Consider the following 96463-nt stretch of genomic DNA (forward strand, 5'->3'; position numbering starts at 1 on the left):
CTTGATCTCCACTGCTTGCTCCTGAGTCAACATTGTCGGTGGCCAAAAAGCCACCATCATTGCCCAGGTGGGTCAGATTTACTCCGACGGGGTGGGTCAGTATTACATCGACGCTAACAGATTGAGAGCTGCATGGCTTCGGGGCGGCCTGCGTACCGATGCATGAACGGCCGCCCCAGAAAGATCCAAGTGTTTGCACAGGTCTTCCACGGGCCAGCTTTGGATCGGCGTTGGCACTTATACTGCCTGCCATCATGAACCTGTTCCTGTACTTGCTCACCGTACTGATCTGGGGATCGACCTGGATAGCCATCAAGCTGCAGCTGGGCGTGGTGGCGATACCTGTATCGGTGTTCTATCGCTTCGCGCTGGCCTCGGTGCTGATGCTGGCCGGGCTGGCCTTGCTGGGCCGGCTGCAGCGGCTGGATCGCCGTGGCCATTTGTTGTGCCTGGGCCAGGGGCTGTGCCTGTTCTGCCTGAATTTCCTGTGCTTCTACAGCGCTACGCAATGGATACCCAGCGGGCTGGTGTCGGTGGTGTTTTCCGCTGCCACGATATGGAATGCGCTCAATGCCCGCCTGTATTTCGGCACGCGCATCGCGCCGCGGGTCATGCTGGGCGGCGTTCTGGGGCTGGGCGGGTTGGTGCTGTTGTTCTGGCCGCAGCTGGCGGGGCATCATGCCGGCCGCGAGACGCTGCTGGGGCTGGGCCTGGCGCTGCTGGGCACATTTTGTTTCTCGACGGGGAATATGCTGTCCGCCGCACAGCAGCGCGCTGGCATCGGGCCATTGACGGGCAATGCCTACAGCATGTTCTACGGCGCCGCGCTGCTGCTGGCGGGCTGCCTGGCCAGCGGCCAGCACTTCGGCTTCGATGCCGCCCCGGCCTATGTGGGGGCCTTGCTGTACCTGGCGCTGTTCGGCTCGATCGTGGGCTTCACGAGCTACCTGACGCTGGTGGGCCGCATGGGCCCGGAAAGGGCCGCCTATTGCACGGTGCTGTTCCCGGTGGTGGCGCTGAGCATTTCCACCGTGGCCGAAGGCTATCGCTGGGCGCCGCAGTCGTTTGCCGGCCTGGCGCTGGTGATGCTGGGCAATGTGCTGGTGTTTGCGCGCAGGAGGCGCGCTATTTGACGATGGTCAGGCGCGGCCGCTTCGGGTCGTCGTCGGGGCCTTCGTCGGGCTTGCCGTCGGTGGGGGCGGGCGTTTGGGGCTTGGCGCTTTCGCCGGGCTCGTCGGCGTTGCGCGGTTGCGAGGGCTCGACCTCGAAGCCCATGCCGGCGCCGGTTTCACGGGCATAGATGGCGGACACGGCCGAGACGGGGACGAAGATGTGTTCGGTCACCCCGCTGAAGCGGGCCTGGAATTCGATGAATTCATTGCCCAGGGTCAGGCGGTTGGTGGCCAGCGAGCCGATGTTCAGCGTGATCTGGCCATCGTGGATGTGCGCGCGCGGCACGACGGTATTGGCATCCACCGTGACGACGATGTGCGGCGTGTAGCCGTTGTCGGTGCACCATTCATGCAGCGCGCGGATCAGATAGGGCTTGGTCGAGGTCTCGGACATGGGGCGTTTTAGCGGCGCATCACCTTTTCGGAAGGCGTGAGCGCCTCGATGTAGGCCGGGCGCGAAAAGATGCGCTCGGCGTATTTCTGGATGGGAGCGGCGTTCTTGGGCAGCTCGATGCCGTAGTGATCCAGGCGCCACAGCAGCGGCGCCACGGCCACGTCCAGCATGGAGAATTCTTCGCCCAGCATGTACTTGTTCTTGAGCAGCATGGGGGCGAGCTGCGCCAGGCGGTCGCGGATGCTGTGGCGCGCGTCGTCCAGCGCCTTGCTGTCGGTTTCGGCGCGGTTTTCCAGCACCGAAACATGCACGAACAGCTCTTTCTCGAAGTTGTACAGGAACAGCCGGGTGCGGGCGCGCATGACGGGGTCGGCCGGCATGAGCTGCGGATGCGGGAAGCGCTCGTCGATGTACTCGTTGATGATGCTGGATTCATACAGCACCAGGTCGCGCTCGACCAGGATGGGCACCTGGCCGTAGGGGTTCATGACCGCGATATCTTCGGGCTTGTTGTAGAGGTCGATGTCCCGGATCTCGAAATCCATGCCTTTTTCGAACAGCACGAAGCGGCAGCGTTGGGAGAAGGGGCAGGTCGTACCTGAATAGAGCACCATCATATCGTGGGTTCCGTTGCAAAAAGGTAACAAAGGCACGCGAATGTAGGCGGCCTACAAAAGGGAAATAGGCGTATGTATAGCCTTATACGCCTATTTTCTTGACCGGCAGCTTAAGGGATCGGCCCGGGCTGCCGGGGCACTGCAGCAGCTACTTGACGTTCTTCCAGTAGGCCGAGTTCAAGCGCCAGGCCACCAGCAGGAACAGGGCCAGGAACAGCATTACCCAGACGCCCAGGCGCTTGCGGAACTGCTGGGCCGGCTCGGCCATCCAGCCGAGGAAGTTGCTGAGGTCGGCCACGTCATTGTCGAAAGCGGCGGTCTGCGCGGGGTTGGCCGCGGTGTAGATGTCCTTGCTGACTTCCGGGCCGTGGTAGTTCTGCAGAGCCTCGGTCTTGACCGTGGAGTAGCCCTGCGGATCGTACGTGGTGACGGTCTGCTCCCATTGTTCTTCGCCGTTCTTGCCTTCTTTGGGGGCGATGGAAGTGCGGGTCAGCGTGCGCTGGCCCTGCAGCTGCCACAGCACATTGGGCATGGCGACGTTGGGGAACACCAGGTTGTCCCAGCCGGTGTGCTTGCTGGTGTCGCGGTAGAAGGTGCGCAGGTAGGTGTAGATGTAGTCGACGCCGGAGGCACCGAAGTTTTCCGACTTGGCACGCGCCATGACCGACAGGTCGGGGGGCGCCGTGCCGAACCACTTCTTGCCGTCCGCGGGCGTCATGGCCACGTGCATCAGGTCGCCGACCTTGGTGCCGGTGAACAGCAGGTTCTTCTTGATTTCGTCGTCGGTCAGCCCGAGGTCGGCCAGCCGGTTGTAGCGCATGGCGTTGGCGCTGTGGCAGCTGAGACAGTAGTTGACGAACAGCTTGGCGCCATGTTGCAGGGCCGGCAGGTCGTTGATGCGATTGGGCGCGGTATCGAGCGTATATCCGCCTTCAGCCGAACATACGGACGTGAAGGCCAGGGATATGGCGATGGCGCCTAGCAGCTTTTTGATCATGATCGTTCCGTACAGTATATGGGCCTAGTGGGCGTGAAACACGACGCGTTCGGGAACCGGCTTGAACGTGCCGAGGCGGCTCCAGACGGGCATCAGCAGGAAGAAGCCCAGGTAGATCACGGTTCCGATCTGGCTGATGATGTTGTACGTCGGGTTGGGCGGCTTGGTGCCGATGAAGCCCAGTACCAGGAATGTCACGATGAAAAGCGCATACAGGAATTTATGCCAAGTGGGGCGATAGCGTATGGACTTGACCGGCGAGCGGTCGAGCCACGGCAGGAAGAACAGGATGACCACCGAGCCGCCCATGTCGACCACGCCCCAGAACTTGGCGTCGAGCGTCTTCATGAGGATGGCGATGATGATCAGGATGACCGGCACCAGGATGCGCCAGAAGCCGCGCAGGCCGCCCTTGAGGAACAGCGCGATGGCGGCGATGATGGCGCCCGCCGACAGCACCCAGGTGAAGTCGCTGGTGGTGGCGCGCAGCATGGAGTAGAACGGCGTGAAGTACCAGACCGGGGCGATGTGCGGCGGGGTCTTGAGCGAGTCGGCCGGGATGAAGTTGTTGCTTTCCAGGAAGTAGCCGCCCATTTCGGGGCCGAAGAAGATAATGGCCGCGAACACCAGCAGGAAGCCGGCCACGCCCATGATGTCGTGCACGGTGTAGTAGGGGTGGAACGGGATGCCGTCCAGCGGGTGGCCGTTGCGGTCTTTGGGGCCTTGCTTGATTTCGACGCCGTCGGGGTTGTTGGAGCCGACTTCGTGCAGCGCCACGATGTGCGCGACGACCAGGCCCAGCAGCACCAGCGGGATGGCGATGACGTGGAAGGCGAAGAAGCGGTTCAGGGTGGCGTCGGACACGACGTAGTCGCCGCGGATCCAGATCGACAGTTCAGGCCCGATGTAGGGGATAGCCGAGAACAGGTTGACGATGACCTGGGCGCCCCAGTACGACATCTGGCCCCAGGGCAGCAGGTAGCCGAAGAAGGCTTCGCCCATCAGGCACAGGAAGATGGCCACGCCGAAGACCCACACCAGCTCGCGCGGCTTGCGGTACGAGCCGTAGAACAGCCCGCGCAGCATGTGCAGGTAGACCACCACGAAGAACATCGAGGCGCCGGTGGAGTGCATGTAGCGGATCAGCCAGCCCCACGGCACTTCGCGCATGATGTACTCGACCGACAGGAAGGCCAGCTTCGCGTCGGGCTTGTAGTTCATGACCAGGAAGATGCCGGTCACGATCTGGATCACCAGCACCAGGAGTGCCAGTGAGCCGAAGAAGTACCAGAAATTGAAATTCTTGGGTGCGTAGTATTCGGACAGGTGCGCCTTGTAGGTGGACGTCAGGGGGAAGCGCCTGTCTATCCAGCCCAAAAGCCCTGTGGTCTCGACGGTTTTTTCGCCAGCCATGAAACGGCTCCTTGATTATCTTGGATTCAATGCCTAGTGAGGTGCGGCTTCGCGGGGAAGCGCTCAGGCCTTTTTGATTTCATCGACGCCGATGGTCAGCTTGGTGCCATCGGCCGAGAATGCATAAGGCGGAACCTCGAGGTTGTCGGGCGCGGGAACGTTCTTGAATACCCGGCCGGACAGGTCGTAGGTGGAACCGTGGCAGGGACACAGGAAACCGCCTTCCCAGGAGGAAGGCAGGCCTGGCTGCGCGCCCACTTCGAAGTGCGGGGTCGGGACGCAGCCCAGATGGGTACAGATGGCGACGACAACCAGGTATTCAGGCTTGCGAGAGCGGTATTCGTTTTTGGCGAAGGGGGGAGTGAAGCCAGGGCGGTCGGAATGGGGGTCGGCGAGGAGGGGGTCGTTTTTCGGCAGGTCTTTGATTTGCTCGGGGGTGCGGTGCATGACCCAGACCGGCTTGCCGCGCCATGCGACGGTGCGCATTTCGCCCGGAGCAAGGCTGGTGAGGTCGACTTCCACCGGCGCCCCGGCCGCCTTCGCCCTTTCGGAAGGCGCAAAGGACGTGACGAAAGGCACCGCAGTGGCAACGCCCGCGACGCCGCCCACCGCACAGGCGGAGGCGACCCAGAAACGGCGCGAAGGGTCGGGCGGCAGATTGGGATCAACCGCGCCCGCATCATCGAGCTGTGTCTTATCCTGACTCATCTTGTATCCTTATTGATGCCCTCCAAGGGCATTTCCATTCACTGTTTTTTGCAATGTATAAGCCTAGCAACCGCGTATTATAGCGTCAGCCCGATGTGGGCGAAATCGAAAGAGGGTGAAACAATGAGCAAAGCCACGGGTTTTCTTGCTGAATTCCGCCAGTTCGCCGTGAAAGGGAACATGATCGATCTGGCCGTCGGTGTGATCATCGGCGCGGCCTTCGGGAAGATCATCGATTCGCTGGTAAAGGACGTGATCATGCCCATCATCAGCTTCATTTTGGGCGGGAAGGTAGACTTTACCAACTTGTTCTGGGTGCTTACGCAGCCGGCGAACTACAGCGGCCCGCATACGTATGCCGATCTGACCAAGGCGGGGGCGGTGGTGCTGGCCTGGGGCAATTTCCTCACCATCCTGATCAATTTCATCCTGCTGGCCTTCGTGGTGTTCTGCCTGGTCAAGGCGGCGAATTCCGCGCGCGAAAAGCTGGTCAAGGAAGAAGCCGCCGCGCCCGCCGCTCCGCCGGCCGACGTGGTGCTGCTGCAGGAAATCCGCGATCTGCTCAAGAAGCAGCAGGGCTGACGCCGGGCGCGGCTCGCCGCGCCGCTGCGCCGCAATCGGCCCGATCGCTTGATTGCTGCCGGGGTGGCGGTGGGTGGGCGGCCGTGTTGCCGTAGCGGCTGCGCGTACATCAACGCGGCCCGTATGTATTGACACGTGGTAGCGGGTGCCGTGCGCCGGCGCGCGGGCCAGCGGGCGGCGCTCTTGCCCGCTTTGCCTACCCGTCAAATGGGGTTGTCCAGATCCACGAATTCCACTTCGATGCCGAATTCACGCGCCACGGCGTGGCCCAGCGCCTGTATGCCGTAGCGTTCGGTAGCGTGGTGGCCGGCGGCGATGAAGCCGGTGCCGGTTTCGCGCGCCCAATGGTAGGTCTGTTCCGAGGCCTCGCCGGTGATGTAGGCCTGGGCGCCCGCCGCGGTGGCGGCCTCGATCATGCCTTGCGCGGCGCCGGTGCACCAGGCGATGCGCTGCAGCTTCTGTTGTGGATTCCCAACAATCAAGGGCTCGCGGTGTAAGGTATTGCAAACGTGCGTGGCAAGATCCTGCAGGGTGGCCGAGGATCCGGGGCCGCCCAGCCAGACCAGGCCCTCGGGGCCGCAGGTCTGGGGTTGGCCGGTTTCGTCCAGCAGCGGCTCGAAACCCAGTACGCGCGCCAGTTGCGCGTTGTTGCCCAGTGTGGGGTGGGCGTCCAGCGGCAGATGGTAGGCGTACAGATTTAGCCCGTGGCTCAGCGCCAGGGCGAGGCGGGCGCGTTTGGGGCCGCGGATGCAGGGGTCTTCGTTCTTCCAGAACCAGCCGTGATGCACCAGCACGGCGTCGGCCTTTTTTGCCACGGCCGCCTCGATCAGCGCGTAAGAGGCGGTGACTCCGGTGATAATGTGCGTGATTGTGTCGCTGCCTTCGACCTGCAGGCCATTGGGACAGTAGTCCCGGAAGCGCTGGGGCTGCAGGGTGGCGTCAAGCCAGCGGGCCAGTTCCTGCGTGGAAACCTGATTCATTTTCGTCTGTTGCCTTATGCGTCGATTGTGGTTGCTATTTGCCCAGACAGTAACGGTCTGCCTCGGTATTTTATTCATCGTGGCAACCTTGCGCCCCGACTGGCTGCATGTGTCGCGCAAGCCCGCCGCGGAGCCGACGCCCGCTCCGGCCGCGCCGCGCTCCGCCGAGGGGGCTGCCGCCCCGCTGCCGTATGTGTCGTACGCGCCGGCGGTGGCGCTGGCGACGCCTTCGGTGGTGAATGTGTACACCAGCAAGCAGGTGCGCGTGCCGGTGGTGCCGCTGCCCAATGACCCGCAGCTGAATCGGCTGTTCCGCGAGCTGCCGGGTTTCAGCCGGCGCAAGCGCACGACGAATCTGGGTTCGGGCGTGATCGTGCGCGCCGATGGCTATATTCTGACGAATTATCACGTGATCGAGTCGGCCGAGGCCATCGAGGTGGCCTTGAGCGATGGCCGGCAGACTAAGGCGAAGCTGGTGGGCGCGGATCCGGACAGCGACCTGGCGGTGCTGAAGGTGGATCTGCCGAATCTGACGCCGATTACGTTCAATGGCGATCACCACGTCAAGGTGGGTGACGTGGTACTGGCGATAGGCAATCCGTTCGGCGTGGGGCAGACTACGACGATGGGGATAGTGTCGGCGCTGGGGCGCAATCGCCTGGGCATCAATATCTACGAGAATTTCATCCAGACGGACGCGGCGATCAATCCGGGCAATTCGGGCGGCGCGCTGATCGACACGCAAGGGCATCTGGTCGGGATCAATACGGCGATTTATTCCGAGAATGGGGGGTCGCTGGGTATTGGTTTTGCGATTCCGTCGCAGGCGGCGCACAAGATCATGGAGCAGATTATTGCGACCGGGTCGGTGACGCGCGGCTGGCTGGGCATCGAGCCGCAGGACATCACGCCGGATCTGGCCCGGGCGTTCGGCCTGAGCGGCGACGACGGGGTGATTGTGGCGACGGTGCTGCGCAATGGGCCGGCCGGGCGGGCGGGGATCCGGGTGGGGGATATTCTTCTGAAGATCAATGGCCAGACGGTGTATGACACGATAGGCTTCCTGAACCAGATCGCGCCGATGCCGCCGGGGCACAAGATTACGCTGACGATACGGCGCGGGGGGAAGACGTCGGAGGTCGAGGTGAAGGTGGGGATACGGCCGCGGATTACCCGGCCTTGAGTTTTTAACCCGCGCCGTGGGCGGCTGGGGCTCGGCCGGCTCGCTCGCCCGGCCCCGGCTGCGCCGGGGCTGCCCTTGACCTCCGGGTATTTTGGGGGCGGTCGGCAAACTCGCGTCGCGCATAGCCCCCCGGGCTATGCGCAGGCTTGACGCTCAAACAGTGCCTCCCTTGCATCCCCCAAAATGCCCTACGGTGGCGGCGGGCTCGGACGAGCCGGCCGAGCCCCAGCCGCCCACGACGCTGGACGGCGGCGTGTGTGGTGGGGTTGTGGGCGCTATTCGGCGCGGTATTCGTCGACTTCCGTGGACTCTTCGTCTGCGGCTTTTTCGGCTTCGCGCTTGGCGTCCTGCTTCTTGATGAGGCTGGCGGCGAAGACGCCGATTTCGAACAGCAGGCACAGGGGGAAGGCCAGCATGAACTGGCTGAGCGCGTCGGGCGGGGTGACGACCGCGGCGGTGATGAAGGCGCCGACGATGACGTAGCCGCGCACGGAGCGCAGTTTTTCGACGGTGACGATGCCGGTCTTGACCAGCAGGATCACGGCGATGGGCACTTCGAAGGTAACGCCGAAGGCCACGAACATGGTCATGACGAAATTCAGGTAGGCCTCGATGTCTGGGGCCGGCGTGATGGAGTGGGGCGCGAAGTGGGCGATGAAATGGAAGACGGTGCGGAACACCACGAAGTAGCAGAACGCCATGCCCAGCAGGAACAGGAAGGTGCTGGAGATGATCAGCGGCAGCGCCAGGCGCTTTTCGTGCTTGTACAGACCGGGGGCGACGAAGGCCCAGGCCTGGTACAGGACGATGGGCAGGGCCAGCAGGAATGCGGCCAGCAGGGTGACTTTGATGGGCACCATGAAGGGCGTGATCACGCCGGTGGCGATCATGCGCGTGCCTTGCGGCAGGGTGGCCAGCATGGGCGCGGCCAGTATGTCGTAGATTTTCGAGGCGCCGGGGTAGATGAACAGTACGACGAAGATCACCAGCACCGCCGCGACCGCGCGTATCAGGCGCGTGCGCAGTTCAATCAGGTGGGAGATGAAGGAATCTTCTTCGAGGGGGGCGTCTTCCTGTTGCGTGTTGGCGTCCTGCTTCACGTTGGCGTCCCGCTGGGTGTCGATGCTGGAGGTTTGAGGGGGGCGGCGGGCGGTTCGGCCTCGGCCAGTGCGCTTGCCTCGGCGAAGCCGGGCAGGGATTTTTGTGTATCCGGCACGGTGGCTTCGGCGCTGGCCGGCGCTTCGATGGCGGCCGCGGCGGTTTCGGCGCTTGCCGCCGCCTTGCCGGTGGTGGCGGCGGCTTCTTCTATGCTGGTGGCGGCCTGGGCAAGGGCGACCTTGGCCTCGGCGTCTTTCAAGGGTGCCTGCAGCTCGGCTTGCACCGAGTGGGCCGCGTCGGCCAGGGAGTCTTTGGCCTGTTGCAGTTCCTGGGCGGTTTCATCGAGCGAGGCCTGGACGGTGCGCGCGGCGTCTTCCATCTGGCCTTTGAGGTTGCGCAGTTCGTCGAGATCCATTTCGCGCTGGATGTCGCTTTTGACGTCGTTGACGTAGCGTTGCGCGCGCCCGACCAGGTGGCCGATGGTGCGGGCCACGGTGGGCAGGCGCTGCGGGCCGATGACGACGAGCGCCACGATGCCGATCAGCATGAGTTCGCTAAAACTGACGTCGAACATGTCTAGGGCCGGTTACAAAGAAATGGAATGGCGTGGGGCGGCGTCAGGCGTCGGTTTTTTCCTTGGCCTGGACGTCGATCGTCTCGCCGTTGGTGACGCGCTGCGTGACGGCCGGCTTGGCATCGGCTTCTTCGTTGGCGTCTTTCATGCCCTTCTTGAACCCTTTGACGGCGCTGCCGAGGTCTTCGCCGACGTTGCGCAGCTTCTTGGTGCCGAATACCAGCGCGACGATGACCAGGACGATCAACCAGTGCCAAATGCTGAAACTACCCATAATGGTGCTCTCCGGTTAGGCGGCGGGTGCCGCCCTTTTATCCCGGGGGCGATGGCCCCCGATGGTGTGAAAATGCATATGCGCGGCTTCTTTTCCTTCGCATGCCCCCGCAGCGGGAGCCCGCCGCAAGCCGGCTTGATGACCCGGCCCGCGGCCGTGTATGGGGGCAAGACGGGGCGCTAGGGGCACCATTCTACCCAAGATGGGCGTGCCGGCGCCTCGCCGGCCCTGTATTGAAACAATATGGCGTTTCGCAGCAAGTAGCAAGTGCGTCGGGAGGGCGGGGGTGATGCCTGGGCGGAGATGGGCATCGTAGGCGGTGGCGGCCTTGTGGGCCGCGGCCTGGCCCCGGGCAGCCTTGCGCAACGGGAACGGGCCGCTCATGGCGCGCCTCCGCTGCCGCGGGCGGCTTTTTCGGCCAGGCCGGACACGCCCTCGCGGCGCGCCAGTTCGCGCAGCACGTCTTCGGGGCGCAGCTTGTAATGGGTGAGGGCCACCAGGGTGTGGAACCACAGGTCGGCGGCTTCGCTGACGATGCGCTCGGGGACGCCGTCTTTGGCGGCCATGACCAGTTCGGTGGCCTCTTCGCCGATTTTCTTCAGGAAAGCGTCGGGCCCGCGCGCCAGCAGGCCGGCCGAGTACGACGAGCGCGGGTCGCCGCCGCGCTCGGGCAGGCGCGATTCGAGGGTGTCGGCAAGACGCGCCAGGATGTCGGCGTATTCGGCGGTGGGGCTCATTTGTAGATCAGTTCGGGGTCTTTCAGGACGGGGTCGACGGTAGTCCAGGTGGGCGCGTCGGGGGCGCCGTCGAGGCGGCGGAAGAAGCAGCTCGCCCTGCCGGTATGACAGGCGATGCCGCCCTGTTGTTCCACTTTCAGCAAAATGACGTCGCCGTCGCAGTCGAGGCGGATTTCGTTGACGATTTGTACGTTGCCGGATTCTTCGCCCTTGCGCCACAGGCGCCCGCGCGAGCGCGACCAGTACACGGCGCGGCCGCTGGCCGCGGTTTCGGCCAGCGATTCGGCGTTCATCCAGGCGACCATCAGCATGGCGCCGCTGGCGGCGTCCTGGGCGATGGCGGGCAGCAGCCCGTCGGGGCCGAATTTCACGTCGGCGAGCCAGCCGGTGACGGGTTGGGTATCGGGTTTCATGAGGGCAATCGTACCTTAATACCTTGGCGGGCCATGAATTCCTTGGCTTCGCGCACGGTGTGCTGGCCGTAGTGGAAGATGCTGGCGGCCAGCACGGCGCTGGCGCGGCCCAGGGTCACGCCGTCGGCCAGGTCTTGCAGGCCGCCCACGCCGCCCGAGGCGATGACCGGCACCGGTACGGCGTCGGAGACGGCCCGGGTAAGCTCCAGGTCGAAGCCCGAGCGCGTGCCGTCGCGATCCATGCTGGTCAGCAGGATTTCGCCGGCGCCGTATTCGGCCATCTGGCGGGCCCACTGCACGGCGTCCAGGCCGGTGGCCTTGCGTCCGCCGTGGGTGTAGACCTCCCAGCGCGGGCCGGTATCGGCGGCGCCGCGGCGCGCGTCGATGGCCACTACGATGCACTGCGAGCCGTGGTAGGCAGCCGCGTCGCGCACCAGTTCGGGGTTGGCCACGGCGGCGCTGTTGATGGAGATCTTGTCGGCGCCGGCGTTCAGCAGGCGCTGGATGTCGCCGACCTGGCGCACGCCGCCGCCCACGGTCAGCGGGATGAACACCTGCGAGGCCACGGCCTCGATGATGGGCAGGATCAGGTCGCGGCCGTCGCTGGTGGCGGTAATGTCCAGGAAGGTGAGTTCGTCGGCGCCCTGCTCGTCGTAGCGGCGGGCGATCTCGATTGGGTCGCCGGCGTCCATCAGGTCGACGAAGTTCACGCCCTTGACGACCCGCCCGGCGGTGACGTCCAGGCAGGGGATGATGCGCCGCGTGAGGCCGTCGGCGGATGTATCCGGTTTGCTGTTCACTGGCTTATGTTCCTGTGGCCGCGCGGCATCCGCCTCTTGCAGCGAGGTAGCGGTCATTCGGCGCCGAGCTCGTCGGCCAGGTTCTGCGCGGCCTGGAAATCGAGCGTGCCTTCGTACAGGCTGCGTCCCAGGATGGCGCCTTCGACGCCGTCTTCTTCGACTGCGCACAAGGCCTCGATGTCTTTCAGGTCGGTGACGCCGCCCGAGGCGATGATGGGGATCTTGACGTTGCGGGCGAGCCGAACCGTGGCGTCGATGTTGACGCCCGAGAGCATGCCGTCGCGGCCGATATCGGTGTAGATGATGGCTTCGCAGCCGTAGTCTTCGAACTTGCGCGCCAGGTCGAGCACGTCGTGGCGCGTGAGCTTGCTCCAGCCGTCGGTGGCCACCTTGCCGTCGCGTGCGTCGAGGCCGACGATGATATTGCCCGGGAAGGCGCTGCAGGCGTCGCGCAGGAAGCCCGGGTCTTTCACGGCGGCGGTGCCGATGATGACGTAGGAGATGCCGCTGTCGAGATAGCGTTCGATGGTGTCGAGGTCGCGGATGCCGCCGCCTATCTGCACCGATACCTCGTCGCCGACGGCGTCGATGATGGCTTTGATGGCGGATTCGTTGCGCGGCTTGCCGGCCACGGCGCCGTTCAGGTCGACCAGATGCAGGCGCCGCGCGCCCTGGTCGAGCCACTGCTGCGCCATGGCGGCGGGTTCGTCGGAAAATACCGTGGCATTGTCGAGATCGCCCTGGCGCAGGCGTACGCAGCGTCCGTCTTTCAGGTCAATGGCGGGGATGAGAAGCATGATCGGTAATAGCTGAAGGGCTGAGCGGGTGGTTCGGTACGGTGATTGAGTCGGAAGCGGCCCCGGCGGCGGCGCGCCGTCAGGGGGCCCAGCCGACGAAGTTGCGGTACAGCTGCAGGCCGTCGCTGGCGCTCTTTTCCGGATGGAACTGCACTGCGAAAATGTTAGCTGCTGCGACCGCACAGGTAAAGCCTATTCCATAGTGGGTTTCCCCGACAACCAGCGCCGGGTCTGCAGGTTCGGCATAGTAGCTGTGCACGAAATAGAAGTGGGCGCCGTCGGCGATGCCGTTCCACAGGGCGTGGCGCTGGGTCTGCCTGACGCGGTTCCAGCCCATGTGCGGGATCTTCAGGCGCGGCGCGCCGTCGTCGGCGGCCTGGCCGTCGGCGAATTGCGGCCCCGCGAAGCGCCTGACCTGTCCGGGGAATACGTCCAGGCACGGCGTATTGCCTTCTTCGCTGCGCGCGAACAGCATTTGCTCGCCCACGCATACGCCCAGCAGGGGCTTGTCGCGCGCCGCGCGCAGCACCGCTTCGAGCAGCCCCGAGGCCTGCAGCGTGCGCATGCAGTCGGGCATGGCGCCCTGGCCGGGAAAGACCACGCGGCTGGCACGGTCGATTTCCTGCGCCTCGCGGCAGATTCTGATGTCGGCTTCGGGCGCGGCGGCGCGCAGGGCGCGGGCGACCGAATGGAAGTTGCCCATGCCGTAGTCGACGATGGCGATCGTGTTCACACTGTGTCCGGATGTTTCGTTGGGGCGGGGCCGATGGCTTCCGCGATGGAATGCTAAGGCTGGTAGGCTGCGAGCGTGTGACTATAGTTCAAACCGGGGCGGCACGGAATCCGAAGGGCCGGCGAGCCTTGCGGCTGGCCGGCATGCTGCTACAGCACGCCCTTGGTGGATGGCACGCTGCCGCCGCTGCGCGGGTCGATTTCCGTGGCCATGCGCAGGGCGCGGCCGAAGGCCTTGAAGACCGTCTCGCACTGGTGATGCGAATTGCGTCCGCGCAGATTGTCGATGTGCAGGGTTACCAGCGCGTGGTTGACGAAGCCCTGGAAGAATTCGCGCGTCAGGTCGACGTCGAAGCGGCCGACGTGCGAGCGCGTGAAGGGCACGTGGAATTCCAGGCCCGGGCGGCCCGAGAAATCGACCACGACGCGCGACAGCGCTTCGTCCAGCGGCACGTAGGAATGCCCGTAGCGGCGCAGCCCGGCCTTGTTGCCGACGGCCTGTGCAAAGGCCTGGCCCAGCGTGATGCCTACGTCTTCGACCGTATGGTGGTCGTCGATTTCGGTGTCGCCCTGGCACTGGATGTCGAGGTCGAACAGGCCATGGCGCGCGATCTGGTCGAGCATGTGGTCGAGAAAGGGCACGCCGGTGTCGATGGCCTGGCGGCCGGTGCCGTCCAGGTTGACGGCGACCCGGATGCGGGTTTCGTTGGTGTTGCGGCTGATTTCGGCGGTACGCATGGAGTCGGGCGAGTCGTCAGGTTGCGGAGTCGGTACGGTACTGGGCGCTGGCGGCGTGCGCCGGCAGCCCTTCGCCCAGCGCCAGCGTGGCGGCCAGCCGGCCCAGCTTGCCGGCGCCGGCTGGCGAAACCTGTATCAGGCTGGAGCGCTTCTGGAAATCATACACTCCCAGCGGCGAAGAGAAGCGCGCGGTGCGCGAAGTGGGCAGTACGTGGTTGGGGCCTGCGCAGTAGTCGCCCAGGGCCTCGGAACTATAGCGCCCCATGAAGATGGCGCCGGCGTGGCGGATCTGCTCGGCCCATTTCTCGGGCTGCTCGGTGGAAATTTCCAGGTGCTCGGGCGCGATCTGGTTGGCGATGGCGCAGGCTTCTTCGAGGCTGCGCACCTGGATCAGGGCGCCGCGTCCGCCCAGGCTGGCGCCGATGATGGCGGCGCGCGGCATGGTGGGCAGCAGCCGCTCGATGGCGGCCTGCACCTGGTCGAGATAGGCGGCGTCGGGGCACAGCAGTATGGCCTGCGCCAGTTCGTCGTGCTCGGCCTGCGAGAACAGGTCCATGGCGATCCAGTCGGCGGGGGTGGAGCCGTCGCAGATGATCAGGATTTCGCTGGGGCCGGCGATCATGTCTATGCCTACGGTGCCGAAGACGCGGCGCTTGGCGCTGGCGACGTAGGCGTTGCCCGGGCCGACGATCTTGTCCACCGGCGTGATGCTGGCGGTGCCGTAGGCCAGCGCGCCTATGGCCTGCGCCCCGCCCACGGCCCATGCGCGATCCACGCCGGCGATGGCGGCGGCGGCCAGCACCATGGGGTTGCGCGCCCCGCCCGGCGTGGGCGTGACCATGACGACCTCGGCCACGCCGGCCACCTTGGCCGGAATGGCGTTCATCAATACCGACGAGGGGTAGGCGGCCTTGCCGCCCGGTACGTACAGGCCGACGCGATCCAGCGGCGTTACTTTCTGGCCTAGCAGGGTGCCGTCGTCGTCGGTATAGGTCCAGGTGTGGCCCAGCTGGCGCTCGTGGTAGCTGCGCACCCGCGCGGCGGCGGCCTGCAGCGCCTCGCGCTGCGCCGCGGGCAGGGCTTCCAGGGCCTGCTGCCATTGCTCGCGCGGGATTTCCAGGGCGGCCACCGAGTCGGCCTCGACCTTGTCGAAGCGCCGGGTGTAGTCCAGCAGCGCCGCGTCGCCGCGCGTGCGCACGTCGCGCAGGATCTCGGCGCTGGCGCGTTCGATGGATTCGTCTTCCGCGGCGTCGAAGGCCAGCAGCTTGCGCAGGCGGGCCTGGAAATCATCGGCAAGGGTATTGAGGCGGGCGATCACGGTCATGGTGCTTGAGAAAATGGAGTAGGTTCTTCGTGCCGGACTGTTGGGCTGCGGCTGGCCTGTTTGCTGCGTACTGTTTGATCAGCCCATGAACTTAGCTTGGATCCAGACACGCCACTAGGCCGCCGAGGCGCGTGCGAAGGCGTCGATCAGCGGCTGCAGCTCGGCCGCGCGGGTCTTCAGCGAGGCCTGGTTGACGATCAGGCGCGAGGAGATCGGCACGATTTCTTCCACGGCCACCAGGTTGTTGGCCTTGAGCGTGCCGCCGGTGGACACTAGGTCGACGATGGCGTCGGCCAGCCCTACCAGGGGCGCCAGCTCCATCGAGCCGTACAGCTTGATCAGGTCGACATACACGCCCTTGGCGGCGAAGTGCTCGCGCGCTGCCTGCACGTACTTGGTGGCCACGCGCAGGCGCGAGCCCTGGTGCACCGCGGCTTCGTAGTCGAAGCCCTGGCGCACCGCCACGCACAGCCGGCACTTGGCGATGTTCAGGTCTACCGGCTGGTACAGGCCGCCGGGATGCTGCGCGGCGTGCTCGAACAGCACGTCTTTGCCGGCGATGCCGAAGTCCGCGGCGCCGTACTGTACATAGGTGGGCACGTCGGAGGCGCGCACGATGATCAGGCGCAGGCCCGGATCGCTGGTGGGCAGGATCAGCTTGCGCGAAGACTCGGGATTTTCCGCGACCTCGACTCCGGCCGCCGCCAGCAGAGGCATGGTCTCGTCGAAGATGCGGCCCTTGGACAGCGCCAGGGTAAGCGGCCCGGCCGATCGACGGCCCTCCTGTCGCTGCGCGACATCCTCCCCATGGGAGGGAACACGCCCTCCGGGCGGCCGCGCGGGCGTGGAGGATGAACCGCCCTCCTGTCGCTGCGCGACATCCTCCCCGTGGGAGGGAGCACGTTCTCCGGGCGGCCGCGCGGGCGTGTTCATGCCGCCCCCTTGTCGCTGATGCGGCGGATGTCGGCGCCCAGGGCACGCAGTTTTTCTTCCATGCGTTCGTAGCCTCGGTCGAGGTGGTAGATGCGTTCGATGGTGGTGGCGCCGCGGGCCGCCAGGCCGGCGATTACCAGGCTGGCCGAGGCGCGCAGGTCGGTGGCCATGACGTTGGCGCCGGACAGCTCGGGCACGCCGGTGACCACGGCCGTGTGGCCGTCGATGTCGATCTGCGCGCCCATGCGGCCCAGTTCCTGTACGTGCATGTAGCGGTTCTCGAAGATGTTCTCGACGATGACCGCGGTGCCGTCGGCGATGCTGTCCAGCGCCATGAGCTGGGCCTGCATGTCGGTCGGGAAGCCCGGGTATTCGCGGGTGCGGGCGCCCACGGCCCTGGGTCGCTGGTTCATGGTGCAGCGGATCCAGTCGGGCCCGCATTCCAGGCCGAGCCCGGCTTCCTGCAGCTTGTCGAGCAGCGCGCCCATGGTTTCCGGGGCCGCTTGGCGCAGCAGCACGTCGCCGCCGGTGGCGCCGACCGCGCACAGGAAGGTGCCGGCCTCGATGCGGTCGGCCACCACACGGTGGCTGGCGCCGTGCAGTTTTTCCACGCCTTCGATGACGATGCGGTCGGTGCCGTGGCCGCTGATGCGCGCGCCCATCTTGATGAGCAGCTCGGCGAGGTCGACCACCTCGGGTTCGCGTGCAGCGTTTTCCAGCACGGTGGTGCCTTCGGCCAGCGTGGCCGCCATCATCAGGTTCTCGGTGCCGGTGACCGTGACCATGTCGGTGCGGATCGACGCGCCCTTCAGGCGCCGGGCCCGGGCGATGACGAAGCCGTGCTCGATCTGGATATCGGCGCCCAGCGCGGCCAGGCCCTTGATGTGCTGGTCGACGGGGCGCTGGCCGATGGCGCAGCCGCCCGGCAGGCTGACGCGCGCCTGGCCGTAGCGGGCCACCAGGGGCCCCAGCACCAGGATCGAGGCGCGCATGGTCTTGACCAGTTCATAGGGCGCTTCCAGGCAGTCGACCTCGGCGGCGCACAGGCTGACGTCGTGCGCCGCGCCGCGCTCGGCGCGCGCGCCCATGCGGCCCAGCAGGCGCAGCATGGTGTCGATGTCATTGAGCCGCGGCACGTTTTCCAGCGCCAGGATGTCGGCGGTGAGCAGGCCGGCGCACAGGATGGGCAGGGCGGCATTCTTGGCGCCCGAGACGGTGATCTCGCCTTCCAGGCGCCTGCCGCCGGTAATCGACAGCTTATCCATTGATGCCGCCCTGGTATTCGGCGGGGGTCAGGGTGCGCATCGACAGGGCGTGGATCTCGGCCTTCATGCGCTCGCCCAGCGCGGCGTACACGAGCTGGTGGCGCGCGATCAGGCGCTTGCCTTCGAAGTCGGGGCTGACGATCACGGCTTCGAAGTGGGCGCCGTCGCCGCTTACTTCGAGGTGCTCGCAGTTCAGTCCCTGGGCGATGTAGTCGCGTACTTGTTCCGGGGTAGGCATCATGGCTTTCAGTTCCGCAGTTTGTAGCCCTTGGCCAGCAGCCGCAGGGTGGCGGTGCTCAGGGCGATGAATACGCAGCACACCACCACCAGGCTGCGCCAGGGCGAGACGTCCGATACCGCGAAGAAGCCGTAGCGGAAGCCGTCGATGGTGTAGAAGATGGGATTCCAGCGCGACACTGCCTGCCAGAAGGGAGGCAGGCTGTGTATCGAGTAGAACACGCCCGAAAGAAAGGTGGCGGGCATGATGAGGAAATTCTGGAAGGCCGCGAGATGGTCGAATTTTTCCGACCACAGCCCGGCGATGATGCCCAGGTTGGCCAGAATGCCGCAGGACAGCAGGGCGAAGACCAGCACCCAGGCGGCGTGCGCCGCCGGCAGCGGTACGAAGAACAGCGCCACCAGCCAGACACAGGCGCCCACGCTCAGGCCGCGCGTCATCGAGGCCAACAGATAGGCGCCGAAGATCTCGCGATGCGACATGGGCGGCAGCAGTATGAACACCAGATTGCCGGTGATGCGGCTCTGGATCAGCGACGAAGAGGCGTTGGCGAAGGAATTCTGCAGCATGCTCATCATCATCAGGCCCGGGATCAGGAACGATGTGTAGGGCACGGTGCCGTAGACGTGGACGCGGTTCTGCAGCACGTGGGCGAACACCAGCAGGTACAGCAGCGCGGTCAGCACCGGCGCGGCGATGGTCTGGAAGCCCACCTTCCAGAAACGCATCAGTTCCTTGTGCAGCAGGGTCGGGAAGCCCGAGCCCATGTCGGCGCGGGCCTGCAGCACGGGCGCCCGTTGGGCGGATGCCGGCGCCGTGGTGCCCGCGGCAGGGCTTTCCTGCGACTGTGCCGAGGCGTTCATGCCAGCACCTCGAGCGGCGTATCGTCGTGCATGATGCGCACGAAGGCGTCTTCGAGGTCGACGCCGCCGAAGCGGGCCAGCAGCGCCTGGGTGGTGTCCAGGGCGACGATGCGGCCGCGCTTGAGCATGGCCACGCGCCCGCATAGCGCCTCGGCTTCTTCCAGGTAGTGCGTGGTCAGCAGCACGGTGTGCCCCGCCTTGTTCAGGCGCGAGATGAATTCCCAGAGGGTGCGGCGCAGGTCGACGTCCACCCCCGCGGTGGGCTCGTCGAGGATGATGACCGGGGGCCGGTGCACCAGCGCCTGCGCGACCAGCACGCGGCGCTTCATGCCGCCGGACAGCGCGCGCATGTTCGATTCGGCCTTGTCCGACAGCCCCAGGTTGTAGAGGATCTCGTCGATCCAGTCGTCGTTGTGGCGCAGCCCGAAATACCCCGACTGGATGCGCAGGGTCTCGCGCACCGTGAAGAACGGATCGTAGACCAGTTCTTGCGGCACCACGCCCAGCGAGCGCCGGCTTTCCCGATAGTCGGCCACCACGTCGTAGCCGCAGATGCTGGCCGTGCCCGAAGAGGCCTGCGCCAGGCCGGCCAGGATGGATATCAGCGTGGTCTTGCCGGCGCCGTTGGGCCCCAGCAGCCCGAAGAATTCGCCGTGCTCGACACTAAGGCTGACATCCGTCAGCGCACGGAAGCCTTGCGCCGGCGGTTTGCCGGGCGAGAGCAGCCTTTTCCAGGCCGGGCGGCGCGGTGCGCGGTAGGTTTTAGAGATGCGATCTAGGGTGAGGGCGGGCATAGGCGACGAAAAGCCTGGCCTGGGTGCCAGGCCGAACTCGTCATTATAAAGGCTGCCGCCCGGCCGCCCCGCTGCGTGCATCTTTCCCGCGGCCGCCCTGCAGCAGGCCGCGGGCTATGACCTGCGCCTGGATCTCGGCCGCCCCTTCGAAGATATTCAGGATGCGGGCGTCGCACAGCAGGCGCGAGATCGGATATTCGTTCGCGTATCCATTCCCGCCATGAATCTGCAGCGCATTGTCGGCGGCCGACCATGCCACCCTGGCGGCGACCAGCTTGGCCATCCCCGCCTCCACGTCGCAGCGGGCGCCTGTTTCCTTCAGCCGGGCGGCCCGCTTGACCAGCTGGCGCACCATGGCCTGTTCCGCCGCCATCCAGGCGAGCTTGCCGTACACCCGTGGGAATTCGATGAGCGGCTGGCCGAACTGGATGCGCTCGAGGGCATACCGGAATCCGAGCTCGAAGGCATTCTGGGCCACGCCCAAGGCGCGCGCCGCGGTCTGGATGCGCGCCAGCTCGAACGTCGTCATCAGCTGGCGGAACCCTTGGCCCTCGACGCCTCCGAGCACATTCGCGGCGGGAATTTCGAAACCGTCGAAGCCCAATTCATATTCGCGCATGCCGCGGTAGCCGAGCACGTGGATTTCTCCGCCGGACATGCCGTGCGCCGGAAAAGGGTCGCCGTCCGTGCCGCGCGGTTTTTCGGCGAGGAACATCGTCAGGCCGCGATGGCCGCTGTTCGGTTCGCCGGTACGGGCCAGCAGCACCATCAGGTCGGCGCGTGCGGCGTGCGTGATCCAGGTCTTGGCGCCGTACACGTGGTAGACATCGCCCTCGCGCCGCGCCCGGGTTGTAAGGTTGGCCAGATCGGATCCCGTGTTCGGCTCGGTGAAGACCGCGGTCGGCAGGGTTTCGCCGGATGCGATGCGCGGCAGCCAGTATTCCCGCTGTTCCTGCGTGCCGCCCAGGCGGATCAGTTCGCTGGCGATTTCCGAGCGCGTGCCCAGCGAGCCCACGCCTATATAGCCCGCGGAAAGCTCTTCCGTGACCACGCACATGGCCTCGGCGCCCAGCCCCGAGCCGCCGAATTCCGGCGGCGTCGTCATGCCGAACACACCCAGGCGCGCCAGCTCGGCGACGAGATCCATGGGAATGAGCGCGTTGGCCTGGTGCCAGGCCGGTGCGTGCGGCGCGATCTTTTCCCGGGCATAGGCTTTGAATTCGCGCCGGATCATCGCCGCCGTCTCGTCGCCGGCGTCGCCGCTGTCCACGACCGCGTCCGGCCCCGACTGGCGCAGCAGCGCAATCAGGCTGGCACGGGTTCGGCTGCCGTTCGACGTGAAGGATCGAACCTGCGGCGCCGCCAGAAAGCGCCGCGCTTCGTCGTCCAGCCCGTAGCGGTCGGGGCGTATGATCTCGTCCTGCGACATGGCGATGCCGTGCCCGAGCTGCGCCAGGTACTCGCCAAAGCCGATTTCCACTAGCAGTCTCGGCAGCTCGCCGAACTTGCCCCGGGCCTCGAGTTCTTCGGCCCAGCCGAGCGTGGCCCTGAGGATTTCCAGGTAGGACGCCATCCACGCGTAGCCGTGCGCCTCGGCCTGGTGACGATTGAGCGCGGCGAGATCGAAATCGCCCGCAGGCCCGCAAAGCTCTGCTACGCGGCCGCCCACCGCGGCCACGATGGCCTCGGCGCCGGAAAGCGCCGCTCGGGCCCGAGCGAGAATGGAAATATCGGGCACGGGGTTGCTACTCGTAGTCATTGCCGTAATCCTTTCATGAAGTGTGGCCGGTGTGCGGCCCGGCGACGATGCCTTTGTCGTGCAGCAGGCCGATCGCAGCGCCGGACAGGCCCAGCAGCTCTGTCAGGACGACGTCGGTGTGCTCGCCCAGCAGCGGCGCCGGCAGTACCTGGCCTCGATCGACGCCGGTGAACCGGGGGGCCGGCCCGGCGGCGAGATGCCGGCCGACGCCGGCGGTGTCGATGGTTTCGAAGATAGGGTTGGCGGCCGAGACCCGCTTGTCCGCTGCCACCAGCTCGCGCGCGGTCTTGTAGATGCCCCAGCATACGCCCGCCGCGTCGAATGCGGCGGCCACTTCCGCAAGCCCGCGATCCGCGATCCAGGGGCGTATCGCGTCGGCGATTGCGTCGCGCGCCTCGTACCGATCGGCCTCGCGTCTCAGGTCGAGCCCGCGCGATGCTTCGATGCCGGCCACCGCCGCGGCGACGCCGCAGGCCGCCACCAGGGACGCCCACTGGCGTGCGGAAATGGCGATCACCATGACGCGCCGGCCGTCGCGGCAGGCGAAATCGCGGCCGAATCCGCCGTAGACGTCGTTGCCGATCGCCGGCCGTTCATGGTCGAGCAGCTGGGCGTCGGCCACGACCCCCAGGTGGGAAAGCGTCGAAAACGCCACGTCGGCCAGCGCGATGCGGATTTCCGCCCCCTGGCCGCTCGCCAGCCGCCGCCCATGGGCGGCCAGCACCGCGAAGGCGGCCTGCGCTGCACAGGCCACGTCCCAGGCCGGCAGAACGTGATTTACGGGCCTGTCCGCAGCGCCGTCGCCTGTCACCAGCGGGTAGCCGGTGGCGCAGTTGACGGTATAGTCCACCGCCGTCGTGCCGTCCGGATTGCCTTCGATGGTGCAGGTGATCACGTCCTCCCGCATCTGCGCCAGCCTGGCGTGCCCGAGCCAAGGCGCTGCGACATTGGTCAGCAGAATACCGCAGCCGGGCGCTGCCACCAGATCCGCAACCAGTTGGCGGCCCTCGGGTTTGCGCAGGTCGACGGCAAGCGAGCGCTTGCCCTTGTTCAGGCCTGTCCAATAGAGGCTGCGGCCGTTGGGCATGACGGGCCAGCGCGCGTAGTCGATGCCACCGCCTATCATGTCGATGCGGATGACGTCGGCGCCATACTGCGCAAGCGTCAAGCCGCCGAGCGGCGCGGCCACGAAGGCCGAGCTTTCGATCACCCGCATGCCCTCGAGGAAACCGTAGGACATGGCCTCAGCTCACGCGCTCGAAGATTGCGGCTAGCCCCTGGCCGCCGCCGATGCACATGGTCTCGAGGCCGTAGCGGCTTTCCCGGCGCTGCATTTCCCGCAGCAGCGTTGCCAGGATTCGCACGCCGGTCGCCCCGACGGGGTGGCCGAGCGAAATGCCGGAGCCGTTGACATTGACACGGTCGAAATCCTGCTTGCCGAAGCCCCATTCCCGCGTGCAGGCCAGCACCTGCGCGGCGAAGGCCTCGTTGAGTTCGATCAGATCCATGTCCTTCAGCGTGAGCCCGGCACGGGCCATGACTTTCGCCGTGGCCGGAACCGGGCCGATGCCCATGACATTCGGTGCGACTCCGGCCGCCGCCCAGCCGACGAGGCGGGCCAGCGGCTTGAGCCCCAGCTTCTCGGCGGTCGTGCGCGAGGTCACGATGCAGGCGGCGGCGCCGTCGTTCTGGCCGCTGGCGTTGCCCGCGGTGACCGTCGCCTCGGGATCCTGAGCGGCCCTGATCGGCCGTAGGGCCGCCAGCGTCGCCATGTCGGTGTCGGCGCGCGGGTGCTCGTCGCGGCTGATGGATACGGGGGGCTTGCCGCGTTTCCCGGGTACCTCCACGGGCACGATTTCTTGCGCGAATCGGCCATCTTCGATGGCCGCCACGGCGCGCCTGTGGGACATGACCGCCAGTTCGTCCTGCGCTGCGCGGCTGATGCCGTACTGGCGGCGCAGGTTCTCCGCCGTCTCGAGCATGCCGCCGGGCACCGGGTAGCGCTCGCCGCCGGCCGTGACGCGGCCGCGGCCCAGCCGGTCGTGCAGCGTGGTCGGGCGGCCCTTGGCCCCCCAGCGCACATCTTCCGAGTAGTATTCGGCGCGGCTCATGCTCTCGGCGCCGCCGGCGATCACGACGTCGCAAACCCCTGTCTGGACGCGCATCGCCGCGTCGAGAACCGCCTGCAGGCCCGAGCCGCAGCGGCGGTCGATCTGCAGGCCGGGCACCGTGACGGGCAGGCCCGCGTCCAGAGCCGCGATGCGGCCGATCGCCGGGGCTTCGCCGTTGGGGTAGCACTGGCCGAAGATGACGTCGTCGACCCGTTCGGGATCGAGGCCTGATCTTTCGATCAGCGCCTCGATGACGCGGCGGCCGAGCTGCGCGGCCGGCACGTCGACGAACATGCCGCCGTAGCGCCCGACGGCCGTGCGTACGGGCTCGCAGATGACGGGGTCGCGATCATTCATGGTTCAAGCTCCTTGGTCTGGTATTCGATTGCCGGGATCAGGTGCGGTGCCCGCGCCCATTGCCGCAGCGTGGCGGCCTTGATCTTCGTGCCGTTGACGCCGGAGGTCACCGGCATTTCGGCAATGATATGGATGGCGCTGGGCACCTTGTAGCGGGCCAGCGCCGCGGCGCACCATGCTTCGAGCGTCGCGCAATCGAGCTCGCAGCCGGCGCGCGGCACGACGAACGCAATGGCCTGCGTATCGCCATTGTCGCAGCGGACGCCGACCACTTTGTTGATTTCGACGGCCGGGTGTTCGCCGATGCGCGTTTCGATCTCTGCCGGTTCGACCAGGAAGCCCTTGAGGCGCAGCACGTCGCCGATGCGGCAGAGGTATTCGAAACTGCCGTCTGCGCGCACCGACCCGAGGTCGCCGGACTTGAACCAGCCGTCCTCGGTCAGGGCGGCGGCCATGCGCTGCGGTTCGCCGAGATAGGCGTCGACGACGTTCGGCCCCTGGAACTGCAGCTCGCCGACTTCGCCGCCAGGCAGCGGCCGCCCGGTTTCGGGGTCGCCGCTGCGGGCCTTGATCTGCGCCGACACGGGCATGCCGCCGCCGCGCCAGCGCTGCGGCGCATCGACGTCGTCGCGCCAGATCGCCGTCAAGGCGAACAGCTCGGACGAGCCATAGACGCCTGCGGCCCTCAGGCCCATGGTTTCCTCGGCCCATTTCGAGATCTGCTCCGAACGCCCGTTGAAGTCGGCCATGAACAGCCGCTTCCAGCGGGCCAGGTCACGCGGCTGCTTCTGGATGGATTCCATGAGGCGGCCGACGATATCGTCGGCGCCGACGACGTGGCTGGCCCCGAAACGCTCCATGTCGGCGACGATCGCGTCCGCGTCGAAGGACGGTTCCAGCAGGCATTGCCCGCCCGCCGCGATCGTGGCGATTGCGGGAACGTAGGAAAACACGCCGGTCAGCGGCAGGGCGTGAACGGTGACGCTTTGCGTTGTCCATGCGCCGGCGGTTGCGCAGGCGAGTGCGTGCGAGGCAACCCCCGAAACCTTGTGCGCCGCGAGTTTCGAGCGGCCGGTGGAGCCGGAGGTCGTGAAGGCGACGGCAAGGCTGTCGGGATCGTCCTGCAGGTCTGCGCCATCCGCGGCGGCGACCTGGGTCAGGGCCGGCACCCAAGCCCCTGCTCCTACATCGTAGGCAGAGACTTCGACCGCGCCCGCCGATGGCTTGTGCGGCCCTGTGATGACCGCCACGCGGGGCGGTGCTGCGGCGGCAGCCTTCATTGCCTCTTTGAGGCGCCCGCCCAGATCCAGCCCTACGAAATCGTGCGCCACGGCCAGAACCGCCGGCCGGCCAAGATCGAGGACATTGGCCAGCTCTTCCACGTTATAGCGCGTGTTGATGCCGACCACATGCGCCCGCAAGGCAACGGCGGCGAACTGCCAGACCAGCGAGTCCGACCAATTGGGCAGCCAGACACCCAGGCAGTCGCCTTCGGCTATGCCCGCCGCTTCCAGTTCGCTCTTTAGCGTGACGACCCTGCGCCAGAACGCGCGGCGCGTCACCACCCGTGCCTGCCGCGGATGGGCGTCGATCAGCATCGGTGCCTCGGGATCGTTGTCCAGTCCCTGCTTCAGTAACGCTATCATCGACGCAGTCATGCCTGCACCTCATTGGGAGTTGCGCGTAGATCCTGCAGCCAGCCGTCCAGGATGGCATCGAAGTTCTCCATCTCTTCCATTGGATAATGGCCGATGCCCTCGAGTAGTGTATAGCGGGCACGCGGCATCGCCTGTGCCGTGCGCCTGACGGCCTGCGCATCGATCCAGAGGTCGTCGTCCCCGGCCACCAGATGAACCGGGCAGCGGGCCGATTCCAGGCGCGACCAGGCGTCGAAGGACGCCCAGCCGATCAGATCGGAATTGGATACGATGGGGTCTTCCCGCCGATGCATGTCCGCGATCAGCTGGCGCCTGGCCTGCGCAACGTTGCGCCCGACGACCGCCAGAGTCCCGAAATAGGTTCGGTCGGAGCGGCTGGGCGCGGCGCAATCTTCGAGTTCGCGCAGCAGGCCGCGGCGCATTGCCTGGCCGGCCGCTTTCGACATGCCCGCGTCCGCGGCCATCGCCACCGCGCCAGCGAGCCGCGCGCCCATGCTGCAGGCGAGTTCTATGGCGATTTTTCCGCCGATCGAACAGCCGACCACGTAAGGCTGTTCCAGTTCGAGTTCGTCCATCAGCCGCTCGCACCAGCGTGCATAGTCGCGCAGGTCGCTGATCGCCCCGGTGGTTGGCGGCTCGGAGCGCCCGTGTCCGGGAAGATCGGGCACGATGACCCGATAGCCCCGGCGTGCCAGGGCGGCTCCGGCATGGCGCCATTGCACGCCGCTCTGTCCGGCGGTGTGGATGCAGAAGACGGTTCTGCCTTGTCCGATGTCTTCATGGAACGCCAGCGCCCCGTCGATCTCCCGGTAGGCCGCGCGCATCATGATCGCACCTCTTCCCGGTAGAACCCGCGCACCACGTCCACCAGCACCGTCAGGGCCTTGGTCAGCCGCAGGTACTCGTAGGCGGAGCCCGAAACCGAGAGCTGGCCCTGCATCGCACGCTTCATCAGGTCGTTTTCCTCTCCGGTGAAGAGCTCGACCCAGACGATTTCGTCGGCTTTCACGATAAAGGCCGGCCCGTTTGGCGACCGCTGGCCGGCCTCCAGAACCTGGCCCTTGAAGACGCGGAATTGAATCTCGTCGTCGCCGCAGGCGATCGCGAAAGCGCCGTCCCAGGTGGCGGTTGCGCTACGGAAGGTCTCGTCCGTGGATAGGCGTTCGCCCAGGCCGGCTGCCCATGCCCGTGTGAAGAATTCAAGCGCGGGACGCGGCTCGGTGCCGCGGGCGCGCACCAGTAGGGCGGAACGGCCCTCTTGCAGCAGCGCTCCAGCCTGGTTGCGGATCCGTACATGCCTTCCCACCACGCCGCGGTCGCCAGCCGAGCTGCGGCGGCAACGGGTGATCGTCATCTCGAAGGACAGCTCGTCGCCGACCACGACGGGCTTCAGGTAGCGCCAGTCGGAGTTCAACATGGCGATCAGCTGTTCTTGCGCCATTCCCATATCGAAGAACCAGCCGAGAAAGGCGGCAATGCCGAATGGGCCGTGCAGCAGTGGCTTTTGGAAGCCCGCCTTGCCGGCGAAACTTGCGTCCGTATGCAGGGGATGGCGATCGCCGCTGAGTTCCGCAAACGCGTTCAGATCTTCTTGTGTCACGCGCCGGCGGCCGCCGGCGTAGCGTGCGCCCGGCCGGAAGTCCTCGAGGAAGGACGGCATTGCGCGGGCAGGATTTGCAACCGGGCTCATGACGCAAGTGCCTTGGCTGCGGATGACTCCTCGTTCAGCCTCGACCAGTCGGCGAAATCCACCAACTGGATCCAGTCGTTGAAAGCCATCGTGCGGTCTTCGAACGAGTTGCAATCGCCGGTCGTCTTGAATTGGGCGGCGGTCTCCGTGAGGGTCTGCATGACGGCGGCCAGAAAGGATGTGCCGACCGTCAGCAGGCTGTAGCCTCGCTCGTGAAGCTTTTGCGCCGTATTCGCGGCCTCCTTGCGCCCGCCGGCGCCCGTGCGGCCCTGGGCCCGGTCTCCCGCTATCGACTGCGACATATGGCCGGCGATTTCGTGGCGGGCCCGAACCAGGTCGTGTTCACTATATACGCGGGGCCAGACGATGTCGGCGCCAGCCTCCTTCCACATATGGAAACGGCGCATGCTTTCCTCGAATGCCTCTTCCTTGCTGCGAAACGCAATCGATGAGGTCGCGCCCGAGCGCACCATGATGAGGAAGTCCTGGTTCTGGCGGCGATCGCAGATCGCCTTGATCTTGTCGGCGATGCTTTCCGCGGACATCAGCACTGGAATATAGGGTGGCAGCCAGGGGCACTTTTCGTCGCCGTAGTCGTCGATGTGGATGGCGGCCGCGCCGGCGCGTTCGAATTCGTGGGCCCAGCGTACGGCGCTTGCGATGTCGCCTTCGCTGCCGAACCCGCTTTCGAAGTCCACCATCAGCGGTATCTCGATACGATCGGCAATGCGCCAGACGGCGTCGCGCGTTTCCGCCGCCGAAAGCAGCCCGATGTCGGGCAGCCCATATGACGCGGCAAGCTGTGAGGATCCCAGTTTTACGGCGTCGATGCCGGCTCGCTCTTCGATAATCGCGGATAGCGGATCCCATACGCCGCCGCACAATACCATCTTGCCCTGATCAAGCTTCAGGCGCAGATCGGCCTTGGCCATGCTTCTTCTCCATGTTCTAGGAAAATTGTGGTGTCTCAGTCGGCAACGACCGCGGTGTGACGCGGGGCAAAGCAGAGACTGACTTCGGTGCCGACGGGGAACTCTGCGTCGGCGAGGGCGCTGGTCTGAACCAGCAAGTCGCCGCAGCGAATCTCGTAGCGATTCATCGAGCCCAGGAACGAGGCGAGCGCCACGGTGCCATGCAGCAGGTTCTCGCCGTCTTGCGCCGCCGCGCGCTTGGCACTTATGCGGATGTTTTCCGGACGAATCGAGACTTCCACTTTGGCACCGGCCTGCTGCTTGGCAGGAAACACGCTCTGAATCAGCGTGCCGTTCGCAAGCCTGACCGTGCCGATTCCGTTTGCCGCAACGGCATCCAGTACGCTGCCCGCCAGCAAATTCGTGGTGCCGATGAAAGTCGCCACGAAACGGTTCACGGGGCGCAAATAAATATCCTTCGGTGTGCCGAGCTGGACGATCTCGCCGCGATTCATGACGGCGATTTCGTCGGACATCTCGAGCGCCTCCACTTGGTCGTGGGTGACATAGACCGTGGTGACGCCAAGCTGGCGCTGCAGGCGCTTCAGTTCGGCGCGAGTCGTTTCCCGCAGAGCCGCGTCGAGGTTCGAAAGCGGCTCGTCCAGGAGCAGCAGCTGGGGTTCCGCGACAATCGCACGCGCCAGTGCGACTCTCTGCTGCTGCCCCCCGGACAGCCTGGTCGCGGGCCGGTCGTAGACTTCTTCGAGCGCCACCGCGGCAAGCGCCTTGCGGGTCTTGCTCTCGATTTCCGCGCCGGATAGCTTTATGTCTGGACGCACGCGCAGCGGGAACGAGACATTTTGCGCGACGCTCATGTGCGGCCAGATGGCATAAGACTGGAAGACCATTCCGATGCCGCGCTCGTTGAGCGGTACCGAAATGTTGCGACTGCTGTCGTAAAACGGGCGTCCGCCCACGCCGATGTAGCCGGAGTCCGGCTCCTGCAGCCCGGCGATCGACCGCAGTGTCGTCGTCTTGCCGCATCCGGATGGGCCGAGCAGCGTGAAGAATTTTCCGGGCGCGAGCGTGAATGCCACGTCTTTGATGCCGACGCTTTTGTCGGCGCCAGTGGCAAACAGCTTATTCAGCGCACGTACTTCCAAGGTCATTGCTGTCTCCGTTGTTTCCAGGCCTGCTCTAGGGGCTGCGTGAGTTGCGTCATTTCTGGAACAATTCCTTGTAGATCTTGATCCAGCCGCCGAGATGGGCGCTCAGCTCATCCATAGTCACCATGTGGGCCTTGAATCCTCCGGTATCGGGCCGCAGCGCCGGATCGGCAGGCGGGACTTTCGGGTGATTGGGAATCTGGCCAGTGGACGCGATGACCTTTTGCCCCTCTTCCGACATCATGTAGTCGAGAAAGAGCTTGGCGGCATTTGGGTGCGGGCCGCCCTTGGTGATGGACATATAGGTCAAAGTGCCGATGACGGGCTGGAAGTGCACCCATTCGACCGGAGCGCCTTTCGATTTCGATTGCTGGACATGATGGTTGAAGACCATCAGGGCCAGCGGCCGCTCGCCCGAGATCGTCTGGTCGAGGACGACGCGCTGAGAGGCTGGGACGTTGACGATTTTCTGGGTTGCGAGTTTGCGCAGGTACTCCATGCCCTTTTGTTCGCCCATGCTGGCCAGCGCGACTCCGATGAACCCGGGAGCCCCCGTCACGTTCAGGCTGGTGGTCCAGCCCATCTTGCCCTTCCATTTTGGATCGAGCAGGGCTTCGAATGTCTTCGGCGCCTCGTCGGGCTTCACTTCCAGCTTGTTGTACGCCAGCGTCATGAAGCTGGCGGTAGGAGAGACCCACAGCTTGTGCGGGTCGGCATAACCGGCCGGGTAGGCGGCCGCGGTGTCTGGCACAAACGGCTCGGCGTACCCGGACTTATAGAGCGACAGGCAGTTCGCGCAGTCGAATACGTCCGACGCCATGCGGCCCGCTGCGCTTTCATTGTCGATGCGCAGGGTCAGATCCGCGCCGTTCGAGCGCGTGTATTCCACCCGGATGCCATATTTCTTTTCGAAGGCCCGTGTCACGGGAACGACGAAGCTGTTGACGATGTAGGTCGTATACCAGACCAGGGAACCTTCTTTCTTTGCGGCATCGATCAGGGCCTGGTCGGCGGCGGACGCATAAGACCCCATGCTCAGGGCCAAACTGACTCCCAGGGCCGTCTTCTGCAGAAAACTGTTCATAGTTGCTCCTCGATGTTCAGGTTTTAAGAAATTCGGTTTCATCCGAAGGCCCTCATCCTGCTGCGCTGCGACAGCCAGAATGCAAGCATTGCCAGAATCGTCATGACCAGCGTCCAGGCAAGGCCGAGCGCGGCGAGCTCGCCTGTCTGCCCGTTTGCCCATAGGTCGAGCATCGCCACGGCGAGCACCTTGGAGCGGGGGCCCGACAGAAGCACCGCAAGGGCCAGCTCTTTGGCGCATATAAGGAAAATGAATATCCATGCGGCGGTCGCCGACGGGGTCAGGAGCGGTGCGATGATCCTGCGGAATGTGCCCATGATCGTCGCGCCGGAAACTTGAGCGGCTTCTTCGAGTTCGCGATGGATCTGCAGCACGCCCGAATAGTTGTATCGCATCCCATAGGGCAGGTAGCGCAAGATGTATGCGAAAAGAATGATCCACAGGGTGCCATAGACCGGCACGGGAATATTCAGGAAAATCTGCAGAATCGCGACACCCATGACGATCCCCGGAAAAATCAGCGGAGCAGTCGCCAGTTGGTCTATACCCCAAGCATATGGGCCGCGCCGCGCCGAGATCCATGCTGCAAACGAGGTCAAGGCAACGACGATGGTTGCCGCGCCGGCGGCCACGATCACGGTATTTAGCCCATACTCGAAGTATTGCGGCGCCTGCCACAGGGCGGCGTAGTTGTGGCCATTGAGATATGGAATGATGCGCATCGAGACGCCGCTGGCATAAGGGACGAGAGACATCCAGACCAATGCCAGAATGGGCAGCAACAGAACGATAAGGAAGTAGACAAGAACCAGTGTTCCCGCGATCCAGCGGGCGCTGCCGAGGTCGAACGGCCTGGGCCGGAAGGCTTTGCCGGTAACGCTCTGGTATTTGTCGGCGTTTTTCGAAAGCCGGCCGTAGAGACTGAACAGAATGCCGACGAAGACGAGCAGAATGACCGAAAAGGCGGCTGATTGCCCCAACTGCGGCGGCACGACCTTCATGCTTTCGTACACCTCGGTCGTCAGTACCTGAATGCCGCTCGGGGTGCCGACGAGCAGGGGGACTTCGAAGGCTTCGATCGCGCGTATGAAGACAAACATCGCCAATGCAATAATGGCCGGCACCGCGAGCTTGATCGAAATATGCCAGACGGTCTTCAGGACGCTCGCGCCGCTCATGCGCGCGGCTTCTTCCATGTCGGCGTTGGCCGAACGGAAGTTTGCCGAAAGCATGAGGAAGACCAGCGGCGACCAGAGAAACCCCTCGATGAGAATCATGCCGGCCATGCTGTTGACATGAATCAGGTCGCCGTTGAATCCAAGTGCGCGCCAGGTGGTATTGATCGGGCCGATGTGTCCCAGCAGGAATAGCCACGCAATGATGTACAGCACGTAAGGCGTCCCCATGGATACCACCGCGGTGACATGCGCCAGAATCTTGAACGGTACATTGGTGCGTTCTACCAGCCAGGCCAGAATGCCTCCGACCACGAGGGCAAGAATCGAGCTGCCGATGGCAAATATGATGCTGGAAGTGAATGCTGCTGCCAGCCGTGGGTTGCCGAACAGACCGAGATAATTCGAGAGCGTCAAGCCGTTGTGGCCGCCGGCACCTTGAGCCTGGGCGAGGCTCGTGCGGATCAGGATGAATACGGTCGGCACGACGAGAACCAGAAGCAGGGTCAGCAGGGCCAGCGCAAGCCACTTCCTGGCGTCGGTCTTCCGTCCAACGGAACTCGTACCCTGAATAGCAGCCATCTACCTTGTCTCCCGCGTATTTCCTGTCTTTTGGACATTGCCGGGGCAGAGTATCATGCGCTAATCAATCAGAATAGTAGAAAATATTCGCCCCAATCATCAGTTTTTTAGAACGCTCAAATGGGATCAAAACAACTTACGGTTTTCGCGCGGGTGTACGAGGAGAAGAACCTTTCCCGCGCAGCGTGGCAGAGCAATCTGTCCCAGTCGGCCGTCAGCTTCCATCTGAAACAGCTGGAAGAGGAATACGGCACGCAGCTCTTCATCAGAGAGGCGCGCGGCATGCGTCCGACCGCCGCTGCAGAGCGCCTCTACAGCCATGTTGCGCCGATCTTACGGGCAATGCGGGCGCTTCAGGAAGACATGAAGAAGGCGCCCGACCGGCTGACAGGGGAAATCGCTATCGGTATGGCATCTTCGGTGATGAAGGCTATCGGACGTAGCCTTATCAGCAACGTCCTGCGGGAATATCCGGACGTCAGGCTGTCGATCATGGAAGCCATCCCGGGATCAACCCTGCTCGAAGTCTTGAAGACCAATACAGATCTTGCAATGGTATTCAACCCCTTCGACTATCCGGAGTTGAAGAAAAAGCCGATTCTAAAAGAGCAGATGGTATGCGTTGGGCGGCCGGACATCATCGGCGCGACCGATGAGCCCATCGAGATCGAGGAATTCCTGTCTTTGCCGCTTATCATGTTCCGGCGGCTGGGCAAGCTGATCGACGATACGCTGATGCTCAAGCAGATCGATGCGCGAGCCCGCATCCGCATCAATTCCATGCAGGCGATCGGTGATGCCATTCTGGACGGACACGGCTGCATGCTGGGAAGCCGGATGTATTTCCGCGAGCAAATCGAAGCGGGCACATTGCATTTCCGCACGATCGCCGGGCCGCCCATCGAGCGCACCCTTTACATCTGTGAGCTGGCCGACCGCCCTTCGACCCTGATGGCCGAAACCATGTCGGCGCTGCTCATTGAGATGATCTGCGCCAAGATCCATGAGGGGGAATGGCGTGCCACCCCCCTGATTTCCTGCTAGGCCCCGTCGGCTCAGCGATTGCGTTCGTTCAAGGCCTTGATCAGGCCGTCTATGCCGTTTTGCGAGATCTGCTCGGCGAACTGGTTGCGGTAGTTCTGGATGAGCCAGATGCCTTCGACGTTCAGGTCGTAGATCTTCCAGCCTTGCGGTGTTTTTTCCAGCCGGTAGTCGACGCCCACCGCCGGCGCGTTGCCGCGTGAAAGCTGGGAATGAACCACCACGTCGTCGGCCTTGGGGTCGCCGCGGAATGGCGCGAGCGACAGCGAGGTCTGATCCGTTACCTTGTTCAGCGCGCCGCTGTAGGTGCGGATCAGGGTGCCCTTGAAGGCCTGCACCAGCTGCTGTTGCTGCTGCGGCGTGGCCTGGCGCCAATAGCGTCCGGCGGCCAGGCGCGTGGTCTTGGCCAGGTCGACGTAGGGCAGCACGTATTTGTCGACGAGCCGGTTGATTTCGGCCAGGTCGCCCTGGCGCGCCTTGGCCGAATGCTTGATGGCTTCGAGCGCGTTGTTGCCGACGGTTTGCACGAATTCGTTGGGTGCGCTGTTGGGGTCGACCGGCGTGTCGGCCCTGGCGGCCGAGGCGAACAGCCCGAAGCCGAGCAGCAGCCCCGCGGCGAGTACGCGCCGCAACGCGGCGATGGGAAGAGACTGGGTTTCCACAAAAAACATAGGGGCTCCTGGGCTGGCGCGACTTATTTGGCCGGCGGCGTGCCGGGCCGGCTCGCCGCATTGGCGGGCTGGGTGGGCGGCTGGGCGGATGGCGCCTCGTCGTCGGAGTAGTCGGGCAGGGGTTCGTCGGAATAGTCGGGCAGGCTGGCTGTGCCGGTCTTGTTGAGGCGGTTGTTCACCATGGAATTGCGGCGCTGCAGGTAGGCATCGCGGATGAAACTGTAGCGATCCAGCGCCACCCGGTCGACCAGCTTGTCGGCGTCGAGCAGGTTGGCGCGCATGTCGATGAACTTCATGGCGGTAAGCGAGTTGCGCAGCGGCACGTTGTCGTTGATGCCGACGGCGGTGTACATGCCCCAGTAGCCGGCCACGTCGCCCGCCCAGCCGGCCGTGTCGCGCACGGTGCTGGGGCCGAGCAGGGGCAGCACGACATAGGGGCCGGGCTTGAAGCCCCACACGCCCAGGGTGGTGCCGAAGTCGTTCTGGATGCGCTTGGAGCCGTTCATGGAGGCCACGTCGATACAGCCGCCCAGCCCCATGGTGGAATTGAACAGCACACGGCCCACCGTGTTGAAGAAGTCGACGCCGCGGCCCTGGATGAAGCTGTTGAAGGCCGACCAGACGTCGGCCACGTTGTTGAACGCGTTGTGCACGCAGGTCTGCACCGGCTGCGGCGTCAGGGCCGCATAGCCCGAGGCGATGGGCTTGAGCAGGGCATGGTCGACCGCGTCGTTGAACTTGAACATGCTGCGGTTGTAGCTTTCCCACGGGTCGTGCGGGTTGGGATGGGGAACGCTGGCGCAGCCCGCCGCCAGGGCCGTGAGGGCCAGAGCGGGAACCATGCGGCCCAGGCGCGAAACCGGTGTGCGGAACGTGAGTGGCTTCATCGATGAGTTGTGGTTGTGGTGTGTCTTGGGCTTATTTTACGGTTTTGCTGGCTGTGCCGCGGGGGCGGCGCCCTGCTGCGGGCTGCTGGCACTGCCTTGTTTGTCGGCCGAGTTGTACAGGAATTTGCTGATCAGTTCTTCCAGCACCACGGCGCTTTGCGTGTATTTGATCTGGCCGTCCTGGCCGAGCATCTTGTCGTCGCCGCCCGGGGTCAGGCCCACGTATTGTTCGCCGAGCAGGCCGGAGGTCAGGATCGAGGCCGAGGAATCGTCGGGAAACTGGTAGGGTTTGTCGATATTCAGCGTGGCCACTGCCTGGAAGCGCTGGTTGTCGAAGCTGATGTTCGCCACCCGGCCGACCACCACGCCGCTGCTCTTGACCGGCGCGCGCACTTTCAGGCCGCCGATATTGTCGAAGCGCGCCTGCACCTGGTAGGTGGGGGTGAAGGAGAACGAGCTCATGTTGCCGGCGCGCAGCGCCAGGAAGACCAGGGCAATAATGCCCAGCAGCACGAACAGCCCTACCCAGAAATCGGTTTTATCTCGTGTCGTGTTCATGATGAATAGCCCCGCTGGTTCCTGCTCCCGGTCATGGCTTCGGCCTTGGCTTGCTGCCCGTTTCCGGGTGTTTTCGGTTTGAAATCAATCACTTCTGTTTCCTGCTGCGCCTTGGGCGCCGGCTTGCCCGCGGCGCCGTGGCGCGGCCAGGGCCGCACTTCGTTTGCGGGTCGGCGGCTTGTGTACATCGGCACCACTTCCCCTGTCAGTTGCTGAACATCAGGGCCGTGAGCAGGAAGTCCAGCCCCAGCACCACCAGGGCGCCGCTGACCACGGTGCGGGTCGTGGCGCGCGCCACGCCTTCCGGGGTCGGCACCGAGTTCCAGCCCTGGTACAGGGCGATCAGGGTCACCGCCACGCCGAATACCACGCTTTTGAGTACCCCGTTGGCGATGTCGTTGAAGACGTCCACGCCGTTCTGCATCTGCGACCAGAAGGCGCCGGCGTCGATGCCTATCAGTTCCACCCCGACGAACCAGCCGCCCAGGATGCCCACCATGGAAAATACCGCCGCCAGTATCGGCATGGCGATGATGCCGCCCCAGAAGCGCGGCACCAGCACCCGGCGTATCGGGTCGACCGCCATGACTTCCATGGCGGCGAGCTGTTCGCCCGCCTTCATGAGGCCGATCTCGGCGGTGAGCGAGGTGCCGGCGCGGCCTGCGTACAGCAGGGCGGTGACCACCGGCCCCAGCTCGCGCGTCAGCGACAGGGCGACCAGCAGGCCCAGGGCCTCTTCCGAGCCGTAGCGGTTCAGGGTGTAGTAGCCTTGCAGGCCCAGCACGAAGCCGACGAACAGGCCCGAGACGGCAATGATCAGCAGCGAATAATTGCCTATGAAGTGCACCTGCTGCGACACCAGGCGCGGCCGGCGCAGAGCCGTGCCGCTGCGCGCCAGCAGGGTGGCGAGCAGGCGAGCGTAGGCGCCCAGGCCGAGGATGCAGCCGCGCACCCAGCCGCCCAAAGCGGCGATCGCGTTCATGGTGTGCCTCCGTGTGCGCTCATCCAGGCCCGGAATGCGTCGGTTTCGGGGTAGTTGAAGGCGATGGGCCCGTCGGGCGCGCCGTCTATGAACTGGCGCACGTAGGTGTCGTCGGAGGCTGATAGTTCGTCGGGCGTGCCGCTGGCGATCAGCCGTCCCTGGCCCACCATGTAGACGCGGTCGACGATGGAGAAGGACTCGGCAACGTCGTGGGTGATCAGCACCGAGGCGCAATTGAGCCTGTCGGTGAGCGTGCGGATGAGCTGCGCGGCGATGCCCAGTGAGATGGGATCCAGCCCCGCGAAGGGCTCGTCGTACAGCACCAGCTCGGGTTCCAGCACGATGGCGCGCGCCAGGGCGACCCGGCGCGCCATGCCGCCGGAAATTTCCGACACCTTCAGGTGCGCGGCGGCGCGCAGGCCCACGGCGTCGAGCTTGTCCAGCACCTTGCGCAGGATTTCGGCTTCCGGGTCGCGGGTATGCTCGCGCAGGGGAAAGGCGACGTTCTCGAAGACGTTCAGGTCGGTGAACAGCGCCCCCTGCTGGAACAGCACGCCCATGCGCTGGCGCAGCTTGCGCAGGGCTTCGCCGCGGGCGCGCGCTACGTCCTGGCCGAAGGCCTCGATATGGCCCGCCAGGGGCACGATCTGGCCGGTGGCGGCGCGCAGCATGGTGGTCTTGCCCGAGCCCGAGCCGCCCATGACGGCCACGACCTGGCCGCGCTGCACCTCGATGTCGATGTCGCGCAGGACGGTGAAGCTGTTGTAGCCCAGGGTCACGCCGGTAAAGCGCAGAACGGCCTGGGAGGGGGCGTTCTTGCCAGCAGTCAAGGAATGCGCCTGTAGGAAGGGTTGCGTGTCATTGCGAAAGCCGAGGCCCCATGAGCGCCCGTGGATACACAGTAGGCAAGGGCTGCGGCGGGTCGAAAGTATGGCATTGTATCGCGGGTCGCTGCCGCGGCAGCGAATCCAGGTTTCATGGTAACCCGGCCGTGCGCCCAGGGCATTTCAAAATGTAGGCGGCCTGCTGCTTGCCGTACGCGGCTCGATGTATCCCGTACCCCGCATTCCGGTATTTCCGTCCGGGCCCGGATCAAATTCCAGCCGCGAACCCAGCCGTTCTAAACGAAAGCCGGCTGCCTTGCGGCAGCCGGCTGGGCAGCAGGCGTGCAGCGCCGGCTTAGCGCGGCAGTGTGCTCGTGCCCATCAGGTACTCGTCGACCGCGCGGGCGCACTGGCGGCCTTCGCGGATCGCCCACACCACCAGCGACTGGCCGCGCCGCATGTCGCCTGCGGCGAAGACCTTGTCGACGCTGCTGCGGTAGTCCAGCGTGTTGGCGCGCGCGTTGCCGCGGGCGTCGAGCTCGATGCCGAAGGCGTCCAGCACGTTCTTGACCGGCGAGACGAAGCCCATGGCCAGCAGCACCAGGTCGGCGGGCAGTTCGAACTGCGAGCCCTCGACTTCGCGCATGCGGGTTTGGCCGGTGGTCTCGTCCTTGAACCATTCGAGTCGGGCGCCGACGAGTTTTTCGACCTTGCCGCCCTTGCCCTCGAAGGACTTGGTGGTTACCGACCAGTCGCGCTCGCAGCCTTCCTCGTGCGAGGACGAGGTGCGCAGCTTGGCGGGCCAGTACGGCCAGGTAAGGTCTTTGTTTTCCTGATCGGGCAGGCGCGGCATGAGTTCGAACTGGGTGACCGACGCGGCGCCCTGGCGGTTGCTGGTGCCCACGCAGTCGGAGCCAGTGTCGCCGCCGCCGATGACGATGACGTGCTTGCCCTTGGCCAGGGTCTGGCGGGCGATGTGGTCGCCGGCGTCGACCTTGTTCTGCTGGCGCAGGAAGTCCATGGCGAAATGCACGCCCTTGAGCTCGCGGCCGGGCACGGGCAGGTCGCGCGGGTTCTCGGCTCCGCCGGTGAGCACGATGGCGTCGAATTCGGCTTGCAGCGATTCGGGCGTGCGCACCGTCAGCCCGTCTTCGGCGTGGGCGGGGTCGCCCACGTAGGTGGAGGGGCAGAATTCCACGCCCTCGGCTTCCATCTGGGCCAGGCGCCGGTCGATGTGGGACTTTTCCAGCTTGAAGTCGGGGATGCCGTAGCGCAGCAGGCCGCCGATGCGGTTGCTTTTCTCGAACAGCGTCACCGCGTGGCCGACGCGCGCCAGCTGCTGGGCGCAGGCCAGCCCGGCCGGGCCCGAGCCGACGACGGCGACCTTCTTGCCGGTTTTCTTCTTGGGCGGCTGCGGCACCACCCAGCCCTCGGCCCAGCCCTTGTCGATGATGAAGTGCTCGATGGACTTGATGCCCACGGCGTCGTCATTGATGTTGAGCGTACAGGCCGCTTCGCAGGGGGCCGGGCAGATGCGCCCGGTGAATTCAGGGAAGTTGTTGGTGGACAGCAGCACGTCCAGCGCCTGGCGCCAGTTCCCCTTGTAGACCAAGTCGTTCCAGTCGGGGATGATGTTGTTGACGGGGCAGCCGTTGCTGCAGAACGGGATGCCGCAGTCCATGCAGCGCGCGCCCTGGATCTTGGCCTCGTCGTCGCTGAGGGTGTGTATGAATTCGTGCCAGTTCTTCAGGCGCTTCTGGGGCGCCTCGGCAGTTTCCTGGATGCGGCGGAATTCGATAAAGCCGGTAATCTTGCCCATGTCGTGTCCTTAGGCGGCAATTTGTTGCGGGTTGCTGGCGCGCCACATTTCGCCCAGCGCGCGGCGGTAGTCCACGGGCATGACCTTGACGAAGGCGCCGCGCGCCTTTTCCCAGTCGCCCAGGATGTCGCGCGAGCGGAAACTGCCGGTATAGCGGTAGTGGTCTTCGATGAGGCGCCGCAGTATGGTTTCGTCGGTTTCGCGCTCGCCGCCGCGGGTGGCGCTGTGCCAGCCTTCCATCTGGTTGGCCTCGAGCTGCTTGGCGTGAGCCAGCACGGGCTCGAGCTCGACCATGGCCAGGTTGCAGCGCTGGCGGAAGGTGTTTTGCGGATCCCAGACGTAGGCCACGCCGCCGGACATGCCCGCGGCGAAGTTGCGCCCGGTGGAGCCCAGCACCACCACGGTGCCGCCGGTCATGTATTCGCAGCCGTGGTCGCCGGTGCCTTCGACCACCGCCGCGGCCCCGGAATTGCGCACCGCGAAGCGTTCGCCGGCCACGCCGTTGAAGTAGGCCTCGCCGGCCAGGGCGCCGTACAGCACGGTGTTGCCGGCGATGATGTGGTCGGGGCCGAAGCCGCGGAAGTCGTTGGGCGAGCGCACGATGATGCGGCCGCCCGACAGGCCCTTGCCGACGTAGTCGTTGGCCTCGCCCACCAGATCCAGCGTGATGCCGTGCGCCAGGAAGGCGCCGAAGCTTTGGCCGGCGGTGCCATTGCACTGGATGTGGATGGTGTCGTCGGGCAGGCCCTCGTGGCCGTGGCGGCGCGCCACGGCGCCGGAGAGCATGGCGCCTATGGTGCGGTTGCGATTGCGCACCGGGGTGATGAACGAAACCTTTTCGACGCGCTCGATGGCGGCCTTGCTGCGTTCGATCAGCAGGTGATCCAGCGCCTGCGCCAGGCCGTGGTCTTGCGCTTCGGTCTGGTGGCGCGGCAGCGTGGTCTCGACCTGGTGGAAGACCTTAGTGAAGTCCAGCCCCTGGGCCTTCCAGTGCTCGATGCCCTTGCGCATGTCGATCAGGTCGACGCGGCCGATCATGTCGTCGAGCTTGCGGATGCCCAGCTGGGCCATGATTTCGCGCAGCTCTTCGGCGACGAAGAAGAAGTAGTTGACGACGTGCTCGGGGCGGCCCTTGAACTTCTTGCGCAGCACCGGGTCTTGCGTGGCCACGCCCACCGGGCAGGTGTTCAGGTGGCACTTGCGCATCATGATGCAGCCTTCCACCACCAGCGGTGCGGTGGCGAAGCCGAATTCGTCGGCACCCAGCAGGGCGCCGATGGCGACGTCGCGGCCGGTCTTCATCTGGCCGTCGGCCTGCACGCGGATGCGGCTGCGCAGATCGTTGAGCACCAGCGTCTGCTGGGTTTCGGCCAGGCCGAGTTCCCAGGGGGTGCCGGCATGCTTGATGGAGGAGACCGGCGAGGCGCCGGTGCCGCCGTCGTGGCCGGCGATGACCACGTGGTCGGCCTTGGCCTTGGCCACGCCGGTGGCCACGGTGCCCACGCCTACCTCGGAGACCAGCTTGACCGAGATCGAGGCCGCCGAATTGACGTTCTTCAGGTCGTGGATGAGCTGGGCCAGGTCTTCGATGGAATAGATGTCGTGGTGCGGCGGCGGCGAGATCAGGCCGACGCCGGGCACGGAATAGCGCAGCTTGGCGATGTATTCCGACACTTTGTGGCCGGGCAGCTGGCCGCCCTCGCCGGGCTTGGCGCCCTGCGCCATCTTGATCTGGATCTGGTCGGCGCTGGACAGGTACTCGGCCGACACGCCGAAGCGTCCCGAGGCCACTTGCTTGATGCGCGAGCGCAGCGAGTCGCCGGCGGCCAGGTTGACCTCGGCGGAGATGCGTTCGCCGCCCAGCACCGATGCCAGCGTGTCGCCCTGCTTGATGACGCTTTGGCCGGCGCGCATCTCGTCGCGGTAGCGCAGCTCGTCTTCGCCGCCTTCGCCGGTGTTGGACTTGCCGCCGATGCGGTTCATGGCCACGGCCAGCACCGAGTGCGCCTCGGTGGAGATCGAGCCCAGCGACATGGCGCCGGTGGCGAAGCGTTTGACGATTTCTTTTGCCGGCTCGACTTCGCTAAGCGGAATCGCGCGCGCCGGGTCGACCTTGAACTCGAACAGGCCGCGCAGCGTCATGTGGCGGCGCGACTGGTCGTTGATGAGCTGGGCGTATTCCTTGTAGGTGCCGTAGCTGTTGGCCTTGGTGGCGTGCTGCAGCTTGGCGATGGAATCCGGCGTCCACATGTGTTCTTCGCCGCGGATGCGGAAGGCATAGTCGCCGCCCGCGTCGAGTGCGCCGGCAAGCACCGGGTCGTCGCTGAACGCCGCCTTGTGCACGCGCAGCGCCTCTTCGGCGACCTCGAAAATACCTATGCCCTGGATGTTGCTGGGGGTGCCGGTGAAGTATTTGTCGACCAGCGAGGACTGCAGGCCCACGGCTTCGAATATTTGCGCCCCGGTATAAGACATATAGGTCGAGATGCCCATCTTGGACATGACCTTGTTGAGCCCCTTGCCGATGGCCTTGATGTAGTTCTTGGTGGCCTGGGCCGGATTTTCCAGGGTGGCCAGCGATTCCAGGGCCAGGTACGGGTGTATGGCTTCCGCCCCGTAGCCGCCGAGCAGTGCGAAGTGGTGCACCTCGCGCGCCGAACCGGTTTCCACCACCAGGCCGGCCTTGGTGCGCAGGCCGGCGCGGATCAGGTGCTGGTGCACCGCCGAGGTGGCCAGCAGCGCGGGTATGGCCACGCGCTCGCTGTCGACCTTGCGGTCGGAGATCACCAGGATGTTGTAGCCGCTGCGCACGGCGTCGGCGGCGCCGGAGCACAGGCCGGCGATGCGAGCCTCGATGCCCTCGCGGCCCCAGGCCGCCGGGTAGGTGATGTCCAGCTCGAAGCTGCGGAACTTGTGCGAGGTGATCTGCTCGATGTCGCGGATCTGCGCCATGGCGGCGAAGTCCAGCACCGGCTGCGTGACTTCCAGGCGCAGCGGCGGGTTGACGTTGTTGATGTCGAGCAGGTTGGGCTTGGGGCCGATGAACGACACCAGCGACATGACGAGCTGCTCGCGTATCGGGTCGATGGGCGGGTTGGTAACTTGCGCGAACAGCTGCCGGAAGTAGTTGTAGAAGGGCTTGGCGCGGTTCGACAGCACGGCCAGCGGGGCGTCGTTGCCCATCGAGCCGGTAACTTCCTCGCCGTTGCGCGACATGGGCTCGAGAATGAACTTGAAGTCTTCCTGGGTCCAGCCGAAGGCCTGCTGGCGATCCAGCAGCGACGTCGTGGCGGCGGGTTCTTCGCGGCGCGGCGCGGGCAGCGACTCGAGCTTCAGGCGCAGGCGCGCGATCCATTGCTGGTAGGGGCGTGCATTGGCCAGCTGCGACTTGATCTCGGCGTCGTCGATGATGCGGCCCTGCTGCAGGTCGATGAGGAACATCTTGCCCGGCTGCAGGCGCCACTTCTTGACGATGCGGTGCTCGGGCACGGGCAGGGTGCCGGCTTCCGAAGCCATGATGACCATGTCGTCGTCGGTGATCAGGTAGCGCGCCGGGCGCAGGCCGTTGCGGTCGAGCGTGGCGCCGATCTGGCGCCCGTCGGTGAAGGCCACGGCGGCCGGGCCGTCCCAGGGTTCCATCATGGCCGCGTGGTATTCGTAGAAGGCGCGGCGCTGTTCGTCCATGTCGGCGTGCTGTTCCCAGGCTTCGGGAATCATCATCATCATGGCGTGGGCCAGCGAATAGCCCGACATCACCAGCAGTTCGAGGCAGTTGTCGAAGGTGGCCGTGTCGGACTGGCCTTCGTAGACGATGGGGTAGAGCTTGCCCAGGTCTTCGCCCAGCACCGCCGACTGCATCACGCCTTCGCGAGCGCGCAGCCAGTTGAAGTTACCCTTGACCGTGTTGATTTCGCCGTTGTGGGCGATCATGCGGTAGGGGTGGGCCAGCGGCCAGGCCGGGAAGGTGTTGGTGGAGAAGCGCTGGTGCACCATGGCCAGCGCGGAAACCGCGCGCGTGTCGGCCAGGTCGCGGTAGTAGCGGCCCACCTGATCGGACAGCAGCAGGCCCTTGTAGACCACGGTGCGCACCGAAATCGACGGCACGAAGTATTCGCGGCCGTGCGCCAGCTGCATGTGCTGGATGGCGTGGCTGGCGGTCTTGCGGATGACGTACAGCTTGCGCTCGAGTGCGTCGGGCACCATGATGTCGGGCCCGCGCCCGATGAAGAGCTGGCGGATCACCGGCTCACAGGCGCGCACCGTGGGCGACATCGGCATGCTGGTGTCCACGGGCACGTCGCGCCAGCCCAGCACCACTTGCCCCTCGTCGCGCACGGCGCGCTCGAGTTCGTGCTGACAGGCCAGGCGCGAAGCCATTTCTTTGGGCAGGAACACCATGGCCACGCCGTATTCGTCGGGCGGCGGCAGTTCCACGCCTTGCTCGGCCATTTGCTCGCGGTACAGCGCGTCGGGAATCTGGATCAGGATGCCGGCGCCGTCGCCCATGAGTTCGTCGGCTCCCACCGCGCCGCGGTGGTTGAGGTTTTCCAGGATTTTCAGGCCCTGCTGGATGATGGAGTGGCTTTTGCGGCCCTTGATGTGGGCCACGAAGCCCACGCCACAGGCGTCGTGCTCGTTGCGCGGGTCATATAGGCCTTGGGCGCGCGGCAGTTCGATGCGGTAGCTGCCGGCGGCGGCTTCGCGAGGGCTGGAGAAATCGGAAACGTTGGACATGAGAGTGCTCCGCAGGAACCTGCGTACAGAGGAATTGTGCAATGCAAGATTCGTACGATACGCCCGCCGCCCGTGCTTGGCAAGGAATTTATGTTTGGTACGTCCCTAAATAAATATTCAGATATATTTGTTGTTTTTAAATGGGGACATATCAATCCGGAGCCCGATCTGAGGCCGCGATGCATGCCTGTATGTCGGAGCCCGGTAAAACGCCAGCTTGGCTGTGTGCGGCGGGGCCATGGGCGCAAAAAACGGGCGAGCCGCTGGCGGCCCCTGGGCCTGGCTCGGGCCTGTGACTCGACAGGAGGCTGGAAGGCAGTACCGTACGGACTGGAGGGTGTGACTTGCCTTGGGCTAGCCGCTGTGCGGCGCCGCGGGCTTGCGCGGCCGGCCCCTGGGCGCGGGGCGCGGGCGGCGCGAGGCCTGCGATTCGAGTTGCTGCAGGAACACGGCCTCGCCCAGCGCCCACTGGCCGAACAGCGCGCGCTCTATCTGCTGGCGCTGGCTGTCGGGCAGGCCGGCATGCAGGCGTTCCCGGTAGCGCGCCTGGCGGTCGAACGGCGTGTTGCCGTCCTTCCAGTAGTCGGGATGGTCGACCATCCAGTCGGCCGCAGTTGCGGCCGCGCCCGTGTGGCCGGCAGCCGAAGACCATGGCCAGTGTTCGGGCCGGTCGACGTAGGACAGCTGCGCCGGGAGCGATTCCAGCCAGATCAGGGCCGGCAGCACCCAGCGTCCGGGTTCGACCAGGGCGCTGCGGTAGCGTTCGGCGAACACCCTGCCCTGGCGCTGCTGGGCGGCATAGCGCCGGCCCAGGGCCTGCACCAGCTTGGGCAGGGCCTGCGGGCCCGGCGGGGTGGCCAGCAAGGTGAGGCGGTCGTGAACCAGGGACCAGCCGTGCACCTCTACATGGTGCTCGCGCGCGCTGTCGCCCAGCCAGGTGCAGAGCCTGTCCATTGCGGCAGTGGGGCTGGCGCCCTGCGTGGTGGCGTCCAGAGCCCGCGCGAACCGCGCCTGCACGAGCTGCGGTATTTGCGGAGCATAGAGGCGCGGCAGTCTGGCCATGGTGTGGTGGGCGGTGCCTCCCGGGTCTGCGGCGCCCTTCAAGAGCTGCGCATTTTTCGGGCTGGGGGCGGCGAAGCTTGCGGTGTCGGAGGAAAGCTCCAATTCTACTCGCGCCGCAGGCGCCAGGCGGGGCGTACCGTCTCGGCTGTCGGAAGCAAATAGGAATATCCGCTTTTATAGCTCGTGAAATGTCCGCTTGCCTGTGCGGTGGCCAGGCCGTGTAGGGCATGGGCATGTTTTCCCCTTGAGAAGCCATGGCATTGCCGTGGGCACATGCGGGGCCGGCGGTTTTTCCGCCTCTGTCTATATACTATGGGCAGGCCGACCGGCCTGGGCCTGTGACGGCCCTGCCGGGGCGGCGGATCATCGAACCCGCAAGCAGGAGTGCACATGAAGACCAAAGCAGCCATCGCATGGAAGTCGGGGGCTCCCCTGACCATCGAAGACGTGGAACTGCAAGGCCCCAAGGCGGGCGAAGTGCTGGTGGAAGTCAAGGCCACCGGCATCTGCCACACCGACTATTACACGCTCTCGGGCGCTGACCCCGAGGGTATCTTCCCGTCCATCCTGGGCCACGAGGGCGCCGGCGTGGTGCTGGAGACCGGGCCGGGCGTGACTTCCGTCAAGGCCGGCGACCACGTCATTCCGCTGTACACGCCAGAATGCCGTCAGTGCAAATTCTGCCTGTCGCGCAAGACCAATCTGTGCCAGGCCATCCGCGCCACGCAGGGCAAGGGCCTGATGCCCGACGGCACCTCGCGCTTCACGGTGGGCGGCAAGCCTGTGCACCACTACATGGGCACGTCCACGTTTTCCAACCACATCGTGGTGCCGGAAATCGCCCTGGCCCGCATTCGCGACGATGCGCCCTTCGACAAGGTCTGCTACATCGGCTGCGGCGTCACCACCGGCGTGGGCGCCGTGGTGTTCACCGCCAAGGTCGAGGCCGGCGCCAATGTGGTGGTGTTCGGTCTGGGCGGCATCGGGCTGAACGTCATCCAGGGCGCCAAAATGGTGGGCGCCGGCAAGATCATAGGCGTGGATCTGAACCCCGCGCGCGAGGCGCTGGCGCGCCAGTTCGGCATGACCGACTTCATCAATCCCAGCGAAGTCGGGAACGTGGTCGACCACATCATCGCCCTGACCGACGGCGGCGCCGATTATTCCTTCGAATGCATAGGCAATACCAAGGTCATGCGCCAGGCGCTGGAATGCTGCCACAAGGGTTGGGGCCAGTCCATCATCATCGGCGTGGCCGAGGCCGGGGCCGAGATCTCCACCCGGCCGTTCCAGCTGGTCACCGGGCGGCAATGGAAGGGCAGCGCCTTCGGCGGCGCGCGCGGCCGCACCGATGTGCCGAAGATCGTCGACTGGTACATGGAAGGCCGCCTCAACATCGACGACCTCATTACTCATACGCTGCCGCTGGAGCGCATCAACGAGGGCTTCGACCTGATGCACCGCGGCGAATCGATACGTTCGGTGGTGCTGTACTGATGGCAGGCGATCCGCAAGAACCGCAGGCTCCGCAAAGCCAGCAAAGCCAGCAAGGTCAGCAAGGTCAGCAAGGTCAGCAAGGTCAGCAAGGTCAGCAAGGTCAGCAAGGCGGCGCCGATGCGCTCGAACTGCTCGGCGAGCACGGCTGCTTCGCCGGGCGGCAGCGCTTCTATCGCCATGCTTCCGCGGCGATCGGCCTGCCCATGCGTTTTTCCGTGTTCATCCCGGCGCAGGCCGAGAAGGGCCGGGTGCCGGTGCTGTTCTGCCTGGCCGGCCTGACCTGCACCGAAGAAACCTTCATGGTCAAGGCCAACGCCCAGCGCTATGCGGCCGAGCACGGCCTGATGCTGGTGGCACCCGACACCAGCCCGCGCGGCGCCGGCATCCCGGGCGAGGACGACGACTGGGACTTCGGCACCGGCGCCGGCTTCTACCTCGACGCCGTGTGCGAGCCCTGGAGCCGCGCCTATCGCATGGAAAGCTATATCTGCGACGAACTGCTGCGCATCGCCGCCACCGTCCTGCCGGGCGACGCGGGCCGCGTCGGCATCTGCGGACATTCCATGGGCGGCCACGGCGCCCTGGTGCTGGCACAGCGCCATCCCGGCCTGTTCCGCTCGGTCTCGGCCTTCGCGCCCATCGCCGCACCCAGCCTGTGCCCCTGGGGCCGCAAGGCCTTCGGCGCCTACCTCGGCCCCGACCCGCAAGACTGGGCCGGCCACGACGCCTCGCGCCTGATGGAGCGCGCGCATTGCCCCTTTCCCGAGGGCATCCTGATCGACCAAGGCCTGGACGATGGCTTCCTGGCCGAACAACTGCACCCCGAAGCCTTCGAGGCTGCCTGCGCGCGGGCCGCACAGCCCCTGACCCTGCGGCGCCACGCCGGCTACGATCACGGCTACTACTTCATCACCACCTTCATCCGCGACCACATCGCCTTTCATGCAGAGCGGCTGCGGGCTTGACTGTGAGGCCAGGCATATCCTTTCCAGCCAGATGCCTGATGTTCCAATACATAGGCTTTTATTGACATAAGCCGATGAATTGGAACCATATTCAGATATGGATACCGCGATCGACAAGCTGCTGGCGATGGCTCGTAACGCGGGGTTGATCCGCGCCCGAGATCTGGAGCCGCTGGGCATGGCGCGCTAAGCGCATGACCAGCGGCGAAATTAGGCGCTATGCCAAGCTCTGCCGCGTTGCCAACGTGATGCGTCCTTATCTGGAAAGCCTGGAATGACGGCCAGTTCCCGCAATGTCGCTGCATCCGTGCGTGCAAGACTGCTCAACAAGGCCCGTGCCGGCAAGAAGGACTTCAACCTGCTATTGACACGGTATGCCTTGGAGCGGATGTTGTACCGCCTGAGCATCTCTGCGTATTGAGATCAGTTTCTGCTCAAAGGGGTCTTGCTTTTTGACTTCTGGTTCGACGTGCCGCAACACCCGACACACGATGCCGACCTGTTGGGATTCATGCCGGCGGAAGTGTCAGAACTGATCGTGGTGTTCCAAGAGCTCTGCAAAATCGAAGGCGGTGATGGAATTGTGTTCCGGCCTGAAACGGTGCGAGCTATCGATATACGCAAAGAGGCGAACTACCCGGGAATTCGTGTTACGACACGAGCGGAGAAGACCGGGCAGCTCGCGCAGGCGAGTGGGTTATCGAGCCGTAAGGAGCCGCCCGCGATTCCAGGCCGCGGCTGGAAGAATCGGGCCTGTACCGCATAGTGCAGCGCCCAACGAGGCGCCAGACGCGGCGCGGGGCTCGGAAGCCCCGCGCATCACTACATGAAGCCACCTATTACTTCAGCAGCTTCCACTGCCCGTCCTTGACCGTGATCAGCTCGCGGCCGCGGTCGTCGAAGCCGCTGTGGTCTTCGGGCGTCATGTTGTACACCCCCTGAGTGGCCACCAGCTCGTGCACGTTTTCCAGGGCGCTGCGCAGCGCGCTGCGGAACTCTTTGGTGCCGGGCTTGGCTGTCTTCTCGGCCACAGGCACCGCGCGTTCCAGCAGCAACCCCGCATCGTACACATTGGCGCCGAACGTCGCCGGCTTCTGGCCGTACAGCTTCTCATAGGCGGCAATGTATTTCTCGGCCACCTTCTTCGACGGATTGCTGTCCGGAATCTCGGGCAGCACCAGCATCAGGCTGGCCGCCAGCACCGTGCCGTCGACATACTTGCCGCCCAGCTTCAGGAAAGCCGGCAGCGCCGCGCCGTGCGTCTGGTAGAACGTGCCTTTGTAGCCCTGCTTGGCCAGCGTGACCTCGGGCAGCACCGCCGCGCCGCCGGTGCCGGCGATCAGCACCGCATCCGGCTTGGCGGCATAGATCTTCAGCGCCTGGCCGGTGACGCTGCTGTCCGAGCGCTGATAGCGTTCGGTGGCCACCAGCTTGATATTGTGCTGCTTGGCCAGATTGCCGAATACCTTCAGCCAGTTCTCGCCGAAGGCATCGTTCAGGCCTATGAAGCCCACCGTCTTGACGTGCGTCTTGACCATGTGGTCGACCAGCGCCTTGGCAATGATGTCGTCGTTCTGGGTGGTCTTGAACACCCATTTCTTTTGCGGCGTCATCGGCAGCACCACCGCGGCCGTGCCCACTGGCGCCAGCATCGGCGTGCCGGATTCGGCGGCGAACTGGATCACGCCCATGGCATTGGGCGAGCCCGAGGGCCCGATGATGGCGTCGACCTTTTCTTCGGAGATCAGCTTCTTGAAGTCGGTGACTGTCTGCGTCGGGTCGCTGGCGTCGTCCAGCGAAATGTATTGCACGTCGAGGCCGCCGATCTTCTTGGGCAGCAGGGCCACGGTATTTTTTTGCGGGATGCCCACCAGCGCGGTCGGGCCGGTGGCCGACGTGACCACGCCGATCTTGAGCTGGGCCAGAGCCGGAGTGGCGGCCAGGGCCGCAGCGACGGCTGCGGCAGTGGCGAGTGTCTTCAATAGCATGGCGTTGTCTCCAGGTGACAGGTGTGGGTTGGAATAGTAGTGGATGATTCAGGGTGAGGCAGCCCCAGGCCGCAGGCCCGGGGCTGCGCCCGCCTGCCGGCGGCCCGGTGCATATTGCCCGGTGCCCGCCGGCTCGGGCTTGGGCCGCGGCGCAGCCAGGGCATCAAGTATAAGTAGTTCATGCTTGAAATAAAAGATGTTGCGCCCGCCGGCCATTGCGCTGGCGGGCCGCCGCAGCCGCGACCGCAGTCTGTGCCACGGCCACAGCCGGTGCCGCAGCCTACCGCGGCGGCCGGCGTCATATCGTGATCGATCCTATGCTGGCGCCGCCGCAGACATACAGCGTCTGCCCGGTGACGAATTCATTGGCGGGGTCGGCGAAGAACATGACCGCGCGCGCCACGTCGTCGGCGCGGCCCAGGCGCTGCACCGGGATGCCGCGGGCGATGTTGCGCTCGCGTTCGCTGCCGGCGTCCACCACGTCGTAGAACATGTCGGTCTGGATCGGCCCGGGGGCGACGACGTTGACCGTGATGCCTTCGGGGGCCAGCTCCAGCGCCCAGGTGCGCGCCATGCCTATCATGCCGGCCTTGGTGGCGGAATAGGCCGTGCGGGTCTGCAGGCCCAGCGCGCCGCGCGAGGACATCAGCACGATGCGGCCGAAGCGGCGCTGGCGCATGCCGGGCAGGAAGGCCTGGGCCAGCGTGATCGCCGAGCCCAGGTGCAGCTGGGTCAGGCCCTGCAGCTCGTCCAGGGTCACGTCGGGCAGCAGGTGCGGCCAGATCACTCCGGCGTTGTGCACGAAGTGCGTCACCTGGTGTTCGCCGGCAAGCTGCGCCGCGGCCTGCTGCACGGCTTGCGGGTCGAGCAGATCCACCTCCAGCGAGTGCAGCCGCGGACGGCTGTGCTCGGGGGCGCGGCGTGCCACAGAAACGACTTCGTAGCCGGCCTCCAGCATCTGGCGGCAGATCTCGGCGCCGATGCCGGCGCTGCCGCCGGTGACGACGGCTGTATGGGAATTTGGCAAGATGATCCTCCGGTTTCAGACAGGCTTGCAGTCAGGACGAAAGCCGCATTGCGGCGGTGGCGTTGGGAAGCCCGGTGCCGGGCTGCGGCCGCGGGCGGTGCGGCGAGGCGTAAGGGCCGGCCCGCCGCTGTCATTGCAAATCCACATCAAGCTTGCGGCGTCAGCGCCAGCACGCGCAGCGGGCTGCCCGAACCGCGCCGGATCTTCAGCGGCGCCGAGAAGATCACCGCCCCGGTCGGCGGCAGCTGGTCGAGATTGGTCAGGCACTGCAGGCCGTAGCGGTTGTTGCCGTGCATGAAATAGTGGCAGGGGAAGGGCGGATCCAGGTGCTGCGCCTGCCCGGTGTCGGTGCCCACCGATTCGGTGCCGAAGCCGTGCACGTCGCGTTCCTTGATGAGCCAGGGCACGACCTGCGCATCCGGGCCGGGCGAGTGCGCGCCGTCTTCGCGCATGTTCAGATAGTCTTCCGGCTTGGCGCGCTTGGACCAGTCGGTGCGCATCAGCACCCAGGAGCGCGGCTTGATGCGGCCGTGGCGTTCTTCCCACTGCCGTACGAAGTCCACCGTCAGCAGGAAGTCGGCGTTCTCGCGCGATTCGGCCGAGCAGTCTATGACCGCCGCCTCGGCGATGAAGGCCTGTATGGGGATGGTGTCCACGGTGTTGTCGGGCTGATCTTTGCCGCTGACCCAGTGCACCGGCGCGTCGAAGTGGGTGCCGGTGTGCTCCGAGCAGGAAAAGTTGTTCCAGTACCAGGCCGGGCCGCGCTCGTCGTAGCGCGAGATCTCTTCGATGCGGAAGGGCCAGGCCTGGCCGAATTCCGGCGGCAGCACGATGGTGGGGAAATCGGGCGACAGGGTCTCGGTCAGATCGACGATGCGGATGCTGCCCGCGGCGAGTTCCGACATGAATTGTGTCAGGACAGGGGTGCTCATGGTGTCTCCGTCAAAAGGCCGCGCGGTGCGCCGCGCGGCGCTGGTGTGGGGGGTTATTGGCCCAGTTCGCGTTCCAGGCCCTTGGGGTTGTCGTGCAGGCGTTCGACGAATTCGCGCGCCACGTCGCCGACGTAGGCGTCTTCCGTGCCGCTGCGCAGCGCCTGCACCACGGCGTCGGCGATCGCCTTGGGGCTGACCCGCGGCGGCGGCGTGAGCTGCTCCCATTCGTGATCCACCGGGCCGGGAAAGACGTTCACCACCCGCACGCCCGACTGGCGCATTTCGTGGCGCAGGCATTGCGCCACCGAAAGCGCCGCCGCCATCGAGGCCGACCAGAGGCCGCGCGCCGGCAAGTTGATGTGCGCATAGATGGTCAGCACATTGACCCAGGCCACGGCGCTGTTCACGCCGTCGGCCGCGCGCCCGGCCATGGCCGGGCCGAAGTGCTGCGCCAGCCGCAGCAGGCCCATGCAGTTCACGTCCAGCGCGTCGCGCGCCTTGTTCAGGTCGCGGTTGTACAGCACCCCGCCGTCGCGTTCATAGCCGGCGGTGTTGACCAGGATCTCGACCTTGCCGCCGATCGAGCGCGAGATGCGCTCGACCGAATCGCTGTCGGTGACGTTCAGCGGCTGCGCCTGGATGCGCGGATCCTGGCACAGGGCGTCGAAGGCCGCCGAGCGCTTCCAGGTTTCGGGGTCGCCCACGAATACCGTGGTGGCGCCGGCCTCGAGCAGGGCGCGGGCCACCGCCATGCCCACCGGCGTCTTGCCGTCGGTGACCAGGGCGCGGCGGAATTTCGGGTCGCAGGAGGTTTCGCGCAGGGTGGGGTCGTCTTCCATGTCGGGCGTGGCCTGTACGGGTAGGGCGATCATCACGGCCTGGCCGCTGCGATCGAGTTTGAGGGACAGCCTGACCTGGTCGCCGTCGCGGCAATCGCCGTGCACGTGGGCGATGACCGAGGGGCCGGCCGCCATGCGCACCGTGCCGATGCGCCAGGGCAGGCGCTCGCGGAAATACAGATCGTTGCTGTGATGCAGCGTGGTGCTGACCAGCAGCGTGCCGGCCGGGTCGACCGCGCGCCATTCGAGGTGTTCGGACAGGCAGTTGCGGCAGACCTCGCGCGGCGGGTACTGCACGGCGCCGCAGTCGGCGCAGATCTGCAGCTCGAAGCGGCCCGCGGCAGCCGCGGCGGTCAGGCCCAGCGTGCGCCGGCTGCGCGTGGACGGCGGCAGCGTCGGCTGCCGCGTGCGCGCCATGGGGTTCTTTTTCGGAGGCCGGGAAAGTGGCTGGGTCATGCGTCGCTCCGGGCCAGCAGCGCCGCGCCGGTGCACAGGCCGCGGTCGTAGTTGATCATGCCGAAGCCGCTGACCAGGCCGATATGGGCGCCGGCCACCTGGGTGCCGGCGGCGCTGCCGGTAAGCTGGCGCAAGGCCTCGACCATGCCGAGATAGCCGCCGGCGGCGCCGGCTTGGCCGACCGAAAGCTGGCCGCCGTTGGTATTGAAGGGGAAGCTGCCGTCTACGGTGAAGGTGTGTTCGCGCACGAAGCGGGGCGCCTCGCCCTTGGGGCAGAAGCCCAAGTCTTCGATCTGCATCATGTTGATCACCGGGTAGTCGTCGTAGGCCTGCATGAAATCGACGTCGCCCGGCCCGACGCCGGCGTGTTCGTAGAAGGCGTCGCGATCCATGGCCCAGCCGCCGCGCATCTGTATGGGGTCTTCCGTCCAGGCATTGTGCCGTTCGATGGTGGACAGAATGCGCACCGCGGGCAGGCCGAGCCGGCGGGCCCGGTCTGCGCTCATGATCAGGAAGGCCTCGGCGCCGGCGCAGGGCATGACGCAATCGAACAGGTGGATGGGTTCCGTGATCAGGCGCGCGTCCAGGTACTGCCGCAGGCTGAGCGGCTTCTTCATCAGGGCCTGCGGGTAGCGCAGGGCGTTGTCGCGCTGCGCCACGCACAGCTTGCCGAAGTCCTCGCGCGTGGCGCCGGTCTGCCGCATGTAGTGGGTGGTAAGCAGGGCGAAGCTGGCATTGGGGCCGCCGGCGCCGTAGGGGTAGACCGCGTCTTGCGCGAAGCGCGAGAACTGGCTGAGCGTATGGCGGAACGAGTCGACGTGGTTGGCGTCGCCGGCCAGGCAGGCGACGATGTCGGCGTCGCCCGCCTGCACGGCGCGCGCCGCGCGGCGCAGCGCCACCACGCCGCTGGCGCCGCCCATGGGGATGTGGTCGAGCCAGCGCGGGCTCATGTCCAGGTGCTGCACCAGCCCGACGGCGGTGTCGGGCGCCAGGGTGAAGCTGGAGACGCTCAGCCCGTCGATGTCTTGCTTGGCCAGGCCGGCGCCGCGCACCAGGGCGCCTAGGGCGCGGCCCAGCCACCAGTGGGCGCTGCGTATCGAGTAGCGCACATAGGGCAGGCTCACCGGCAGGCAGGCGACTACGCCTTCGTAGCTCTTGCGGGCGGCCGTCACGGTGTGACCTCCTGGCGCTTCTTCATCGCGCAGGTGTCCACGCACAGCGCCGTGCCCGGCAGCGTCGGTGCCAGCTTCTTGAGCTCGCCGCGCTGTATTTTGTTGGTGGCCGTCAGCGGCAGCGCATCGACAAAGGCCACATAGCCCGGCACCTTGTAATAGGCCAGCTGCGTCAGGCTCCAGGCCACGATGTCGCGCGCCAGGCTTTGCGCCTGGCCGGGCGCGGGCGGCTCGGCGCATACCACGCAGGCCAGCACCTCGTCGCCGCGCACCGGGTCGGGCACCGCAGCCACCGCCGCGGCCTTCACCGCGGGGTGCTGCAACAGCACGCTTTCGACTTCCACCGCGGCGATGTTCTCGCCGCTGCGCCGGATCACGTTCTTCTTGCGATCCACGAAATGCAGATAGCCCTGCGCGTTGCGGCGCACGATGTCGCCGGTGTGGAACCAGCCGCCTTCCCAGGCTTCGCGGGTGGCCGCCTCGTCCTTCAGGTAGCCGGCGAAGAAGCCGAAGCGCGGATTGTCGCCGCCGTGGCGCACCAGCAGCTCGCCGTTTTCGTCCACGGCGGCGGGCTGGCCGGCATCGTTGACGATGCGCACCAGCACCTCGGGTTCTTCCTTGCCGAAGCAACTGGTGCCGATGTGGCGCGGTTCATGGTTGGCGATGATGACCGCGCCCGAGCCGGTTTCCGTCATGGCCCAGGCTTCGAGCAGCGGAAAGCCGAAGCGCCGCTCGAATGGTTCGTGCAGCGTGCGGTCTATGCCGGCGCCAAAGCCGAAGCGCACCTGGTGCTCGGTATCGCGTGGCGAGGGTTCGGCCTTCATCAGAATGGCCGGCATGACGCCCAGGTAGTGGACGATGGTGGCGCGCGACTCGCGCACCGTGTCCCACCAGCTGCGCGGATGGAAGCGGTCGATGGGGATCAGGCAGCCGCCGCTGACCACCATGGCCATGGACGAGGTGGCCATGGCGTTCATGTGCACCAGCGGCAGGGGCGTGAGCATGCGCTCGGCGCCGGGGCGCAGGTGCGCCAGGCCGCCCGCCGCGGCATACCAGCGGCCGGCGTGCAGGAAGTATTCGTTGGGCAGGATGCAGCCCTTGGGCCTGCCGGTGGTGCCCGAGGTATACAGCAGCGCGCATTCGCTGGCGCTGTCCACGGGGCGCGCGGCCAGGGGGGCGGGCTGCAGCGCGGCCGGCGGCGCATCGTCGGGGCCTATCACGGCCAGTTGCCGGCCCGCGGCCTGTGCCGCGGCGCGCAGCGCCTGCTGGTGGCTGGGCAGTGCGATGGCCACGCAGATCTCGGAGTGCCCGACCAGGTATTCCAGTTCGGCGGCGCGCAGTTCGGCGTTGATGGGCACGACCGACACGCCCAGCGCGTTCAAGGCAAACCAGTGCAGGAAGAAGGCCGGCCGGTTTTCCAGCAGCAGCCCGGCGCGATGGCCGTGGCCGTAGCCGGCCTGTGCGTAGCGCGCCTTGAGGGCGTCGATGCGTTCCAGGAAGGGCCGGTAGTGGATCTCGCCCGCCTCGATGCCGTAGATGCCCGCGGTTTCGGGCATCACGTACAGGAAGGCGTGGTCGGGCCACTGGGCGGCGCTGTGGGCATAGGCGCGGTAGACGGTGTCAGGAAGCGTCATTGTGGTACAGGCCCCGGGCCTACATGAACAGCTGGATGCTGCGGAACGATGCATCGCAATTGACCAGGTCGATGCGTTTCTGGTGGATGCGCAGCCCCTGCTCGCCGGCGACAAGTTCGTAGCCGGCCCAGCCCGCGTACAGCGTCTGCAGGTCGAGCCGCGTCTCGACATAGTGGAAGGCCGCGCGCAGCGCATACTGGCCTTGTTCGGGCTGGTGCCAGGGCTGCGTGGTCTCGATGCTGGGCCGCTGCAGCAGGTGGTGGCTGCGGCTGCGCGGCTGCTGGGAATAGGTGCGCAGGCCCGCCAGGCGCTCGACCCGCACCTGCAGCAGCAGCTTGTCTTCGTACATCAGCGAAGGCTGCAGGCGCGGGTCGGTCTGGCCATGTTCCAGCGGCATCCAGTAATGGCCGTCTTCGGCATACAGGTCGAGCCAGGCTTCGAATTGCTGCTCGTCCAGCAGCCGCGCCTCGGTGTAGACGAAGTCGATAAGCTCGTCGGGGCTATACGATTTCATGCTTGCTCCTGTGCGCCGGGCGCCATGAAGCGCGCCCACGCTTGATACTGGTTGCGCATCTGCCATTCGCTGGTGCCGTTGGTGGCCTCGTTCTTGCGGCCGGCCTCGCCGGGGTCATAGAGCCGCGCCACATTGACCCAGTCGCGGCCGCGCGAGTGCAGGCCATGCTGCGAGCGCTCGTAGACTTCGAGGTCGTCGTGCCCCACCACCGAGGTGGGGGCGTTGATCAGGCGGTTGTACATCAGGGTGCGTTCCAGCAGCAGGTCGGGCGCGCCTTCCAGGCGGAAGGCCCAGGACTCGACCAGGGTCTTGTCGGCGGCCAGCGGCTTGAAGATGCGCAGCGTCTGGATCGGCCCCTTGACCATGATGTTGGGAAAGTACGTGGTGTTGTGGCGCGTGTCGGCCAGGATCTGGTGGGCGCGCTCTTCGCCATAGGCCTCGGTCATGGCCTCCATGTAGCCCGGCACGCTGGAATAGGCGGCGTGTATGGAGTTGTGCACGCCGGTGTGGCCGTGGCCGTTTTCCCAGACGCGTATGCCCATATTCTCGAAGAACTCGTAGGGCGAGATGAAGGGCGCGAATTGCTCTACGGCCATGGGCTTGGGCGTGCCTTCGGGGGCGCCTTCCCAGACCTTGACGGCGGTGCCGGCCGAGGATTCGTGCGCCACCATGGGGTGGCAGGTGTCGGTCTGGTTGTCGACCAGCATCTTCCAGTTGCAGTCGTGCATGTAGCGCAGCGGCGCGCCGGCTACCGAGAGCCTGCCCTGCGGCGCGCGGTCGACCATATTGTCGAGGGTGGACAAGGATTCGCCGAAAAAGTCTTCGAAGGACATGCCGGCGGGGTTCAGGCGGCAGAAGACGAAGCCGCGATAGTCGCGCACGTTCTCCACGGCGGCCATGCCCTGGCTGGCCTCGCACTGCGCGAAGACCTCGGGGTCGTAGCCTTTCTTCAGGGGGATCGAAAGCAGCTTGCCGTCGGTCTTGAATGTCCAGGCATGGTAGGGGCAGCGGAAGAACTTGCCGGTATTGCCGCAGCCTTCGCCGGCCACCTTCACGCCCTTGTGCGGGCAGCGGTTGTACAGCACTTTCACGCTCTTGTCGGTGTGCCGCACCATTACTACCGGCTGCGTGCCTACCGTGGTCGTGTAGAAGTCGCCCACGTTGGGAACCTGGCTGTCGTGCCCGACATACACCCAGGTGTTGGCAAAGAGCCGCTCCATTTCCAGGTCGAACACCTCGTCGTCGATGAAGAGGTCTTTGTGTACTTCGGTGGGGCGCACCAGCGCCCGCAGGGCGGCGGGATCGTTGCGGTAGTTCATCGTGGCACCTCTACGCTATGGATGCTGTGTACGGCGGTATACAGATTTTTGCGGCGGTTTATAGATCCAGAACCAGGCGGTCGCTGAGGCTGCGTGAAATGCAGATCTGCATCACCTTGCCCGCGGCTCGCTCGTCGTCGGAAAGGTAATAGTCGCGATGGTCGGGCACCCCTTCGAGCACAGTTACCTGGCAGACCCCGCACTCGCCGCGCTTGCAGTCGTACAGCGGGTCGCAGCCGGCCTCTTCGAGCACCTCGAGTATGGTCTTGTCGGGCGGTATCCGGAACACCTGGCCGGACTGGCGCAGCTCGACCTCGAAGGCGCGGTCGCCGGCCTGCGGCGCGGCGCTGGTGAAGAGTTCGAAATGCACGTGCGTATGCGGCCAGTGCCTGCCGTGCGACTGTTCCACCACCAGGTCGATCAGGCCCTTGGGGCCGCAGACATACAGGTGCTGCGCGTTGTGGAAGCGTTCCAGCAGCTCGGCCAGCGGCAGCTGCGTGGCGGCATCGTCGTCGGCGTGCAGGTGCAGGCTGCCGCCGTGCTGCGCCGCCAGTTCGGCGGTGTAGGCCATCTGCGCCAGGCTGCGGCCGTAGTAGTGCAGCTCGAAGGGCCGGCCGGCGGCCTTGAGCGCGGCGGCCATCGAGGCGATGGGGGTAATGCCTATGCCACCGGCGATCAGGATGGCCGGGTCTTCGCCGGGTTCGGGCTGGTGCAGCGGAAAATCGTTCTTCGGCGCCTCGACCTGCAGTGTGTCGCCCGCCTTGAGCTGGTGCATGTGGCGCGAGCCGCCGCTACTGGGGTCTTCCAGGCGCACGCCCAGGCAATAGCGGCGCGGCGCGTCGAAGTCTTCCGCGCCGGCATCCAGGCCGACCAGGGAATAGCAGCGCGGTTCTTGCTGGCCCGGAATGTGCACTTTCAGGTGCGAGCCCGGCGTGTAGCCGGGCAGCGCGGCGCCGTCGGCCGTTTCCAGGATGACGGAGCGGATGATGGGGGTCAGGGCCTGGACGGCGGAGACGGTAAGAGTAAGCGTGGTCACGGCATGCTTTCGGTTCGTGGGGCTCAGGCGGCACGCCGTCTTTGCCCGGTGTTTGTCGTAGGGTCAGTTCGCCGGCCTGAGTTCCTGTTCCAGCATGGCGTCGAGCTTGTTGCCCTTGTCGTCGGCCAGGGCCGCGTCGCGCAGCGCCCGCAGGCGCGACGCGGCGTCGGCGCTGCCCAGCAACTGGCTGGCGGCCAGCGTCAGGCGCTGGTACTTGCTGTCGCCGCGGGCATGGGTGTCGCTGTAGCCCTTGACCAGGCGCCGGCAATTGACGACTTCCACCGCCAGGTCGTAGTCGTGGTGCACGGTGTCGGAGATCAGCTTGAGCCAGTTGTGCAGGCTGCGCATTTCGATCTTGTGGCGCAGCGTGCTGCGGCGGAAGCGCCGCATGCCCGCCAGCGCGTACAGCATCAGGAAGCCCGACAGCGTGCCGCTGCGCAGGAACTTTCCCTTGCGGAAGAACCGGCCCAGGTAGCGGCTGAGCGCCGGCGAGTTTTCGATGCGCCGGCCGAGGAACGCCGGCATGGTGCCGCAGATTTCTTCGAGGCGCGGATGCATGTATTCGGTGGTGTAGACCAGTTGATCCTGGGCGGCACCGACTTCCTGGCGCACCCGTTCGAAGCGCGCGCCGCGGGTCTTCAGGTCGGCGACGCGGATCACGTCGTCGTAGGCCATGGCCACGGCCACGTAGCGCGCCGCCGCGGCGGTCAGCGCCCAGGACTTGGCCGTGCCGCCGAATTGCGCGTCCAGCTCGCGGATGTCGCGCATGTGATCCAGGTATTCGCGCCCATAGCGCAGATCCTGGAATTCTAGGATGCGGCGCAGGCCCGCCAGCATCATGGGCTGGGCCTCGGGCGGGAAGTCGCGCTTGAGCTCTTCGAGCATCTGGCGGGTGCGCGGGTGGGCGGCGGTGTCGGGCAGGACCGGCAGCGGCCGGCTGGTGTCGATGGCGGCGGGCGCGGCCGGGGCCGATGCGGCGGCGTGGTGGCCGGCGCCGAAGGCGCGCAGGCTGGCATTCACGCCCACGCCCGCGCGGCGTATCGTGGCCTCGTAGTCTTCGCGCGCGAAGGGCAGCGAGCCGCTGCCCGCAATGGCGCCGAACAGGCTGGCGCTGATGACGCTGCCGGCCTCGTCGGCCAGCGCCTGCAGGTCGAAGCAGAAGAAGCGCTTGGCGATTTCCCGGCCGGCCTCGATGACCTTGTTGGGGTCGGCGATGCCGTTGCCGTGCGCCGCCTTCTCGCCCACGGCGTAGCTGCGGTGCGAAGAAGAGATCAGCACGGTGCGGTCGGGGGTGACGAAGCCGCGCTGCAGCGCGCGCCCGCCCTCCATGAGTTCGGCGGCCACCACCAGGTCGACGTCGCCCGCGGTGGGCATCATGGCCAGGGTGGGCGGCTTGCCGGCGGCCTGCACGGCCGCCTCGGGCATCAGTTCGACGTAGTACACCGTGGCCCCGGTGCGCTGCGCCACGCCCGGCACCGATGTGGCCTGCGCCCACCATTGGGCGTGTTCGGCCATGTCGACGATCCAGTCGGCCAGTACGCCGCCGCCCTGGCCGCCCATGGCCAGGATGGCGATCTTGATCGGGGTGCCGGCATGCAGAGAGGTGTTCATGGTGGCGCCTTGCGGGAATGCTTACAGGGAATGGTGTTCCAGGTACGCCGCGCGGCGCGCCTGCAGGAAGCCGATGATGCGCCCGCGCAGGCGAGCCAGGAATTGATCCCAGCGGCTCGGGTTGTGCACGATGTCGGCGCGGTAGAACGACGGGCACAGCACGGCCGCGTCCGCGACCTCGCCGCAATTGCCGCAGCCCACGCAGCTGTTGTCGACATATGCCACCGGGTCTTCCTTGAGCGGGTCGCCGCTGTCCTTGATGCTGAGGGACGGGCAGCCGGAAAGCCGGATACAGGCGTGGTCGCCGCTACAGACGTCCGGGTCGACCCCGAAGCGTTCCTTGACCATGCGCTTGCCTTCCTTGACGGCCTTGTTGAAGGCCGGCTTGACGCGGCGCTGCTTGTTGAGCATGCATTCGGACTGGGCGATGATGACCTTGGGCCCGGTTGCCTTGGTGGTCAGCGCTTCTTCGATCAGCGCTTCGCCGCGCTTGACGTCATAGGTGCGATCCAGGGTGCGCACCCACTTGACGCCCACGCCGCGCACCGCGTTTTCGATGGGGTTGTTGGTGGCGCGGTGGTCGTTCCGGGCGCGCGAGGACGGGATGTCCTGGCCGCCGGTGGCGGCCGAATAATAGTTGTCGATGATGATGATGACGCCGTCGTACTTGTTGAAGACGGCGTTGCCTATGCCCGAGGCCAGGCCGTTGTGCCAGAAGCCGCCGTCGCCCATGATGGAAATGGGGCGCTTGGAAGACGGCACGTTGAAGGCGGCGGTACTGGATGCCCCCAGGCCGTAGCCCATGGTGGTGGCGCCCAGGTTGAACGGCGGCAGAATGGAAAACAGGTGGCAGCCGATGTCGCAGGCGACGTGGTGTTCGCCGAGTTTTTCCTGCGCCAGGGTCAGGGCCGAGAAGATCGGCCGCTCGGGACAGCCCGTACAGAAGCCCGCCGGACGCGGCGGCACGACCGCCGCCAGCTTTTGGGCGTGCTCTTGAAACACCAGGGCATGTTCTTTGGGCGGCCGCGCGACCTGGCTGATTTCCATCTGCGGCGCGGCGGCCGCAACCCCCGGCACGTCGAGGCGCGGCAGCAGCCCGGGGTGGTGGCGCTCGAGGAATTTCTGCAGGCCGTCGCGCATGGCCGCGGTGGTGTATTCGCCGGCCACCGGCAGCACGTCCTTGCCCGACAGGGCGGTGTCGATGCCGGCCTGGCGCAGGATGGTGTTGAGATTCTGTTCGATGTAGTTGGGCTGGCCTTCTTCCAGCAGCAGCACGGCCTTCTTGCCCTGGCAGAAGCTGCGCACCTCGTCGTCGATTACCGGGTAGGTGACGTTCATCACGTACAGCGGGATGCGGCTGTTGCCGAAGTGGTCGGCCAGGCCCAGCAGCTGCAGCGCGCGGATGACGCCGTTGTACAGGCCGCCCTGCAGGATCAGGCCGATGTCGCCGGCGTCGCCGTCGAAGAATTCGTTGAGGTGGTTTTCCTGGATGTAGCGTACGGCGGCGGGCCAGCGCTGCTTGACCTTTTCCTGTTCGTGCAGGAACGCGGCCGGCGGCAGCACGATGCGGTTGACGTCGCGCTGCGGGTTTTCCAGCGCCTGCTGCAGGCTGAATTCGGGCCGGCGGTTGTCCTTGGCCGTGAAGCGGCCGTGCACGTGGCAGCCGCGGATGCGCAGCTGCAGGATCACCGGCGTATTGCTGGCCTCGGACAACTGGAAGCCGTCTTCCACCGCTTTGACCATGCTTTCCAGGTTGGGGCGCGGATCCAGCAGCCAGATCTGCGACTTCATGGCGAAGGCGTGGGTGCGCTCCTGCATGATGGAGGAGCCTTCGCCGTAGTCTTCGCCGACGATGACCAGCGCGCCGCCGGTGACGCCGCCCGAGGCCAGGTTGGCCAGGGCGTCCGAGGCCACGTTGGTGCCGACGGTGGACTTCCAGGTAACCGCGCCGCGTATCGGATACATGACCGAGGCCGCCAGGGTGGCGGCGGCGGTGGCTTCCGAGGCGCTGGTCTCGAAGTGCACGCCCAGTTCTTCGAGGATTTCCTGGGCGTCGGCCAGCACGTCCATAAGATGGGAAATGGGCGAGCCCTGGTAGCCGGCCACATAGCCCACGCCCGACTGCAGCAGCGCCTTGGTGACCGCCAGTATGCCTTCGCCGCGGAATTCCTCGCCGGCGCCGATGCGCAGCTGCTGGACTTCCTTCTTGAATGAGCGCTCTGCCATGATGTCTCCGGGCTTTCAGTATGGTGTCGGCGCCGTGCGGCCACCTGTGCCGCGTGTGCGGGGAAGGGCTTCGGGCCATGGCCGGCAGAACCCCTGCCGCAGCCTCCCTTCAAATGCCGCCGTCACTGTTTGCAAATACTTTAGGGTTGAAGATTAATCTTGTCAACGAAAATATGAAAATTCATGAATTTGGAAAATTTAATATAAATAACAGCTGCTTGAATATAAGTGCAAACCATTATATTGACGCCTTCGACGGCTTTGGACTACGATTTTCAGATACTGAAACAGAGCCGCTCCAATGCCCGATCCCGATCCGTCCAGCCGTTTCGTGCACCGCTACCTGGCCTCTGTGCTGGCCCGCGCCAGCCACCGGATTTCCGAGGAATTCCATGTCGAAGTCAGGAAGGCCGGCCTGACCGTCACGGAATGGCGCATCCTCGGCAGTCTCTTCGAAGGCGAAGGTGAAACGGTAGGCGTGCTGGCCGAATTGGCGGTTACCAAGCAGCCCACGCTCAGCAAGGTTCTGCCCGGGCTCGAAGCCGAGGGCTATGTCACCCTGAAGTCCTCGCGCGCCGACCGGCGCCAGACTCTGGTGAAGATCACGCCCAAGGGTTCGCGGCTCATCGGCGGGCTGTGCGAGCAGGCCATGGAGCACCAGCGCAGGGTGCTGGAAAAGCTCGACCCCGACCACGCCGACCGGCTGGTGGAAATGCTGCGCGAGATCATCGTGCGCTGAAGCGCCCGCGCGGCGGGCAAGCTCGACGGCTGTCGGCCAAGCGTGGCCGGGGCCTGCTCGTCCTGGAAGAAAATGCCGCCGCGGCCCGGGCCGTATGGGCAATAAGCGCCGCGCGGCCGCTCAGCGGGCCGCGGTCTCGGTGGTGTCTTCTTTTCTTTCCGTCAGCACCACCATGACATTGCGGCCGGTACGCCGGATGTGCTCTCCGAGTATGCCGGCGGCGAGGGCCTCGTCGCGGGCCATGGCGGCGTCGAAGATCGCCTTGTGCTCGGACGGCACGTTGGCGTCGGGCGCGTGCTGGGTCAGGAACAGCCGGCGGTAGCGGTCGCTGAGGTCGTGCAGCGTGCCGCAGAAGCGCAGCAGCAAGGGCATGCCGCAAGCCGAGAACAAAGTCAGGTGAAAGGTGCGGTGGGCTTTTTCCCATTCGCTGCTGCGCTCGCCCTTGCGTTCCAGCCGTGCCAGGCGGTAGTAGGCGGCGGCCAGCGCGTCTTCCCAGGCTTCGTCGCCGCGGCGGATGGACTCCTGCAGCGCCGTGACCTCCATCTGCGCGCGCAGGGTGGTTACCTCCAGCAGGTTGTCGATGGATACTGGCGCCACCCTGTAGCCGCGCTGGTCGACGGTCTGCACCAGGCCTTCGGTGGCCAGGCGGGCCAGCGCTTCGCGCAGCGGGCTCAGGCTGACGGAGTAATAGCGGCGCAGTTCGTCCAGCCTGAGCTTTTCACCCGGCGCGTAGGTGCCCTGCAGGATGGCCGCCCGGATCTGTATGGCCAGGGAGGCGGTCAGCGAGGTGGCGGTGTCCGGCGTGTGCGGGTCGATGGCGAGTTTCATGAGTGCGAGCCTGTGTGGTGGCTAATTTTAGTGCATTCGAAAATAATCGACATAAAATAAATAATCGATTTTTTTATTGACATCGATTATGTTTTGGCGAAACATAGGGCCCTGGGCATACCCGCCGCGCTGTTTTGCCCGGCTAGCCTCATTTCAAACCCGCCAGCCAGGAGAACCACGCATGGCCGCAACCCGCATCGACCCGCAACTCGTACGCCAGGCCATGGGCGAGCCCCAGGGGGGCGACCAGGCCGTCGACCGGGCGGCGCAGACTTACCGCGACATGCTGGGCTTTCTGCCGCCGCGCGTGCAGGCGCGGCTGCACGTCACCGGTGCGCTCGACCCGGCCATACTCGAGCTGCAGGAAAAGATCCGCACCCATGCCTTGAGCCCGGCCTGCTTCGATGACAAGACCGTGCAGCTGCTGGTGTTCGGCATGCTGATGGCCGGCCTGAGCGATGCCGCCACCATCCACGGCATTGCGGCGCGCCGCGCCGGCGCCAGCTGGGAAGAAATGCAGGCCGTGGTCAGCCTGGCCTACCTGTTTCGCGGCGTCTCGGCCGCCAATCGCGGCGCCGACGTGCTGGCCGAAATCGCCCGGCGCGAGGCCGAGGCGCCCGCGCAGCCCTGACGGCCCGGCGCGGCGCCGCGCTTCGAATTTCAAGCATCACGTTACGGTTCAAGGAACACAAGTCATGCACGCATGTCCCGGCCCAGACAGGCACACCAAGCGACCGGCATTCCAGATGCCGGCCGGTGCCTGCGACTGCCACGCCCATATCTTCGGCCCGCAGGCGCTATATCCGTTTTCCGAGCAGCGCAGCTATACGCCGGAAGACTGCACCGTCGACGACTACCGCAAGCTGCTGGACATCCTGGGTGTCGAGCGCGCCGTGATCGTGCACGGCGGCGCCAACGGCACCGACAACCGCGTCACGCTCGATGCCTTGCGCAGCCTGGGCAGCCGCTCGCGGGCCATTGTCGTCATGCCGCCCGGCCTGCCGCTCGAAGAGCGCCGCGAGATGCACCGCCTGGGGGTGCGCGGCTATCGCATGTCCACGGTGGTCGGCGGCGGCGTGGGCTTCGATCGGCTCGAGGAACTGGCCGCCGAGGCGGCGCAACTGGGCTGGCACCTGGTGCTGCATTTCCGGCGCGCCGCCGAAATGACCGAGCTGGCGCCGCGCCTGCGGGCGCTGCAGGTCGACTATGTGCTCGACCACATGGGGCGCATACGCGGCGAAGAGGGCGTGGACAGCCCGGGGTTCCGCACCCTGGCCGAGTTGCTCGACGGCGGCCGTGCGTGGGCCAAGCTGGCCAGCCTGTACCGTCTCTCGTCGCAGCCGTATCCGCATGCCGACATGCTGCCGATGATCCACGAGGTGGTGCGCCGCTGGCCCGAACGCATCATCTGGGGCAGCAACTGGCCGCATCCCATCTGCGATGTGGCCATGCCCAATGACGGCGACCTGGTCGACCTGATCCCGCTATGGATCCCGGACGCCGGGGTGCAGCACCAGATGCTGGTGGACAACCCGGCCAGGCTTTACGGCTTCTGACGCGCCGCCGCGACGCATGGCGCACCGGCCTGCGTGCCGTAGCTGCGCATGGGGTGGCGCCGCGCGGCACCTGTGGGCCGTGTGCGCGGCAAGAGGCGGGAATCGACAGCGGAAATGGGCCGTACAAGCGACTTCTTATTGCACAAGCAACTTCTTATTCAAGACTGGAGACGACAAATGATCAAGCAGATTTTCCGGGCGCTGACCCTGGCCGCGGCTTGCGCCGCAATACCGCTCGCGGCCGCATCCGCCGCGCAGCCGGCCGCCGCGTATCCGACGGCGCCGGTCAGCATGATCGTTCCCTTCCCGCCCGGCGGAACGACCGATCTGGTGGCGCGCATGCTGGCCGACAAGATGTCCGGCATACTCAAGCAATCGATCATCGTCAAGAACAAGCAGGGCGCGGGCGGCAATATCGGCGCGGCCGAAGTCGCCCATGCCAAGCCCGACGGCTATACCTTGCTGCTGTCCAGCGCGGGGCCGCTCAGCATCAACCAGCAGCTGTACAGCAATCCGGGCTATGACCCGACCAAGGATTTCGCGCCCATCACCCTTGTAGCTTCGGTGCCCATCATGCTGGTGGCGTATCCGAAGGCGCCCTTCAAGACGCTGCCGGAATTCATCGCCTATGCCAAAGCGCATCCCGGCAAGTTGTCCTACGGTTCCCAGGGCGCCGGCACGACCAGCCATCTGACCATGGAACTGCTGAAGCTAGACGCGGGCATCGACCTGCAGCATGTGCCCTATCGGGGCAGCGCCCCGGCCGCCACCGACCTGATAGGCGGGCGCGTGCAGGTGATGTTCGACAACTCGCCCACGACCTTGCCGCGGGTGCAGGCCGGCACCATGCGCGCGCTGGGGGTTGCGTCCAGCCACCGCATCCCCGAAATGAAGAACATTCCGGCCATTGCCGAGACCGTGCCGGGCTTCGAGTCCGAGGCCTGGTTCGGGCTGGTGGCGCCGGCGGGCACCCCCGCCGCCGTGGTCGAGCGGCTCAATGCCGCGGCGCGCCAGGCCATGGCCGAGCCCGAAGTCGTAGAGCGCTTCGCCAAGCTGGGAGTGCATCTGGTGGGCGATACGCCGGCGCAGTTCCGCAGCTTCATAAGCTCGGAGTCCAGCAAGTGGGGCAAGATCATCAAGGCCACCCATCTGAAGCTGGGCTAGGCTTCCCGCCCGCTTTCCCAGCGCCAAGCGTCGGCGCACATGTCTTCTATGCCCAGGGTGGCGCGCCAGCCCAGGGTTGTGGCGGCCAGGTTCGTGTCGGCCCAGCAGGCGGCGATGTCGCCGGGGCGCCGGGCCACGATGTCGTAAGGCACGGGCCGGCCGCTGGCCTTTTCGAAGGCACGCACCATTTCCAGTACGGAATAGCCGCGGCCGGTGCCCAGGTTGACGCTCAGCAGGCACTGCTTCTGCCGTTCGCAATAGCGCAGCGCCGCCACGTGGCCCTGCGCCAGATCCATGACATGTATGTAGTCGCGCACGCCGGTGCCGTCGGGGGTGTCGTAGTCGTCGCCGAATACCTGCAGGCGCGTACGGGCGCCGCGGGCAACCTGGGCGACATAGGGCATCAGGTTGTTGGGCACGCCTTGCGGGGCCTCGCCGATCAGGCCGCTGGGGTGCGCGCCCACCGGATTGAAGTAGCGCAGCCGCGCGAGGCGCCAGCCGGGCTCGGCGCGGTACAGGCTTTCCAGTATGTCCTCGACCACCAGCTTGCTGTGGCCGTACGGGTTGGTGGCCGAGCGCGGATGGTCTTCGGCCAGCGGCAGCCGCTGCGGATCGCCGTATACCGTGGCCGAAGAAGAGAATACGAAGGTCTGGACGGCCGCACGGCGCGCCGCCTGCAGCAGGTTGACGCTGCCGTGCACGTTGTTGTCGTAGTATTCCAGCGGCTTCTGGGTCGATTCCCCCACCGCCTTCAGGCCGGCGAAATGCAGGATCGCGTCTACCGGGTGGGCGGCGAACAGCTCGTCCAGCAGCGCGGTGTCGCGGATGTCTCCGTGAATGAATTGCGGACGCGCGCCGGTGATGCGCTCGACGCGCTCGAGCACCGAGGCGCTGCTGTTGCACAGATTGTCCAGGACGACGACGCGGTAGCCGGCCTGTTGCAGCGCCACAGTGGTGTGGCTGCCGATGAAGCCGGCGCCGCCGGTGACCAATACGGTTGATGGCATGTTCGCTATGCTGGGGATTGATGGCACATGCCGGAATTTTAAGGGCTAAGGCGTTTCTTCAAGGGCCGGTGTGCTTCTTGCGTCTGCTTTCTGCCTGGCGACTGCAGCCTGGCGCGGCGCCTGCTGTCCGCGACCGTTGCCAGCCGGTCACTGCTTCCCGCCTCTGTAGCCTATGTCCCGTTTTCTACCCGCCGCTATACGTTTTCTACCCGCCACTATATTTACCCGCCACTATATGAGCCGCCCGCCCGCTGGCTGCGCGGGCGGGCAAGCCGGCTCAGTGCCGCGTACCTATGGTCAGCAGGTAGTCCCGCGGCACGGCCACCCCCAGCGCCGTGGCGTACTTTTCGTGAAAGGCGGCGAAGTCGCGCGCCAGGCCGGCCCGGCGGCTTTCGTCCAGGCTGGCGGCCAGGGCCTTGGTGGGGCCGTAGCCCTTGGAAAATGCCTCCCAGGCCGCCGCGCCGTTCTTGTCGTAATAAACCGTGACGGCCTCTTCGAATTCCAGGTCGAAGTCGCGGCCCAGCAGTTCCCGGACGTGCGCAGGGTCGCCCCAGGCGAAGGGCGAGGGGGGCGCCGGCGTCGGGGGCGGCGGCATGTAGGCGCGCATGACGCCGAACATTTCAAAGACGCCGCCCTTGGCGGGCCAGGTCGCCAGGCCGATGCGCCCGCCGCGGCGGCATACCCGGGCCATCTCGCCGGCCGCCGCTTCCGGGTGGCTGGCGAACATGACGCCAAAGGTGGAGACCACGGCGTCGAAACTGCCGTCGGCGAATGGGAGCTTCTCCGCGTCGCCGATTTCGTAGTCGATGTCGAGGCGTTCTGCCTGGGCCCGGGCCTTTGCGGCCGCGATCAGGTCGGCAGAGATGTCGGCGCCCGTGACGCGGGCGCCGTAGCGCGCCAGCAGGCGGGACGTCCATCCCGTGCCGGTGGCCAAGTCCAGCACGCGCTCGCCCGGTTGCGGCGCGATCCGCCTTGCGCAGTGATCCAGCGCGCTGGCTATCTGATGGCTGATTTCGTTGTAGGCGTCGCCGGCACTACCCCATACCTGGGCCGGACGCTGGTTGTGGGCTTGTATTTTCCCTGTTTCCACGATGAGCCTCCTCGTTCTGCTGTTTTTTGGGGGTTTCCTCTCCTGTCTGTAGTCGTTTTGGCTGCAATGGAAATGATACGCTTGGCCGTGCCCGGCGACACACATTGGCGGCGCATCTTTATAATCGCCCCATGATGCATGCGCCCGCCGCCGTGAAGAAACGAATCCTGATCGTACGCACCTCCTCGCTCGGCGACCTGGTGCATATGCTGCCGGCCATCTCCGATATCGCTACCAACGTGCCGGGCGTGCAGATCGACTGGATCGTGGAAGAAGGCTTCGCCGAAATCCCCGCCTGGCATCCGGCGGTGCACGAAGTGATCAAGGTGGCCCACCGCCGCTGGCGCAAGCACTGGTGGGCGGCGCAGACGCGCGCCGAGCGGGCCGCGCTGCGCGACAAGCTGAAATCGCGCCAGTACGACATCGTGCTCGACATGCAGGCGCTGATGAAATCGGTCTGGCTGGTGCGCCAGACCAACGGCCTGCGCCATGGGCTGGATCGCCATTCGGCGCGCGAGCCGCTGGCCTCGTTCTTCTACGATGTGAAGCACAGCGTCAACTTCTGGCAGCCGGCGGTGATACGCCAGCGCCAGCTTGCCGCCGCCGCCTTCGGCTATACCTATGCGGGCGAGCCCGATTTCGGCCTGCGCGCCATCACCGACGGCGTGCGGATCCAGCCCTATGCGGTCATCATGCCTTCGGCCAGCCGCGACGACAAGCTCTGGCCGCAGGCCGACTGGCACAAGGTGTTCGCGCGCCTGGGCGAGCACGGCCTGGCGCTGCGGCTGCTGGCGGGCAACGAGGCCGAGACGCGGCGCGCGCAGGCGCTGGCCGCCGGAGTGGCCGGCGCCGAGGTGCTGCCGCGCATGAACCTGAACGGCATCGCCGGAGTGCTGGCCGCGGCCCGCCTGATGGTGGGCCTGGACAGCGGCCTGACCCACCTGTCGGCGGGGCTGGGGCGGCCCACCATCGGCATCTACAAGGCGTCCACCCCCGTGCGCACCCCCCTCGAGGGGCCGTCCTATACGGCCAGCCTGGGCGAGCGCGGCAATGCCCCCTCGGCCGAGACCGTGCTCAGCGCCGTCGAGCAGGCCCTTGCCTACCAGGATCCGGCCCTGGCCGCGGCCGAAGAGCACAGCGGCCTGGAGATCCAGCCCGATGCGCTGTTCAACGCGTCCGGCGGCCCGGGCGAGGGCGCCTGACATGGGCTCCAGGCTTTTCGCCGGCGGCTGCCCGGCTGGCGGCATGCCGGCCGCGCCTATGCGCCGCGCCACGGCCGGAACGACACGGCTCTTGCCCGCATGGTCAGGCCCAGCCCGGAGCCGCGCCACTTGAACCGCTTTTTCTACACGGCATTCCTGCGCCTGCTTGCTCCCGGCCTGATGGGCTGGATGGCGCTGCGTGCCCGCCGCGCGGGCGGGCGCTGGGAAGTCTGGTCGGGCGCGCGTTTCGGCCGCTATGCGGCGCCCGACGCCGGCGAGCGCCCCGTGTGGGTGCACGCCGTGAGCCTGGGCGAGACGCGTGCCGCCCAGCCCCTGGTGCAGGCTCTGCTGGATCAGGGCGATCGGGTGCTGCTGACCCACATGACGGCAACCGGGCGCGAAGAGGGCGGGCGGCTGTTTGCCGACGCCATCGCGCAAGGCCGCCTGCGCCAGGAGTGGCTGCCTTACGATTTCCCCGGCTGCGCCCAGCGTTTCGTGGCGCACTACCGGCCCTTGCTGGGCGTGCTGATGGAACGCGAGATCTGGCCGAATCTGATCGCCGCGGCGCACCGCGCACGCGCGCCCATGATATTGGCCAGCGCGCGCTTCTCCGACCAGGCGCTGCGCCAGAGCCTGCGCGCCGGCCGCGTCATGCGCGAGGCCTACGGGAATCTGCAGGCGGTCTACGCCCAGACACTGCAGGACGCGCAGCGCCTCGAGCAGGCGGGCGCGTCGGCGGTGCGGGTGTCCGGCAATTTCAAGTTCGATATCGCCTTGCCGGCGGATAAAGTGGCGCGCGGCAGGGCCTTCGGCGCGGCCTTGCGGCGCAAGCTGATAGCCATTGCCAGCACGCGCGAGGGTGAAGACGAAATGTTTGTACGGGCGCTGCTCAAGTACGCCCGGCGCGCCGCCGGCCGCGGCCGCGCGCTGCGCGAGCGCGTGCTGTTTTGCCTGATCCCGCGCCATCCGCAGCGTTTCGACGCGGCCGCCGACCTGCTGCGCGAGGCCGGCATCGACTGCGTGCGCAGATCCAGCCTGTCGGGCCTGGATCAGGCCGGGGCGCAGGAATTGATCGAGGGCCGCGTGGCGACGCAGGCGGGCGCGGCAGGCCAGGATCCGGCGCGCCCCGGCGCACCGCTGGTGCTGCTGGGCGACAGCCTGGGGGAAATGCCCGCTTATTACGCGGCCTGTGATGTGGCCATCGTGGCCGGCAGCTTTGCGCCCTTGGGCGGGCAGAACCTGATAGAAGCGTGCTCGCTGGGCGTGCCGGTACTGGTCGGGCCGCACACGCGGAACTTCGAACAGGCCGTGGCCGACGCCGTCGAAGAGGGCGCCGCGCTGCGCGTGCCCGACGCTGACGCCGCGGTGCTCAAGGCGCTGCAGCTGCTCGAACATCCCAAGGATCTGGCCGGCATGGGGCAGGCGGGCGTGCACTGGGTGCAGAAGCACACCGGCGCCGTGGCGCGCGTGCTGGCAGGCTTGAACGAGCTGAGTGACGGTATGCCGCGCGACGCCTGACGCGGGTTCTGGCCGCGCGGCAATCCCGCAGCGGCGGCATTGCCGCGCGCGACCGTGTCCGCGGCGACCCTACAGCCCGTGGTACTTGCGCCCCAGTTCCAGGGTGGCGCGGAAAAAGCCCTGCTTGTTGCCGCAGTCGTAGCGCAGCCCCTCGTACTGCAGGCCGTAGACGCCGCGGCTCTTCAACAGGCTGGCGATGCCGTCGGTGAGCTGGATCTCGCCGCCCACGCCGGCCTGGGTCTGGCGCAGGTGCTCGAAGATTTCGGGCTCGAGCACGTAGCGCCCGACCACCGCCAGGGTGGAGGGGGCGGATTCGGGCTTGGGCTTTTCGACGATGCCGCTCAGGCGCGTGGTCTTGTCGTTGACGCTGGTGCCCGAAATAATGCCGTACTTGTCGGTTTCGCGGCGATCCACGTCCTGAATGGCCAGCACGCTGCCGTCTTGCTGGTGGGCGGCTTCCACCAGCTGTTGCGTGACCGAGGTGTCGGCGTCGATCAGGTCGTCGGCCAGCAGCACGGCGAAGGGCTCGTTGCCGACGATGGGGGCGGCGCACAGCACCGCGTGGCCCAGCCCCAGCGGCGCGGGCTGGCGGGTGTAGATGCAGTTGACGTGCGCCGGAATGATGTTGCGCACGGTGTCCAGCAGCGCGGTCTTGTTCTTGGATTCCAGGTCGGCTTCCAGTTCCGGCACCCGGTCGAAGTGGTCTTCGATGGCCCGCTTGTTGCGCCCGGTGATGAAGATCAGGTCGGTGACGCCGGCGGCGATGGCCTCTTCTACGGCGTACTGGATCAGCGGTTTGTCGACGATGGGCAGCATTTCCTTGGGCATGGCCTTGGTGGCCGGCAGGAAGCGCGTGCCCAGGCCGGCGACGGGAAATACGGCTTTACGGATGGGTTTCATGTACGAGGCGTGTGCGGAAGACGATATTCATTGTACATAGTCGACCTGCGCCCGGCCGTGCTGCCGACGACGGCGGCATGCCGGATTTCGGCCTCGTGGCCGTCTGGCCTGCGATAAGCGATAAATAGAGACGATCTGCGCGCCCTGTTCGCCGGGATTCGATGTCCCGCCTCAGTGCCGGGCGTGCGGCTGCGCCGCCCGCGTGCCGGAGTGTGCGGCGGGCGGGGCCTGGATCTCCCGGGCCTGTTCCGGCGTCAGCGGGGCGCCGAGCGTCACGGCTTGGGGGTTGCGCTGCATCATCAGCATGCGCGGCTCGCGCCCTTGTTCGCTGGGCGGCGTGCCGAAGAAGCCCTGGCCGTATGCCAGGACGACGATATTGAGCAGCACGATCAGGAAAAACAATAGGCGCATTGCGGGCGGTCAGAAATGGCGGGAGGGCGCCGGAGCGCGGGAATTCCGCAGGCGGGTCGCGCCGCCGGGGCGGCGCCGGTTTGCATCTGGAGTTTATCGCATTTGCTGTGTTGCGAAGGCTGCGCCGCGGGTGCCGCGAGGTGGTGCGGTATCAATGGCTAGGCGTATTTCCGGGCCCGGTATCAATGGCTGCCGGCGTATTCCCGGCTTGCCGCCAGCAGGGCCAGCCCGTCCAGCACCGGCGTGGGCAGCCATGCGATGGGAGCGGCGGGCAGGCCCAGGCGCTCGCGCGTGCGCGCCAGCAGGGCGGCGGTTTCATCCTTCACCGAGGGCCAGCCGCCGCCCGCGCTGTATAGCACGGGCGGCTGGCCGTAGTGATCCAGGCCGGCCAGCCACTGGCGCAGGACGGCGCCCGCCTGCGCGGCCGCTATGCCGGTACTGATGGCCTGGTGGGTATGGATCGGGTAGGGCGCCGTATCGCCGTCGGCCTCGGGCAGATTGGCCGTGCCCCGGGCCAGGGAGCTGCGCATCAGCGCCGGCCCGGGAAAGATCAGGCCGCCGCGGAACACCCGGTCGGGCCCGAGCGTGTCTATGGTGGTGGCGGTGCCGAAGCTGGCCAGCATCAGGGGCGGCCGCGCGCTGCCGCCCGGGACGTGGCTGGCCGTCCTTGCCCCCGAGGCTGGCTTCGGCCCTGATCCCGACTCCGGGCCAGGCGCCTGCCCCGCCGCGCCCAGCCGGGCCAGGGCCAGCAGGGATACCCAGCGGTCGGGGCCGAGCTGGACGGGATCGCGGTAGCCGTTGCGCACGCCCAGCGCCTCGGCGCGGCTGGATACCCACTCTATGGCGCAGCCGTGCTCGCTCAGCCGCGTGGCGATGGCCGCCTCGACCGCGGCGCCGGCCACGTTCACCCCCAGCGCCAGGCGCGGCGGGTGCGGCAGGGCGGCGAGCCAGCGCGGCAATGACGCCAGGGCGCCGTGGTGCAGCGCCAGCGCGGCCGGCTCGCGCCGGCCGCCGCCGGGGTCGATCCAGCCGAACTTGACGCGGGTATTGCCGGCATCGACGAGCAGGATGATGCCTTCGGTCATTTCTGCAGCCGCACCGAAATTTCCCCGGCCGAGACGGCGATTTCACCCTCGGGCCCGCGCACCCGCAGCTGGCCGAATTCATTGATGCCGCAGGCGATGCCGGCATGCAGGATGCGGCCGTCGTCCAGCACATTGATGTGCTGGCCGGACAGGGCGTCGAGCCGCGCGTAGCGTTGCGGCAGCGTATCGAAACCCTCGCGCACGGCGTCGTTGTAGCTGTAATACCAGGAGCGCGCCACCGCGGCAACCATTTCCAGCGCGCCGACGCCGGCGGCGTGCGCGTCCTGGGAGGCGATCTCGGACCAGTCGGCCACTTGCCGGTCGAGCGACTTGCTGAGCGCGCGCGCGTCTTCCAGATTGATGCCCATGCCGACGATAGCCACGTGATGATCCGTCGCCAGCCGCGAAGTGCCGGCACGGGTGATTTCGACCAGAATGCCGGCCAGCTTGGAGAAGCGCCAGTGCACGTCGTTGGGCCACTTCATGAGGAGCTGCGCCTGGTGTTCGGGGCCGATCAGGCTGCGCAGGGCCTCGCAGGCCGCCAGGCCCGCCAGCGGCGAAAGCGCGGGCAGCCGGCGCGGCGGCAGGAATATGTCGAACGCGCACGAAAACATCAGGTTGGCGCCGAGCCGGTTCTGCCAGGTGCGGCCGGCCCGCCCGCGGCCGTTTTCCTGGATGTGCGCCCCCAGCAGCCAGGGCCGCGCCAGCTTGCCGTCGTCCTTGCGGGCCCGGCTGAGCAGATCGGCATTGGTAGAGGCGGTGCGCTCTACCCAGTCTATGCGCCTGAAACAGGGCAGAGCCGAGCGCAGGCCCGCGGCCATTTGTTCGGGGTCGGGCAAGGTTGGCGGGTGCGAGATTGACATGGCGATTAGCGGGCCTACCCGGGCGGCAGCGTGCCGCAGTCCCGGCAAGTCTACCCGATGTTGTTATGATTTGATACAGGTATGCTGTCGTAGCGAGGGTAGCATTGCCTGGCTCTGCCGCGCATATTGTACTGTCTGGGTGTGTGCGCCTGATTGGCTCCATGTGCCGGGCGCCACGCTGGCATACTCGCATAAATTGCGTCCGCAACCTACATGGCGGTGTAACCGTAGTGAAACAAAAAAATATCGTATTCCGGGGCCTGGCCGGCGCCATCGATTGCGCCCTGGACTGGCCCGAGGATGAGCCGGCGGGGTGGGCCCTGGTGCTGCATCCGCACCCTTTGCACGGCGGCGCGCGCGACAACAAGATCGTCACCACGATCTCGCGCGCTTGTACGCAGCGCGGGCTGGTCGCGGTCAGGCCGAATTTCCGCGGCGTGGGCGCCTCGGGCGGCGAGTTCGACCACGCCGTGGGCGAAACCGCCGATATGCTGGAGCTCGTCGCGCAATTCACCCAGGCCTGGCCGGCAGAGGCCGCGGGCAAGTGGGTGCTGGCCGGTTTCTCGTTCGGCACCTCGGTGGCCGCGCAGCTTTATTCCGAGCTGGCCGCGCAACAGGATGCCAAGGTGCCGGACGCGCTCATGCTGTTGGGCTCGGCGGTAGAGCGCTTCAGGTTTCGCGAAGTCACCGTGCCCGACGACACCCTGCTGGTGCACGGCGAGGTCGACGAGGTCGTGCCGCTGTCCGAGGCCATGGATTTTGCCCGCCAGCGCGGCCTGCCGGTCGTGGTCATACCCGACGCGACGCATTTCTTCCACGGCCGGCTGGTCGTCCTCAAGCAACTGCTGCTGCGGCACCTGGCCGCCCTTTAGCGCCCGCCTGGTCGCGCCGGCTCTGGCGGGCCGCCTGCCCTGAGACTTCCTGCACAGCTTCTCGGTAGCAAATAGTTGCGAATTGCGGCGGGCCGCGCCCGGCGCGGCACCCCTTGCCACAATCCGGCGCCAGGGGGCATGCACGGGTTTTGTCCCCGGCTGCCTCTGCCTATAATGGCGTTTTCCCTTCCGGCCCATGGCCGGATGCGCTTATTGGGATGCCGATGACTCATTCATTACTTTGCGGCGCCATGCGCCGCTCGTCTTGTCTTGCCGCCGCCGCGATTCTCGCCTTGGCGCCCGCGCTGGCATCGGCGCAGAATACTTCCAAGCCGATTCCCGCCGCGGCTCCCGGAACGGCCGGCGCTGCCAGCCCGGCCGCAGCGCCGGCGGCGCCAGCGGCACCGGCTGCTTCCGCACCCGGCGCGGATGCGCCGGTCATGGTCGGCGACTTGGCCCGCGTGCCCGCGCCGGTGGTGGCAGCCAAGGCCTGGGTGACGGCGGACGCCACCAGCGGCCAGATCGTCGGCGCCTCCAGTCCCGATGAAAAAATCGAGCCGGCTTCGCTGACCAAGCTGATGTCGGCCTATGTCGTCTTCGATGCCCTCGACAGCAAGCGCCTCACGCTGCAGCAGACGGTCAATATTTCCGAGAAAGCCTGGAAGACCGGGGGCTCGCGCATGTTCGTCAAGCCCAATACGCAAGTGTCGGTGGACGACCTGCTGCAGGGTCTCATCGTGCAGTCGGGCAATGACGCCACCGTGGCCCTGGCCGAGGCGGTGGCCGGCAGCGAGTCCGCCTTCGTCGCCCTGATGAACCAGGAAGCCGCCCGCATGGGCCTGAAGGACACGCACTTCGCCAATTCCACGGGCCTGCCCGACCCCACGCACGTAACCACGGTGCGCGACCTGGCCATTCTGGCCATGAACGTGGTGCGCGACCATCCCCAGTACATGCATTACTACGCCGAGAAAGAATTTACCTACAACAAGATCAAGCAGCGCAACCGCAACCGCTTGTTGTGGGTCGACCCCACCGTCGACGGCCTCAAGACCGGCCACACCAAGTCCGCCGGCTACTGCCTGGTGGCCACCGCGTTGCGCAATGGCCGCCGTGTGGTCTCGGTGCTGGTGGGCGCAGACTCCGACTCCGCGCGCAGCGAAAGCAGCCTGAAGCTGCTGAACTGGACATACCAGAATTTCGACACCATCAAGCTGTTCGATGCCCAGCATCCCGCCGTGCAGGCCAAGGTCTGGGAAGGCACTGCCGACACGGTCGGCCTGGGCCAGGCGCAGCCTTTGTGGGTGACCGTGCCGCGCGGCGAGGGGCAGCAGATCAAGCCTGTGGCGCAATACACCCAGCCGCTGATCGCCCCCCTGAAGAAGGGCGCGAAGGTCGGCACGGTGTCGCTGTCGCTGGACGGCAAGGTGCTGCGCCAGGCGCCGCTGACGGTGTTGTCGGACGTGCCGCAGGCGGGTTTCGCGGGCCGCATTTACGATAAAATCCGCCTGATGTTCCAGTGAACAACCCAAAATAAAAACACCCGTCATGATTCCCGATGTCGACAACGATAGCCTTGTTTATCTCAACGGAGAGTACGTACGTCTGGGCGATGCCAAGGTTTCGGTACTCGACCGCGGCTTCATCTTCGGCGACGGTATCTACGAAGTAGTACCGGCTTATGCGCGCAAGCCTTTCCGCATGGACGGGCACCTGGCGCGCCTGGAACGCAGCCTCAAGGCCATAGGCATCAAGCTCGACATGTCGAGCGCCGACTGGGAAAAGCTGGTGCGCGACATGCTCGCGCGCGCCAGCTCCGACGACGCCATGGTCTACATACAGGTTACGCGCGGCGTGGCCAAGCGCGACCATGCCTTTCCCGCCAGCGCCCCCAAGCCCACCGTATTCTGTATGGTCTCGCCGTTCAAGCGGCCGGGCGCCGCGGCGCGCGAACAAGGCTACACCACCGTCAGCATGCCGGACGAGCGCTGGCTGCATTGCGAGATCAAGTCGGTATCTCTGCTGGGCAATGTGCTGGCCAAGCAGCATGCGGTCGAGGCCGGTGTCGACGAGGTCATACAGTTCCGCGACGGCTTCCTGTCCGAAGGCTCGTCCTGCAACATCTGGGTGGTCAGGAACGGCACGGTGCTCGGGCCGGTGCGCGACAACCTCATCCTGGAAGGCATACGCTACAGCCTCATGGAAGAGCTGGCCCGCGCCGAAGGCATACCCTTCGAGTCGCGCCGCATCCCGCGCCAGGAAGTCGAGCAGGCCGACGAACTCATGCTGACCTCGGCCACCAAAGAAGTGCTGCCCATCGTGTCGCTCGACGGCAAGCCCGTGGGCACGGGCAAGCCCGGCCCCGTCTACGCAAGGCTGCGCGCCGCCTACGACAAGGTCATCGCGGCGCTTTGACGCGGGCCCCGCGCGTTCGCGGGGCGCTGCACCAGAGGTGGTATGCTGGTGTCGAGCCGGCGCGGCGCCACGCGGCGTGGCGCCCATGATCTGATTTCCAGGCCGCAGCAATGCAAGACATTCCTCCCGAACAATCCCTGATCGAATACCCCAGCGACTTTCCCATCAAAGTAATGGGCAAGTCGCATCCGGATTTCGCCCAGACGCTGACCGAAGTGGTGCGGCAGTTCGACCCCGACTTCGACCCGGCCACGGTCGAGATGCGCCCCAGCTCGGGCGGCAAGTACATCGGCCTGACCTTCGTGGTGCGGGCTACGTCGCGCCAGCAGCTCGACGACTTGTACCGGGCCCTGCACGCCCACCACATGGTGTCCGTGGTTCTGTAGGCGCGCATGGTCATGACGGCGGCAGATTCATCCCCGGCAGCTTCGTTCGGGCGCGATGCCTGTGCGCCGCCGGCACCGGCGCCGGCGGCTCGGAAACCCGGCGGGGGCGCCATGGAGCCCGCCACGGGCACTCGGAAACATGCTGCGGGTACTCCGGAGCCCGATGCGATCCGCAGCAAGTGGTGGCCCGGACATGCCGATTACCTCGAGGTGTGGCATGCGATGCGGGACTACACCGAGGCCCGCCAGCCCGGCACCGCGGACGAGATCTGGCTGGTCGAACATGCGCCGGTCTATACGCTGGGCATGGCGGGGCTGCGCGAGCATATCCTGGACAGCGGCAATATCCCGGTGGTGGAGTCCAACCGCGGCGGCCAGGTCACCTATCACGGCCCGGGGCAGGTGGTGGCGTACTGCCTGGTCGACCTGCATCGCCTTGGCCTGTACGTCAAGGAATACGTCGCCCTGCTCGAAGACGTGGTAATCGGCCTGCTGGTCGATCTGGGCGTGGCCGGTGCCTGCCGCAAACCCGGTGCGCCGGGCGTGTATGTGCCCATGCCCGAAGGCGATCTGGCGAAGATTGCCGCCCTGGGCGTCAAGATACGCAAGGGCTGCGCCTATCACGGCCTGGCCCTGAACGTCGACATGGATCTGCGCCCCTTCGAGGGCATCAACCCTTGCGGCTACGAAGGCCTGCGCACCGTAGACCTGCGCGTCTGCGGCGTGCGCGCCGCGCCGCGCGAGGTGGGCGACATGCTGGCGGCGCGGCTGGGCACGGCCTTTCAGGCCTGCGTGCGGCCGGCCCGCGCGCTGTCCGCGGGCCCTCGTCAGCCGACAGGCTGATCCGTCCATCGGCCATTTGGCCGAACCGGGCATGCCTGCCGGCGGGGCACGGTCATTACGGCGACGCACATTGCGGGTAGACTGTAAGCAAGGGCGGCGTTCCGCACCGCTCGCAAGCCACAGCAGGAGACCCATCATGACGACTGCCGAATCCCCCTTGCTGGTCGACCGCGCCGATGCGGTGGCTACGCTGACGCTGAACCGGCCGGCCCAATTCAACGCCTTGTCCGAAGAGCTGCTGGAAGAACTGCAGCGCAATCTCGACGCGCTGGCCGCGGACGACGAGCTGCGCTGCGTGGTGCTGGCGGCCGCGGGGCGCGCCTTCTGCGCCGGCCACGACCTGAAGCAGATGCGCGCGCAGCCCGAGCAGGAATATTACGAACAGCTCTTCGCCCGCTGCGGGCGCGTCATGCAGAGCCTGGTGGGGTTTCCGGTGCCGGTCATCGCCAAGGTGCAGGGCATGGCCACCGCGGCCGGCTGCCAACTGGTGGCCAGCTGCGACCTGGCCGTGGCGGCCGACAGCGCCAAGTTCGCGGTGTCCGGCATCAATGTGGGCCTGTTCTGCTCGACCCCGGCAGTGGCGCTGACGCGCAGCATGCCCATCAAAAAAGCTTTTGAAATGCTGGTGACGGGGCGCTTCATCGGCAGCACCGAGGCGGTGGAAAACGGCCTGATCAACCAGGCCGTGCCCGATGGGCAGCTGGACGCTGCCGTGGCCGCGCTGGTGCAGACCATCTGCTCGAAAAGCCCGGTGGCCGTGCGCACCGGCAAGGCCATGTACCAGCGCCAGCGCGGCATGGCGCTGGATCAGGCCTACGAGTACGCGGGCGGCGTCATGGCGTGCAATATGATGGCCGCCGACGCGGCCGAAGGCATAGACGCTTTCATAGAGAAGCGGCCGCCCATGTGGGTCGGCCGCTGAGGCCCCGCGTTCGGGGCGGGCTTATATGGGTTTGTGCTCGAAACGCAAGCGCGTTGCGAGCACAAAGCGCGAAGCCTTGTCAGGCCACGGCCACCCCGGCCGCATGGGCCTGTTCGTCGGCATGGTAGGAAGAACGCACTAGGGCGCCCACGGCGGCGTGGGTGAAGCCCATGGCGTAGGCCTCGCGCTCGAACATGGCGAAGGTGTCGGGGTGCACGTAGCGCAGCACCGGCAGGTGGTGTTCGGACGGCTGCAGGTACTGGCCTATGGTCAGCATGTCGACGTTGTGCGCGCGCAGGTCGCGCATGACCTGCAGGATTTCCTCGTCGGTCTCGCCCAGGCCCAGCATCAGCCCCGACTTGGTCGGGACGTCGGGATGACGCAGCTTGAATTCGGACAGCAGCTTCAGCGAATGCTGGTAGTCGGAGCCGGGACGGGCCTGCTTGTACAGGCGCGGCACGGTTTCCAGGTTGTGGTTCATGACGTCGGGCGGCCCGCCGTCCAGCACTTCCAGCGCCCGGTCGAGGCGGCCGCGGAAATCGGGCACCAGCACCTCGATGCGCGTATTGGGCGACAGCTCGCGCACCTTTTGTATGCAGGCCACGAAATGGCCGGCGCCGCCGTCGCGCAGGTCGTCGCGGTCGACCGAGGTGATCACCACGTACGACAGCCGTAGCGCGGCGATGGTGCGCGCCAGGTTCACGGGCTCTTCGGCGTCCAGGGCATCGGGCCGGCCGTGGCCTACGTCACAGAAAGGGCAGCGGCGCGTGCACTTGTCGCCCATGATCATGAAGGTGGCCGTGCCTTTGCCGAAGCACTCGCTGATGTTCGGGCACGAGGCCTCTTCGCACACGGTGTGCAGCCGGTGCTCGCGCAATATGCGCTTGATGTCGTAGAAGCGCGAACCCGGCGCGGCGGCCCTGACGCGGATCCAGTCGGGCTTCTTGAGGCGCTCGGTCTGCACCACCTTGATGGGGATGCGCGCGGTCTTGGCCTGGGACTTCTGCTTCTGGGTGGGGTCGTAGGCGGCCGGCTGGGCGCCGCTCTGCGTCGTGCTGGGATCGACGGGTGTATTCATGTGGATTCCTGCGGCGGGGCGGATCCCGCCTTTCGAAGAAGGCCTATTTTACCGTGCCCGCGCCGGCCGGCGCGAATGCCCCTGGCGGCAGCAGCGGTGTGCCGGGGACAGAGGCGCGTATCGGCGTCGTCCGGCCATGTACGCATGCCTGTCAGAGCGCCTCGGGAAAACACTGATCTGTTATTGCGTCAACGGTGGCTACACTCATTGCACGCGCTAAGTGTCGCCGACTGGGCCAGCGGGAGTGGAGGGGAGGTGTTTTCCCGTGTCATGGCCGGCTCGGCATATGCGCAATGCGTATGTTTGTCCACATCGGTGCCGGTGTGGCGAATCCGCGATCCTGCCGGCCCTTCCTCCTGCGTCGCCCGCGTTGGTCGCGGCCCGGCTTCTTCGGGCGCGTTCGCCATGCCCTTGCCGACCCAACCACATTATAAGAGGGCAGCACAACCATGAAGTTAATCCGCAAGACGCTACTGTTGTCGGCGCTGGCCGCCAGTTTTCTGGCCGTGGGCGGTATTGCCCAGGCCCGTGACCTGACCATAGGGCTGCGCTCCGAGCCCAGCTCGATGGATCCGCAGTTCCACTCGCTCACGCCCAATACGCAGTTGTCCGAAACCATGTTCGATCCGCTGGTGCGCACCGACGGCAATGCCAAGCCGGTGCCCTGCCTGGCCCAGTCCTGGACGGTGAATGGCAACGAATGGGTCTTCAAGCTGCGCCCCGACGTCAAATTTTCCGACGGCTCGCCGTTCACCGCGGACGACGTGCTGTTCACCTACAAGCGCGTGCCGCTGGTGCCCAACAGCCCGTCGTCTTATTCGCTGTACCTGAGTTCGGTGGCCAAGGTCGAGGCGGTCGACCCGCATACCGTCAAGATCACCACCAAGGGCCCCTCGCCGGTGCTGCTGGCGAATCTATCCATGGTGCCCATCATGTCCAAGAAGAACGCCTCGGGCCCGGCGCCCGAAGGCAAGACCACGGTCGAGCTCAACCGCGGCGACGGCCTGATCGGCACCGGCCCCTACAAGTTCGTGTCCTGGAAGCGCGGCGCCGAGATCGTGCTCGACCGCAACCCCTACTACTGGGGCAAGAAGCCGGCCTGGGACAAGGTCGTCTATCGCCCCATCACCAATTCGGCCGCGCGCGTGGCCGCACTGCTGTCGGGCGACATCGACGTGATCGAAGATCCTCCAACCGACGACCTGCCCAAGCTCAAGAAAGACAAGAAGCTGTACGTCCAGGCTACACCCTCGGTACGCGTGATCTACGTGGCCATGAACCAGTCCAAGGAAGTACCCCCGGGCATGTCCGGCACCGATGGCAAGAACCCGCTTACCGACAAGCGGGTGCGCGAGGCGCTGTCGCTGGCCATAGACCGCAAGGCCATCGTCGCCCGCATCATGGGCGGCGTGGCGCAGCCGGCGGCCAATCTGTTGCCGTACCCGGCCTTCGGCACCTCCAAGCAGTACTCCGTGGTGCCGCCGGCCGATGTGGCCAAGGCCAAGAAGCTGCTGGCCGACGCCGGCTATCCCAAGGGCTTCGCGCTGTCGCTCGGTTCGCCCGCCGGGCGCTATACCAACGACCAGCGCATCGCGCAGGCGGTCGCCGCCATGTGGGCGCGCATCGGCGTCAAGACCAATGTAGAAACCATGGCGCCGCCGGTCTTCTTCAAGAAGCGCAATACCTTTGCGTTCAGCACCTACCTGGCGGGCTGGGCGGCCAGCTCGGGCGAAATGCTCAATCCGCTGACTTCGCTGGTGGTTACCAAGACTCCCAAGCTGGGCCTGGGCACCACCAACTGGAGCCATTATTCCAATCCGGCCATGGACAAAGAAGTGCTGGCCGCCTCGGAAACCCTGGACGATGCCAAGCGCTCGAAGATGCTGCAGGATGCCGGCCATATGGCGATGGCCGACTACGCCATCCTGCCGCTGCAGTTCGAGCTCTCGGTGTGGGCCATGAAGAAGGACATCCGCTATACGGGTCGTGCCGACCAAATGACCCTGGCCCAAGACATGACGCTGGCCAAGTAACAGGGCGGCCGGCTGAGTGTTGTCGATCATAATCCGCCGTCTGCTGCAGACGGTGCTGGTGGTGCTGGTCATGTCGGCACTGGTGTTCGCGGGCCTGTACCTGGTCGGCGACCCAGTGACGATGCTGGCCAGCCCCGAGGCGACCGACGCCGAGCGCGAGCTCATCCGCCAGTCGCTGGGGCTGAACCTGCCCCTGTGGCACCAGTACCTGATCTTCCTCAGCAAGGCGGTGCATCTCGACTTCGGCAACAGTTTTCTTACGGGCGAGCCGGCCATGCACCTGATCCTGCAGCGCATGCCGGCCACGCTCGAGCTGGCCACCGTGGCGATGGCGCTGTCCATGCTGATCGGCATTCCGCTGGGCATCTATGCCGGCCTGAAGCCGCGCAGCCTGGCGGCGCGCTCCATTATGGGCGGTTCGGTGCTGGGCTTTTCGCTGCCCAACTTCTGGGTCGGCCTGATGTTCATCATGCTGTTCGCCGTGATACTGGGCTGGCTGCCCTCGGGCGGGCGCGGGCCGGTCGAGCACTTCGGCCCCATCGACCTTAGCATTTTCAGCCTGGAAGGCTGGCGCAGCCTGATACTGCCGGCGTCCACCATCGCCACCGCCAAGTGCGCGCTCATCATCCGCGTCACGCGCGCCGCCACGCGCGAATGCCTGCCGCAAGACTACATCAAGTTCGCGCGCGCCAAAGGCCTGGCCGAGCGCCGCGTGTTGTGCGTGCATCTGCTGAAGAACATTCTCATCCCCATCATCACCATCGGCGGCCTGGAATACGGCCAGGTCTTCGCCTTCGCGGTGGTGACCGAAACCGTGTTCTCGTGGCCCGGCATGGGCAAGCTGCTGATAGATTCCATCATCACGCTGGATCGGCCGGTGGTGGTCGCCTACCTGATGCTGACCGTGGTGTTCCTGGCGCTATTGAACCTGGTGGTGGACGTCGCCTACACCGTACTGGATCCGCGCGTGCGGCCCGGAGGCCCGTCATGAGCACTGCGGCAACCCCGACCCAGTCCGGCGCCGTGCCGGCGCGGCGCGAGAACATGTTCAAGGAATTCGTGCAGCAATTCCTGACCAGCAAGCTGGCGGTGGCCGGGCTGATACTGCTGGTGATATTCCTGCTGCTGGCGATCTTCGCGCCCTGGATCGCGCCGCAGAATCCCTTCGACCTGGCCTCGCTGGACATCATGGATTCCAAGCTGCCGCCGGGCTCGCTCAATGGCGCCGGCAACATGACCTACTGGCTGGGCACCGACGGCCAGGCCCGCGACGTGTTCTCGGCCATACTCTACGGCATGCGCATCAGCCTGTTCGTGGGTGTGGTGTCGGTGTCTTCGGCATTCGCCATCGGCACCGCGGTCGGCCTGATCGCCGCCTACTTCGGCAGGTTCATCGATGCGCTGCTGATGCGCATCGTCGACATCCAGCTGTCCTTCCCGTCCATTCTGGTGGCGCTGATCCTGCTGGCAGTGCTGGGCAAGGGCGTGGACAAGGTCATCTACGCGCTGGTGGCGGTGCAGTGGGCCTATTTCGCGCGGGCGGCGCGCGGCGCCGCCATCGTCGAGCGCAACCGCGAGTACGTCGAAGCGGCGCGCTGCCAGGGCCTGTCGTGGCCGCGCATCTTGTGGCGCCACTTGTTTCCCAACTGCATCCCGCCCCTTATGGTGATCGCCACCATAGATCTGGCGCACGCCATCGCGCTCGAGGCTACCCTGTCGTTCCTGGGCGTGGGCGTGCCGGTCACGCAGCCCTCGCTGGGCATGCTGATCTCCAATGGCTTCGAATTCCTGATGTCGGGCGACTACTGGATCTCGTTCTTCCCCGGCATCGCGCTGGCCCTGGTGGTGATCGCCATCAATCTGGTGGGCGACCACCTGCGCGACATACTCAACCCGCGCAACACCATATAGCGGGCGTACACAGGCATGCAGACACAGACGGAGGCCTATTTGCAGACAGCGGCGGCGCCATCATCCACGGAATGGCTGCTCGACATACAGGGGCTGCGCACCTGGTTCCATACGCGCCGCGGCGTGCTCAAGGCCGTCGACGGCGTGTCGCTGCAGCTGCGGCCGGGCGAAATCCTGGGGCTGGTGGGCGAGTCGGGCTCGGGCAAGAGCATGACCGGCTTCTCGCTCATGAACCTGGTCGACGAGCCCGGCAGGATCCAGGCCGAGCGCATGATGTTCGACGGCCGCGACCTGCTGACGCTGTCGGCCGACGAGTACCGGCACTTGCGCGGCAGGGACATGGCCATGATCTTCCAGGATCCCATGATGACCCTGAACCCGGCCTTGCGCGTCGACACGCAGATGATCGAGGCCGTGCAGGCGCACGCGGCGGTGCCGCGCGCCGAGGCCCGCGAGCGCAGTGTGCAGGCGCTGGGCAAAGTGGGCATACCGGCGCCGCGCGAGCGCATGCGCGCCTACCCGCACCAGCTGTCGGGCGGCATGCGCCAGCGCGTGGCCATCGCCATTGCGCTGCTGAACCGGCCCAAGCTGATCATCGCCGACGAGCCCACCACGGCGCTGGACGTCACCATACAAGGCCAGATCCTGTACGAGGTGCAGAAGCTGTGCCGCGAGACCGGCACGGCGCTTATCTGGATCACGCACGACCTGGCCATCGTCTCGGGCCTGGCCGACCGCCTGGCCGTGATGTACGCCGGGCGCATCGTCGAAACCGCGCCTACGGCCGAGATCGTAAGCGCCGCCCAGCATCCCTACACGCACGGCTTGCTGGCCTCCATTCCCACGCTCGAGACGCGCGGCCGCGAGCTGTTCCAGATTCCCGGCGCCACGCCCTCGCTGCTGGAAATGCCCGAGGGCTGTCCGTTCCGCACACGCTGCTACCGGGCCAGCCCGCAATGCGTGCAGGCCCCGCCAGTGCGGCAGATCGCGCCGGGGCACGAGGCCAGCTGCTGGCATAGCGGGGTGGCGGCATGACGGCGTCCAGCCCGCAGTCCGGTGTTGCGGCGCCGGCTTCCACAGGCCCTGTCGCGCCGCACGGCGGTGGCGGTGCCCCGGCCGGCACGAAGCCGGCGCCCGTTCCCATACTCGGCCTGTCCGGCGTGGCGCGCGAATACAAGCCTTCGGGCGACGTGGTGGATCGCGTGGCCCGCATGCTGCAGGGGCGCCCCGCACTCAAGCCGGTGCAGGCGGTGGCCGACGTCGACCTGGACATCCAGGCGGGCGAGGTGGTGGGCGTGGTCGGCGAGTCGGGCTGCGGCAAGACCACGCTGGGCCGCATGCTGGCGGGCATTCTGGCGCCGTCGCGCGGCCGCATCCTGTATCGCGGCCACGACGTCTCGCAGCTTTCCGGCGCGGCGCGGCGCAAGTACGAGCTCGACATCCAGATGATCTTCCAGGATCCCTTCTCGTCGCTGAACCCGCGCATGCGGGTGCTGGACATCATCGGCGAGGCGCCCCTGGCGCACGGCCTGGTGGCGCGTCACGACAAAGAATCCTATGTCTGCGAACTGATGCGCAAAGTGGGGCTGGATCCGGCCTACCGCTATCGCTACCCGCACCAGTTCTCGGGCGGCCAGCGCCAGCGCATCGGCGTGGCGCGCGCATTGGCGCTGAAGCCCTCCATCATCGTCTGCGACGAGGCCGTGGCGGCGCTGGACGTCTCCATCCAGGCCCAGGTGCTGAACCTGTTCGTGCAGCTGCGCGAAGAATTCGGCCTGACCTATTTCTTCATCAGCCACAATCTGGGCGTGGTCGGCCACATTTCGGATCGCGTGGCCATCATGTACCTGGGGCGCGTGGTCGAGCTGGCACCGACCGACGCCATCTTCGGCACGGCGCGCCATCCCTATACGCAGGCGCTGCTCAAAGAGCTGCCCAGCCTGGGCACGGGCCAGCGCCAGTTCGAGCCCATCAAGGGCGAACTGCCTTCACCCATGGATCCCCCCGCCGGCTGCCCGTTCCATCCGCGCTGCCCGCGCGCCATGGCGCGCTGCAGCCGCGAGCGGCCCGTGCTGCGCCAGGTGGCGGGCCCCGCGCAGGCGCCGGCCGACGGCCGCGACACGCGCCATTTCAGCGCCTGCCATCTGGACGACGAGGCCCCGCCGGCGAACCTGCTATAAACAAGGAACACAAGGGCGGCGCGCGGCTCCCTGCACCGCGTTCCGCTAGACCGCGCAGTGGCGAAGAAGCTCAGGCCGGAAGGCCGGATTCTTCAAACATCGAGGAGATCTCCCTATGCAATTCCAGTTTGCCGACACAGAAGATTTCGCGCCCTACACCATGTCCCTGCCGGCCGGCGAGCCCATACCCCTGGTCTGTGATTCACCGCACAGCGGCGCGATCTATCCGCAAGATTTCCACAGCTGCCTGCCCATATCCGTCTTGCGCTCGGGCGAGGACGCCTATGTCGACGAGCTCTGGCACGCCATACCCACGGTAGGCGGCAGCCTGCTGGCCGCCAATTTCCCGCGTTCGTACATAGACCCGAACCGCGAGATCGACGACGTCGACCTGGACATGCTGGCCGAGCCCTGGACGACGCGGGTGTACCCCACCGAAAAGACGCGCCTGGGCCATGGCCTGATCTGGAAGGTGGCGCGCGGCCAGCCCATGTACGACCGCAAGCTCGAAGTCGCCGAGGTGGAAAACCGCATCGCCACCTACCACCAGCCCTATCATGCCGAGCTGGGCCGCCGCATGGAACAGATGGTCGAGCGCTTCGGCGGTGTGTGGCACCTGAATCTGCATTCGATGCCGGCCAATTCCTACGAGATCCTGGAGATCGACTCCGATCATCCCCTGGCCGACTTCGTGCTGGGCGATCGCGACGGCATCACCTGCGATCCGGCGCTGGTCAGCACCATCGAAGAGTTCCTGGTCGGGCGCGGCTACAGCGTCGCCCGCAACGACCCCTTCAAGGGGGTGGCGCTCATCGCCCGCCTCGGGCGGCCGGAAGAAAACCGCCACAGCCTGCAGATCGAGGTCAATCGCACTCTGTACATGAACGAGGAAACCTACGAGAAATCCGCGGGCTTCAATGCCCTGCAGGAATCGCTGTCGCTGCTTGCCGCCAGGGTGGCCGAGTTCGTGCGCGGGCAGATCTGAACCTTGTCTCGTCTAGAATCTGAGCAGCGGAGCGATATCGTATAAGCTGCAGCCAGGGCTGTGCGCGCTGGCGCGCATGAGAAGGTTGAGTGCCTCGATGCGCTCGCCCGATCGCGGCGCGCCATTCTTCTGCATAGGTACCTGGAGCCCGACAGACATGTCCCTCACAATGTCGCCTACGACCCCGCCTGCGCGGCCCGACGGAATGGCAAGCATTCCGTGTTGTCTTGCGAAGTGATATGCGTCCAGTGCTTCGGTGATCGTGCCGACTTGATTGGGCTTGAGGATGAATCCGCCGATGGCCCTTAATTCATAGGCCTTCTTGAGCAGTGTCATATTCGTGGCGGTGAGGTCATCGCCGAGAATGAGCGTGCGGTCGATATCTTGCCGTGCGTGTACGAAGCCATCCCAGTCATTCTCGTCGAGCAGATCCTCGATGAAGACGATATTGAATTTCTCCGTCAGCGACTTGGCATAGTCGATGAGTTGGCTTGCTGTTACTCTTTTCCCCTTCAGTTCATAGGTATTCGTTGCTTCATCGTACATTTCGCTCGAGGCGCAATCGAGAGCGAAGGAAATGCGGCCGGTAAAATTGCATGCGTCGATTGCCTCTTGCATCAGCAGCAGGATGATTTCGGGATCGTCCGACGGTGCGACATAGCCATAAGAACTGGCAATGGGGGGCTTGTATCCCAGATATTTCGTAATGACGTCGTTGAGTTTCTGAAATACCGTCACCGCCATTTCGATGGCGAAGTTCACGCTGTCGGTGCCATGCGGCACGATCAGGAACTCGTTGAACGCCTGAGTGAGATGGTCGTAGCGGCCGCCATTCACGACGTTGAAGCAGGGAACCGGTATCGTTTGCAAATTGCCGCCGCTGATATAGCTGTATAGCGGCACCTGGCGGGAATCAGCCGCCGCACGGAACGCTGCGGCGGATACCGCCTGAATAGCGTTGCCTCCGAGCCGGCTCTTGTTGGGCGTACCGTCGAGCGCGATCATTGTTGCGTCGATTGTGCGCTGATCAAAGATATCCAGGCCGACGATCTCGGGGGCGATGATGTCCGCCACATTGGCAACGGCTTTGTGAACGCTGAGCCCGCCGTAGGTTGTCGGATCCTGATCCCGCAATACGTAGGCTTCGCGCATGCCCACCGATGTCCCGGTCGATGCGGCAGCCAGCCCGGTGGCGCCGCTCTCGGTTCGTATTTCAACTTCGACGGTGGGCCTGCACTTGGTATCAATGATCTGTTGAGCCCGGACAGATACAATTTTATCTTCCATTTTGTGACCTTATTTTCGACTTGCTGCGGGCGAGGCTCGCCCAGGCACCGGAGCCTGATGCACCGTGCCCAGTGACCTTCCCTGGGAAAGTTCGATCGAGCCCACCTTTTGCGTGAGCGCAGCGCTGATGGGCGCGGATGCGTTAACCGTTAATCAATCTATTCGTTCGCCGTGCGCGCTGAACACACCGCCAGGCCGGCTGGCCAGAGACAGGGTGAGGACATCTCCCGGTACCGCCTTGAAGTAGCCCTGTGACATCGCCGTCACCCGGATATTCCCGACAAGAACCGAGACCATCGAGCTGGCATCGATAGGTGCTGCTTCCATGAATGTCCCCGCGAGTTGCGGCCTGCCCTCGACAGCGCCGATCGCGACGTCCTGGGCTCTATAGAGAAGTTGAACTTTGTCGCGGCCCCTGGCGAAGGACGCGGGGGCCAGTGGCGTGTCGTCGAAGACTAGGGAGTCCCCGATGCGGTCGGCCGGAAGAATATTCGCGGGAGGGGTTCCGATAAAGGAAGCGACGAAAGTCGTCCGGGGGTTTTCGAGCAGTTCGTACGGGCTGGCGGATTGCTCGACTTTTCCATTGTTGAGTACGATCACGTGACTTGCCATCGTCATGGCTTCCACCTGGTCATGTGTGACGTAGACGGATGTCGCGCCGGTGGCGCGATGGATCCGCATCAACTCACTGCGCATTTCGACCCGCAGTTTGGCGTCGAGGTTCGAGAGGGGCTCATCGAACAACAAGATGCTCGGCTTGGGCGCGATGGTTCTTGCGATAGCGACACGCTGTTGTTGGCCGCCGGAAATTTCGGCGGGGAACCGATCCGCCAGATTGCCGATGCCCAATAGGGAAAGCACCTCGTCGACGCGACTGTCGCGTACTTGCTTCGGCCATTTCGCTACCTTGAGCGGCCAGGATATATTGCCGGCAACCGTCATATGGGGCCAGAGCGCATAGCTTTGGAACACCAGCCCCGCCTTGCGTGCTCCTGGCTCGACAGCGATTCCGCTGGCTCCGCTGGACACTACTCTGCCGTCGAGCGCGATCTCTCCTTCGGTCGGGGATTCCAGGCCCGCGAGCAAGCGCAACAGCGTGGATTTGCCGCAACCCGATGGGCCGACAAGGACAAGAAAGGCGCCTTTGGGAACCGAGATATTGACATCCTTGATCGCGTCGTAATCTCCGAAGCTCTTGCCGAGCTTGCAGATCCGAATGGCATCCTGTTCTTCCTGTGTCGATTTCATGATTAATTCCACTTCCGGACGCGCTGCTGAATGAGGTGCACGACAAACGAGGCAGCGAGACAAATAGCGAGGATGACGAGGGTGATCGCATTGGCATATTGCATGAAGCCCAGCCCGGTGTAGTAGTAGGCGAGCATGCTGAGTACCGGTACAGCAGTTGTAAGAAACACGACCAGCGACAGATCCCGGACCATTTTCACGAACACGAGTATTCCTCCAGCCAGCAGACCGCGAATAGCCAGCGGGATGGTGATGAATATGACCCTGGTAAAAAAGTTCGCTCCGGCCATTACTGCGCTTTCCTCTATATCTTTGGACACCTGGCCGAGTACGGATCGCGCTGATTGCACCGCGAAGGGCAAGTTGTGTGCCGTAGCCGCAAGCACCAGTAGCGCGAATGTGCCGTAAAGCGACGGGAAGGGGCCGACAGGCCTTCCGAAAAGGGCGACATACGCCGCGGCGAAGGCGATGCTGGGAACGAGCAGGGGCACGAAGGCGAGTTGGCTGAGAGCGGTGCCGAGCATCCTGTTCTTGAACCGGATGATGCTGTAAGCCACAACCAGGCCGAGCGCCATCGTCGTGATGGCCACTACCGTGCCCAAGCGTATGGTGTTCCAGAGCGCCTCGATGATTTGCGGATTCCGAAACAAACCAGGCAGTCCGTCGGCCAGCGGGCCGCCCTTCTCGCCGATCCAGAAGTGCAGTGTCCAATCGGAGAAAAGCGCTCCGGGCTGTCGCGCCAGGCTCGAAAAGAGCAAGACCAGAACCGGCACTATTGACGTCATTGTTCCAATAAGGGCCGCAAGGAAAAACAGCGGCCAGCGCCAGACGCCAAGCGCAAGCCTATTGACTCTGGCGCCCTTGCCAGTCACGGTGGTGAAGGCGCGGCGGCCGGAGACGTAGCGGTCGCTGGCAAAGAGCAACGAGGCAGCCACTGCGATCAACAGGAGGGCGATGACATAGCCGCGCGCGGTATGCCCCGTGTCGATCAGCCCGAACAGGCGCACAGAAAGCGTATACATGCGGACAGGCAGGCCAAGGAAGGCGGGCGTGGCAAAATTGGCTACCACACCGGCAAATACAAGCGAGCCGGATGCTATGAGTGCCGGTGTTACGATCGGTAATATGATGCCAAAGAGTGTGCGGGCTCTGGAGGCGCCGGCCATCCGTGCCGACTCGATGAGGTCGGCGCCAACGGTGCCCAGGGCAGCGGCAATAATGGTGTAGGCGAGTGAAAAATAATGAGCCACCAGAACGATGATCGTCGGCAGGAAGCCCCACGCTAGCCAATCGGGAATCGAGATTCCATGCGCTTCAAAAAGCCCGACATTTCCGCCTATCCGGCCGTTGCGAAATACAGTCACCCATGCCAATGCGCCGGCAAAGCTTGGAATCATGAATGGCAGTGTCGATAGCGTTGCCACCAGATTTCGGCCCGGCATGTCGGTGAGGACGACGAGCCAGGCGAGCAGGCCACCGATGAGCAGAGCAAAGACAGCCCCGCCGACACCCAACGCCAGTGTCGTGAGTAGCGGTCGCCACCAGAGATTGGTCGACACCCTGCCGACGAGAACATCCGACCAGGCCTGCAGGCCTTCGGACGACAATGTCGCGATCAATATCTTGATCAGCGGCGCGGCGATCAGGATTCCCAGCAGCACCAAGAGAATGACGGGCAAAACCGCTGCAACCCGTGTCTTGGAAGCGCGGGCTGACGTGATGGGAAGCAGCACTGTGAGATAACCCCGGAAGACGAAGGTGTGTTTTGAAGTCTATGTTTTTACGTCCGCTCGGACGGCGGGGTATTGCTACGCTGGAATTGCATCTATTTCATTTTCTATATAGAGGAAAACACCCGGATCCGGAGATATCCGAACCCCTGTGCAAGCAAGTTCTTGGCTCTTCAAAAGGTACCGGCCACGGCTACGCCTTCGGCCGCGAGTCCTATGCTGCGGGCCAGGGCCTTTATTCCGCATCGGCGGCATGATGGCTGCCATTGCAGTTTCGCGCCGCCAAGGGACTTGTGCTATTCCGCGATCATAATGTCGCGTATCCGCTTCCGGTCGGCCGCCACTTTGGCTGGGTCGAGCAGCCAGACATTGAGCTTGTCGAAAGGAACGGCGTCGGGGTCGGCGACGACGGTCTTGAGGGGCGAATAGTCACCTGGAACGTTCCAGGGCTTGAAGCCGGGGCCGCCCGTGGGAGACTCGTCGCCCATCATGAAGTCCACAAACAGGCGCGCTGCCGCGGGGTGCGGGGTGTGGTTGGTAATGGCCAACTGAGATGGGAATACATACCCGGTAGCCGGTTTGACGTCATTTGCGATCTGCAGCGCCAGGTTGGACTTTGCATTGTTGCGGCGGGCGGAATAATTCATGAGCCCCACCGGTGGATTCGCGAGGCCTTTTGCGCCGACCGAGTTGTAGAACGTTTCGTCGTTGGAAAGCAGGATCATGTCGTTTCTGTATAGATCGCGGATGAATTGCTCTCCTGCCCCTTTCAGGTCGCTGTCGATCTTAATGGGCTTTCCGAATAATTCCTGATAAGCGGCGGCCATTTCATCCGGGTGCAAAGCGATTGTCACAAACATATCGAGAGGCACATCGCTGAGTGTTGGATCAATGGTTACGACTTTCCCTTTCCATTTGGGAGTGGTGAGTTCCCAGAGATTGTGTATTGGAGAGCCGTTCGGGTAGGCCTGCTCGTTATACATCACCACTCGAGCCGTCAAACGATGTGTCAGCAATGGGTGGGTATATTTATCGGCAAGCTTGGCGGCGATGCGGGGCGGGACATATCGGAGAGCGTAGCCCGGATCCAGGAGATCCTTCTGTGCGGAGGCTGCCGATGCGAAATACATAACGTCGGTGACATAGGCATGCGCTTTCTGTTCTGCAGCTACCCGAGAGATCTGCACGTTCGAGTTCATGTCGACGACTTCTACGTGGATGCCGGGGTAGGCGGCTTCGAAGGCAGATGCGACGGCAGGCATGCGGGTGGTGAGCGTAAGAACGGTTACTTTGCCTTCTTTGGTGGCCAAAGGAACTAATTCCTTGGCTGACATGCGATCTAGTTCTTGTACTTGCCCGGGTTGAATATTGGCGGCCTGGCAGTCGATGTCGCCGGCCAGGAAGGCAGCGGCCACGACGCAGACGAACAGGAGATTACGCATTGGTATCTTTATCCTCATTATTTGGAGAGCGCCTACCACACTTGCGACTGTTGCACTGTCGATAAGCTTTAATTCGTGCTTGCGGCAGATTGTCCCGAGCCCTTTTCCGGTGGCTGTTAATATGCTACCGTCAGCCAAACTATCAAGCAAATGCATTTTTTCAGTGTGACTATGCAAAATACTGAGGTTCTATGCGGCCGCTAAGCCAGCACGGACTGCAGGCATTTCGGCTGACTGTGGCGACCGGCAGCATATCTGAGGCGGCAAAAGTACTCGGCCGTTCGCAGCCCGCCGTTTCGCGCCTTCTGCAAAACCTGGAAGCGGAACTGGGGTTCCCGTTATTCAATCGGGTCAAGAACAGGCTGGTGCCGACCAATACGTCGCTGGTCTTCTACGATGAAGTCCAGCGCAGCTTCAAACAGCTCGACAGCTTGCGTTCCCTTGCACAGGATCTGGCCGAAGGGCGGGCCCACGCCTTGTCGGTCGGCACGATAAGCTCGTTGTCGAGCTATATCCTTCCCAAGATCATCGGTGAGTACCACCGGCACAATCAGAACCGCCGGATGACGTTGCTGACACAGCCTTCCGCATCGATCGCGCAGAAGGTGCTGCTTCAGGAACTGGACATAGGATTGGTCGCTTCGAGGGAGTTGCTGCCGGGGCTCGAGGTAGTACGCCAATACCGTTTGCCGGCGATCTGCATCACCATGCCCGCGCATCCGCTTGCGGCCCGGCGGATGGTGACTCCCGAAGACCTTATCGACTATCCCTTGGTTCTTCCGATCATCAGTACCGTTACCGGCTCGCAAATAGACAGCGCTTTCCAGACGCGCAATCTTCGCCCCAACGTCGTCGCCCACTGTCAATTGACTCAAGTGGTGTCTTTATTGGTCGCCCAAGGTATGGGCGTCGGCATCGTCGATGGCTGGATGGCATCTTCCCATAGAGAGGTCGGTGGCGCGATACTGCGATTTTCACCCGAGCTGTTGTTCGATATTGCTCTAGTCGTCAATTCAAATGCACGAATGACCCAGCGAGTCTCGTCATTTGTTGATACCGTCGATAAATTCTACGATGAGCAGGCCAAGATGCTGGAGTGTTTGCTTGTTTGAGCCATCCGTAGCGAGGGGGGGACTCGTCATTGCCGTGCCCGGCGGCTTTATGGCGAGTCTGGCGATATATTGAGTGCCTCGGGGCTGAAAAGATCCCCTGGCGTCCGCACATGTCGCTGCTGTAGTGGCAATTTGAAAGCCGGGCCTGTATAAATCAAGCATTCATAATGGTGGTGTCGAACTTCCATGTGTGTGACCACAGTATTTCTTTCCGAGAGGCCTGAACCATGACCCTACTAGCCGAAATAGAAGAGAAGCACGAAGAACTGACCGCGATACGACGCGACATTCATGCGCACCCGGAACTGGCCTTTACCGAAGAGCGCACTTCCGCGCTGGTGGCCAAGCGCCTGGCCGAGCTGGGACTGGAAGTGCATACCGGCATCGGGCGCACCGGCGTGGTGGGCGTGCTGCGCGCCGGCAGCGGCAAGAGCTCGATAGGCTTGCGCGCCGACATGGACGCGCTGCCCATGCCGGAACTGAACCGCTTCGCGCACCGCTCGCAGAACGAGGGCAAGATGCATGGCTGCGGCCATGACGGGCACACTACAATGCTGCTGGGGGCGGCGCAGTACCTGGCCTCGCACCGCAATTTCGACGGCACGGTGAACTTCATTTTCCAGCCGGCGGAAGAGGGCGGCAATGCCGGCGCCAAGGCGATGATGGACGATGGACTGTTCGAGCGCTTTCCCTGCGACGTGGTGTACGGCATGCACAATATGCCGGGCATGGAAGAAGGCCACCTGGCGTTCCGCTCGGGCCCGACCATGGCTTCCAGCAACCGCTTCGACATCATCATCAAGGGCGTGGGCGGCCATGCGGCGCAGCCGCAGAACTCGGTGGATCCGATCATGATCGCGGCGGAAATGGTGCAGGCGCTGCAGACGCTGATCACGCGCAACAAGAATCCGATCGATACCGCGGTGCTGTCGCTGACGCAGATCCACGCGGGCGACGCCTACAACGTGATTCCGGCGCAGGCGGTGATACGCGGCACGGTGCGCACCTATACGGTGGCGGTGCTGGACATGATGGAAAACAATATGCGGCGCATCGTCACGAAGCTGTGCGAGGCGTATGGGGCGACGGGCGAGCTGGATTTCGTGCGCTGTTATCCGCCGCTGGTGAACTGGCCGGAACAGACGGAGTTCGCGGCCGGCGTGGCCGAGTCGGTGTTCGGCGCGCAGCGGGTCAACCGTTCGATTCCGCCTTTCACGGGCTCGGAAGATTTTTCGTTCTACCTGGAAAAGGTGCCGGGCACGTATTTGTTCATAGGCAATGGCGATGGCGCGCATCGCATGGACATCTACCACGGCATGGGGCCGTGCCAGCTGCACAACTCGAATTACGACTTCAACGACGCGCTACTGCCGGTGGGGGCGACGTATTGGGTGAAGCTGGTAGAGGCGACGCTGCCGAAGGCGTGACTGCGCTGACGTGATTGCGTATTGAGTATGTTGTTCGTTGTTCTTGACCCGCGCCGCGGGCGGCAGGGCCAGGCCGGCTCGCTCGCCCGGTGCCGGCTGTGCCGGCACTGCCCTTGACCTCCGGACGTTTTGGGGGCGGTCAGCAAACTCGCAACGCGGCCAGTCCCCCGGACTGGCCGCACCCTTGTTGCTCGAACTGTTGTGGTCTAATTTTGGTGGACACTTTTGAAGCGAATCATTACGACCGAATAAGGTGATTTCGTGACAAAGAAGCAAGAGCCTGGCCACCCCCGTAAGATCGACGCAGCCTTCAAGC

General features: G+C 65.5%; 91 protein-coding genes. 28 read left to right on the forward strand and 63 right to left on the reverse strand.

Translation table 11 applies throughout. From position 1 onward, the window contains the following. The coding region (locus CEY11_RS25860) for a hypothetical protein (RefSeq protein WP_233155040.1) at positions 1-256 on the reverse strand (256 nt) is incomplete at its 3' end. Between CEY11_RS25860 and CEY11_RS23220 the strand changes: the two genes are divergently transcribed. Continuing rightward, a complete protein-coding gene (locus CEY11_RS23220) occupies positions 255-1133 on the forward strand; it encodes a DMT family transporter (protein WP_088605897.1) in 879 nt (292 codons plus the stop codon). The two genes, CEY11_RS25860 and CEY11_RS23220, sit on opposite strands and share 2 nt — an antisense overlap. On the opposite strand, the gene CEY11_RS23225 is transcribed toward CEY11_RS23220, so the two are convergent. The 5 genes from CEY11_RS23225 to petA form a co-directional block, all read right to left on the reverse strand. Then, positions 1126-1566: a ClpXP protease specificity-enhancing factor gene (locus CEY11_RS23225; protein WP_088605814.1), complete on the reverse strand. Its 441-nt coding sequence runs from the start codon at positions 1564-1566 to the stop codon at positions 1126-1128. The two genes, CEY11_RS23220 and CEY11_RS23225, sit on opposite strands and share 8 nt — an antisense overlap. 8 nt (positions 1567-1574) lie before the next feature. After that, positions 1575-2183, reverse strand: a complete 609-nt coding sequence (locus tag CEY11_RS23230) for a glutathione S-transferase N-terminal domain-containing protein (RefSeq protein WP_088605815.1) — start codon at positions 2181-2183, stop codon at positions 1575-1577. Positions 2184-2331: 148 nt separating this feature from the next. Next, positions 2332-3180 carry a cytochrome c1 gene (locus CEY11_RS23235; protein ID WP_088605816.1) on the reverse strand — a complete coding sequence of 283 codons (849 nt, stop codon included), beginning with the start codon at positions 3178-3180 and terminating at the stop codon, positions 2332-2334. Positions 3181-3204: 24 nt separating this feature from the next. Continuing rightward, positions 3205-4593 (reverse strand): cytochrome b, encoded by a 1389-nt coding sequence (locus CEY11_RS23240; RefSeq protein WP_088605817.1) that lies wholly within the window; start codon positions 4591-4593, stop codon positions 3205-3207. Positions 4594-4656: 63 nt separating this feature from the next. Beyond that, positions 4657-5301 (reverse strand): ubiquinol-cytochrome c reductase iron-sulfur subunit, encoded by a 645-nt coding sequence (petA, locus tag CEY11_RS23245; RefSeq protein ID WP_088605818.1) that lies wholly within the window; start codon positions 5299-5301, stop codon positions 4657-4659. A 123-nt stretch (positions 5302-5424) separates the two neighbouring features. Here petA and mscL point away from each other — a divergent pair, with 123 nt between their 5' ends. Next, entirely contained in the window at positions 5425-5883 is a 459-nt protein-coding gene (gene mscL / locus CEY11_RS23250) for a large conductance mechanosensitive channel protein MscL (RefSeq protein WP_088605819.1), read from the forward strand. A gap of 203 nt (positions 5884-6086) precedes the next feature. Here mscL and CEY11_RS23255 read toward each other — a convergent pair whose 3' ends face one another. Next, a complete protein-coding gene (locus CEY11_RS23255) occupies positions 6087-6863 on the reverse strand; it encodes a Nif3-like dinuclear metal center hexameric protein (protein ID WP_088605820.1) in 777 nt (258 codons plus the stop codon). 16 nt (positions 6864-6879) lie between these two features. Here CEY11_RS23255 and CEY11_RS23260 point away from each other — a divergent pair, with 16 nt between their 5' ends. Next, positions 6880-8046 (forward strand): S1C family serine protease, encoded by a 1167-nt coding sequence (locus CEY11_RS23260; protein WP_088605821.1) that lies wholly within the window; start codon positions 6880-6882, stop codon positions 8044-8046. Between the two features lie 275 nt (positions 8047-8321). Here CEY11_RS23260 and tatC read toward each other — a convergent pair whose 3' ends face one another. The 25 genes from tatC to CEY11_RS23385 all read right to left on the reverse strand — a co-directional run bounded on the left by tatC (position 8322) and on the right by CEY11_RS23385 (position 32119). After that, positions 8322-9146, reverse strand: a complete 825-nt coding sequence (tatC, locus tag CEY11_RS23265; protein ID WP_088605822.1) for a twin-arginine translocase subunit TatC — start codon at positions 9144-9146, stop codon at positions 8322-8324. Next, entirely contained in the window at positions 9143-9718 is a 576-nt protein-coding gene (gene tatB, locus CEY11_RS23270; RefSeq protein WP_088605823.1) for a Sec-independent protein translocase protein TatB, read from the reverse strand. The genes tatC and tatB overlap by 4 nt, the downstream gene beginning before the upstream one ends. A 43-nt stretch (positions 9719-9761) precedes the next feature. After that, positions 9762-9992 (reverse strand): Sec-independent protein translocase subunit TatA, encoded by a 231-nt coding sequence (tatA, locus tag CEY11_RS23275; protein WP_088605824.1) that lies wholly within the window; start codon positions 9990-9992, stop codon positions 9762-9764. Positions 9993-10372: 380 nt separating this feature from the next. Continuing rightward, the gene (locus tag CEY11_RS23280) at positions 10373-10729 is read right to left on the reverse strand and encodes a phosphoribosyl-ATP diphosphatase (protein WP_088605825.1); all 357 of its coding nucleotides are present in this window, start codon (positions 10727-10729) and stop codon (positions 10373-10375) included. Then, on the reverse strand, positions 10726-11142 hold the full coding sequence (gene hisI, locus CEY11_RS23285) for a phosphoribosyl-AMP cyclohydrolase (RefSeq protein ID WP_088605826.1): 417 nt from the start codon (positions 11140-11142) through the stop codon (positions 10726-10728). Before hisI ends, CEY11_RS23280 begins: the two co-directional genes overlap by 4 nt. Beyond that, positions 11139-11942 carry an imidazole glycerol phosphate synthase subunit HisF gene (gene hisF, locus CEY11_RS23290; protein WP_233155041.1) on the reverse strand — a complete coding sequence of 268 codons (804 nt, stop codon included), beginning with the start codon at positions 11940-11942 and terminating at the stop codon, positions 11139-11141. The genes hisI and hisF overlap by 4 nt, the downstream gene beginning before the upstream one ends. A 53-nt stretch (positions 11943-11995) precedes the next feature. After that, on the reverse strand, positions 11996-12739 hold the full coding sequence (gene hisA, locus CEY11_RS23295) for a 1-(5-phosphoribosyl)-5-[(5-phosphoribosylamino)methylideneamino]imidazole-4-carboxamide isomerase (RefSeq protein ID WP_088605828.1): 744 nt from the start codon (positions 12737-12739) through the stop codon (positions 11996-11998). 79 nt (positions 12740-12818) lie between these two features. After that, positions 12819-13472, reverse strand: a complete 654-nt coding sequence (hisH, locus tag CEY11_RS23300; RefSeq protein ID WP_088605829.1) for an imidazole glycerol phosphate synthase subunit HisH — start codon at positions 13470-13472, stop codon at positions 12819-12821. 149 nt (positions 13473-13621) lie between these two features. Then, positions 13622-14209, reverse strand: coding sequence for an imidazoleglycerol-phosphate dehydratase HisB (gene hisB / locus CEY11_RS23305; protein ID WP_088605830.1), 588 nt, complete (start codon positions 14207-14209; stop codon positions 13622-13624). Positions 14210-14225: 16 nt separating this feature from the next. After that, positions 14226-15533, reverse strand: a complete 1308-nt coding sequence (hisD, locus tag CEY11_RS23310) for a histidinol dehydrogenase (protein WP_088605831.1) — start codon at positions 15531-15533, stop codon at positions 14226-14228. Between the two features lie 114 nt (positions 15534-15647). Beyond that, positions 15648-16466 carry an ATP phosphoribosyltransferase gene (gene hisG / locus CEY11_RS23315; RefSeq protein WP_088605832.1) on the reverse strand — a complete coding sequence of 273 codons (819 nt, stop codon included), beginning with the start codon at positions 16464-16466 and terminating at the stop codon, positions 15648-15650. Continuing rightward, entirely contained in the window at positions 16463-17731 is a 1269-nt protein-coding gene (murA, locus tag CEY11_RS23320; protein ID WP_088605833.1) for a UDP-N-acetylglucosamine 1-carboxyvinyltransferase, read from the reverse strand. Before murA ends, hisG begins: the two co-directional genes overlap by 4 nt. Beyond that, the gene (locus CEY11_RS23325) at positions 17724-17972 is read right to left on the reverse strand and encodes a BolA family protein (protein WP_088605834.1); all 249 of its coding nucleotides are present in this window, start codon (positions 17970-17972) and stop codon (positions 17724-17726) included. Before CEY11_RS23325 ends, murA begins: the two co-directional genes overlap by 8 nt. Before the next feature lie 5 nt (positions 17973-17977). Continuing rightward, positions 17978-18736 (reverse strand): ABC transporter permease, encoded by a 759-nt coding sequence (locus CEY11_RS23330; protein WP_233155046.1) that lies wholly within the window; start codon positions 18734-18736, stop codon positions 17978-17980. Positions 18737-18828: 92 nt separating this feature from the next. Continuing rightward, the gene (locus tag CEY11_RS23335) at positions 18829-19626 is read right to left on the reverse strand and encodes an ABC transporter ATP-binding protein (RefSeq protein WP_088605836.1); all 798 of its coding nucleotides are present in this window, start codon (positions 19624-19626) and stop codon (positions 18829-18831) included. A gap of 43 nt (positions 19627-19669) precedes the next feature. Further along, on the reverse strand, positions 19670-21385 hold the full coding sequence (locus CEY11_RS23340) for an acyl-CoA dehydrogenase family protein (RefSeq protein WP_088605837.1): 1716 nt from the start codon (positions 21383-21385) through the stop codon (positions 19670-19672). Between the two features lie 13 nt (positions 21386-21398). Continuing rightward, positions 21399-22625 carry a CoA transferase gene (locus CEY11_RS23345; protein WP_088605838.1) on the reverse strand — a complete coding sequence of 409 codons (1227 nt, stop codon included), beginning with the start codon at positions 22623-22625 and terminating at the stop codon, positions 21399-21401. A gap of 4 nt (positions 22626-22629) precedes the next feature. Beyond that, positions 22630-23853, reverse strand: coding sequence for an acetyl-CoA C-acetyltransferase (locus CEY11_RS23350; RefSeq protein WP_088605839.1), 1224 nt, complete (start codon positions 23851-23853; stop codon positions 22630-22632). Further along, entirely contained in the window at positions 23850-25511 is a 1662-nt protein-coding gene (locus CEY11_RS23355; RefSeq protein WP_088605840.1) for an AMP-binding protein, read from the reverse strand. The genes CEY11_RS23350 and CEY11_RS23355 overlap by 4 nt, the downstream gene beginning before the upstream one ends. Continuing rightward, complete coding sequence (locus tag CEY11_RS23360; RefSeq protein WP_088605841.1) at positions 25508-26338, reverse strand: alpha/beta fold hydrolase; 831 nt, start codon at positions 26336-26338, stop codon at positions 25508-25510. The genes CEY11_RS23355 and CEY11_RS23360 overlap by 4 nt, the downstream gene beginning before the upstream one ends. Next, entirely contained in the window at positions 26335-27201 is an 867-nt protein-coding gene (locus tag CEY11_RS25990) for a MaoC/PaaZ C-terminal domain-containing protein (RefSeq protein WP_088605842.1), read from the reverse strand. Before CEY11_RS25990 ends, CEY11_RS23360 begins: the two co-directional genes overlap by 4 nt. Next, positions 27198-28133, reverse strand: a complete 936-nt coding sequence (locus CEY11_RS23370) for an isocitrate lyase/PEP mutase family protein (protein ID WP_088605843.1) — start codon at positions 28131-28133, stop codon at positions 27198-27200. The genes CEY11_RS25990 and CEY11_RS23370 overlap by 4 nt, the downstream gene beginning before the upstream one ends. A gap of 35 nt (positions 28134-28168) precedes the next feature. Beyond that, positions 28169-29281, reverse strand: coding sequence for an ABC transporter ATP-binding protein (locus CEY11_RS23375; protein WP_088605844.1), 1113 nt, complete (start codon positions 29279-29281; stop codon positions 28169-28171). 49 nt (positions 29282-29330) lie between these two features. Then, positions 29331-30362 (reverse strand): ABC transporter substrate-binding protein, encoded by a 1032-nt coding sequence (locus CEY11_RS23380; RefSeq protein WP_158215425.1) that lies wholly within the window; start codon positions 30360-30362, stop codon positions 29331-29333. A 38-nt stretch (positions 30363-30400) separates the two neighbouring features. After that, the gene (locus CEY11_RS23385; protein WP_088605846.1) at positions 30401-32119 is read right to left on the reverse strand and encodes an ABC transporter permease; all 1719 of its coding nucleotides are present in this window, start codon (positions 32117-32119) and stop codon (positions 30401-30403) included. 120 nt (positions 32120-32239) lie between these two features. Between CEY11_RS23385 and CEY11_RS23390 the strand changes: the two genes are divergently transcribed. Beyond that, a complete protein-coding gene (locus tag CEY11_RS23390) occupies positions 32240-33163 on the forward strand; it encodes a LysR family transcriptional regulator (RefSeq protein WP_088605847.1) in 924 nt (307 codons plus the stop codon). Positions 33164-33174: 11 nt separating this feature from the next. Here the strand turns inward: CEY11_RS23390 and CEY11_RS23395 are convergent, their stop codons facing one another. From CEY11_RS23395 to CEY11_RS23435, 8 genes are all read right to left on the reverse strand, one after another. Next, entirely contained in the window at positions 33175-33831 is a 657-nt protein-coding gene (locus CEY11_RS23395) for an MlaC/ttg2D family ABC transporter substrate-binding protein (RefSeq protein WP_088605848.1), read from the reverse strand. Between the two features lie 23 nt (positions 33832-33854). Further along, positions 33855-34718, reverse strand: a complete 864-nt coding sequence (locus CEY11_RS23400) for an MlaA family lipoprotein (protein ID WP_088605849.1) — start codon at positions 34716-34718, stop codon at positions 33855-33857. A 36-nt stretch (positions 34719-34754) separates the two neighbouring features. Next, positions 34755-35276: an outer membrane lipid asymmetry maintenance protein MlaD gene (gene mlaD, locus CEY11_RS23405; RefSeq protein ID WP_088605850.1), complete on the reverse strand. Its 522-nt coding sequence runs from the start codon at positions 35274-35276 to the stop codon at positions 34755-34757. Between the two features lie 205 nt (positions 35277-35481). Continuing rightward, on the reverse strand, positions 35482-36258 hold the full coding sequence (gene mlaE / locus CEY11_RS23415) for a lipid asymmetry maintenance ABC transporter permease subunit MlaE (RefSeq protein WP_088605852.1): 777 nt from the start codon (positions 36256-36258) through the stop codon (positions 35482-35484). After that, positions 36255-37088: an ABC transporter ATP-binding protein gene (locus CEY11_RS23420; protein WP_088605853.1), complete on the reverse strand. Its 834-nt coding sequence runs from the start codon at positions 37086-37088 to the stop codon at positions 36255-36257. The genes mlaE and CEY11_RS23420 overlap by 4 nt, the downstream gene beginning before the upstream one ends. Before the next feature lie 349 nt (positions 37089-37437). Further along, the gene (locus CEY11_RS23425; protein WP_088605854.1) at positions 37438-38901 is read right to left on the reverse strand and encodes a glutamate synthase subunit beta; all 1464 of its coding nucleotides are present in this window, start codon (positions 38899-38901) and stop codon (positions 37438-37440) included. A 9-nt stretch (positions 38902-38910) separates the two neighbouring features. Beyond that, positions 38911-43635: a glutamate synthase-related protein gene (locus CEY11_RS23430; protein WP_088605855.1), complete on the reverse strand. Its 4725-nt coding sequence runs from the start codon at positions 43633-43635 to the stop codon at positions 38911-38913. Positions 43636-43989: 354 nt separating this feature from the next. Then, positions 43990-44799 (reverse strand): hypothetical protein, encoded by an 810-nt coding sequence (locus CEY11_RS23435; protein WP_233155042.1) that lies wholly within the window; start codon positions 44797-44799, stop codon positions 43990-43992. Positions 44800-45087: 288 nt separating this feature from the next. Between CEY11_RS23435 and CEY11_RS23440 the strand changes: the two genes are divergently transcribed. The 4 genes from CEY11_RS23440 (at position 45088) to CEY11_RS23455 (ending at position 47925) form a co-directional block, all read left to right on the forward strand. Next, on the forward strand, positions 45088-46194 hold the full coding sequence (locus tag CEY11_RS23440) for an S-(hydroxymethyl)glutathione dehydrogenase/class III alcohol dehydrogenase (protein ID WP_088605856.1): 1107 nt from the start codon (positions 45088-45090) through the stop codon (positions 46192-46194). Then, entirely contained in the window at positions 46194-47159 is a 966-nt protein-coding gene (gene fghA, locus CEY11_RS23445) for an S-formylglutathione hydrolase (RefSeq protein ID WP_088605857.1), read from the forward strand. The genes CEY11_RS23440 and fghA overlap by 1 nt, the downstream gene beginning before the upstream one ends. A gap of 274 nt (positions 47160-47433) precedes the next feature. Next, on the forward strand, positions 47434-47580 hold the full coding sequence (locus CEY11_RS25475; protein WP_158215426.1) for a hypothetical protein: 147 nt from the start codon (positions 47434-47436) through the stop codon (positions 47578-47580). Positions 47581-47589: 9 nt separating this feature from the next. Then, entirely contained in the window at positions 47590-47925 is a 336-nt protein-coding gene (locus tag CEY11_RS23455) for a hypothetical protein (protein WP_332888382.1), read from the forward strand. A gap of 73 nt (positions 47926-47998) precedes the next feature. On the opposite strand, the gene CEY11_RS23460 is transcribed toward CEY11_RS23455, so the two are convergent. From CEY11_RS23460 to CEY11_RS23510, 11 genes are all read right to left on the reverse strand, one after another. Then, positions 47999-49147 carry an ABC transporter substrate-binding protein gene (locus CEY11_RS23460; protein ID WP_088605859.1) on the reverse strand — a complete coding sequence of 383 codons (1149 nt, stop codon included), beginning with the start codon at positions 49145-49147 and terminating at the stop codon, positions 47999-48001. Positions 49148-49445: 298 nt separating this feature from the next. Next, positions 49446-50174: an SDR family NAD(P)-dependent oxidoreductase gene (locus CEY11_RS23465; protein ID WP_088605860.1), complete on the reverse strand. Its 729-nt coding sequence runs from the start codon at positions 50172-50174 to the stop codon at positions 49446-49448. Positions 50175-50320: 146 nt separating this feature from the next. Then, positions 50321-51106, reverse strand: a complete 786-nt coding sequence (locus CEY11_RS23470; RefSeq protein ID WP_088605861.1) for a cyclase family protein — start codon at positions 51104-51106, stop codon at positions 50321-50323. A gap of 53 nt (positions 51107-51159) precedes the next feature. Continuing rightward, entirely contained in the window at positions 51160-52401 is a 1242-nt protein-coding gene (locus CEY11_RS23475; RefSeq protein WP_088605862.1) for an SDR family NAD(P)-dependent oxidoreductase, read from the reverse strand. Further along, positions 52398-53573 carry a thiolase family protein gene (locus CEY11_RS23480; protein ID WP_088605863.1) on the reverse strand — a complete coding sequence of 392 codons (1176 nt, stop codon included), beginning with the start codon at positions 53571-53573 and terminating at the stop codon, positions 52398-52400. Before CEY11_RS23480 ends, CEY11_RS23475 begins: the two co-directional genes overlap by 4 nt. Then, entirely contained in the window at positions 53570-55207 is a 1638-nt protein-coding gene (locus CEY11_RS23485) for an AMP-binding protein (RefSeq protein WP_088605864.1), read from the reverse strand. Before CEY11_RS23485 ends, CEY11_RS23480 begins: the two co-directional genes overlap by 4 nt. A gap of 19 nt (positions 55208-55226) precedes the next feature. Continuing rightward, positions 55227-55721 carry an aromatic-ring-hydroxylating dioxygenase subunit beta gene (locus tag CEY11_RS23490; protein ID WP_088605865.1) on the reverse strand — a complete coding sequence of 165 codons (495 nt, stop codon included), beginning with the start codon at positions 55719-55721 and terminating at the stop codon, positions 55227-55229. Further along, positions 55718-57040 carry an aromatic ring-hydroxylating dioxygenase subunit alpha gene (locus tag CEY11_RS23495; protein WP_088605866.1) on the reverse strand — a complete coding sequence of 441 codons (1323 nt, stop codon included), beginning with the start codon at positions 57038-57040 and terminating at the stop codon, positions 55718-55720. Before CEY11_RS23495 ends, CEY11_RS23490 begins: the two co-directional genes overlap by 4 nt. Before the next feature lie 58 nt (positions 57041-57098). Beyond that, a complete protein-coding gene (locus tag CEY11_RS23500; protein ID WP_088605867.1) occupies positions 57099-58076 on the reverse strand; it encodes a PDR/VanB family oxidoreductase in 978 nt (325 codons plus the stop codon). A 63-nt stretch (positions 58077-58139) separates the two neighbouring features. Further along, positions 58140-59687 carry an indolepyruvate oxidoreductase subunit beta family protein gene (locus tag CEY11_RS23505; RefSeq protein WP_088605868.1) on the reverse strand — a complete coding sequence of 516 codons (1548 nt, stop codon included), beginning with the start codon at positions 59685-59687 and terminating at the stop codon, positions 58140-58142. A gap of 21 nt (positions 59688-59708) precedes the next feature. Further along, on the reverse strand, positions 59709-61913 hold the full coding sequence (locus tag CEY11_RS23510) for an indolepyruvate ferredoxin oxidoreductase subunit alpha (protein ID WP_088605869.1): 2205 nt from the start codon (positions 61911-61913) through the stop codon (positions 59709-59711). Positions 61914-62214: 301 nt separating this feature from the next. Here CEY11_RS23510 and CEY11_RS23515 point away from each other — a divergent pair, with 301 nt between their 5' ends. Further along, positions 62215-62652, forward strand: a complete 438-nt coding sequence (locus tag CEY11_RS23515; RefSeq protein ID WP_088605870.1) for a MarR family winged helix-turn-helix transcriptional regulator — start codon at positions 62215-62217, stop codon at positions 62650-62652. A gap of 120 nt (positions 62653-62772) precedes the next feature. Here the strand turns inward: CEY11_RS23515 and CEY11_RS23520 are convergent, their stop codons facing one another. Next, complete coding sequence (locus tag CEY11_RS23520) at positions 62773-63480, reverse strand: GntR family transcriptional regulator (RefSeq protein WP_088605871.1); 708 nt, start codon at positions 63478-63480, stop codon at positions 62773-62775. Between the two features lie 181 nt (positions 63481-63661). Here CEY11_RS23520 and CEY11_RS23525 point away from each other — a divergent pair, with 181 nt between their 5' ends. From CEY11_RS23525 to CEY11_RS23535, 3 genes are all read left to right on the forward strand, one after another. Beyond that, positions 63662-64111 carry a carboxymuconolactone decarboxylase family protein gene (locus CEY11_RS23525; RefSeq protein ID WP_198958974.1) on the forward strand — a complete coding sequence of 150 codons (450 nt, stop codon included), beginning with the start codon at positions 63662-63664 and terminating at the stop codon, positions 64109-64111. 64 nt (positions 64112-64175) lie between these two features. Continuing rightward, a complete protein-coding gene (locus tag CEY11_RS23530; protein WP_088605872.1) occupies positions 64176-65036 on the forward strand; it encodes an amidohydrolase family protein in 861 nt (286 codons plus the stop codon). A 177-nt stretch (positions 65037-65213) separates the two neighbouring features. Next, a complete protein-coding gene (locus CEY11_RS23535) occupies positions 65214-66200 on the forward strand; it encodes a Bug family tripartite tricarboxylate transporter substrate binding protein (RefSeq protein WP_088605873.1) in 987 nt (328 codons plus the stop codon). Here CEY11_RS23535 and galE read toward each other — a convergent pair. Both galE and CEY11_RS23545 read right to left on the reverse strand, forming a co-directional pair. Further along, positions 66197-67207: a UDP-glucose 4-epimerase GalE gene (galE, locus tag CEY11_RS23540; RefSeq protein WP_088605874.1), complete on the reverse strand. Its 1011-nt coding sequence runs from the start codon at positions 67205-67207 to the stop codon at positions 66197-66199. The genes CEY11_RS23535 and galE overlap by 4 nt on opposite strands. Positions 67208-67484: 277 nt before the next feature. After that, positions 67485-68297, reverse strand: a complete 813-nt coding sequence (locus CEY11_RS23545; RefSeq protein ID WP_233155043.1) for a class I SAM-dependent methyltransferase — start codon at positions 68295-68297, stop codon at positions 67485-67487. Between the two features lie 152 nt (positions 68298-68449). Here CEY11_RS23545 and waaC point away from each other — a divergent pair, with 152 nt between their 5' ends. Both waaC and CEY11_RS23555 read left to right on the forward strand, forming a co-directional pair. Further along, a complete protein-coding gene (waaC, locus tag CEY11_RS23550) occupies positions 68450-69499 on the forward strand; it encodes a lipopolysaccharide heptosyltransferase I (protein WP_088605900.1) in 1050 nt (349 codons plus the stop codon). A gap of 129 nt (positions 69500-69628) precedes the next feature. Further along, complete coding sequence (locus CEY11_RS23555) at positions 69629-71017, forward strand: 3-deoxy-D-manno-octulosonic acid transferase (protein ID WP_088605901.1); 1389 nt, start codon at positions 69629-69631, stop codon at positions 71015-71017. 69 nt (positions 71018-71086) lie between these two features. Here CEY11_RS23555 and galU read toward each other — a convergent pair whose 3' ends face one another. The 4 genes from galU to CEY11_RS23575 form a co-directional block, all read right to left on the reverse strand. Then, complete coding sequence (gene galU / locus CEY11_RS23560; RefSeq protein WP_088605876.1) at positions 71087-71917, reverse strand: UTP--glucose-1-phosphate uridylyltransferase GalU; 831 nt, start codon at positions 71915-71917, stop codon at positions 71087-71089. Between the two features lie 171 nt (positions 71918-72088). Further along, positions 72089-72328: a hypothetical protein gene (locus CEY11_RS23565; RefSeq protein WP_088605877.1), complete on the reverse strand. Its 240-nt coding sequence runs from the start codon at positions 72326-72328 to the stop codon at positions 72089-72091. A 182-nt stretch (positions 72329-72510) separates the two neighbouring features. Next, positions 72511-73401, reverse strand: a complete 891-nt coding sequence (locus CEY11_RS23570; protein WP_088605902.1) for a type III pantothenate kinase — start codon at positions 73399-73401, stop codon at positions 72511-72513. An 8-nt stretch (positions 73402-73409) separates the two neighbouring features. Then, entirely contained in the window at positions 73410-74276 is an 867-nt protein-coding gene (locus CEY11_RS23575; protein WP_088605878.1) for a biotin--[acetyl-CoA-carboxylase] ligase, read from the reverse strand. Positions 74277-74506: 230 nt separating this feature from the next. On the opposite strand from CEY11_RS23575, the gene CEY11_RS23580 reads away from it, so the two are divergent. The 6 genes from CEY11_RS23580 (at position 74507) to CEY11_RS23605 (ending at position 79714) form a co-directional block, all read left to right on the forward strand. Next, a complete protein-coding gene (locus tag CEY11_RS23580; protein WP_088605879.1) occupies positions 74507-75148 on the forward strand; it encodes an alpha/beta hydrolase in 642 nt (213 codons plus the stop codon). Between the two features lie 251 nt (positions 75149-75399). Next, a complete protein-coding gene (locus CEY11_RS23585) occupies positions 75400-76671 on the forward strand; it encodes a D-alanyl-D-alanine carboxypeptidase family protein (protein ID WP_088605880.1) in 1272 nt (423 codons plus the stop codon). Between the two features lie 25 nt (positions 76672-76696). Continuing rightward, positions 76697-77563 carry a D-amino acid aminotransferase gene (locus tag CEY11_RS23590; protein ID WP_088605881.1) on the forward strand — a complete coding sequence of 289 codons (867 nt, stop codon included), beginning with the start codon at positions 76697-76699 and terminating at the stop codon, positions 77561-77563. A gap of 110 nt (positions 77564-77673) precedes the next feature. Further along, positions 77674-77949 (forward strand): DUF493 family protein, encoded by a 276-nt coding sequence (locus CEY11_RS23595; protein ID WP_088605882.1) that lies wholly within the window; start codon positions 77674-77676, stop codon positions 77947-77949. Between the two features lie 111 nt (positions 77950-78060). Beyond that, complete coding sequence (gene lipB, locus CEY11_RS23600; RefSeq protein WP_088605883.1) at positions 78061-78792, forward strand: lipoyl(octanoyl) transferase LipB; 732 nt, start codon at positions 78061-78063, stop codon at positions 78790-78792. Between the two features lie 136 nt (positions 78793-78928). Then, a complete protein-coding gene (locus CEY11_RS23605; protein ID WP_088605884.1) occupies positions 78929-79714 on the forward strand; it encodes an enoyl-CoA hydratase in 786 nt (261 codons plus the stop codon). Between the two features lie 79 nt (positions 79715-79793). On the opposite strand, the gene lipA is transcribed toward CEY11_RS23605, so the two are convergent. After that, a complete protein-coding gene (gene lipA / locus CEY11_RS23610) occupies positions 79794-80792 on the reverse strand; it encodes a lipoyl synthase (RefSeq protein ID WP_088605885.1) in 999 nt (332 codons plus the stop codon). A 449-nt stretch (positions 80793-81241) separates the two neighbouring features. On the opposite strand from lipA, the gene CEY11_RS23615 reads away from it, so the two are divergent. The 6 genes from CEY11_RS23615 to CEY11_RS23640 all read left to right on the forward strand — a co-directional run bounded on the left by CEY11_RS23615 (position 81242) and on the right by CEY11_RS23640 (position 87901). Next, a complete protein-coding gene (locus CEY11_RS23615; protein ID WP_088605886.1) occupies positions 81242-82825 on the forward strand; it encodes an ABC transporter substrate-binding protein in 1584 nt (527 codons plus the stop codon). A 16-nt stretch (positions 82826-82841) separates the two neighbouring features. Continuing rightward, complete coding sequence (locus tag CEY11_RS23620) at positions 82842-83816, forward strand: ABC transporter permease (RefSeq protein WP_088605887.1); 975 nt, start codon at positions 82842-82844, stop codon at positions 83814-83816. Then, the gene (locus tag CEY11_RS23625; RefSeq protein ID WP_198958975.1) at positions 83813-84736 is read left to right on the forward strand and encodes an ABC transporter permease; all 924 of its coding nucleotides are present in this window, start codon (positions 83813-83815) and stop codon (positions 84734-84736) included. Before CEY11_RS23620 ends, CEY11_RS23625 begins: the two co-directional genes overlap by 4 nt. A 15-nt stretch (positions 84737-84751) precedes the next feature. Beyond that, positions 84752-85771 (forward strand): ABC transporter ATP-binding protein, encoded by a 1020-nt coding sequence (locus CEY11_RS23630; RefSeq protein ID WP_088605888.1) that lies wholly within the window; start codon positions 84752-84754, stop codon positions 85769-85771. Then, the gene (locus CEY11_RS23635; protein ID WP_088605889.1) at positions 85768-86916 is read left to right on the forward strand and encodes an ABC transporter ATP-binding protein; all 1149 of its coding nucleotides are present in this window, start codon (positions 85768-85770) and stop codon (positions 86914-86916) included. Before CEY11_RS23630 ends, CEY11_RS23635 begins: the two co-directional genes overlap by 4 nt. Before the next feature lie 115 nt (positions 86917-87031). Next, the gene (locus CEY11_RS23640) at positions 87032-87901 is read left to right on the forward strand and encodes an N-formylglutamate amidohydrolase (protein WP_088605890.1); all 870 of its coding nucleotides are present in this window, start codon (positions 87032-87034) and stop codon (positions 87899-87901) included. A 12-nt stretch (positions 87902-87913) separates the two neighbouring features. Here CEY11_RS23640 and eno read toward each other — a convergent pair whose 3' ends face one another. The 4 genes from eno to CEY11_RS23660 form a co-directional block, all read right to left on the reverse strand. Continuing rightward, a complete protein-coding gene (eno, locus tag CEY11_RS23645) occupies positions 87914-89188 on the reverse strand; it encodes a phosphopyruvate hydratase (protein ID WP_088605891.1) in 1275 nt (424 codons plus the stop codon). A gap of 153 nt (positions 89189-89341) precedes the next feature. Then, positions 89342-90436: an ABC transporter ATP-binding protein gene (locus CEY11_RS23650; protein ID WP_088605892.1), complete on the reverse strand. Its 1095-nt coding sequence runs from the start codon at positions 90434-90436 to the stop codon at positions 89342-89344. A 2-nt stretch (positions 90437-90438) separates the two neighbouring features. Beyond that, positions 90439-92169 carry an ABC transporter permease gene (locus tag CEY11_RS23655; protein ID WP_198958976.1) on the reverse strand — a complete coding sequence of 577 codons (1731 nt, stop codon included), beginning with the start codon at positions 92167-92169 and terminating at the stop codon, positions 90439-90441. A 293-nt stretch (positions 92170-92462) separates the two neighbouring features. Further along, on the reverse strand, positions 92463-93608 hold the full coding sequence (locus CEY11_RS23660; RefSeq protein WP_088605894.1) for an ABC transporter substrate-binding protein: 1146 nt from the start codon (positions 93606-93608) through the stop codon (positions 92463-92465). A gap of 191 nt (positions 93609-93799) precedes the next feature. Here CEY11_RS23660 and CEY11_RS23665 point away from each other — a divergent pair, with 191 nt between their 5' ends. Beyond that, positions 93800-94720 carry a LysR family transcriptional regulator gene (locus CEY11_RS23665; RefSeq protein ID WP_088605895.1) on the forward strand — a complete coding sequence of 307 codons (921 nt, stop codon included), beginning with the start codon at positions 93800-93802 and terminating at the stop codon, positions 94718-94720. Between the two features lie 227 nt (positions 94721-94947). Continuing rightward, the gene (locus CEY11_RS23670) at positions 94948-96147 is read left to right on the forward strand and encodes a M20 aminoacylase family protein (RefSeq protein WP_088605896.1); all 1200 of its coding nucleotides are present in this window, start codon (positions 94948-94950) and stop codon (positions 96145-96147) included. Positions 96148-96463: the final 316 nt, after the last annotated feature.

It is taken from the genome of Candidimonas nitroreducens, assembly GCF_002209565.1.
Taxonomy (GTDB): Bacteria; Pseudomonadota; Gammaproteobacteria; order Burkholderiales; family Burkholderiaceae_B; genus Candidimonas; species Candidimonas nitroreducens.

What these genes read in the sequence shown, in the direction of transcription:
- CEY11_RS23220 (WP_088605897.1), top strand. Translation starts at nt 255, where the DNA reads ATGAACCTGTTCCTGTACTTGCTCACCGTACTGATCTGGGGATCGACC.
- CEY11_RS23225 (WP_088605814.1), bottom strand. Translation starts at nt 1,566, where the DNA reads ATGTCCGAGACCTCGACCAAGCCCTATCTGATCCGCGCGCTGCATGAA.
- CEY11_RS23230 (WP_088605815.1), bottom strand. Translation starts at nt 2,183, where the DNA reads ATGATGGTGCTCTATTCAGGTACGACCTGCCCCTTCTCCCAACGCTGC.
- CEY11_RS23235 (WP_088605816.1), bottom strand. Translation starts at nt 3,180, where the DNA reads ATGATCAAAAAGCTGCTAGGCGCCATCGCCATATCCCTGGCCTTCACG.
- CEY11_RS23240 (WP_088605817.1), bottom strand. Translation starts at nt 4,593, where the DNA reads ATGGCTGGCGAAAAAACCGTCGAGACCACAGGGCTTTTGGGCTGGATA.
- petA (WP_088605818.1), bottom strand. Translation starts at nt 5,301, where the DNA reads ATGAGTCAGGATAAGACACAGCTCGATGATGCGGGCGCGGTTGATCCC.
- mscL (WP_088605819.1), top strand. Translation starts at nt 5,425, where the DNA reads ATGAGCAAAGCCACGGGTTTTCTTGCTGAATTCCGCCAGTTCGCCGTG.
- CEY11_RS23255 (WP_088605820.1), bottom strand. Translation starts at nt 6,863, where the DNA reads ATGAATCAGGTTTCCACGCAGGAACTGGCCCGCTGGCTTGACGCCACC.
- CEY11_RS23260 (WP_088605821.1), top strand. Translation starts at nt 6,880, where the DNA reads ATGCGTCGATTGTGGTTGCTATTTGCCCAGACAGTAACGGTCTGCCTC.
- tatB (WP_088605823.1), bottom strand. Translation starts at nt 9,718, where the DNA reads ATGTTCGACGTCAGTTTTAGCGAACTCATGCTGATCGGCATCGTGGCG.
- tatA (WP_088605824.1), bottom strand. Translation starts at nt 9,992, where the DNA reads ATGGGTAGTTTCAGCATTTGGCACTGGTTGATCGTCCTGGTCATCGTC.
- CEY11_RS23280 (WP_088605825.1), bottom strand. Translation starts at nt 10,729, where the DNA reads ATGAGCCCCACCGCCGAATACGCCGACATCCTGGCGCGTCTTGCCGAC.
- hisI (WP_088605826.1), bottom strand. Translation starts at nt 11,142, where the DNA reads ATGAAACCCGATACCCAACCCGTCACCGGCTGGCTCGCCGACGTGAAA.
- hisA (WP_088605828.1), bottom strand. Translation starts at nt 12,739, where the DNA reads ATGCTTCTCATCCCCGCCATTGACCTGAAAGACGGACGCTGCGTACGC.
- hisB (WP_088605830.1), bottom strand. Translation starts at nt 14,209, where the DNA reads ATGCGTACCGCCGAAATCAGCCGCAACACCAACGAAACCCGCATCCGG.
- hisD (WP_088605831.1), bottom strand. Translation starts at nt 15,533, where the DNA reads ATGACCGTGATCGCCCGCCTCAATACCCTTGCCGATGATTTCCAGGCC.
- hisG (WP_088605832.1), bottom strand. Translation starts at nt 16,466, where the DNA reads ATGAACACGCCCGCGCGGCCGCCCGGAGAACGTGCTCCCTCCCACGGG.
- murA (WP_088605833.1), bottom strand. Translation starts at nt 17,731, where the DNA reads ATGGATAAGCTGTCGATTACCGGCGGCAGGCGCCTGGAAGGCGAGATC.
- CEY11_RS23325 (WP_088605834.1), bottom strand. Translation starts at nt 17,972, where the DNA reads ATGATGCCTACCCCGGAACAAGTACGCGACTACATCGCCCAGGGACTG.
- CEY11_RS23330 (WP_233155046.1), bottom strand. Translation starts at nt 18,736, where the DNA reads ATGGGCTCGGGCTTCCCGACCCTGCTGCACAAGGAACTGATGCGTTTC.
- CEY11_RS23335 (WP_088605836.1), bottom strand. Translation starts at nt 19,626, where the DNA reads ATGCCCGCCCTCACCCTAGATCGCATCTCTAAAACCTACCGCGCACCG.
- CEY11_RS23340 (WP_088605837.1), bottom strand. Translation starts at nt 21,385, where the DNA reads ATGACTACGAGTAGCAACCCCGTGCCCGATATTTCCATTCTCGCTCGG.
- CEY11_RS23345 (WP_088605838.1), bottom strand. Translation starts at nt 22,625, where the DNA reads ATGTCCTACGGTTTCCTCGAGGGCATGCGGGTGATCGAAAGCTCGGCC.
- CEY11_RS23350 (WP_088605839.1), bottom strand. Translation starts at nt 23,853, where the DNA reads ATGAATGATCGCGACCCCGTCATCTGCGAGCCCGTACGCACGGCCGTC.
- CEY11_RS23355 (WP_088605840.1), bottom strand. Translation starts at nt 25,511, where the DNA reads ATGACTGCGTCGATGATAGCGTTACTGAAGCAGGGACTGGACAACGAT.
- CEY11_RS23360 (WP_088605841.1), bottom strand. Translation starts at nt 26,338, where the DNA reads ATGATGCGCGCGGCCTACCGGGAGATCGACGGGGCGCTGGCGTTCCAT.
- CEY11_RS25990 (WP_088605842.1), bottom strand. Translation starts at nt 27,201, where the DNA reads ATGAGCCCGGTTGCAAATCCTGCCCGCGCAATGCCGTCCTTCCTCGAG.
- CEY11_RS23370 (WP_088605843.1), bottom strand. Translation starts at nt 28,133, where the DNA reads ATGGCCAAGGCCGATCTGCGCCTGAAGCTTGATCAGGGCAAGATGGTA.
- CEY11_RS23375 (WP_088605844.1), bottom strand. Translation starts at nt 29,281, where the DNA reads ATGACCTTGGAAGTACGTGCGCTGAATAAGCTGTTTGCCACTGGCGCC.
- CEY11_RS23380 (WP_158215425.1), bottom strand. Translation starts at nt 30,362, where the DNA reads ATGAACAGTTTTCTGCAGAAGACGGCCCTGGGAGTCAGTTTGGCCCTG.
- CEY11_RS23385 (WP_088605846.1), bottom strand. Translation starts at nt 32,119, where the DNA reads ATGGCTGCTATTCAGGGTACGAGTTCCGTTGGACGGAAGACCGACGCC.
- CEY11_RS23390 (WP_088605847.1), top strand. Translation starts at nt 32,240, where the DNA reads ATGGGATCAAAACAACTTACGGTTTTCGCGCGGGTGTACGAGGAGAAG.
- CEY11_RS23395 (WP_088605848.1), bottom strand. Translation starts at nt 33,831, where the DNA reads ATGTTTTTTGTGGAAACCCAGTCTCTTCCCATCGCCGCGTTGCGGCGC.
- CEY11_RS23400 (WP_088605849.1), bottom strand. Translation starts at nt 34,718, where the DNA reads ATGAAGCCACTCACGTTCCGCACACCGGTTTCGCGCCTGGGCCGCATG.
- mlaD (WP_088605850.1), bottom strand. Translation starts at nt 35,276, where the DNA reads ATGAACACGACACGAGATAAAACCGATTTCTGGGTAGGGCTGTTCGTG.
- mlaE (WP_088605852.1), bottom strand. Translation starts at nt 36,258, where the DNA reads ATGAACGCGATCGCCGCTTTGGGCGGCTGGGTGCGCGGCTGCATCCTC.
- CEY11_RS23425 (WP_088605854.1), bottom strand. Translation starts at nt 38,901, where the DNA reads ATGGGCAAGATTACCGGCTTTATCGAATTCCGCCGCATCCAGGAAACT.
- CEY11_RS23430 (WP_088605855.1), bottom strand. Translation starts at nt 43,635, where the DNA reads ATGTCCAACGTTTCCGATTTCTCCAGCCCTCGCGAAGCCGCCGCCGGC.
- CEY11_RS23440 (WP_088605856.1), top strand. Translation starts at nt 45,088, where the DNA reads ATGAAGACCAAAGCAGCCATCGCATGGAAGTCGGGGGCTCCCCTGACC.
- fghA (WP_088605857.1), top strand. Translation starts at nt 46,194, where the DNA reads ATGGCAGGCGATCCGCAAGAACCGCAGGCTCCGCAAAGCCAGCAAAGC.
- CEY11_RS25475 (WP_158215426.1), top strand. Translation starts at nt 47,434, where the DNA reads ATGACGGCCAGTTCCCGCAATGTCGCTGCATCCGTGCGTGCAAGACTG.
- CEY11_RS23460 (WP_088605859.1), bottom strand. Translation starts at nt 49,147, where the DNA reads ATGCTATTGAAGACACTCGCCACTGCCGCAGCCGTCGCTGCGGCCCTG.
- CEY11_RS23470 (WP_088605861.1), bottom strand. Translation starts at nt 51,106, where the DNA reads ATGAGCACCCCTGTCCTGACACAATTCATGTCGGAACTCGCCGCGGGC.
- CEY11_RS23475 (WP_088605862.1), bottom strand. Translation starts at nt 52,401, where the DNA reads ATGACCCAGCCACTTTCCCGGCCTCCGAAAAAGAACCCCATGGCGCGC.
- CEY11_RS23485 (WP_088605864.1), bottom strand. Translation starts at nt 55,207, where the DNA reads ATGACGCTTCCTGACACCGTCTACCGCGCCTATGCCCACAGCGCCGCC.
- CEY11_RS23490 (WP_088605865.1), bottom strand. Translation starts at nt 55,721, where the DNA reads ATGAAATCGTATAGCCCCGACGAGCTTATCGACTTCGTCTACACCGAG.
- CEY11_RS23495 (WP_088605866.1), bottom strand. Translation starts at nt 57,040, where the DNA reads ATGAACTACCGCAACGATCCCGCCGCCCTGCGGGCGCTGGTGCGCCCC.
- CEY11_RS23505 (WP_088605868.1), bottom strand. Translation starts at nt 59,687, where the DNA reads ATGAACACCTCTCTGCATGCCGGCACCCCGATCAAGATCGCCATCCTG.
- CEY11_RS23510 (WP_088605869.1), bottom strand. Translation starts at nt 61,913, where the DNA reads ATGGCAGAGCGCTCATTCAAGAAGGAAGTCCAGCAGCTGCGCATCGGC.
- CEY11_RS23515 (WP_088605870.1), top strand. Translation starts at nt 62,215, where the DNA reads ATGCCCGATCCCGATCCGTCCAGCCGTTTCGTGCACCGCTACCTGGCC.
- CEY11_RS23520 (WP_088605871.1), bottom strand. Translation starts at nt 63,480, where the DNA reads ATGAAACTCGCCATCGACCCGCACACGCCGGACACCGCCACCTCGCTG.
- CEY11_RS23525 (WP_198958974.1), top strand. Translation starts at nt 63,662, where the DNA reads ATGGCCGCAACCCGCATCGACCCGCAACTCGTACGCCAGGCCATGGGC.
- CEY11_RS23530 (WP_088605872.1), top strand. Translation starts at nt 64,176, where the DNA reads ATGCACGCATGTCCCGGCCCAGACAGGCACACCAAGCGACCGGCATTC.
- CEY11_RS23535 (WP_088605873.1), top strand. Translation starts at nt 65,214, where the DNA reads ATGATCAAGCAGATTTTCCGGGCGCTGACCCTGGCCGCGGCTTGCGCC.
- galE (WP_088605874.1), bottom strand. Translation starts at nt 67,207, where the DNA reads ATGCCATCAACCGTATTGGTCACCGGCGGCGCCGGCTTCATCGGCAGC.
- galU (WP_088605876.1), bottom strand. Translation starts at nt 71,917, where the DNA reads ATGAAACCCATCCGTAAAGCCGTATTTCCCGTCGCCGGCCTGGGCACG.
- CEY11_RS23565 (WP_088605877.1), bottom strand. Translation starts at nt 72,328, where the DNA reads ATGCGCCTATTGTTTTTCCTGATCGTGCTGCTCAATATCGTCGTCCTG.
- CEY11_RS23575 (WP_088605878.1), bottom strand. Translation starts at nt 74,276, where the DNA reads ATGTCAATCTCGCACCCGCCAACCTTGCCCGACCCCGAACAAATGGCC.
- CEY11_RS23585 (WP_088605880.1), top strand. Translation starts at nt 75,400, where the DNA reads ATGCGCCGCTCGTCTTGTCTTGCCGCCGCCGCGATTCTCGCCTTGGCG.
- CEY11_RS23590 (WP_088605881.1), top strand. Translation starts at nt 76,697, where the DNA reads ATGATTCCCGATGTCGACAACGATAGCCTTGTTTATCTCAACGGAGAG.
- CEY11_RS23595 (WP_088605882.1), top strand. Translation starts at nt 77,674, where the DNA reads ATGCAAGACATTCCTCCCGAACAATCCCTGATCGAATACCCCAGCGAC.
- lipB (WP_088605883.1), top strand. Translation starts at nt 78,061, where the DNA reads ATGGAGCCCGCCACGGGCACTCGGAAACATGCTGCGGGTACTCCGGAG.
- CEY11_RS23605 (WP_088605884.1), top strand. Translation starts at nt 78,929, where the DNA reads ATGACGACTGCCGAATCCCCCTTGCTGGTCGACCGCGCCGATGCGGTG.
- lipA (WP_088605885.1), bottom strand. Translation starts at nt 80,792, where the DNA reads ATGAATACACCCGTCGATCCCAGCACGACGCAGAGCGGCGCCCAGCCG.
- CEY11_RS23615 (WP_088605886.1), top strand. Translation starts at nt 81,242, where the DNA reads ATGAAGTTAATCCGCAAGACGCTACTGTTGTCGGCGCTGGCCGCCAGT.
- CEY11_RS23625 (WP_198958975.1), top strand. Translation starts at nt 83,813, where the DNA reads ATGAGCACTGCGGCAACCCCGACCCAGTCCGGCGCCGTGCCGGCGCGG.
- CEY11_RS23630 (WP_088605888.1), top strand. Translation starts at nt 84,752, where the DNA reads ATGCAGACACAGACGGAGGCCTATTTGCAGACAGCGGCGGCGCCATCA.
- CEY11_RS23635 (WP_088605889.1), top strand. Translation starts at nt 85,768, where the DNA reads ATGACGGCGTCCAGCCCGCAGTCCGGTGTTGCGGCGCCGGCTTCCACA.
- CEY11_RS23640 (WP_088605890.1), top strand. Translation starts at nt 87,032, where the DNA reads ATGCAATTCCAGTTTGCCGACACAGAAGATTTCGCGCCCTACACCATG.
- eno (WP_088605891.1), bottom strand. Translation starts at nt 89,188, where the DNA reads ATGGAAGATAAAATTGTATCTGTCCGGGCTCAACAGATCATTGATACC.
- CEY11_RS23650 (WP_088605892.1), bottom strand. Translation starts at nt 90,436, where the DNA reads ATGAAATCGACACAGGAAGAACAGGATGCCATTCGGATCTGCAAGCTC.
- CEY11_RS23660 (WP_088605894.1), bottom strand. Translation starts at nt 93,608, where the DNA reads ATGCGTAATCTCCTGTTCGTCTGCGTCGTGGCCGCTGCCTTCCTGGCC.
- CEY11_RS23665 (WP_088605895.1), top strand. Translation starts at nt 93,800, where the DNA reads ATGCGGCCGCTAAGCCAGCACGGACTGCAGGCATTTCGGCTGACTGTG.
- CEY11_RS23670 (WP_088605896.1), top strand. Translation starts at nt 94,948, where the DNA reads ATGACCCTACTAGCCGAAATAGAAGAGAAGCACGAAGAACTGACCGCG.